This is a genomic window from Dyadobacter sp. CY343 (assembly GCF_021390335.1).
Lineage (GTDB): Bacteria > Bacteroidota > Bacteroidia > Cytophagales > Spirosomataceae > Dyadobacter.
This window is the reverse complement of the sequence record NZ_JAJUXK010000005.1, coordinates 346029-461371: the sequence shown is the minus strand read 5'-3', so window position 1 is coordinate 461371 and position 115343 is coordinate 346029. Positions and strand designations below refer to the sequence as shown.

82 protein-coding genes (1 of these 82 only partly in view) are annotated in these 115343 nt (G+C 48.1%); 39 read left to right on the top strand and 43 right to left on the bottom strand.

The features are described 5' to 3' along the window. Together LZG94_RS19550 and LZG94_RS19545 are read left to right on the top strand one after the other, a co-directional pair. A protein-coding gene (locus tag LZG94_RS19550) for a TonB-dependent receptor (protein ID WP_233793477.1) crosses the window boundary here: on the top strand, positions 1 to 429 show its final stretch. Its footprint begins 2790 nt before the window's first position; 429 of the gene's 3219 nt are visible here — the last part of the coding sequence; its start codon lies beyond the left edge, outside the window; it ends in the stop codon at positions 427 to 429. Between the two features lie 39 nt (positions 430 to 468). Next, positions 469 to 1944 (top strand): RagB/SusD family nutrient uptake outer membrane protein, encoded by a 1476-nt coding sequence (locus LZG94_RS19545; protein WP_233793476.1) that lies wholly within the window; start codon positions 469 to 471, stop codon positions 1942 to 1944. An 85-nt stretch (positions 1945 to 2029) separates the two neighbouring features. Here LZG94_RS19545 and LZG94_RS19540 read toward each other — a convergent pair whose 3' ends face one another. Genes LZG94_RS19540 through LZG94_RS19530 form a run of 3 tightly spaced genes read right to left on the bottom strand, consistent with a single transcriptional unit; the run spans position 2030 to position 4971 of the window. Then, positions 2030 to 2857 (bottom strand): class II fructose-bisphosphate aldolase, encoded by an 828-nt coding sequence (locus LZG94_RS19540; RefSeq protein ID WP_233793475.1) that lies wholly within the window; start codon positions 2855 to 2857, stop codon positions 2030 to 2032. Further along, positions 2854 to 3807 (bottom strand): carbohydrate kinase family protein, encoded by a 954-nt coding sequence (locus LZG94_RS19535; protein WP_233793474.1) that lies wholly within the window; start codon positions 3805 to 3807, stop codon positions 2854 to 2856. The genes LZG94_RS19540 and LZG94_RS19535 overlap by 4 nt, the downstream gene beginning before the upstream one ends. 15 nt (positions 3808 to 3822) lie before the next feature. Next, positions 3823 to 4971, bottom strand: coding sequence for an SIS domain-containing protein (locus LZG94_RS19530; RefSeq protein ID WP_233793473.1), 1149 nt, complete (start codon positions 4969 to 4971; stop codon positions 3823 to 3825). Positions 4972 to 5198: 227 nt separating this feature from the next. Between LZG94_RS19530 and LZG94_RS19525 the strand changes: the two genes are divergently transcribed. From LZG94_RS19525 to LZG94_RS19450, 16 genes are all read left to right on the top strand, one after another. Then, entirely contained in the window at positions 5199 to 7181 is a 1983-nt protein-coding gene (locus tag LZG94_RS19525) for a S9 family peptidase (protein ID WP_233793472.1), read from the top strand. Then, on the top strand, positions 7171 to 8055 hold the full coding sequence (locus LZG94_RS19520) for a DMT family transporter (protein WP_233793471.1): 885 nt from the start codon (positions 7171 to 7173) through the stop codon (positions 8053 to 8055). Before LZG94_RS19525 ends, LZG94_RS19520 begins: the two co-directional genes overlap by 11 nt. Before the next feature lie 109 nt (positions 8056 to 8164). Then, a complete protein-coding gene (locus LZG94_RS19515; RefSeq protein WP_233793470.1) occupies positions 8165 to 9367 on the top strand; it encodes a hypothetical protein in 1203 nt (400 codons plus the stop codon). After that, the gene (locus LZG94_RS19510) at positions 9364 to 10560 is read left to right on the top strand and encodes a hypothetical protein (RefSeq protein WP_233793469.1); all 1197 of its coding nucleotides are present in this window, start codon (positions 9364 to 9366) and stop codon (positions 10558 to 10560) included. Before LZG94_RS19515 ends, LZG94_RS19510 begins: the two co-directional genes overlap by 4 nt. A gap of 32 nt (positions 10561 to 10592) precedes the next feature. Then, entirely contained in the window at positions 10593 to 12530 is a 1938-nt protein-coding gene (locus LZG94_RS19505; RefSeq protein ID WP_233793468.1) for a glycoside hydrolase domain-containing protein, read from the top strand. 7 nt (positions 12531 to 12537) lie between these two features. Next, positions 12538 to 15762, top strand: a complete 3225-nt coding sequence (locus tag LZG94_RS19500; RefSeq protein ID WP_233793467.1) for a DUF5107 domain-containing protein — start codon at positions 12538 to 12540, stop codon at positions 15760 to 15762. Between the two features lie 6 nt (positions 15763 to 15768). After that, the gene (locus LZG94_RS19495) at positions 15769 to 17802 is read left to right on the top strand and encodes an esterase family protein (protein ID WP_233793466.1); all 2034 of its coding nucleotides are present in this window, start codon (positions 15769 to 15771) and stop codon (positions 17800 to 17802) included. Between the two features lie 5 nt (positions 17803 to 17807). Then, positions 17808 to 18095: an ACT domain-containing protein gene (locus LZG94_RS19490; protein ID WP_215231634.1), complete on the top strand. Its 288-nt coding sequence runs from the start codon at positions 17808 to 17810 to the stop codon at positions 18093 to 18095. A 120-nt stretch (positions 18096 to 18215) separates the two neighbouring features. Further along, positions 18216 to 18980, top strand: coding sequence for a transcriptional repressor AgaR (gene agaR / locus LZG94_RS19485; RefSeq protein WP_233793465.1), 765 nt, complete (start codon positions 18216 to 18218; stop codon positions 18978 to 18980). Positions 18981 to 18997: 17 nt separating this feature from the next. Continuing rightward, entirely contained in the window at positions 18998 to 20236 is a 1239-nt protein-coding gene (locus tag LZG94_RS19480) for an exo-beta-N-acetylmuramidase NamZ domain-containing protein (protein ID WP_233793464.1), read from the top strand. Positions 20237 to 20867: 631 nt separating this feature from the next. Continuing rightward, positions 20868 to 21257, top strand: a complete 390-nt coding sequence (locus tag LZG94_RS19475; RefSeq protein WP_233793463.1) for a putative glycolipid-binding domain-containing protein — start codon at positions 20868 to 20870, stop codon at positions 21255 to 21257. 167 nt (positions 21258 to 21424) lie between these two features. Further along, positions 21425 to 21778, top strand: coding sequence for a type II toxin-antitoxin system RelE/ParE family toxin (locus tag LZG94_RS19470; protein ID WP_233793462.1), 354 nt, complete (start codon positions 21425 to 21427; stop codon positions 21776 to 21778). Beyond that, the gene (locus tag LZG94_RS19465) at positions 21775 to 22089 is read left to right on the top strand and encodes a helix-turn-helix domain-containing protein (protein WP_233793461.1); all 315 of its coding nucleotides are present in this window, start codon (positions 21775 to 21777) and stop codon (positions 22087 to 22089) included. The genes LZG94_RS19470 and LZG94_RS19465 overlap by 4 nt, the downstream gene beginning before the upstream one ends. A 48-nt stretch (positions 22090 to 22137) precedes the next feature. Then, the gene (locus LZG94_RS19460; protein ID WP_233793460.1) at positions 22138 to 22335 is read left to right on the top strand and encodes a nucleotidyltransferase domain-containing protein; all 198 of its coding nucleotides are present in this window, start codon (positions 22138 to 22140) and stop codon (positions 22333 to 22335) included. Positions 22336 to 22380: 45 nt separating this feature from the next. Then, a complete protein-coding gene (locus LZG94_RS19455; protein ID WP_233793459.1) occupies positions 22381 to 22992 on the top strand; it encodes a HEPN domain-containing protein in 612 nt (203 codons plus the stop codon). A gap of 767 nt (positions 22993 to 23759) precedes the next feature. Further along, positions 23760 to 26132: a beta-N-acetylhexosaminidase gene (locus LZG94_RS19450; RefSeq protein ID WP_233793458.1), complete on the top strand. Its 2373-nt coding sequence runs from the start codon at positions 23760 to 23762 to the stop codon at positions 26130 to 26132. Positions 26133 to 26147: 15 nt separating this feature from the next. Here LZG94_RS19450 and LZG94_RS19445 read toward each other — a convergent pair whose 3' ends face one another. From LZG94_RS19445 to LZG94_RS19425, 5 genes are all read right to left on the bottom strand, one after another. After that, positions 26148 to 28610 carry a TonB-dependent receptor domain-containing protein gene (locus LZG94_RS19445; protein WP_233793457.1) on the bottom strand — a complete coding sequence of 821 codons (2463 nt, stop codon included), beginning with the start codon at positions 28608 to 28610 and terminating at the stop codon, positions 26148 to 26150. 98 nt (positions 28611 to 28708) lie between these two features. Next, entirely contained in the window at positions 28709 to 28837 is a 129-nt protein-coding gene (locus LZG94_RS19440; protein ID WP_233793456.1) for a helix-turn-helix domain-containing protein, read from the bottom strand. 31 nt (positions 28838 to 28868) lie between these two features. Continuing rightward, positions 28869 to 29525, bottom strand: a complete 657-nt coding sequence (locus LZG94_RS19435) for an AraC family ligand binding domain-containing protein (protein WP_233793455.1) — start codon at positions 29523 to 29525, stop codon at positions 28869 to 28871. Positions 29526 to 29604: 79 nt separating this feature from the next. After that, a complete protein-coding gene (locus LZG94_RS19430) occupies positions 29605 to 30675 on the bottom strand; it encodes a nitronate monooxygenase family protein (protein ID WP_233793454.1) in 1071 nt (356 codons plus the stop codon). Between the two features lie 47 nt (positions 30676 to 30722). Then, positions 30723 to 32990: a penicillin-binding protein 1A gene (locus LZG94_RS19425; RefSeq protein ID WP_233793453.1), complete on the bottom strand. Its 2268-nt coding sequence runs from the start codon at positions 32988 to 32990 to the stop codon at positions 30723 to 30725. Positions 32991 to 33115: 125 nt separating this feature from the next. Here LZG94_RS19425 and LZG94_RS19420 point away from each other — a divergent pair, with 125 nt between their 5' ends. The 5 genes from LZG94_RS19420 to LZG94_RS19400 all read left to right on the top strand — a co-directional run bounded on the left by LZG94_RS19420 (position 33116) and on the right by LZG94_RS19400 (position 45680). Further along, positions 33116 to 38482 carry a S8 family serine peptidase gene (locus tag LZG94_RS19420; protein WP_233793452.1) on the top strand — a complete coding sequence of 1789 codons (5367 nt, stop codon included), beginning with the start codon at positions 33116 to 33118 and terminating at the stop codon, positions 38480 to 38482. 180 nt (positions 38483 to 38662) lie between these two features. Next, complete coding sequence (locus LZG94_RS19415; protein WP_233793451.1) at positions 38663 to 39247, top strand: RNA polymerase sigma-70 factor; 585 nt, start codon at positions 38663 to 38665, stop codon at positions 39245 to 39247. A 169-nt stretch (positions 39248 to 39416) separates the two neighbouring features. Next, entirely contained in the window at positions 39417 to 40457 is a 1041-nt protein-coding gene (locus LZG94_RS19410; RefSeq protein WP_233793450.1) for a FecR family protein, read from the top strand. 251 nt (positions 40458 to 40708) lie between these two features. Then, the gene (locus tag LZG94_RS19405) at positions 40709 to 44134 is read left to right on the top strand and encodes a TonB-dependent receptor (RefSeq protein WP_233793449.1); all 3426 of its coding nucleotides are present in this window, start codon (positions 40709 to 40711) and stop codon (positions 44132 to 44134) included. A 10-nt stretch (positions 44135 to 44144) separates the two neighbouring features. After that, the gene (locus LZG94_RS19400) at positions 44145 to 45680 is read left to right on the top strand and encodes a RagB/SusD family nutrient uptake outer membrane protein (protein WP_233793448.1); all 1536 of its coding nucleotides are present in this window, start codon (positions 44145 to 44147) and stop codon (positions 45678 to 45680) included. A gap of 74 nt (positions 45681 to 45754) precedes the next feature. On the opposite strand, the gene LZG94_RS19395 is transcribed toward LZG94_RS19400, so the two are convergent. The 3 genes from LZG94_RS19395 to LZG94_RS19385 all read right to left on the bottom strand — a co-directional run bounded on the left by LZG94_RS19395 (position 45755) and on the right by LZG94_RS19385 (position 47489). After that, entirely contained in the window at positions 45755 to 46318 is a 564-nt protein-coding gene (locus tag LZG94_RS19395; protein WP_233793447.1) for a dihydrofolate reductase family protein, read from the bottom strand. 113 nt (positions 46319 to 46431) lie between these two features. Further along, positions 46432 to 46848: an ester cyclase gene (locus tag LZG94_RS19390; protein WP_233793446.1), complete on the bottom strand. Its 417-nt coding sequence runs from the start codon at positions 46846 to 46848 to the stop codon at positions 46432 to 46434. A 74-nt stretch (positions 46849 to 46922) separates the two neighbouring features. Next, complete coding sequence (locus LZG94_RS19385) at positions 46923 to 47489, bottom strand: Crp/Fnr family transcriptional regulator (protein ID WP_233793445.1); 567 nt, start codon at positions 47487 to 47489, stop codon at positions 46923 to 46925. 156 nt (positions 47490 to 47645) lie between these two features. Between LZG94_RS19385 and LZG94_RS19380 the strand changes: the two genes are divergently transcribed. Both LZG94_RS19380 and LZG94_RS19375 read left to right on the top strand, forming a co-directional pair. Next, complete coding sequence (locus tag LZG94_RS19380) at positions 47646 to 48290, top strand: response regulator transcription factor (RefSeq protein WP_233793444.1); 645 nt, start codon at positions 47646 to 47648, stop codon at positions 48288 to 48290. Positions 48291 to 48531: 241 nt separating this feature from the next. Then, positions 48532 to 52005, top strand: coding sequence for a S8 family serine peptidase (locus LZG94_RS19375; protein ID WP_233793443.1), 3474 nt, complete (start codon positions 48532 to 48534; stop codon positions 52003 to 52005). Between the two features lie 97 nt (positions 52006 to 52102). Here the strand turns inward: LZG94_RS19375 and LZG94_RS19370 are convergent, their stop codons facing one another. Then, the gene (locus LZG94_RS19370; protein WP_215231653.1) at positions 52103 to 53161 is read right to left on the bottom strand and encodes a calcium:proton antiporter; all 1059 of its coding nucleotides are present in this window, start codon (positions 53159 to 53161) and stop codon (positions 52103 to 52105) included. Positions 53162 to 53526: 365 nt separating this feature from the next. Here LZG94_RS19370 and LZG94_RS19365 point away from each other — a divergent pair, with 365 nt between their 5' ends. Together LZG94_RS19365 and LZG94_RS19360 are read left to right on the top strand one after the other, a co-directional pair. Then, complete coding sequence (locus LZG94_RS19365; RefSeq protein WP_233793442.1) at positions 53527 to 56160, top strand: PAS domain S-box protein; 2634 nt, start codon at positions 53527 to 53529, stop codon at positions 56158 to 56160. Positions 56161 to 56171: 11 nt separating this feature from the next. Continuing rightward, positions 56172 to 56567 carry a response regulator gene (locus LZG94_RS19360; protein WP_233793441.1) on the top strand — a complete coding sequence of 132 codons (396 nt, stop codon included), beginning with the start codon at positions 56172 to 56174 and terminating at the stop codon, positions 56565 to 56567. Between the two features lie 42 nt (positions 56568 to 56609). Here the strand turns inward: LZG94_RS19360 and LZG94_RS19355 are convergent, their stop codons facing one another. The 8 genes from LZG94_RS19355 to LZG94_RS19320 form a co-directional block, all read right to left on the bottom strand. Then, entirely contained in the window at positions 56610 to 57221 is a 612-nt protein-coding gene (locus tag LZG94_RS19355) for a pyridoxamine 5'-phosphate oxidase family protein (protein ID WP_233793440.1), read from the bottom strand. A 34-nt stretch (positions 57222 to 57255) separates the two neighbouring features. Beyond that, a complete protein-coding gene (locus tag LZG94_RS19350; RefSeq protein ID WP_215231657.1) occupies positions 57256 to 58239 on the bottom strand; it encodes a type I glyceraldehyde-3-phosphate dehydrogenase in 984 nt (327 codons plus the stop codon). Positions 58240 to 58347: 108 nt separating this feature from the next. Beyond that, the gene (locus LZG94_RS19345; protein ID WP_233793439.1) at positions 58348 to 59187 is read right to left on the bottom strand and encodes an AraC family transcriptional regulator; all 840 of its coding nucleotides are present in this window, start codon (positions 59185 to 59187) and stop codon (positions 58348 to 58350) included. A gap of 41 nt (positions 59188 to 59228) precedes the next feature. Continuing rightward, positions 59229 to 59708 (bottom strand): hypothetical protein, encoded by a 480-nt coding sequence (locus LZG94_RS19340; RefSeq protein WP_233793438.1) that lies wholly within the window; start codon positions 59706 to 59708, stop codon positions 59229 to 59231. Positions 59709 to 59739: 31 nt separating this feature from the next. Then, positions 59740 to 60831 (bottom strand): transaldolase, encoded by a 1092-nt coding sequence (tal, locus tag LZG94_RS19335; RefSeq protein ID WP_233793437.1) that lies wholly within the window; start codon positions 60829 to 60831, stop codon positions 59740 to 59742. A gap of 70 nt (positions 60832 to 60901) precedes the next feature. Beyond that, entirely contained in the window at positions 60902 to 61252 is a 351-nt protein-coding gene (locus LZG94_RS19330; RefSeq protein WP_233793436.1) for a hypothetical protein, read from the bottom strand. 189 nt (positions 61253 to 61441) lie between these two features. After that, positions 61442 to 61612 carry a hypothetical protein gene (locus LZG94_RS19325; protein ID WP_233793435.1) on the bottom strand — a complete coding sequence of 57 codons (171 nt, stop codon included), beginning with the start codon at positions 61610 to 61612 and terminating at the stop codon, positions 61442 to 61444. 76 nt (positions 61613 to 61688) lie between these two features. Next, positions 61689 to 62651 carry a hypothetical protein gene (locus tag LZG94_RS19320; RefSeq protein WP_233793434.1) on the bottom strand — a complete coding sequence of 321 codons (963 nt, stop codon included), beginning with the start codon at positions 62649 to 62651 and terminating at the stop codon, positions 61689 to 61691. Positions 62652 to 62885: 234 nt separating this feature from the next. Between LZG94_RS19320 and LZG94_RS19315 the strand changes: the two genes are divergently transcribed. Continuing rightward, positions 62886 to 64394 (top strand): succinate CoA transferase, encoded by a 1509-nt coding sequence (locus tag LZG94_RS19315; protein WP_233793433.1) that lies wholly within the window; start codon positions 62886 to 62888, stop codon positions 64392 to 64394. 13 nt (positions 64395 to 64407) lie between these two features. Here LZG94_RS19315 and LZG94_RS19310 read toward each other — a convergent pair whose 3' ends face one another. From LZG94_RS19310 to LZG94_RS19295, 4 genes are all read right to left on the bottom strand, one after another. Then, entirely contained in the window at positions 64408 to 66060 is a 1653-nt protein-coding gene (locus LZG94_RS19310) for a carboxylesterase/lipase family protein (protein ID WP_233793432.1), read from the bottom strand. Between the two features lie 266 nt (positions 66061 to 66326). Next, on the bottom strand, positions 66327 to 68639 hold the full coding sequence (locus LZG94_RS19305; RefSeq protein WP_233793431.1) for a glycosyl hydrolase family 95 catalytic domain-containing protein: 2313 nt from the start codon (positions 68637 to 68639) through the stop codon (positions 66327 to 66329). A 29-nt stretch (positions 68640 to 68668) separates the two neighbouring features. Next, on the bottom strand, positions 68669 to 70198 hold the full coding sequence (locus LZG94_RS19300) for a RagB/SusD family nutrient uptake outer membrane protein (RefSeq protein ID WP_233793430.1): 1530 nt from the start codon (positions 70196 to 70198) through the stop codon (positions 68669 to 68671). A gap of 39 nt (positions 70199 to 70237) precedes the next feature. Further along, positions 70238 to 73405: a TonB-dependent receptor gene (locus tag LZG94_RS19295; protein WP_233793429.1), complete on the bottom strand. Its 3168-nt coding sequence runs from the start codon at positions 73403 to 73405 to the stop codon at positions 70238 to 70240. A gap of 145 nt (positions 73406 to 73550) precedes the next feature. Here LZG94_RS19295 and LZG94_RS19290 point away from each other — a divergent pair, with 145 nt between their 5' ends. Further along, entirely contained in the window at positions 73551 to 74438 is an 888-nt protein-coding gene (locus tag LZG94_RS19290) for an AraC family transcriptional regulator (protein ID WP_215231669.1), read from the top strand. Between the two features lie 8 nt (positions 74439 to 74446). On the opposite strand, the gene fucP is transcribed toward LZG94_RS19290, so the two are convergent. From fucP to LZG94_RS19245, 9 genes are all read right to left on the bottom strand, one after another. Further along, positions 74447 to 75706 (bottom strand): L-fucose:H+ symporter permease, encoded by a 1260-nt coding sequence (gene fucP, locus LZG94_RS19285; RefSeq protein WP_233793428.1) that lies wholly within the window; start codon positions 75704 to 75706, stop codon positions 74447 to 74449. Then, positions 75703 to 76470 (bottom strand): SDR family NAD(P)-dependent oxidoreductase, encoded by a 768-nt coding sequence (locus LZG94_RS19280; RefSeq protein WP_233793427.1) that lies wholly within the window; start codon positions 76468 to 76470, stop codon positions 75703 to 75705. The genes fucP and LZG94_RS19280 overlap by 4 nt, the downstream gene beginning before the upstream one ends. 35 nt (positions 76471 to 76505) lie before the next feature. Beyond that, positions 76506 to 77732 carry an enolase C-terminal domain-like protein gene (locus tag LZG94_RS19275; protein ID WP_233793426.1) on the bottom strand — a complete coding sequence of 409 codons (1227 nt, stop codon included), beginning with the start codon at positions 77730 to 77732 and terminating at the stop codon, positions 76506 to 76508. A 57-nt stretch (positions 77733 to 77789) separates the two neighbouring features. Beyond that, the gene (locus LZG94_RS19270) at positions 77790 to 79256 is read right to left on the bottom strand and encodes a DUF2231 domain-containing protein (protein WP_233793425.1); all 1467 of its coding nucleotides are present in this window, start codon (positions 79254 to 79256) and stop codon (positions 77790 to 77792) included. Between the two features lie 12 nt (positions 79257 to 79268). After that, complete coding sequence (locus LZG94_RS19265) at positions 79269 to 80726, bottom strand: DUF1501 domain-containing protein (RefSeq protein WP_215231674.1); 1458 nt, start codon at positions 80724 to 80726, stop codon at positions 79269 to 79271. A 39-nt stretch (positions 80727 to 80765) separates the two neighbouring features. Beyond that, the gene (locus LZG94_RS19260) at positions 80766 to 83084 is read right to left on the bottom strand and encodes a PSD1 and planctomycete cytochrome C domain-containing protein (RefSeq protein ID WP_233793424.1); all 2319 of its coding nucleotides are present in this window, start codon (positions 83082 to 83084) and stop codon (positions 80766 to 80768) included. A 184-nt stretch (positions 83085 to 83268) separates the two neighbouring features. Continuing rightward, positions 83269 to 84723 (bottom strand): TolC family protein, encoded by a 1455-nt coding sequence (locus LZG94_RS19255; RefSeq protein WP_233793423.1) that lies wholly within the window; start codon positions 84721 to 84723, stop codon positions 83269 to 83271. Positions 84724 to 84749: 26 nt separating this feature from the next. After that, positions 84750 to 86105, bottom strand: coding sequence for an HlyD family secretion protein (locus LZG94_RS19250; protein WP_233793422.1), 1356 nt, complete (start codon positions 86103 to 86105; stop codon positions 84750 to 84752). Further along, on the bottom strand, positions 86095 to 87102 hold the full coding sequence (locus LZG94_RS19245) for an ABC transporter ATP-binding protein (protein ID WP_233793421.1): 1008 nt from the start codon (positions 87100 to 87102) through the stop codon (positions 86095 to 86097). The genes LZG94_RS19250 and LZG94_RS19245 overlap by 11 nt, the downstream gene beginning before the upstream one ends. A gap of 575 nt (positions 87103 to 87677) precedes the next feature. On the opposite strand from LZG94_RS19245, the gene LZG94_RS19240 reads away from it, so the two are divergent. Then, positions 87678 to 90095, top strand: a complete 2418-nt coding sequence (locus LZG94_RS19240) for an ABC transporter permease (protein ID WP_233793420.1) — start codon at positions 87678 to 87680, stop codon at positions 90093 to 90095. An 18-nt stretch (positions 90096 to 90113) separates the two neighbouring features. Here LZG94_RS19240 and LZG94_RS19235 read toward each other — a convergent pair whose 3' ends face one another. From LZG94_RS19235 to LZG94_RS19210, 6 genes are all read right to left on the bottom strand, one after another. Then, positions 90114 to 91571 (bottom strand): DUF1501 domain-containing protein, encoded by a 1458-nt coding sequence (locus LZG94_RS19235; RefSeq protein WP_233793419.1) that lies wholly within the window; start codon positions 91569 to 91571, stop codon positions 90114 to 90116. Between the two features lie 5 nt (positions 91572 to 91576). Beyond that, entirely contained in the window at positions 91577 to 93910 is a 2334-nt protein-coding gene (locus LZG94_RS19230; RefSeq protein ID WP_409013331.1) for a DUF1553 domain-containing protein, read from the bottom strand. A gap of 47 nt (positions 93911 to 93957) precedes the next feature. Next, positions 93958 to 95496, bottom strand: coding sequence for a RagB/SusD family nutrient uptake outer membrane protein (locus tag LZG94_RS19225; RefSeq protein WP_233793417.1), 1539 nt, complete (start codon positions 95494 to 95496; stop codon positions 93958 to 93960). A gap of 18 nt (positions 95497 to 95514) precedes the next feature. Then, the gene (locus LZG94_RS19220) at positions 95515 to 98895 is read right to left on the bottom strand and encodes a TonB-dependent receptor (protein WP_233793416.1); all 3381 of its coding nucleotides are present in this window, start codon (positions 98893 to 98895) and stop codon (positions 95515 to 95517) included. A 230-nt stretch (positions 98896 to 99125) separates the two neighbouring features. Then, positions 99126 to 100199 (bottom strand): FecR domain-containing protein, encoded by a 1074-nt coding sequence (locus LZG94_RS19215; RefSeq protein ID WP_233793415.1) that lies wholly within the window; start codon positions 100197 to 100199, stop codon positions 99126 to 99128. Between the two features lie 30 nt (positions 100200 to 100229). Continuing rightward, positions 100230 to 100820, bottom strand: a complete 591-nt coding sequence (locus LZG94_RS19210) for an RNA polymerase sigma factor (RefSeq protein ID WP_233793414.1) — start codon at positions 100818 to 100820, stop codon at positions 100230 to 100232. Between the two features lie 238 nt (positions 100821 to 101058). Between LZG94_RS19210 and LZG94_RS19205 the strand changes: the two genes are divergently transcribed. From LZG94_RS19205 to LZG94_RS19165, 9 genes are all read left to right on the top strand, one after another. Further along, positions 101059 to 101457 (top strand): DUF2147 domain-containing protein, encoded by a 399-nt coding sequence (locus tag LZG94_RS19205; RefSeq protein ID WP_233793413.1) that lies wholly within the window; start codon positions 101059 to 101061, stop codon positions 101455 to 101457. A 15-nt stretch (positions 101458 to 101472) separates the two neighbouring features. Beyond that, positions 101473 to 102633 carry a hypothetical protein gene (locus LZG94_RS19200; RefSeq protein WP_233793412.1) on the top strand — a complete coding sequence of 387 codons (1161 nt, stop codon included), beginning with the start codon at positions 101473 to 101475 and terminating at the stop codon, positions 102631 to 102633. A gap of 186 nt (positions 102634 to 102819) precedes the next feature. Beyond that, positions 102820 to 103380 (top strand): AraC family transcriptional regulator, encoded by a 561-nt coding sequence (locus LZG94_RS19195; RefSeq protein WP_215231687.1) that lies wholly within the window; start codon positions 102820 to 102822, stop codon positions 103378 to 103380. Positions 103381 to 103488: 108 nt separating this feature from the next. Further along, positions 103489 to 104682 (top strand): PAS domain-containing sensor histidine kinase, encoded by a 1194-nt coding sequence (locus LZG94_RS19190; RefSeq protein WP_233793411.1) that lies wholly within the window; start codon positions 103489 to 103491, stop codon positions 104680 to 104682. Next, positions 104675 to 105730, top strand: coding sequence for a response regulator (locus LZG94_RS19185; RefSeq protein WP_233793410.1), 1056 nt, complete (start codon positions 104675 to 104677; stop codon positions 105728 to 105730). The genes LZG94_RS19190 and LZG94_RS19185 overlap by 8 nt, the downstream gene beginning before the upstream one ends. Positions 105731 to 105820: 90 nt before the next feature. After that, positions 105821 to 106231, top strand: a complete 411-nt coding sequence (locus LZG94_RS19180; protein WP_233793409.1) for a hypothetical protein — start codon at positions 105821 to 105823, stop codon at positions 106229 to 106231. A 63-nt stretch (positions 106232 to 106294) separates the two neighbouring features. Beyond that, positions 106295 to 106444: a DUF2256 domain-containing protein gene (locus LZG94_RS19175; RefSeq protein ID WP_215231691.1), complete on the top strand. Its 150-nt coding sequence runs from the start codon at positions 106295 to 106297 to the stop codon at positions 106442 to 106444. Further along, entirely contained in the window at positions 106431 to 107915 is a 1485-nt protein-coding gene (locus tag LZG94_RS19170) for a cryptochrome/photolyase family protein (protein WP_233793408.1), read from the top strand. Before LZG94_RS19175 ends, LZG94_RS19170 begins: the two co-directional genes overlap by 14 nt. A gap of 4 nt (positions 107916 to 107919) precedes the next feature. Further along, on the top strand, positions 107920 to 108276 hold the full coding sequence (locus tag LZG94_RS19165) for a DUF4174 domain-containing protein (protein WP_233793407.1): 357 nt from the start codon (positions 107920 to 107922) through the stop codon (positions 108274 to 108276). Here LZG94_RS19165 and LZG94_RS19160 read toward each other — a convergent pair. Genes LZG94_RS19160 through LZG94_RS19145 form a run of 4 tightly spaced genes read right to left on the bottom strand, consistent with a single transcriptional unit; the run spans position 108266 to position 115273 of the window. Then, positions 108266 to 109756 (bottom strand): capsule assembly Wzi family protein, encoded by a 1491-nt coding sequence (locus LZG94_RS19160; protein WP_233793406.1) that lies wholly within the window; start codon positions 109754 to 109756, stop codon positions 108266 to 108268. The genes LZG94_RS19165 and LZG94_RS19160 overlap by 11 nt on opposite strands. Next, positions 109753 to 112860: an efflux RND transporter permease subunit gene (locus LZG94_RS19155; protein ID WP_233793405.1), complete on the bottom strand. Its 3108-nt coding sequence runs from the start codon at positions 112858 to 112860 to the stop codon at positions 109753 to 109755. The genes LZG94_RS19160 and LZG94_RS19155 overlap by 4 nt, the downstream gene beginning before the upstream one ends. Positions 112861 to 112869: 9 nt before the next feature. Further along, on the bottom strand, positions 112870 to 113958 hold the full coding sequence (locus LZG94_RS19150) for an efflux RND transporter periplasmic adaptor subunit (protein ID WP_233793404.1): 1089 nt from the start codon (positions 113956 to 113958) through the stop codon (positions 112870 to 112872). 22 nt (positions 113959 to 113980) lie between these two features. After that, positions 113981 to 115273 (bottom strand): TolC family protein, encoded by a 1293-nt coding sequence (locus LZG94_RS19145; RefSeq protein ID WP_233793403.1) that lies wholly within the window; start codon positions 115271 to 115273, stop codon positions 113981 to 113983. Positions 115274 to 115343 lie beyond the last annotated feature (70 nt).

The window sequence follows — 115343 nt, the reverse complement described above, 5'->3', positions numbered from 1 at the left end:
GTTCAGGATGTGGAAGTAATGAACCTGACAAAACGCAGTGCTTACCGCAACAACGGAACGATTTCGGTGAACTACTGGCGCTCGCCGGAAGAGCCGGGTGACGGCAGAACATTCGGTGCGGGCAGCTCGGCCAACAACCGTACGATCTCGTCATACCTGGTGGACGATGCCTCTTTCCTGCGTATTAAAAACATTACCATTGGTTACAGATTGGGCAAAATACTGAATGGTAATACTATTTTGAAAAATGCGCGGGTTTATATGAACATTCAGAACCTGCACACTTTCACGAAATACTCGGGCTACAATCCGGAAGTGAATACAACCGAAGGTGATCCCTGGATCTCATCCGCGCTCACGCCCGGCATCGATTATGGTACTTACCCGGTGGCAAGAACTATCGTATTTGGCCTTAACCTTGGTTTCTGATCCAACTGAAAACAAATCAATCTTTTAACATTGATTCTTATGATCTCAAAGAATATAAAAATAGCAGTAGCACTGGTTATCCTGGCATTTTCGGGGACTTCCTGTGAAGATTTTCTCGAATCAAAACCCATTTCCCAGATCGGCGAAACGGACTTCTTCAAGACCGAATCTGACTTCAACCAGGCGCTTGTAGGAGCCTATTCCGCCTTTTCACAAGTGTATTCTGGCAATGGATATTACTCCTTACTGGTAGACCTCCGTTCAGATAATACCAGCGAGCTAGTCGCCGGTGGAGACGGAAACGATGCGAAAAGGAACCTTGACGAATTCCGCGAAACGACAGACAATGAGCACCTTACCGCATTCTGGCAGACCAGCTACAACATGATCGCAAGATGTAATAGTATCCTTGCCAAGATTGAAGGATCGGCTGTGTCGGATAATCTAAAAAAACAATATACCGGCGAAGCGCTGACCCTGAGGGCATTGGGCTATTTCAATCTGGTGCGTTTATTCGGCGGTGTTCCGCTGGTAACTGAGCCGGTAACGGACATCGACGCCAGTTATGAAGTGGGCCGCGCTACTGTTCCGGAAGTGTATGCGCAGATCGAAGCGGATCTTGCGAAGGCAGAGGGATTAGTGCCCGTTTCTTATGATGAAGCAAGCGTGGGCAGGGCTACAAAAGGCGCGGCACAAAGCTTGCTCGGACAGGTTTATCTTACCCAGAAAAAATACACAGAAGCGGCTGCCGAATTCAAGAAAGTAGTGACGTCGGGCACTTATAGCCTGCTCCCTGTTTATGCAGATTTGTACAAAGCCGGACAGCAGGGAAATCCGGAGGCGATCTGGCAGGCACAATACAAAGGGGCAGCAAATGGGCTGGGCTCAAACCTTCCAAATCACTTCGCTCCTACTGGTTCTGAGGGAATTACGATACCCTCCGGTGGCGCTTATGGATTTAATCAACCGACTGACGACATTGCTGCCGCTTACACGACAGGCGATGTACGGCGGAACAACATTGCTGACGGATACCAGAATGGCGCAACATTCGTCGCTGCCAAATACATTCGAGGTTATGTGGAGCGTGAAACCGGCGGTGGATATGCAGATTCAGGAGCAGACTGGTACGTGATCCGTTATGCAGATATCCTGTTACAGTATTCAGAAGCATTAAATGAAGCAAAAAAAGGTCCTGACGCCGACGCTTATGCAGCGATCAACCAGGTTCGGAAACGCGCGAAACTTACTGACTTGAGCGGACTGACTTACGAAACTTTCAAAGCAGCAGTTTACAACGAAGAACGTCTGGAATCGCCATTTGAAGGACATCGCTGGTTTGATCTGCTGCGAACTGGTCGTGCCATGGAAGTGATGAATGCAAAAGTTTCGGGTCCTGGAAAAAGTACGGTTGGAATATCAACGCCGATTAAAGCTTATCAGCTTTTGTACCCGATTCCTGCTCTGGCGGTGATTACGAGCTCGCCTGCGATTGTGCAGAATGAGGGGTATTGATGTGAGGTTGAACTAGGGAATTAAACAAATAGGGTGTCTCAAATATTGAGACACCCTATTTGTTTTACTAACAGGAAAGATAATTTTACCCGCCTACATTCCCCACCATTTCCAATTTAGTCTTCACTAATTCCGTGATTTTGCAAGTCGCCTTTGGGAACACTTTCCGAAGGTCAATATCTTCATTATAAGCCAGTTCAAATTTCAGCGACGCCATGAATATGTTCTTGATTTCAGTCGCCAGATTCACTTTGCAAATGCCATTTGAAATAGCCTGCTGCACCTGTGAATGCGGTACACCCGAGCTTCCGTGCAGAACGAGCGTGGCCGCGGTTTTATCTGCAATTTTGCGGAGGAGATCAATATCCAGTTTGGGTTCTTCTTTATAAAATCCGTGCGCTGTGCCGATCGCTACTGCAAGTGCATCTACGCCTGTTTCTTCTACAAAAGCTGCGGCTTCGTCGGGTTGTGTGAAGCCTGTCATATGATGTGACTGACCTAGTTTTGCCACGTAACCCAACTCGGCTTCCACGTGCGCACCGTAACTTTTGGCTCGTTCCACTACTTCGCGGGTCAGTCTTACATTCTCTTCAAAAGCCAGCTCACTCCCGTCGATCATCACCGAATCAAAACCTGCGTCCAAACAGCGTTGTACCAATTCCACCGAACCGCCATGATCCAAATGGATCCAGCCTTCCACGCCGAATTCTTCCAGTCCGTTACGCCCCAGGTTCACCGCCGTTTTCAGGCCCATATAATCAATGGAACTCTGGGTAAGTTGCAGGATCACAGGCTGTTGGGTCTCGGCCGCAGCTTGCAGCACACCGTGAAGCGTTTCCAGATCGTAGTAATTGGTAGCCAGTAAGCCTTTTTTCAGCTGTGTTAATTCGCGTAGTTTTTCCTTTAATATCATGACAGGCTTAATTCGATTCCCCAGAAGTCTTTTATGTTTTCGCTGATTTTGTTCAGGTTGCAGAATGCGCCTGTGCCGCCCGCTGCCGTGGTATTGAGCGCGCCCATCAGGTTACCCTCTCGAAGGCAGTCTTCCAGCGGTGCACCTGAAATATATTTTTGAATAAATCCTGCATTAAAGGAATCTCCCGCGCCGATCGCATCCACGAAATGTTCGACTTCGAAAGCTGGTACCGTCAACTGCTGGTCGCCAGAAATGCCCATACTGCCGTTTCTGCCCATTTTTAATGCAAGCGTATGCAGGTACGGACGGATTCGTTCAATGCCGCTCTCAATGGAATCCGTTTTGGTAAGCGCCAGCAGTTCAGACTCGTTGGGCATGAAAACATCCACATAAGGCAGGCAGCGCGCATAGTCGAACGCCCATTGTTCGGTGGGATCCCATTGCAGGTCCAGCGAGGTGGTCATTCCAGCAGCTTTGGCGCTTCTGAAAATATGCTCAATGTCATGCTGGATCCCTTTTTGAAGAAACAAACTCGACACATGCAAATGCTGATAAGGGGAGGGTTTACCAAAAGGTATATTGTTGATCGTCAGTGCATTCATTGCACCCTGAAAAGTCACGTTCGCTCGATCTTGCCCGAAATTTAAAATCATCGTGCAGCCAGTTTTATGCTCTCGAAGTCGGGTTACATGCCGGCAACTGACGGATTTGCGTTCCAGTTCACGGAGGATAAAATCACCAAAATAATCTTCCCCAACCACGCCACAGAAAGCAGTATCCACGCCCATTGCAGCACTGTTGGCAGCCATAATAGCCGCAGAACTGCCCAGGCACATATTCATATCATCCGCGATCATCTCTTTGCCTACCTGAGGAAATGACTGGATTTTATTCAAAATCAGGTCGACATTCAGCTCGCCCACAACCAATAATCTAGGAGTCAACATACGCGATTCACCTTTTTATTCTGTATAAATATTCACCCCTTGCACCACCCTGCTGATGGACCCGGAATTAGACGGACTATCCGGATTGATACCGAGGTGTACCGAGCTGTAATAGCCCATTAACTGCCCTACCAGCGTCACAGGGATCATTTGGTATTGATTTTCCGGGTCAATGCTTAATTCTATTTTACTACTGTTTGGCAAAACAAGTCCATCGACGCCCCCAATTTGGAGCGAAAAGATCGACCGCGCATCACGCGAAATATCCGCCGCCAGATCGCGCTCGTAGCGCTGGATATGCGGATTCCTTGAAAACAGGTAAACCATGAGCGTATTCTCATTCACAAAAGCCCGCGGTCCGTGCCTGAATGCAAGAAAAGAATCAGACATAACTACCTGCTTTCCGTCCGTCAATTCGAGCAGCTTAAGGTGGCATTCCTTTGCAATACCAAGATTTTCGCCCGACCCCAGAAACACCACGCGTTCGAAGCCGCTTAGCACCAGGTTTTCAAGCAGTGTTTGTTTTTCCAGGATCACATTTCCCTGTTCCACAATGCGTTGAATTTTCGGAAATTCCGCTTCAAGCGAATCCACCCGGGCAACCAGCAGCGCACTAAGCAGCATGCAGGTAAAACTGCTCGTCATCGCCAGACTCTTATCGTTTGTCCGCTCCGGCAAAACGAGGCAAAATACGTTATCAGAGTCTGTTGCATGCATATTTGCCAGCGCCCCTTCGCCATTACAGGTGATAATCAAATGGTAAATCTCGTCGCAGCAACGATTAGCTAACCTCGCCGCTTCTACACTTTCGGGGCTATTTCCTGAGCGCGCAAATGAGATTAAAAGCGTGGGAACCGACCGGATAAAAGTGGCCTCAGGCTGGGTTACGATTTCGGTTGTCGGCACCGCCTGAACTGTTCTGCGCCACAACTTTTGTAACGTTCCTTGTGCGGCATCACCAATGTAACCCGAGGTCCCAGCACCCGTAAGAAGTATCCTGAGATTTTGCTTTTGCAAAACCGGCGTCAAAAAGCTGCTGATTTCGGCACTTTGCTTGTTTATTAAATGATATACTTCTTGCCAAAGCTCTGGTTGCGATAGGATTTCCCGTTGCGTGTGTGCTTCCGCACCGCTTTCAAGCTCCGTTATTTCATTTTTCTGCATTATTCTCGCGGTCGATTAGAAGACGGTTGTTGGTGACATTCAGATAACCCTGTCACCACAATTCAAATTAAACATCATAAAACGAAAGTAAAAAATATTATTAAACCTTTCTTTTAATTTATTTATGCTTACTCATATATTGCGGATAAATATTAGTGAATTGTAGCAGGTAACTTCTCTCAGGAGAACATATCTTGCAAAAACAATCACTGCCTGAACCCACTTATATGATTTCAAAGGATATAAAAGCCTCGCCCCGGGGACTTTTGATAAATGATTTATGGAGGATCAGAAAAGTCGGCTCGCCTCTGCTTTCTTCTGTCGGCAACGATCTCGTGTATCAGGTTTATGCCGCGGATATAGCAGAGAATGAACGTTATGATTTGATAGTACTTCTCTCCGGTGAAACAGCCGCAAAAACGGTTTTAGGAAAAGGTACTGCACACGGATGGTCTCCTGACGGAAGCAAGTTGCTCTTCGAAAATGAGCAGGGAGAGCTCCATATCTATACAGTAGCGAATGCATCAAGCCAATTTTTAGTCCAGCGTCACGAATCGTCGTATTTCATCAATCATCTGGCAGAAAACAACTGTATATGGTCGCCCGATGGAAAGTACATCGCCTATCTCAGTGCCGACATTCCTGATTCGAAAGAAGAAGAACACAATGGAATACGCGTTTTTGACGATCTGCTTTACAAATCCAAAGGCGGAAGCGGCAGGCCAGTGTATGCCGACCGTGCCTATACGCACATATACCTGATTGCAGCCGAGGGAGATTCACCAACATTGCTTACTCCCGGAAATTTCAACGAGCATTCCATTACCTGGTCGCCGGATAGTCGCCACATTGCATTTATCAGCAATCGAACCAAAAAACCGGACGATATTCAGCAGAGTGATGTTTGGAAGGTGGATATTCAGACACAGGAAATCACGAGACTTACTGACCATGCAGGTCTGGCATACCAACCCAAATGGTCACCTGATGGGGCGCATATTGCGTTTCTGGCAACTTCCGGAAACATTGGCACGAATGACAGCCCCGCCGAGGATACGCACATTGCATTGATTCCATCCAATGGAGGCAGTTTCCGGTATCTGACCAAAGCCCTGGACAGGCGGATCGAGCACATTCGCTGGCATCCGTCGGGCAAGTACATTTACTTTACCGCAGGCGATCACGGGGATACTTCCATTTATCGGGTTAGTAGTGTTGGTGAAAAGGTCGAAATGGTTCGGGGTGGCTCGGGCTGCATTTCGGAATTTTGCCTGGACGTTAATGGCGAGGATTTTGTGTTTTTAAAATCGGACATAATCCAGCCTGCGGAACTGTTTAAAAGCAAAAATAAAGGCTCTGTCATCGAGCAGATCACGCAGGAAAATTTTGAGTTACTAGAAAATAAGAAGCTTCAAAAAGCGGAAACATTCTGGTTTGAAAGTTTCGATCATACAAAGGTTCAGGGATGGTTAATGCCGCCTGTTGACTTCGATGAAACTCAAAAGTATCCACTCATTCTGCTGATCCATGGCGGGCCGCACAATATGTTCGGTCACGATTTCGACGAACGCATGCATTTACTTTCCGCGGCGGGTTATGCGGTGGTTTACATCAATCCAAGAGGCAGTCACGGTTATGGACAAGCATTTTCAAATGGTACGCTCATGAATTGGGGTGGCGGTGATTATGAGGATTTAATGGCAGGTGTCGATTTTGTTTTGGATAAAACCCCCTGGCTGGATCCCGAAAGGTTAGGCGTAACCGGCCAAAGCTACGGCGGCTACATGACCAACTGGATCATCACGCAAACTTTCCGTTTCAAAGCCGCTGTGACCGACGGCGGATTGAGTAACCTGGTCAGTTTCGCAGGTATTTCTTTGTATCATTCTTTAATGGAATCGGAATTCGGAGGGCGGGCTTACGAGCGTTTTGACGAGCTATGGAAATGGTCACCGCTGCGCAATGTGGCACAGGCGACCACACCAACGCTGATTATACACGGTGAAGCCGACAATGAAGTACCTTTTTCACAGGCCGAGGAAATGTATGTAGCATTGAAAAAACGAGGCATCGAAACCAGGCTCGTGCAATACCAGGGCGAAGGCCACGGCTGGCGACCGGAACTAAGTCCGCGCAACAAAGCCGACCTGAATGCGAGGATGATCCAATGGTTTGATACCTATGTAAAAACAACATCTAATGAGCAGTAAGACAAACAGTTGGCTGATATATGTAATCATTCACGTGCTGTTCATCGGCGTATGGGGCGCAGTCATTGAAATACCCGAAAAGAATGGTTTTCCTGCAACATTGGGATACGTCGTTTGGGCACTCACAATGGTGCCAGCCGCATTGGCTGCATTGAAAATCAAAGGCTGGAAGCTGGATTTCAACAAACGCGCCATGATCTGGGGCGGCGCAGCGGGGCTACTAGGCGCTGGCGGTCAGCTCGTTCTATTTTTTGTTCTGCGCATTGCGCCGGCTTATCTGGTTTTTCCGCTGCTTTCATTAACTCCCGTAGTCACTATACTGCTGGCGGTTTTTCTGCTTCATGAGAAAACGGGCAAACTGGGCTGGATTGGCGTCGGGATCGCGCTCGTTTCCATTTTTATGCTTTCCTATCAGCCGGTTGGTGGTGCACAAGTCAGCGGCTATACGTGGATGTTGCTTACCGCTATTCCGCTGCTGGCGTGGGGCGCGCAGGGGTATATCATGCGTTTTGCGAATGAAATCATGTCGGCCGAAAGCCTGTATTTTTATATGATGGCCACGTCGGTGATGCTCATTCCCTTTGCATTGTATCTCACTGATTTTAGTCAGCCGATCGAATGGAGTTTTAAGGGTCCGTACCTGTCGGCGATCATCCAGTCGCTTAATGCGTTTGGTGCTTTGTGTCTGGTGTATGCATTCCGGTATGGAAAGGCGATCATCATCGCACCTATTACTACCGCACTTTCGCCCGTACTTACCGTCGCCTTATCGCTGGCTTTGTATCAAACCATCCCCCACCCTGTGATCATCGCCGGCATTGCATTCGCCATTGTCTCAGCTATTCTAATGGGTTTTGAAGAAGTTAAAAGCTGAAATGAAATTTAAAAGAAAGATTTCGAAAGAAATTAGACTTCATACTGCGCAAAATCGATTCCATTTTTTACATTAGCGTAAATAAAACATTTACCTAAACCTTTAACCTTTGACACGTACAATACAACTCTGGCTGTGTTTGATGTGCGCAGCCACTGCTTTCGCCCAGAATGCAGACAAAAACGTCTCCTTTATTGAATATCCCGATTTCCCCGAGGCGCATTCCACCTGGGGCTCGATCGGCTACAATGCAGCTTCCAACACCGTGCATATCGGCGTTACAAATCATGCGAACAACATCGGTTTGTACACGTTCGACCCGGTGCAGAATGCCATGAAACTGAATGGATTTATCAGGGATCTGGCGCATTTGCGGCCTTATCAGTGGCAGGGAAAAATACATTCCAAGATTGTAGCCGCAGCCGACGGTTCTATCTTTTTCTCTACCGACGGCGGCGAGTCGCGGGAGGAGTACCTGATGGAACATCCGCAGGGCTATGCAGGCGGGTTTTTCATGAAATGGAATCCTAAAACCGGACTGGAAAATCTGGGAATTGGCATGCAGTACGAGAGTATCAAAGACGTTGACATTGATCCAAAAACCGGAACGATTTACGGTATCTCCTACCCGCAAGCACATTTCCTCGTGTACGATCCAGCCAAAAACCACATGCGCGATCTCGGTCGTCTGGCCAGCTCGCACGTGCCGCGTGTATTGTTTACCGACTGGTGGGGAAACTGCTATTACGTAGACTGGCGGCAGCGACTCGTCAAGTATGAAAAAGATAGCGACTCACTGGTTTTTGCGCGCGAAAGTCTGCCTGCATTCCCCGGAACGCCCGGCTCGAAAATCATCACAGGCGTAACCGCCTACGCCAAAGACGAGGCCAAAGGGATCATTTACCTGATCACGTACGGCGCAAAACTCATCGCATTTCACCCTGAAAAGAACGGAATCGGAAAAGTTGAAGACTTGGGAGGCGTGATCGAAACAGGCAAAGCGAACGCCTGGGGGCCTTATGTACCTAATTTGAACATTGGCAAAAATGGAAAGCTGTATTACATCATTGGCGGTCATGGTAATTATGTATTGAAAGACAAGACGGTGCTGGTAGAATGCGATCCTGCGACCGGCAAAAAGACCATTTTGCGTGAATACCCCATTACGGCTGTGACCGAGGCCACCGGCTGCGACATCCGGGATAAGGATGGAAACCTGTACTTCGCTGCCCGCCGCAATCCTTCGGGCGTAGGCGATTCCACCCGCCCTTTTATGATCCAGTTCAATCCCGAAAATGAAATCCGGAAATGAGAAACCTGACTAAAAAAATATTTTTCCCAGCCTTATACCTCGCCTGCTCTGCCCCGCTACTGGCTCAATACACGTTTTTCACGCCCAAAGATGCATTTGCAATAGAAGTTTCCCTGCCGAATAGTGCCGAGAAGCGTCTGCCGATGTACCGCAACGCGATTACATCTCTAGCTGTGCAAGGAGATCGGATATTGGGTGGTACCACAGCGAAGGAAGGCTTATCACCCTACCTATTCGTAGCATCCATTTCGGCACGAAAAGCCGTGGCGCTGAAAGATTTGCAGGAAACTATTCCCGGCCAAAAAAGCATTGCTACCGGCTTTTGCAAAGGTTCCGGTAACCAGTTGTACGCTGGTACTATGGGACAAGAAAGCAAGGTAGCCGGTCATTTGCTGCAGGTAAGCATTGGAGATGGAGATGCCATTCAAGTAAAAGATCTGGGCATTCCTGTCGCCGGAGAAGGCATTTTCACATTGCTCAGCAACAAACAAGGCACCGAGCTTTACGGAATCAGTTACCCGAGCGGACGGTTTTTCACCTACAACATGGCGACCAAAAAGACGCAGGTATTTGACGAAGTCGCACCCAAAGAAAAAGAGCTGGACAACCTCCACGAATATGCAGTTGGGCCGGAGGTTTATCTCTGCAAAGCACTTATTCAGGACAATGCAGGATTGGTTTATGGCAGTGCGGTGGGCAACCGGCTATTTGCATTTGATCCTGCCAAAAAGGCATTTCAGTTCCTGGAAACACCGCTGCCGGCTGTTTGGGGACGCGAGGTTTTGGGTCAAGTAGAAGCCTGGGCCAAAGCGCCGGACGGAAAACTGTATGGTGGCAATGCAGGTGACGGTCAATTGTTTGTATTAAATCCTGCTACTAAAAAGATTAAGAATCTGGGTAAACCCATGATGATGGGCCGGTTGCAGTCACTGGCTTTTGGCCGCGATGGCAAGCTGTATGGACTAGCTGGCGGCGCGCCGGGTTATTCGCATTTGTTTTCTTATGATGAAAATGCCGGTTTTGTCGACCTGGGTAACCCTGAATTCAAGATGGTGGAGCCGGGTATCGAGCAGGGTATTCTTTGGCGTGGCTTTCAACTAAGTACGCTGGCTGCTTCGGCGGATGGAAAATACATGGTCATGGGCGAAGATGAAGCATTGAGCCAGTTGATGATTTTTCCCGTCGGCCAATAGTCGATCACCCACATTCCTGAACCACCTTCACTATGATCAGATTTACAAAATTCATCCTCTGTCTTCTCGCGCTGAATGCATTCAGCTTTGGGACAAAAACTTACGCGGACGATCCGTGGCCAGCAGACCCGTGGCGGCTGCGGGCACTACCTTCCTCCGTTCGGCTCGATCCGGTTACGAATGAAATAATAGAGCATCGCTTCAAAGGTGTTCCTTCCAAGCAAGCCGGAAAAGGAAATCTCTTGGATAAAAACTGGCTGTTTGACGGAAAACAAGTTGCGTTGCATGGCGCGCGGGGCGAATATGTCTCGTTTCAACTGGTGCTTACCAATGAATCAGACGCGGAACTGATGGGTATCAAGCTCGATATGACGCCTTTCAAAAATGGAAGCGCCGAGCTGAGCATTAAGCCCGAATTATTTCTGGAATGGTCTGTCAATGTGCAGAGTACCAGTACCGGCTACCCCAAATCCACCCTCGGCAAAGGCTGGTATCCCGACGCATTAATCCCATTTAAATACATTCAAACCGACTCTGCCAAAGTACGCGGCCGCTGGGTGTACCCATTTACATTGCCCGACTTCAACAACCGGATCAGCGGCCAGCGTTCTCAGATTATTTGGGTAGACCAGTTTATCCCGCTCGATGCGCAAAAGGCAAAACCCGGCACGTATCAGAGCACGATTACCGTGACGATTGGCGGGCAAAGCAAACAAATGCCGATCAGCCTAACTATCTGGGACTTTGAACTGCCGAACGAAAACGCTTTCAAAGCCAGTCTGCAGCACGAAGGTTTTTTGAGCAGAATGGAAGAAAAGCAGGAACTGGCTGTGTACCAGCTCTTCAAACGTAACCGCATTTCCTTGATGGACCCGACTTACGATCCGGAAATCCAGGTTAAGAATGGCAAAGTGGAAATCCAGTGGGACAAGTTTGACAAACGATTGAAAAAATACCTCTCCGGCCAGGCTTTCACCAAAGAACACGGTTACATCGACGGCCCAGGTTACGGTGAGCCGCTGGAAACATTTGCCCTCCCATTCGATGTGTATGGAAAACACGGCACTGCCGGCTGGCCGGATATCGGCAAACCCGAAGTGGAACGCAATGCGACTAATCAAGCGATTTACACGAGTAGCATCCGGCAGGTTCGCCAGCATTTGCTACCGATGGTAAATCCTAAGAAAACTCTTCTCACAGTTTATCTGAATGGTTTGGATGAATCCTACTTCCCCGAAGCCTGGTCGCGAATGGTGTTTTATGGTGACCTTTTCAAAAAAGAGTACCCCGAAGCCAAGTTCCGCGTAGACGGTGGTTACAATAAAGATGCAATGGACGTGATTGGTAAATCCATTACAGATTGGGCGTCGCACACAATCAGCTACAACATTGACACGGTAAAGCATTATCAGCAAATGGGAATTAAAGACTGGCTTTACGGGCCGATGCTGTACGAACAAAAGCTGAACAGCTGGGTTGGAAGCTCGACGTTTATCGATTTGCCCTTGGTCAATGACCGCGCGATCAGCTGGTCTTGCTGGAAATACAAAACCTACTCCTGGATCAGCTGGGGCGTAGGCGCGGGCTGGGAAAGGGGCTGGTACGATCCCGAATCCTGGAAAGACTTTTACAAGGAAGCCTCCGAAGCCGACGCGGAATTCACCTACCGGCAATTCAATGGAAATGGCTCGGTGATTTACAAACCGGGAATGGTGCCCAATGTATCCGAACCTTGTCCGTCAATACGTTTGAAAACCATGCGCGACGGTGTGCAGGATTATGAATACCTGCGCCTGCTGGCAAAACTCGATGGGAATTCGAAACGCGCGGATGCGCTTGTTGATCAACTCATTAAAGAACCTTTCGGGGACAAATCGATTGGTAACCTGGATGTGTGGAGCTACAATCAGGAGCAATGGTACAAAGTACGCATGGAGCTCGCGGAGCTTATTTTGAAAAGCAAAAAATAGGAATTTTATGTCGCCATTGATTGCGAGAATACTAATGGCAATGCTGGTGTTGTCACCAGCAGCAGCCCATGCCCAAAAAGCCAGCATCACCGAAAAAGCACAACCCTTCAAAACCTACCCCTACTCCGACCCTAACCCGATTCCCGTCATGGGCGTCGGCAAAAAGGTCTCGCCATTTTATCCATACTACGTTTTCGACGGCTACACCAACAAAAGCACGACCAAAAACTGGAACGTGGTGGAGCTGGAAAATCCTTACATTAAAGTACAGGTGCTGCCGGAAGTCGGCGGAAAAGTAATGGGCGCTACCGAGAAATCGACCGGTGAGGAATTCGTGTATACCAACCACGTAATGAAATTCCGGGCGATCGGAATCCGTGGCCCTTGGACGAGCGGCGGCATTGAGCACAATTTCGGGCTTGATCTCGGGCACGCACCCTGGGCAGCTGCGGCGGTAGATTATGTGCTGCAAAACAACCCGGACGGAAGTGTTACCTGCGTAGTAGGCGGCCTCGATCTGGCTTCTCGCACGCAATGGCGCGTCAAAATCGTACTTCCGAAAGACAAAGCGTATTTCGAAACGCAAAGCCTTTGGTACAATCCCCTACCCTTGCACGACGCCTACCTTTCGTGGGAGAATGCGGCTTTCCTGGCGTCGGAGGATATGCAGTTCTTTTTCCCGGGCACGCACCATGTTGGTCACGATGGAAATGCCAATCCTTGGCCGATTGACGGGAACGGTGTGGATTTGTCGTACTACAAAAATGTGAATTCCGGCGGGGATAAGTCTTACCACGTGATGGGCGCGCATACGAATTGGTTTGGTGGGTATTGGCATAACAAAAAATTTGGGTTTGGACATTGGGCTCCGTACTCAGATGCGCCGGGCAAAAAATTGTGGATCTGGTCGCGGGCTCGGGAAGGTGCGATTTGGGAAGATTTACTCACGGATTCGGACGGACAATACATTGAAGCACAATCGGGTGTAACATTCAATCAGGCGGCGGAGCGAAGCGGTTTTCACAGTCCATTTAACCAAAAATCGCTGGGACCATTTTATTCAGAAACGAAAACGGAATACTGGTTTCCGGTCAAGGCGGCTGGTGGAATGGTGGATGCTTCGCCTTATGGTACCCTTAATGTGGCTGCGAGAGGCGATAGTTTAAGGATCATTTTCAATCCGATTTCTCCGATTCAGGACACGCTAAAAGTGACGTTGGCCGGTAAAACGGTTTATCAATCTCCACTTCAACTGAAACCCATGGAGGTTTATACCAAAGCAATTTCCCTATCGACAGCTGATCAAAAATCTGTTCGGGTGAGCATTGGTAAGGATCGCCTGGTGTATGCTGCGCAGCCGGAAAAAATTCTTGACCGTCCTGTTCTTTCCGCCGAAAACCAGGATCCACATTCCGTAGAGCGGCTTTTTGAGCTCGGAGAAGATGAAAATGCAATGCGCAATTTTGAAGGTGCGAGACTTCGTTACCTGGAATGTCTTAAAAAGGAACCTACTCATAGCGGCGCATTGATCCGGCTGGCCGAGTACCATTATCGTAGCGGCGAATATGCCAAAGGGCTGGATTTTGCCCGAAAAGTGTTGGCTGAAAACACCTACCACGGCGGCGCGAATTATCTGTACGGCGCATTGTACCGGAAACTGGGAGACCTGACCAAAGCGGAAGAGGCATTGTCGGTGGCGACCTGGACGATGGAATATAAATCCGGTGCGTACACGCAGCTGGCCGGCATTGCCTTGCAAAAACAGGACTTCGAAAAGGCCGAAAGTGACGCACGGAAAGCACTGGATTACAACCGCAACAACCTGGTAGCGTATCAATGCTTGGGCACTGCACTTCGAAAATTAAACAAACCTGATCAGGCGGCGCAGGTTTGGAAAGAGCTGCTGAATGTGGATCCGCTCAATCATTATGCGCATTTCGAGCAGTATTTGCTCGTCGCTAATGCAGAGAACAAAGCCATTTTCCAGAACGCAATTCGCAACGAGCTGCCGCATGAAACCTACCTCGAACTGGCAATGGATTATGTAAACCAGGGACAAAATCAGGAGGCAAAGCAAGTGCTCGCATTGGCTCCCGCCTACCCTACCGTTTCGTACTGGCTGGGGTATCTTAACCGGGATTCGGCACCTGCGGAAAGTAAAAAGCATTTGCAAAACGCCATTGAAATGTCGCCGGAGTTGGTTTTCCCTTATCGGCTCGAAACAATTCCTGTCTTCATTTGGGCTGAAAAACAAAGTGCTTCCTGGAAAAACCGCTATTATCTCGGATTGATCTACTGGCACATTGGCGAAAAGGAAAATGCGAAAACGCAGTTTGCAGCTTGTAAAAACGAGCCTGATTATGCGCCTTTTTACATCGCAAGGGGCATTCTTTTTCAAAACGAGGCTAGCAGCACGGCACAAGCCGATTTTGCAAAAGCCAATCAACTCAACCCGAAGGAATGGCGCAGCTGGCATTATCTGACGGAGTATTTCAATGCTCAAAAGTTGCAGGATAAGGGACTTGCTAATGCCCAGACAGCTTACAAGCAATTTCCCGAAAACCCGGTAATCGGCATTGACTATGCAAAATCGCTGCTGAACGCAGGTAACTTTACGGCCTGCTTAAAAGTATTGGAGAAAATCCAGGTTCTGCCGCAGGAAGGAGCGCGCGAAGGCCACACTTTACATGTGATAGCTAATTTCGGAAATGCACTCGCTTTGGCAGAAAATAAAAAGTACCGCCAGGCACTAAAAGCACTTGAAAAAGCGCGGCTATGGCCGGAAAACCTGGGTACCGGCAAGCCGCAGGAACCAGATACCCGACTCATGGATTACCTTGCAGCCTATTGTGAAACGCAGCTCGGCAATGCGCAGAAAGCCAGTGAATATGCTCAGAATATCTCGGATTATACCCTCAACGCGAGCAAAGAAAGCAACCGGAATGCGCTCAATAATTACCTCGGCGTGTATTTACTTCAAAAGGCAGGCAAGCAGGAGAAGGCGGCCGGTTTTCTGAATGATTGGAAAGCAGAACAGGATTCGTTGCGGAATTGGGAAATTACAAAGGGCTCCGACTCGCCGGAAGTGCAATGGGTTTTGGCTAAATCACAAAATGATCAGACGCTCTCAGAAAAGCTGAAACAGCAGTTGACAGCCAGTAAAAATTACAGCCTGACTACCCTGTTTTTCAGGATACTTGACCTGGCAGAACCGCGTAGAAAGGAAGATTAATATTACATGATGAAGCAGCGAAACAGATTTACGGGTTTTTATAAAAACAAGGAACATCGCCTGGCAGGACTTCTGGCTACGCTGATTTTTGTCGCGACAGTAGCAAACGTTTATGCCCAGCCGTCGCGTCCGAAAGGCATTATCGAAGATGGGCAGCATTATAGCGATGTGTTCAAGGAAAACCGGCATTTCCGACTGATCCTGCCTGCCGATTACCACCAGCATCCTGAACGGCGGTACCCTGTGATTTACTATTTTCATGGGAATGCGGGGCGGTTTAATGGTCCGGCAGAAGGGGAAGTGTCCCGCTCGGGCGAGGCGCGTTATTATGATGAGTTTAATGGGAATTACGAACGTACCGGCCCTGATTCGCTGGATAATTTCACGAGCTATGTAGCTGATAATGATGTGATCATCGCCAAATGGGATGGCTATGTGCCCGCCCAGTATCCGCGTCCGTACGACATTGCGCCGGTGAAGGAAGACAGGCAATTTGCCGACTACTTCCCTGAATTTGTAAAGTACATTGATTCGCATTACCGCACTAAACCCACCCGCGAAGCCCGCGCAGTTTCGGGTCTGAGTATGGGTGGATTTATGTCCATGCTCATCGCTTCCAAATACCCGCATTTGCTGTCGAGCGCCTCGTTTTTCTGTCCGTCCGCGTCTTTTACGGTTGGGCCAAAGGCTTTGCAGATTTTCACGCCGTTCAAAGAAATGGGGCGCAACTTTGTGGGGTTACCTATTCGAATGCATTTGGGCAGCAAGGATTTTTTACGGCAGCACGATCAGGAGATTGACGACGCTTACAAAACATTGGAATTGAACTATGAAAGCTGGCACTATGGCATCGGCTATTTCAAAGGTTTTCACAATGCGGTGAACATCAAAGGGCAGTTTGATTTCCACATGAAATACTTCCGGATGCCGCTGCCGCGACCTGAGAAATGGCATCATATTGATGTTTATCCTCATTTTTCAGTCTGGAATTATGACATTCGTACTGACCGGAAAATACCAGGCTTTACCGTGCTTGACGATGTTCGGCGGGAAGGATTTAGCATACAAACCAAACAATGGCTGCCCGACGGCCCAACGGTTCCGAACCTTAATGTGCAGATTTTAACAGATAGCATTTACCCGCCAAATACCCGTTTCGAGCTGATCCAATTGGATGTGCCAACCCGAAAAATTGAGCGCAAAAGCGTTACCAGTGACGCCAAAGGCCGCATTCAATATCAGGCAACAGGCCAGCACAGCAACATTGGCTTATACCGATCCGGCGATCGCGGTCACATTACGATGGCCACCTACTCACTTGATAAACAGATGCCTGCCGTGGGTGATATCGTTTTGTTGAGTCCTTTGTTGTTCAACAAAGGCGGCGCTGCCGTGGACTCCGTTCGCATTGAGCTGATTGCCCAGAATGAAGAAGTAGAAGTACTGGATCCGGCAATCACGATTGGAAAAATTACGCAGGGCGCATTACATGAAAAGACTGGCTTTCGCATTCGCTCGCGACATGCAGAGCTGGCTCGTGCGAAGCTGAAATTAGTGGTGACTTACAATGGCAAAAAAGATCAGTTTTTGCTGGAAGTACCTTTTTATTCACCCGAAAAAACCCTGACTAAATTCGAAATTGCAGACGGTCGCGCCGTGAACCTGGAAGTGGAAGAGAAAACACATGTCGGCGAAGGAAACGGCAATGGAATCGCTAATCCGGGGGAATGGATCAGCATTTTCACAAAATCGGACCTGGATTCGCTACATGATTTCGGTCTGCAATTGTATACCGAAGATCCTTACGTGGAGATGGACAGCCGTCGCATGCTTTTCTTTGCACGCGCAGACTGGTCGGGGGCGCAGCGGCTGACTTCACAGGTGAAAATCAAAGCCAATTGTCCCGACGGGCATGAGATCTCTTTTTATGGTATTTATGAGTATCCCAAAACCGGAAACACGCGCCGGGATAGCCACGGGGCGCATTCATTTATTCATGAAACGAAGCGGGTTTCTTTTAAAGTGAAAGTCAAAAAATAGTGGAAATGGAGAATGGATTGGCCGATTCGAGCCGGATTTCGGTCTATGTTAGCGACACGAATAATGTGTTGGGCAGGCTTTTGCAGGTGTTTGGGAAAAGCCGGTTTGAAGTAACCTATATGCAGGTTTTTAAAACAGAAGATGAAAACCTGAAACTGATCATTGTGGAGGCATTTTTTCCGAAAGAAATGATGGGGCTCATTCTGGAACGCATTGAAAAGATTATCGAGGTGCACCGCGCCTTCCCACATCAGGATGAAGCGGCGAATCTCGCGGCTGTACGAAACGGTTAGTTCTGGTTTTTACAAAAGCATTTCCCCGGATGTTGCTACCTTTACGCCTCGTGTGACCGCCCAAGGCCACTTTCAAAGACATTGACTTAATAAAAATAAGAGCATAAAAGGTTTGATACCATGAAAAAGACCGCGCAGCGCCGTTCACTGATATTGCAAAAACTCGATGAGTTGGGCGAAGTAAATGTGAATGATTTGAGTGAGATGCTGGAAGTAAGTGAGGTGACGATCCGCAACGATCTGGACAAGCTCGAAAACAGTAATCTGCTCGTGAGGGCTCACGGTGGCGCTTTTAAAACCAATAACATTGCCCTGACTGTCACCGAAAAGCGGAAGATCAACCACGATATCAAGCGACTGATCGGCAAAAAAGCCGTGTCGCTAATTAACGAAGACGACAGCATTATCCTCGATTCGGGCACGACGACTTTTGAAATATCCAACAACCTTGAAAAGTTTAAGAACCTGACGGTGATCAGTAATGCGCTGGACATTGTCAATAACCTTGCGCAATACGAGAATTTGCAGGTATATATGCCCGGCGGCTACCTCAAAGAATTCTCCATGTCACTAGTAGGCCCAATGGCCGAGCGGAATTTCAAACAGCTTTATTGCAATAAACTTTTCCTCGGAATCGACGGCATGAAAGCCAATGCCGGTTTTTTCACGCATTATATGGAGGAAGCGCATCTGAACCAAATTATGATCGATATCGCCGAAGAAGTGATCGTGGTTACAGACTCATCGAAATTCAAAAAATCCGGTCTGGCGTTTATTTGTGGTTTTGATAAGATTAATAAAGTGGTTACGGATGATAAGATTGAAGAAGCAGATTTGCGGATGCTGAAACAGCATAATATTGAGGTGATTATTGCGGAGAGTTGAAACTACCAGCATCAAAAATGGAACAAACTTTAAGATATATCTCCATATTATTGTTAGCGTTTCTGGCGACGAGCAATGTTGAATGTACCGCGCAAAATGCATCGTTAAATCAACGTAAAGTCAATAAGACAGAGATTATTACCGGTGCCGACCAGACTGAAAAATATCTCTCCTATTTAAAAGGAAAACGAATTGGTCTGGTTGCAAATCAGAGTTCCATTATTGGTAAAAAAAGCAGCGTCGATAGTCTGGTCAGTCTTGGAATTAACATTGTTAAAGTGTTTGGACCTGAACACGGTTTCAGGGGCAATGCGAGCAATGGGGCCGCGGTGAGTAGCGAAGTAGATGCAAAAACCGGCATTCCGATCATTTCTTTATACGGCAAAAACCAGAAGCCAACTAAGGAACAATTGACAGATATTGACCTGATGGTTTTTGATATTCAGGATGTTGGCTGTCGCTACTATACCAATATCAATACGCTGGAATATGTGATGGAAGCTTGTGCAGAAAACAATAAAGAACTGCTCATTCTTGACAGACCGAATCCAAACGGATATGTAGTAGACGGGCCGGTAATGACGGATGATCGATTTAAATCCGCTATTGGAATCCATTATACACCCATGACGCACGGCATGACGATCGGGGAATTTGCCCAATACCTCAATGGTGAAGGCTATCTTGAAAAACAGTGCAAAATAAAGATCATAAAAGTCGCCAATTATGACCACGATATGCCCTATGAATTGCCGATTCATCCCTCGCCGAATTTAAATACGCAGCAAGCTGTCATGCTTTTCCCGAGCTTATGTATGTTTGAAGGAACTGCAATTAATGAAGGTCGTGGCACCTATTTGCCATTTACGATTTTAGGGGCGCCGGCACTGAAAGGCAAATATTCCTATTCGTACAAACCTGTCAGTATTCCCGGAATGAGTGAGCGCCCAAATCACAAAGATTCCGTTTGTTACGGCCTCGACCTACGTAATTATGACATTGACCAGCTTCGAAAAAGCCGGCAGATCAATCTGGCCTGGTTAATTGAATTATACAATGCCTATCCCGATAAAGCCCATTTCTTTACTCCCGGCCGGGCGAACCAGGATATATCCGCATTCGACCTGCGTATAGGAACTGACCAATTACGAAAACAAATTATAGCCGGCGTATCGGAAGCAGAAATCAGACAAAGCTGGGAACCTGAATTGCAGAAGTTTAAGGCAATTCGGATGAAGTATTTGCTGTATCCGTGATTAATAGTTTCGCAAACGCTACGGAAATCAATTAACTGGCAAAATCGTTTTCTGCGTTAATTCGTAAATGTTTTTTCTGGTCAATAAATAAAGCACCATAACGAAAATCGTCCATACTGTTACGAATTTTGGAGACCCGAGAATCCAATATTCAGCGAGAATTCCACGCTCGACTAATGTGTTCATTACTCCTAAAACAACCAGCACATCGATCAGAATTGGCACGAGGAGAAACAAAAGGAACCAGGTAACTTTTCTTCTATTTTCGATTAATTTGAAAGCCTTCCATAAAGGGTAAATTGAAAACAGCAATACTAACGAAAAGCCATATATCCAGGATAATGACTTGTTATTCAGGATACTATTCAACCCCCAAACTTCATCTCCGCTTCCCAACGCTGTACCTAAAATGCGGGCGAAAGGTAAGTTGGAAAAAATGAACCAACGCTAAAAAAGTAACTGAAACGACGGCGTTATTCTCAACTTCATTTTTTAATTAAATTTAGATTCGAACTAATTACCCTCACTATGTACTTGGCATTGAATGTATTTGCGGCTGTGCGGGCCAGCTACCGGCTCTGTGGGTAAATATAGGCTTGCAATGTCTTGAACCAAAAACTCATTTAAATAAATGGAGAGATTAATTAAATGGCACGGATTAGAGCATGATTCCATTGAAATCTGTCGGATTACCAAGTCGGACGAAGGCATTTTGGTGAAATCCGAAATCTCGGGACAGGATCTGAATATGCAGTACGAGGTGGATATTTCCCTTACTCCGTTCACCAACACGCTGCCAATCAATAATCCAGTCTTGGCTGAAAAGGAAACGAGGGAAATCAAGGTTGTCTATTTTGATTTTTCAAAACAAATCGTGAGGCCGGTAAGGCAGCGTTATACAAGGCTTTCGGCGGACTTGTACCATTATGAAAATGTTCCCAATGATTTTGAGGCGGATATTCGGGTGGATGATGATGGGTTGGTTGTTGAATATCCTGGGTTGTTTTCGCGGGTGATCTAGAAGAGTTGAATTACCTGGAAATCATACGAATAGTCTTTTGAAAAAAGCTGATATCAGTAGACAACGGCCTAAGCTGTCTACTGCATTTTTAGCTCAGAGCAGCCGGTACAAAGTTTCTTTTTGACGAAACTTTGTATATATTTGTTTTAGAGAAACACACTATTTAAATGGATAAACTTTTGGAGATCGTCTTCTTGGACGAAGCGCTTGATTTTCTGAGTAAACTTGAAAAAAAGCACTATGAGAAGATTCTTTACAATATTCGTAAGTCACAAGTCAAAAGCGACCCTGAACTTTTTAAAAAGTTGACTGATGATATTTGGGAATTCAGGACACTGTATCAAGGTCTGCAATACCGGCTTCTTGCATTTTGGGACAAAACCCTGCCGAAGAAAACATTGGTAGTATCTACACACGGTTTTATCAAAAAGAGAAGTAAAGTACCGGAAAACGAAATTGAAAAGGCAATAAATACCCGGCTTAAATATTTTTCCAACAAACAACCAGAAATAAGATCATGAAAACATACTCACTAGACGAAGTTCAGGATAAACTTCTCGGAAAAATTGGAACGCCCGAACGCGATAGATTTGAATACGAACTTCAAATGGACTTGATTGGTAAGGCAATCAAAGAAACAAGAAAAGAGAGAAACTTGACACAGGAAGAGTTAGGAAAACTGATTGGGGTTCAAAAAGCTCAGATTTCAAGACTTGAAAGCAATGCAAGTAATGTGACGATGGACACACTGCTGAGAGTTTTCACTGCGCTAAAAGCAAAAGTAAAACTGCAAGTGGAATTGCCAAATCTGAAAATTAGCATTGGCGAATAATACGATTAATTATAACATTCATTACCACACTAAAAAACTAAAGAAGATTTGAAAACCTCCCTCTCCCACCTCCCAGAAGATAAGCAGGAAGACCTTGAAACCCTCACCAAAATCATTCTTGAAAAAGTACCTGCCGAAATGGTCATTCTTTTCGGTAGCCACGCGCGTGGTGATTGGGTGGAGGATTATCAGGAGAACACTGAGTATGTAAGCGATTATGATATTCTGGTTATTACCAGGGACTAAAAATCTGCCAAAGCTGATGAGAAGTGGTGGGACCTAAAAAAAAGAGTGAATAGTAATGGCGAGCAACCAAATGTCAGCCTCATTCATCATGGAATCGGGTTTGTAAATAATGCGATCGAACAAAATCAATATTTCTTTGTCGATATTTTAAGAGAAGGAATTACGCTTTTTGACTCGGGAAATTTTAGATTATCCGGGCCGAAAAATTTGAATCCTGAGGAACGACAAACAAAGGCAAAGGACCAGTTTGAGTCTTGGTTTAAAAATGCAAATACTTTTCTCAGAACTTTCGAATTTAATTTTGGTGAAGATGATTTCACAGTTGCAGCCTTTCAACTTCATCAAGCAACGGAACGGTACTACACAACGATCCTACTAGTTTTCACTGATTACAAGCCAAAAATTCATGATATAGAGGAGTTGGGGAAGCAGGTTGAAAAACTCAATTCCGCGTTTGGAACGGTTTTTCCAAAAAATACACCTGAGAAAAAGCGACTGTTTGAGCTTTTGAAAAAGGCATACATTGATTCGAGATACAATATGAATTACAAGATCCAAAAAGAGGAATTGGAATATCTCGCTAACCGCGTAAAACTGCTAAAAGAATTGACTGAACGCATTTGTAATGAGCGGATTGCGCAATTTGTGGAAGTATGATGCAGCCTTTGTTTCCTGTTTCCGAAATAGAAACAAAGCATGACTTTTGTTACCCCTACCCCCCTACCCCCATTTCAGCTACAAATCCCCTTGATTCGGTTAACTCCGGAAAATAGTGATTGGTGAATTTTGTATTGTTCATTCAATCATTATTAATCTTATGGAAAATCAAATCGGATCATCATCTAATAATCAGCTTGTTGCGCTTGTGACGGGTGCTAACATCAAAGTCAATGCAGTAAGTCCTGGGTTTACGGCCACTAAGTTATTATATCTCAGATCGAGCTGCTATTAGCTTACGCCAAACGTTCTTATAAACGCAAGTTTCTTACGCGGCAGTCGGTTAACAGTGAACTGCTTCAACAATTAGAAGAGCTTTTAAACACTTATTTTGACTGTGAACATCCGCAATCTTTCAGCAGGTTATTTAAAATGAAGACCCAGATATCACCGGCGCAGTTCAGATCGGCGTTTAATTGATGTTGCTGGTGATGACAATGCACGGGCTGCTCCGGAGGAGCAACCTGTTTATAGAAATGAAAATGAATTGATTGCCGTGGCTCCAGCGGAGCCTCCTGTAATTTTACGATAAACAGGAGGCCCCGCCGGGGCCGTGTAATGCAATATGGGTTGGGCGTTTCTAGAAACAGGGAGCCGCTCTGCGGCTAATTGAATTAAAAAATATAAAAGTTTCATTTCCTTACTTTTTTCTTTTTAATTGCATTATGCTATTCCTAACCGTCCATTAATCTTCCGCCTCACATACAATGGAATTTACCCACAAAAGCTTAACTACCAACATTCAAATTACCAAGCGATGGACCAGCCTCAGGCTGTTCGCATTTGAAAAGCCAAAATTATCAGGCAAGATCTCCCTGTTGCTTTGCTGCTGCGTTTTCCTTACTGCATTTTCAGTAAACGCACAAGTGAATGCAGCTCGCCCGGTAGCTGCCAAAAGCAGCAAAGCCGGTTCCAGCCTGCTACCGCTGCCGCAGAAAATGGAGCTGAGCGAAAAGATGTTTGCGGTTGGAAAAAACTGGAAGCTAATATCCGATCCCACTTCCATTCCTGCACAAGTTTTGAAAGGTTTCCAGGAGGATTTGAAGGGAGCAGGTTTGCCGCTTTCCGTCGGAACAAATGGCAGCTCACCTGCGATTCGGTTAGTTGTCAAAAAGGGTTCAGTAGAAATTGGTACAAGTGTCGACACAAATCGGACTGCGCTTGCGCGCCAGGCTTACAAGCTAAGCTTAAAGCCTGATGCTGTGACCATTACGGCAAATGAGGCGCAGGGTTTGTATTACGGCATTCAGACTTTCCTGCAACTACTCCGCGCACAGGCACCTAAAATGCAGCTTCCGGAAGGCGAGATTACCGACTGGCCAAATGTGGAAGTAAGGATGATTTACTGGGACGATGCGCACCATCTGGAAAAAATGAGTGCATTGAGGCGGATCATCAAGCAGGCTTCCACTTATAAAATCAATGCATTTTCGATCAAACTGGAAGGCCACTTTCAATATAGGTCTGCCCCCGCGATTGTCGAACCTTATGCGTTGACGCCAGAGGAATACCAGGAACTAGCAGATTTTGCACACGCCCATTATGTCGACTTGGTACCGTTTCTGGACGCGCCGGCGCACGTTTCTTTTATCCTGAAACACCCGGAATACCGCAAACTGCGGCTGATTGACGATATTAACTACCAGTTTTCAGTTACCAATCCGGAAACATTTAAACTGCTGGATGCAATGTTCAGCGAGCTGATCAATGCGAGCAAAGGCAGCAAATTCATTATTCTTTCCAATGACGAGGCTTACTATACCGGCAAAGCACCTTCTGAAAAAGCAATGGCGGATAGCCTGGGCGGCAACGGACAATTATTGGCCTGGTTTATCAAGAAAATGGCAGATCGACTGCATGAACAAGGTCGCACGGTTTTGTTTTGGGGTGAATTTCCTTTGAGAAAAGAAGATATCACCGCATTGCCGTCGCATATCGTGAATGGAGTTTACAACAAAGCGATTGCAGCAGATTACAAAAAACACGGGATCAGGCAGTTTGTTTATACTGCCACTCAGGGCGCAGAGCCTATTTTCCCCAACTATTATCCATTGCACACGAAAACAGCTGTGATGGCGGATGGAAGTGACCGTTCGTCGGGCCGGGTGGCAGATATGTTTAGGGAGATCGGGACTGCATTTAACGCTAATCTTTCTTCGTTTATGGGCGTGGTGATTGCAGGCTGGGCTGATGCCGGGCTGCATCCTGAAACTTTCTGGCTTGGCTATGCGACTGCCACGGCTGCGGGGTGGAACAACAATAAGCTCACTCCTGCCGATGCTTCGGCGCGGTTTATGAATGCGTTTTACGGACCTGCGCAAAAGGATATGGACAGCGTTTACCGCGTTCTGAGCGTGCAGGCTGAGTTTCATACCGAAAGCTGGGACTGGATCGCGTCGCCCTGGCGACCGATGATCAAGGGAAATTCGGACAGCCTTTTCCTGCAACCTGAAAAAGACCAGACTTTGCCCCTATTGCCTGTGCCGGAAACGGGTACATTGGCGATTTCCAACAAAACTTACCCCGTAAATGCGCAACGTTTAGCAACCGCACAAGCTATGCTTCCGCGCAATAAATATGCGTTACAATCGATCCAAGAGAATAAACCGCGTGCTGGAAAGCAGCTTTACAATCTGGAAGTACTCGAATCGGTAGCAGCAATATGCGGGCAAAATTTACGGATGCTGGTTACATTGAACCAGGCGACAGACGCACTGCAAAAAGCGTCTTCGGCGGGTAACCCGGCAGCCTCGGTAAAGCAACTGGATGCAGCAATGGAAATGGTAAGCAAGTTGAAACAACAGCGCGACAGCACGCTCGCATTCGTGACAAAAATCTGGTATAAAGAATGGCAGCCGCTGGTTGAAGAAGCCAACGGACGCAAATATCTGCACCAGGTAGATGATATCAAAGACCACCAGCCCGTGCGCACCATCGACCTTAGCTACTTGATTTACAGAGAATTACATTACCCTCTGGATCAGTGGTGGAATGATGTTCACAAAGTGCGAAACGATTATGCGAAGCAGCACAATTTGCCTTTGGTGAACAAACAATTGAATTGGGAAAAATATAAATAGCAATAGCCTTCAAAACTAAAACTCTCTTTCACCGAATTCACTTGCCGGCATTTTGCTCTTTTTAGAGGTTTGGTTGAGGTTATAGCTCAGGTTTAAAAGAATGATATCGGTCTCCTGAATGTAATTGGTTGTCGTGAAAAAGTCTTTTCCGAAAGTGGTAATCCGCTGTCGGTTCGAGCCTATTAAACCCAGATCTACATTCTGCCATTGAAGTGTCGCGGAGACTTTCCCTTTCAAAAATGTTTTTCTTGCGGATAAATTGGGTGTCACAAAACGCGAATCCTCCCCTTGTGCAGTTACGCGTTTTGACAAATAATTCAACGACGCCTGTACCTGGAAAGTCTTGGAAAGCTTCCAGGTCGTATTGGCGTTGATCGAATAAACCCAGCTGGCTGTATTCACCGTTACCGCTTCATCGAAAAGCGCTCCTTTTATTTTGTAGTGATAGAGATTTGCGCCAGCGTAAACTTGCCACCATTTCGCAAGGTCCACAGTGCTGCCCGCTTCCACGCCCCAGGATGTTGCCAGCCCGGCATTGGTGTAAATCCGGTTCAGAATCGTGTCGTTATAAACACTATTGACCCGGTTCACTACATTCTTGATGCGCTGGTTATAAACGGTAGCAAAAACGCTGCCTTTCTTAAAATCTTTGACAAGCCCGAGTTCAGACAGGTCGATAAATTCGGGCAGAATATCCGGATCGCCCGATTCCAGCGTTTCTGAATGCTCGCGCTCGGGAAAAGGGTTGAGCTCACTGTTTGTCGCGCGCTGCACGCGTTTGCTATAACCAGCCCGCGCACGAAGCGATTTGGAAAGCTGATACTGCAAATTCAGGGAAGGGAAAAGATTGGATAGTTCAAGATTACGGGCATCCTCGCTGCCAGCCGTAAATGTGCGGGTGGAATATTCATAACGTAAGCCGACTACATATTCCAGTTTGGCCTGCTGCGCGGAATATTGTCCGTAAACCGAATGTATCTGGTTCACTACCTCGGTATTGCTGCTAAAATCCGGAACAATATTGAACACGCCGGTTTCCGGATCAAGATCCAGATATTGAAAATTCCCTTTCTGTACCTGTTTCCGGTACTGGTAGCCAGTTTCCAACTTCCCCCGACGCACGTTTACAGTATAATCCCCTTTCAACCGGAACGCATTCAGCGGGTTCTCACTTGGGTTGCGGCTGCTTTGCAGAATAACATTCCGCTCCGGCTCATCCAAATTGATATTCGTAGTAAGCCCGTCCAAATCAGCGTGCTCAATCAGCCCCGAAACAGCAAGTGCCGACTTGTTTTTGAAAGTGTGCGTATAATCCAGGTTTCCCAATGTTACCCTTCCCGACTTGCGGGCAACATTAGAATTAAAGTAGGTAATGCGCCCGATGTTATCACCGGTTGCCAGATCTGTTTTTGTATTGTGATAAATAATATCGGCACGGCGTGACTGGGAACGGTACCCGGTGTAAAATCCAGCTGAAAATGCGTCACTGGCACGTGGCGTAAATGAAAGAGAACCCCGTGCAGTATAGTTATATCGGATAAAACTCCGCTCCCCGTCCGACGGGAACGAGGTGAATACATTGTCAATCGTCGTATTAACATCGCCGGTCCGTTGCCCGGCGATATCATTCCGTAAATAATTCCCACTCAGACTTACATCCCACTTTTCCGAGCGGACATTAAATGTAGCGTCCGCACCAAACCGGACGGGATTATGCAGGTTATTGTACCGATAAATAGCAGGTAACCCGCCCTGTATATTGGCCGTGAAGGATTTGCTACCCGGCACAGCAGCTTTTGTAGTGATATTAATAATCCCCGATTTTCCGTCCGGGTCGTACCGTGCAGACGGCGAAGTGATCACTTCCACGTTTTCGATCGTATTCGCCGGGATCTGGCTCAAAATTGTCGCCGCATCGGTTTGTACCGGTTTCCCATTGATCAATACCAAAAAACCGGAGGAGCCGCGCAAAGTAATGTCGCCTTCGCTATTGATGGTCACAGACGGTGTGTTCCTTAATACGTCAATAGCAGTTCCTCCCTGGCTGTTGAGAAATTTGTCTGCCCGGTAAACCTGCCGGTCGATCCTGGTATCGAGCATTTGCCGGTCGGCGGTGACACTCACCTCGCGCAGTGTCCTGGGATCAGCATCCATCGCAATAGGCGGAATTTCAACCAAGTTCTGGTTCTCAGAAACAGCAGCCAGCGGCACAGTGGACTTGCTGTAACCTATATATTGCGTTTGCAGGTAGTACAAGCCGGGAGCAACCTTTTCTAATTTGAAATATCCTTTTTCAGAAGTAAGCAAACCGGTCACCAAAGTGGAATCCTGACTTTTAAAAAGCGCTACCGAGCAGTAACCCAAAGGTTCGGCGGTTTGCCTGTCGGTTACCCTGCCGGTTAGCGTGGTACCGGTTTGCGCCTGAGTTGGTAATAGGGAAGTGAGTAAAAAAAGCAGGACTATCTGAAAGGATTTCATGTTAAGTAAAAATGCATTTCCCGCCGTTCTGGCGGGTATGCAAATTTAACCCTACAAGATTAGTAGACTTTGTACATCCATGCCTATTTCTGGTACATTCAGGAAATTCCTTTGCGGTAAATACCCGGGAGTACGCCTGTCTGGCGTTTGAAGAACTTATTGAAGTGCGAAGCGTCAGCAAATCCAAGTTCGAATGCGAGCTCGGTCAGGTTTTTCTGAGAATACAAAAGCAGTTTTTTCGATTCAGCAGTCAACTTTTCATTTGATCACCGCGCTGGCAGTAGTTCCCAGAAACCGCTTACAGGCTGTATTAAGTGTTTTCGGCGTGGTATTTAAGGCTTCGGCATAAAACTTGGCTTCATGGTTTGCTCTGTATTCCGAATCCAGCAGGGTGAAGAAAGTTTTGAGTAATACCGGAAATGGCAGAGCTTGCTCTGCTTTGATCTCGCGTCTGAGCAAATTGAATATCAGCAGCAGGTACGTCTGGATCACAGCCTGATAATTACTCTCCCCTTTCAGATATTCAGATTCAATACTATTGAAAATCCCACTGAATATGTCGCTCTTTCCTTCCAGGTTAAACCCACTCGGAAAAGGCAACGGGAATGTCTGGAACAGATCATGATATAACGGGTGGTCCAGCAGGAAATCCTTTTGGATCATAGCTACAAAACCTTTCGGGATCTCCGTCAGCTCCCAGCTGTGGATCTGGCCGGGCATGATCAGATAGAGGCTGTATGGTTTGACGGGAAACCGATTAAAATCAATCTGATGAAAACCCGCGCCTTGTTCCAGATAAATGATCTCGAGATATTCCTTGTGCCCGTGCGGGTTGGTGGTTTTTATCTCCTCCTTCATCCTTTTGATCCTGAATAGCTCTTTCGCATTCAGCTTGTTCTTAATCGGGACTTCCATTTTATAATTTTGTAATTCTGAAATAAAAACACTTTTAGCTGCGTCGCTAACTTGAAAATTGATCGGGGCGAAAATCTCACTAACGTAATATGTTCCCCGTTTCTGTGATCAGCGACTCCATAAGTTCCGCTGCCCTGGTGTGTTTTAGATTAACATTATTTTGCCCTGACCAGAAATTGATCATATCCGTTTTACCCTGTGCAACGGCTGCCTCTCTCAGTGGCCCTATCAATCCGGCCTGAAGTGGGAACGGGAGCACTTCTGTTTCATATTTAACTTCCTCGGTGATGCGGTTGCGGATCATCCTGCCCATTCTGCCGGTGAGTGACTTGGAAAGCACCGTGTATTTGCCTTCGTCAGAAAAGATCCTTGCTTTGTGAACTTCCGCCGCATTTGACTCGTCGGTTACCATAAAAGCCGTTCCCACTTGCGCGGCATCTGCGCCTAGTGTCAACGCAGCAGCAATACCTTTTCCATCCGCAATCCCACCAGCGCCGATAATAGGTGTTTTGATCCTGGCTTTCAGTTGTTGTATCAGTGAAAATGTGCCCGTTAAAGAGTCGCTTGCGGGCCTCAGAAACGAAGGCCGGTGGCCGCCTGCTTCAAACCCTGCTGCCACAATCGCGTCGACATTTGCTTCTTCAAGTGCCAGCGCTTCGTCCAGCGTCGTGGCCGCACCGACGGTCCTGATCCCGAGTCGGCGGGCTTCATTTAAGATTTCAGTGGAAGGAATTCCAAAAATAAAGCTGAAAACTGCCGGCCTTATCCGGAAAATCGCCTCGACCTGTTTCTCGAATTTCGAGGGAATATGGGTATCCAGCTCCGGCATTGGAATACTCAGTTCATCATAATACGGTTGAAAAAGTGCCTTTATCCTGCTCATGCTTTCCTCGGGGAAATTCGTCAGCCGATCGTCGACATCTGAAACCCAGAGATTGATATTATAGGGCTTATCGGTCAGCAGCCTGATCGACTGATCGACTTCCAGAATCTGTTCAGGGCTTAAGGTATAGGCACCGAAACCACCCAATCCACCCGCATTCGAAACGGCCGCAAGCAGTTCTGGTGATGAAAACCCGCCGCCCATCGGGCCAAGCAGGATCGGATATTTGATTCCAAGCAGGCTGGTAATTTTCGTTTCATTCCACATATTTCCGGCTTCCAGATTTGTCAGTTATTGTGTTTAAAATTTTCTCCTCAGAACGTAACCCCTTCATCATTAGATACATTGGGCGGAGTATAGGTATCTGTGGAATCATCAGGGACTTCTTCACAGGTAAGCGTGTAGTTGGCCGGCTTGTTGAAAGGAGCTTTACGATATTGTTCCAAAGTCCGGTCTGAATAGACTTTTTTCATGTACGTTCCCCACGCTGGCAACGCTGCGCGTCCGCCCTGGCCGAGCGCCATTGTCCGGAAATGGATCTGCATATCTTCTCCCCCGACCCATATTCCCGACACCAGATTTTGCGTCATACCCATAAACCACGCGTCCGAATGGTTTTGCGTCGTTCCTGTTTTCGCTGCAATTTCGTTTCCTTGTGTCACACCGTAAGAATGCAAACGGGCCGCAGTACCGCCCGGATCTTCCACAGCACCGCGCATCAAGTAGAGCATATTATACGCCATTACTTCGCTCAGCTCCTGGTTTTGTTTGGGATGAAATTCCTGTAAAACCTGTCCGTTACGATCTTCAATCCTCAAAATAGACAGCGGCTCGGTGCGGTAACCGCCGTTTGCAAACGAGCAGTAGGCATTCACCATTTCATATACCGAAACCGAACTGATACCCAGGCAGAGTGAAGGTACCGCTTCCAGCTTACTGGTAATGCCCAACTTATGCGCAAAGTCGACAACGGTGGACGGTTTCACCATTTGAATAATATTGGCACTGATCGAATTCACCGATTGCCCGAGCGCCTGCCGCAGCGTGAGCGACTGATAGGTATATTCGCTGGAAGGCGGGTTCCAGTTTCCTTCCACGGGCTGATCGGTAATGCGGTCGCAGGGCGTAAGGAAGCTTTTTTGCAAAGCCGAAACATACACAAATGGCTTGAATGTAGAGCCAGGCTGCCTCCGGCCCTGTTTGACGTGATCGTATTTAAAGTATTTGAAATTGATGCCTCCCACCCAGGCTTTGACGTGCCCGTTTTGCGGATCCATCGACACCATTCCCGCGTGCAAAAAACGTTTGTAATACCGGATCGAATCAATCGGGCTCAGCAGCATTTCCTTTTCTCCATCGTAAGAAAACACTTTCATTTTATAAGGCTTGCGCATGATCTTCCAGGCCTCTGCTTCGCCGATATCTTTCTTCAATGCGATAAAATGAGGCAATGCTTTCACTGCCTTTTCGATAAATCCGGGCACTTCGCGGCCATCGGGGTAGGCCCACGGGTTGCGGCCCTTCCAATGCGCGTCAAAAAGCCTCTGCTGCTCACGCATATGTTCGTTCATTGCCGTTTCCATGTGCTGCTGCAAGCGCGAATCAATGGTTGTGTAAATGCGTAAGCCACTGGTTTTCAAATCCAGATCAGTGTCATTTTCTTCATTATATAATTTGACCCAGGCTTCCAGATATCCGCGCATCGATTCCTGAAAGTATGGGGCGAGTCCGGCATTTGGCCCGTCCAGCTTGAATCTCAGATCCAGCGGTTTGTCTTTCAGAATATTGAATTCAGCTTCCGGCAGATAATTGTACCTGACCATTTGTGACATCACCACATTCCTGCGTCTGGTCGCATTCGCGGGGCGGCGCAAAGGGTTATGTAGCGACGGGTTTTGAAGCATTCCAACCAAAAGTGCCGCTTCGGGCACAGTCAAATCGCGCGGCTCCTTGCCAAAGTAGCTTTTTGACGCAACGCTGATCCCATACGTATTATTCCCGAACGAAACCGTGTTCAGGTACATCATCATGATTTCGTTTTTGGTGTATTTCCGCTCCAAAATCACGGCCAGCATCCATTCCTTCGTCTTGTTGACCACAGTGCCCACAACAGGAATGCTACCCAGTAAGCCGCGGTATTTTTTAGACCGGGTTTCAAAAAGGTTTTTGGCAACCTGTTGGGTAATGGTACTTCCCCCGCCTGAACTTGCATTACCCGTAAATATGCCTTTAACTACCCGCAGCATACTACGCCCGTCAATGCCGGAATGAGTTGTAAAACGCGCATCTTCGGTCGCAACCAATGCATGGATCAAAACGGGCGATAGCTGATCGAATTCAACGCGGGTACGGTTCTCAGAGAAATACTTTCCCAATGATTTACCGTCCTCCGAGATCAGTTCCGAAGCCAGTTCACTTTGCGGGTTTTCGAGCATAACCAGATCGGGCATACCGCCAAAAAGCCACAACAGGTTCACCCTGACCGCAATGATGAAGAAAACGAGGAGCGCAATAGATATGCCGGTAATTTTCCAGATCCGAACAATCGTTTGTCTGTATTTCCCTGGCTGCAATTCGATCATTTCAAAACAATTTAGAATTATCCAAAAGTAAACGTAATTCACTATTATTAGTATTTATATAATACCAAACGCTTCTCAAGACTTAATACGGATTACCACTGGTGCACCTCTATCCTTTTATACAATTGTCAAAATTCTACTGTTTGCTCTGGCTTTTTCAGCTTATTCTGTGTTTTCAAGCACTTTTTGCTCAAAACAATAACAATTACAAGCTGTATTTAAGGAACGGGGTCATGGTATCTCCGCCGCCCTTATCGCAATTCAATAGAGGCGAAAATGCACGGAAAGCTGCATCATCTTCACTTGGTCGTGTGGTAATTATCCAATTTGATGATATTCCGGCCCGGAGCGTTGTGCAGCAGCTTAAAGGTGCGGGAATTGAATTGCTGGAATACATCCCCGACAACGCCTACACAACCCTTATCAAACAGGATCCTGACCTGGAACTGATGCGGTCGCTGCATGTACGATCGATCCTTGAACTGGCGCCGGGCTCGAAGATCGACCCGCTTTTACTTCGTGATCAACTGCCCGCGCACATGACCGGTGTACCGGGAAAAATTGATGTGCGGATCAGTTATCCAAGATTACTTAGTACCCCGGAAGTAAAGTCGGATCTGGAAAAGAACGGTTTCGAGATCATTTCCGTACAGTCATCGGTCTACCAGATCCTCGAAATCCGGTTGGACAAAAACCGCCTCCAAGAACTGGCTGCGCTGACCTGGGTGCAATACATAGAACCGATCCCCGCTCCTGTTGAACCGCTAAACGATAAAAGCATTTCCGCAAGCAGGGCCAATATGCTATCTGCCGGGCTGCCTTCGGGCCACAAGCTCGATGGAGGCGGCGTGGTGATCGGGATTGGTGACTATGGAGACCTGAAAAGTCACGCGGATTTTAACGGACGGATACTCGCTTATACCAACAGCGATGGTTGGCACGGACTGCACGTGACAGGTACGGCAGCCGGCGGCGGGATAATCAATGAGAAATTCAAAGGATATGCGCCCGGGGCAGGTATCGTTTTCCAGCCCAATACAGAGATCTGGCGGCTGGCGCCCTCCCTCACCCGGGACTTCGGAATGGTATTGACCTCGAATTCTTATGGTAGCGGCAGCTGCACAAGTTTCGGGTTGTATTCGACCGACGCTTATATGCTTGACAGACAAGCAAGTGACCTGCCGCATTTGCTCCACACGTTTGCAGCGGGAAATAGTGGGGCAATATCGTGTGACAAGTATCCGACCGGATTCGGAAATATACATGGCGATTATCCGTCTGCCAAAAATGTGATCAGCGTGGGGCGAACGGATCTGCCGGGAACCCTTGTTGCCCTGCCTTCCAGCAAAGGGCCGACATACGATGGCAGGATCAAACCCGAGCTCATCGCCGCCGGAGCTGCAATATCTTCCACCACACCTGTCAACAAATACGACGCTGCCTCAGGTACAAGTATGTCCGCACCGGCAGTGACGGGCGGCGCAGCGCTCCTGTATCAGCGATACCGGCAACTTCATGGACAACAAAACCCAAAAAATGCCCTGATCAAGGCGGTACTTTGCAATGGGGCTACCGACAAAGGTCTGGCAGGTCCCGATTTCAGCCATGGTTTCGGCGTGATGAACCTGCTCAGGTCCGTCACAATGCTTGAAAAACAAAGCCATTTTAGCGGGACGCTTGCCCACAAGGGAACCAACGAATTTCAGATCCAGATCCCCGCCGGGACCGCGCTGGTGAAGGTTATGCTATACTGGAATGATCCGGCAGCCTCTACGCTGGCTGACGGCAGTACGCTGGTTAACAACCTGGATCTGAAAGTATTGAAGCCCGGCGGTTCCGAGGTGCTGCCACTCGTGCCTGATCCGGCCAAAGCCGACGTGCCAGCTGTCGAAGGCGTGGATTCTTTCAACAATATAGAGCAGGTGACTCTCGCAAATCCAGCCGCGGGTACCTACAAGCTGAAAGTTACAGGGACACGGATCCCGTCTGAGTCGCAGGAGTATTTCGTTGTGTATGATATTATTCCGCAGTCTGCGATCCTTACTTACCCGGTTGGTTCCGAGCGGCTTTCCAAAGGCGACGTGATCGATATTTCATGGGATAGTTACGGACATCCTTCCAGCACGTTTGCAATATCCTATTCTGTGAACAATGGAGCTTCCTGGTCGGTGATCAATGCAGCAGTTCCGGCAGGTACCAATCAGGTGAGATGGACAGTCCCGGATGCTACTACCACCACCGCCAAAGTTAAGCTCGTCCAAAATGAAACGGGAATCGTCCGTGAAAGCGGGCAGTTTTCAGTAATGGCTGTGCCTGTTATCAGTCTCGCCGCGGTACAATGTGACGGATACGCCGCGGTGCAATGGAATGCAGTGAATGGTGCGACCGACTATGAAGTAATGTGGCTGAAAGGAAAGGAAATGCAATCGGTGAAAATTACGACGGAACGCACGCACCTGTTCAGTAGCCTCTCGCCTGACTCAACCTATTACTTTTCTGTTCGCCCGCGGATCAATGGTATTGCCGGCAGGAGAGCGGTCGCTATCAGCCGCAAACCCGACAATGGTACCTGCGCGGGGAATATTTCTAACGGAGATATGCGTATCACTTCCATTGTTTCACCGCTGCGATCGGGAAGGGTGGCTACGTCCAGCAGTCTCTCCGCCGCTGAACCGGTCACGATTGATATCCGTAATCTGGACGACCAGCCGAGGAAGCAACCGGTCGAGATCGGTTACTCGATTGGCGGCGCGGACGCTCCTATTCATTGGGAAACGATCAAATCCGATATTCCTGGTCTTGGAGATCTGAGATATACTTTTGACAAAAAAGCCGATTTGCATAACCCCGGGACTTACATTTTCAACTTTTTCATAAAAGCTGACGGAGACCCGATTCAGGTAAATAATACAAAGACAATCGTTCTGAGACAGCTGCCAAACCCTGCTGTAACATTACCTTACCTCGAAAACTTCGAGAGCTTTCCAGCCCAGACTTTTTACGCAGACACAACCGGCCTGGGCAATAGCTCGGGATACGATTTTTTTACGTCCAGCAGCCGCGGCAGGCTGCGAACTTATATGACGTCTCCCCCGGCCTATTCGGGCAGTAAGGCACTCATACTCGATGCGGAAAACTGGACTAATACCGAATATTTAACAGGTGTGACCGGCACCTTTAATCTTGCCAATTTGAATGCAGGTACGGAAGAAATCAACCTTTCGTTCAGGATCAGGCACCTTGCTTCGTTTTACGGTGATTCTGACTACATAGGCATACAGGTGCGCGGCAAGGACACAGACCCGTGGATCCCGGTTTATAATCATAATGAAAACCAGTATTTCCCGGTCGAAAGAGGATATAAGCTGGTGACGGTGGCTGTGAGCGATTTGCTCACACGGAACGGACAACAGTTTTCTTCCAGTTTTCAGGTGAAATGGGAAGATTACTTATCGCGGCCGGCCGAATTTTATAGTCTGGCAATCGATGATATCAGGATTTATAAGACTACAACAGATATTGCATTAGTCCGCGTGGAACCTGCTTCATTGCCGGTTTGCAATGACCAGTGGAACCAGGAAGTGCTGGTTCAGGTGCGAAATCTTGGCAAAGAAGATAGCTACAAAATCCCGCTGGATGTGACAATCAATAATAGCGATGTATACTCGGTGGAGATTCCGGTTGTGAGAGCGGGCAGGGACACGCTGTATTCGGTTGCTGTGTATTCAGCTTTGCAAAATATGGGCGATTACCAGATCAGGGCGGAGGTTAAAAAGCTGTATGATATCAATACTGTCAATAATGTCGCTGAGGTGACCATTAACACGCCGGCGCTGGTAAGCACATTTCCCTACCTTGAAAATTTTGAAAATGGTCAGGGTGGCTGGCAAACGTCGGGTGCAAGTTCTGCGTGGCAATTTGGCAGACCTAATTCTTCAAAAGTAAAAGGCGCAGCCAGCGGACAAAATGCATGGAAAACGAACCTGACCGGACCTTACCAAAACGACGGATTTTCGTACCTGTATTCTCCCTGCCTCGATATCCGGGGAAGGGGAACGATGATGCTGAGTTTCAGTTTCTCCCTCGATCTCGACCCCTGCGAGGCGGGAAGTTGCGATGTGGCTTATGTGGAATATAGCACGGGTTACGGCTGGATGAGGCTGGACGGGGCCTCCATGAGCGTGAACGGTTACAATGCCACGCATGAAAATCTGAGGGTTTGGAATATCCAGGATTACACAAGGTGGCACGTTTCCACCACCTTAATGCTTCCTTCCCACAGCTGGGAATACACGAGATTAAGGTTTGTCCTGAAAGGAAATTCTTCGGCGACGCGGGAAGGGATCGCGATTGATGACATTCATATTTATCAGTTGGATGAAAATAGGATACTGGAACAATTCAGCAACGGAGAGTCGGCAACACAGAATTTAACCGGGAACGATTGGTTGGAAATCAAATTAAACGGTGAAATGGTAGCCGCCATTAAGCCTAATGACCAAGACCTCGGACAAGTTACCGTTACACCTTACCGCAACAGCTCGCAAGCTCCGGCGATCCGGAAGGAGCACTATCTTTCGCGCAGCTATAAAATAAATGCGTCCAATAAAAACTACCCGGAACCTGTGGACGTGCGGCTCTACTTCACCGATCAGGAAGCGGAAAGTATCATTCAGGCGCCCGCCAATACGGGAATATCCAAGCCCGCTTCTGCGTACGATCTGACACTGACGAAGTATTCAGGGACGAGTGAAGACGGGAACGTGGCGAACAATGCAGCGTCGGTATGGAGTTATTATCCAAAGGAAAAGATGAGGATAGTACCTTTTATGCAGGGGTATTATGCGGAATTTAAAACAAAGGACTTTTCAGAATTCTGGTTCGCGAAGAATTATATCGGAATCGGGACTCCGCTACCCGTGACGATTGTGAGTTTTACTGCAAAACATCAGGTTACCGGTGCTGAGAAACAGGAGTCTGCGCTGCTGGAATGGAAAACCGCCGATGAGAAAAATTTCAGTCATTTCGAGGTGGAGGTTGCCGCTGACAAGGCAAGTCTTGAACAAATGATCTTTACAAAGCTCGGAGAAGTTCCCGGCAATGCAGATGCATTCAGGTATTCTTACCGGGATATTAATCCGCTGACGACGGAAACACGCTATTACAGGCTCAAACTGGTCGACACTGACAAGAGTTTTCAATATTCTCCTATTCGCGCAGTTAACTTCAATAAGAGAAAGGAATGGGAAGTATTTCCAAATCCGGTGAAGGACAAGGTTACCCTGAAATTTGAAGGAATATCCGGCCAGATCGTGAAATGCAGCATTTACGACGTAAAAGGCAGGGCAGTTGTGACGAATGATTTTGTAGCCGATGGAACTGCGCAAACGAAAACGATCAACCTTGAATCCATCACATTCAAGCCAGGCATATACCTGTTAAAAGTTACTTCGGGAGATCGGGAGCAAATTTTCAAAATGGTGAACGAATAGGTGCAGAGCTAAATAATGCACAATTCGAGGCTACCGTTTCGGGCCGAAGAGACGCGTTATAATGGGTGTCAGATTAGCGGGGGGCAGGCAAGTACAGGACAGTTTATCAGCCCGATCTGGGAACATTTGAATAATTAGTTATTTTTTTTGAAGGCCAGATTCAATTGTTAATACGAATAAATGCAGTATTCCGAGCTTGATGATCACGTTTTAATAAGGTTAATTAGTCTGGATGACAAGGATGCTTTCCAACAGATCTATGTACGCTATTGGAGCCGGATCTTCGCCCTCGTCAGAAATAAATTGCGGTCGCATGAAAACGCTGCGGAGATCGTGCAGGATATTTTTCTTGATGTGTGGGAAAGGCGGGAAACGCTGGAAATCGCGAGCGTTGACAGGTATCTTTTCACTGCTGCCAAATATAAAATACTGAATCATTTAAGAAGAAATCTCGATAAGCCACAGTATTGGGACCAGAGCCTCGAAGATATTTCCAGTCACATCGACCAGCGTGCGGATAACAATATCGAACTGGAAGATCTTCACAATGCGCTGGAAAATGCGCTCGCTACTCTCCCAGCCAAAACGCGGGAAATTTTCAGGATGAACAGGCTCGAAAACCAGTCGGTGCAGGAAATATCGGTTTCGCTGGATATTCCTAAACGGACCATTGAATACCATTTAACCCAGTCAATCCGCAAACTCCGCCTCCATCTCCGGGAGTTTGTCTCCTACTCCATCGTCCTCGCTGCCGGACTTTTTTAAAAATCCCAACACAGGAAACGGCCAGCCTATCTTTTAGGATTATTTCAAGTAAATAAATCAAAAACCCAAAAATCATATAAATTTTCTCATATTTTTCTAGACAGGTTGCGGTGGATACGATAATATGTGACTTACGGTTATAAGCGCTATTCTATCTCTCCGACAGCAAATGAAGATCAATCGTGACGGGCTTTCCGGTTTAATACAAAAATACCTGGACGGTACCTGCACCCCGCAGGAAAAGGAACTGATCGATTCCTGGTTTGAGGATGAAAACGTGAACCTTGCTGAGCGAAACACTTCGGCCCTGGATATGCAGGAGTTTATCTGGCAGAAGATCCGGAAACAGGTTGAGCCTGTCGAACAGCGCAGGAATTTCTTCCAAAGTCCCTTTTTCCAGAAGCAAAGGATACTGAGACTTGCCGTGGCCGCGTCGGTTATTATTGCAGGGAGTTTTGCTTTCTTTTTTCTCAAATCACAAAACAACGAACTGTTCGGCCCGCTGACTGAAAGTGACGCCAAGTATCTGGAAACGAACAATACCAATCAGATCAAATCCATTTACCTCGAAGAAGCAAGCCGCGTGGACCTTCGGCCGGGGAGCAGTATACGCTATTCCAAACCGTTTGCAAAAAACAAAAGAGAGGTATTCCTGAAAGGTGAGGCGTTTTTTGAAGTGACCAAAAATCCGAAGCGCCCATTCATCGTCTACGCCGGCGAAGTAGCTACCAAAGTGGTGGGTACCAGCTTCATAGTCCGGTCGGGTATTGAAGATGCGCAGGATGTGGAAGTATCGGTGGTGACGGGCAAGCTGATCGTGGAACGCAAGAAGAACGATCCCGCGCAAAAGACCGAAAATAACGGTGTAGTGCTTACGCCCAACCAAAAGGTAACCTTCTATCATATTGAAAATCATTTCGTTACCGGCTTGGTAGATAAGCCGGTACTGGTGAAACCGCAATATGAAATCGCGCGAACGCACCTGTTCCGGTTCGAGGAAACGCCGCTGCAAGAAGTGCTTGAAATGCTGCATGATGCTTACGGGGTCAGATTTGAGCTGCTCAACGACAATATCCGCACCTGTCCGTTTACGGCAGACCTTTCGGGCGAACCATTATACACCAAGCTGGACATTATCGCAGGATCACTGAATGCGCAATATGAAGTGAAAGGACTGAGCATCGTCCTCTCCGGCGGCTCCTGCGAGTGACATAAACTTATTTGACTATCCTAACCCCTTAATTCCATGAACAAGCAACTATTCCTCCCTTACACCATGAAAAAACAAGGCCCCGACCTTTCCGGCTGATTATAATGTGTTGATTCAGAACAGAAAAAAGTCGGCCAGGCTCAAATGAAAAACATTTAAGCCTGGCTCCCCCGCCTTTCCCGGAAGTAACGACATCGGCCAGGATGTTTCCGGGAGGGCTTGTCAAACGTTTAGATTTAACAAACAAAAAAATGAAAAAACACCGAAGAATCATAGCGCTTTCGGGCACGATGATGAGCGCACTCTTTGTGCAGCTCGCTTTAATTATCTGTTTCTTTTCCAATGCCTTTGCCGGGCCGGGCCTCGCCGGGCCGGGCCTAGCGAGGCCCGGCTCTGCGCAGGAGCTGCTGCGGAAAGCTGTGAGTATGGAAGCGAAAGGAACGGAGATCAGGACTGTGCTGGCCCAGATGGAAAAAAGCGCAAATGTGAAGTTTGTGTACAGCTCGCACTCGCTGCACGCCCGCCGGAGAGTGTCGGTGAGCTTTAACCAAAAGCCACTTGAAGAAGCTGTGAGAGAAGTTTTTGCGCCCGCAAAGATTACCTGCAAAGTAATAGGCGGCCAGATCGTGATCAACCAGGAATCAGAAAAGGTAGTTGAAAAAGAAGAAAGCGTGTTGCTTACCAACCCCGCAGAAGTGGTGGATCGCCGGATCACGGGAACAGTAACCGACGATACCGGCGCCGCATTACCAGGTGTAAGTATAGTTGTTAAAAACACCCAGAAAGGCTCTACCACCGACGTAGAGGGCAATTATGCATTGGACATTCCCGAAGGTGAGGTTACGCTGATCTTTTCTTTTGTAGGATACCTGAGTAAAGAAATCGCTGTGGGAACGCAAACAGCCGTGAATGCGGAGCTGGCGCCCGATACCAAAGCTTTGGAAGAAGTGGTGGTAGTAGGTTACGGAACGCAGAAGAAACGGGATGTGACAGGTTCGGTGGCGAGCATTAACACGAGCGAAATCGCCGATATTCCGGTGGGTAACCTGGGCCAGAAGTTGCAGGGTAAGTTTGCAGGTGTGCAGGTAAGCCAGACCAACGGGGAACCGGGCGGCGGGATGTCGTTTCGTGTGCGTGGACAGGCGTCGATCAATGGCGGTAATAGCCCGCTGGTCGTGATAGATGGTTTTCCTACCGTGGCCGGTATTACCAACCTGAGCCCGGACGAAATTGAATCCGTTTCTGTACTGAAAGACGCATCGGCTTCCTCACTATATGGTTCCAGAGCCGCGAACGGGGTGATTTTGATCACGACTAAAAGCGCCAAGCCGGGCGAAACGAACATCAATTTCAGTTCGTATTACGGGATCGAAAGGGTGACCAAACGCGGCCGGCCGGATGTTATGAATGCGTACGAATTTGCTAAATTCAAAAAGGAATATTACGAGGACCAGGCGGTTTACGAAAACTATACGGGCGGTGTTCCACCAGTTTACCAAAATCCTGGACAATATATCAACAATCCCGGTACCGACTGGTTTGACGTACTTTTAAGAACGGCGCCGACCAAAAATTTCAACCTGGGACTTTCATCCGGGACGGAAAAATTCAAAACCGCGGTTAACCTGAACTACAACAAACAGGACGGTACGATCCTGGATACATACGCAGACCGGTTTTCAGTGCGCGCGAACAACAGTTTTGTAGCTTCGGAAAAAGTGCGTTTCGGGCTCAATCTCGCAGGATCTTATCGCACAAGTCAGATCACGCCGGGTATTGCAGGCGGCAGGAATATCATCGGATCTTCATTTTTAATGGATCCTTCTTTGAAATACAGAAACGAAGACGGCAGCTACCCGATCTCGTTCTCAGCTCCGGGAATGTTTGCCAATCCAAACTATTATCTGGTATTGACCCAGCGTAAAAATCCGAGAAAAGAGTACAATGTGATCGCGAATGTTTTTGGGGAAGTTGATATCATCAAAGGACTTACCTACAAGATCAGCGCGAATACGGATGTGGGAAATATGGCGCTGAGATCTTTTGAACCGTCAACTGCACGTGGGGCAATGTTCTCTGCACCGCCGCTGCCTCCGATCGGGAGTTACTCCACTTCAAGGTACCTGACCTGGCTTCTGGAAAATACACTTACCTATAACAAAACGATCGGCAAGCACAATTTTGACCTGCTGGCAGGTTATTCAGCACAAAAAGCTTCGTTTGAGGAAAGCAGCATCAACGCTTCCCAATATCCCGACGATGAGATCGAATGGATCAATGCGGCTAACGTTCGGGTAGGAACAGCCTCGGCCAATGACTGGTCGCTGCTTTCTTTCATCGGTCGTTTGAACTACAACTACGATGGCAAATACCTCGTATCGATGGCGTTCCGCCGGGATGGCAGCTCGCGGTTTGGTAACAATACCAAATACGGAAATTTCCCTTCCGTTTCCGTGGGCTGGGTTGCCTCGGAAGAAAGGTTCATGAAAGATATCAATCAGCTGAGCTACCTGAAAATACGGGCCAGTTATGGTAAAACGGGTAATAACAACATCGGAGACTACGATTATCTGGCTTCGGTTGCTACTACCAACTACGTTTTCGACGGTGCGATCGCGCCGGGCCGCAGGATCGAAAGGATCGGAAATAACAACCTGACCTGGGAAACGACGGTGCAATATGACCTTGGACTTGACCTTGGATTGTTCCGCGACCGGGTGTTTTTCACTTATGATTATTACCACAAAAAAACCGACGGACTTTTGTACGGGATTGATATTCCTACGCAATCAGGCTTTTCAAGTATTCGCTCGAATATCGGTCAGTTCAACTTCTGGGGACATGAATTTGGAGTGGAAACCAGGAATACGACCGGTGCGCTGAAATGGAATACGCAGTTCAATGTGTCTTTCAACAGAAACAAGGCGGTAAGATTGGGTACCAATAATACCCCGATCGGCGGGAATGCGAATCAGGGCGATTACAACAGAACGCAGGTCGGCCAGCCGCTCGGCCAGTTTTACGGATATGTATTCGACGGCGTTTATATGACTGAAGAAGAGCTTGCATCTCAGCCGAAACACGCGTCTTCGATGGTGGGAACTGCCAGAATGAAGGATCTGAACAACGACGGCGTGATCGATTTCTCCGACCGGACCTTTATCGGAAATCCTAACCCGAATTTTGTATACGGTATCACCAACGAATTCAGCTACAAAAACTTCGATGCGAGTATTGTAATGGCGGGTTCTGTGGGCAATGATATTATTGACGGAACCCTGGAATGGACAGAAAATATCGACGGCGTTTTCAACGTGACCAAAGAGATCGCGGAAAGATGGCGGTCGGTTGATAATCCGGGAAATGGCAATATCCCGCGGACGCGGACAGGAACTACGGAACTATTCCGCTATAACAATTCAAGATGGGTATTTGACGGTTCTTACCTGGCTGTGAAAAACCTCACAGTGGGTTATACGGTCGATATCAAGAAAAATCCATACATCAAAAAAGCACGTTTTTACGCCAGTGGACAAAATCTGCTGATGTTCACCAACTATCCCGGGATGAATCCTGAGGTAAGTAACAGCGGACTCAATGGTCTGAACCAGGGATTGGATATCAGTTCCTATCCGGTATCGTCGATCTATACATTGGGTGTTAATATCAAATTCTAGCCAAATCACTATGAAAATCAAATTCACATATATGCTCGCAGCGGCAATCGGGTTGAGCTCCTGCAGCGACGAATTTCTCGACCTCGCCCCGCCTACTACATTGAGCTCTGCGACGTATTTTAAAACCGAAGAGCATTTCAACCAGGCACTTAATTCGGCTTACGAAAGAACACGCCAGATCGCGACCAGCGGGATCTTTATGGATGAAATGCGCAGCGACAATACGTTTTTCACCTACTATCCGGGCGACAGAGGCCCTTACCTGAGTACCGAAGTGCTTTCGCAGTTTCTGGATGATCAGAATACGGGCAGCTACGTTTCTGCACGGTACGACGCCTGTTATTCGGGCATTTCGAGGGTTAATACCATTGTGTCCAGAATCGACGACATTGAACTGTCACCCGAATCCAGGAACCGCATTCTCGGCGAGGCTTATTTCCTGCGCGCATTCTATTATTTCGACCTCGTTAAAAACTTCGGCGGCGTGCCTTTACACCTGTCGGAAGTAAGTGCCGAAGGAGAAGCATTCTTGCCGCGAAATTCGGTGGAAGAGGTTTATGCTCAGATCATTGAGGATCTTTCGGTGGCTATTCCATTGCTTCCCGTTGCATCCACTTTCCCGCAAAGCGGCCGCGCCACAAAAGGGGCTGGGAAAATGCTGCTTGCCTGCGTTTACATGACCAAGCCAACGCGTGAATATGCCAAAGCAGAAGTGGAGCTGACGGATATTACGAAAATGAATTACAGCCTGCTGCCGACTTATGCAGCTGTTTTCAACCCGAATAATAAGAACAATAGCGAGTCGATATTCGAGGTGCAGTACCAGGAAGGCGACGCGGGTCAGCAGAGCTTTTTCAACTGGCGTTTTATCCCCAAAACTTCCAATTCAGAAGTATTAATGGGTGTTCGCGGAAATAACTATGCGGGTGATTTCAGCGGCGGCTGGAATGTGCCGACCCAGGAAATGGTGAATTCGTACGAAACCGGCGATACGCGTTTAGAGGCTTCGGTGGCCGTGGTTGAAGGTCGGATGGAAAGCGATCTTTTTACGACCGAATCGGTTAAAAGCATCGTCGGTTACAAACCTGCGGCGGGTAAAACGCACTATTATATGGTAAAAAAATACCTACACGGACCGTATTCACGTGAATTCAATACGGATGAGAACTGGCCGGTGTACCGGTATTCGGGTGCATTGCTCTTGCTGGCGGAATGTTTGGTGGAACAGGGTAAGGCTACCCAGGCATTGCCTCATCTCAATGCAGTACGCAGAAGGGCCGGGCTTCCGGCTTTGACGCAGGCTACGAAACTGAATGTAAGCAATGAAATGCGCCACGAGCTCGCATTCGAAAACCACCGCTACCAGGATCTGATCCGTACGGGCCAGGCGATCGACGTGCTGACCAAAAAAGGCCAGCAAATGAAAGCGCTTTACGGTTTCCTGCTGCCGTCGGCATTTAATGTGACGCAAAACAGGTTGATTTTCGCAATACCATTCAGAGAACTTCAGGTGAACAATCAGTTGGTTCAAAACCCTGGTTATTAAAATATAAATTCCTGTAAAAAACAAAGCCGCCCGGACCTTCACAGATCCGGGCGGCTTTGTTTTATTAGCTTGGTTCAATTAGTATAATGCAACGTTATAACCCCCGAACCCAGCGTTTTTGAACTTTGCAGTTTCAGGTTGCTGAGCTTCGTATTGCCGTTGAATAAGCTGTTTCCTTCTCCCAATATGATGGGATGCAGGGTCAGTTGGTATTCGTCGATCAGTCCGAGATTCATCAAACTTTTGGCGAGCCCCGGACTGCCGAATATCACCAGATCTTTACCCGGTTGCTGTTTGAGTTTGGCAATTTCTTCCTCTACATTGTCTCTGATTAGCGTGGTATTGTTCCAGTCGGCACTTTCCAATGTAGTTGAGAAAACGATTTTGGGAATTTCCTGCACCCATTTTGCATGTGCCAGTGCGCGCTCGTTTGCATTCGGGTCGTTTAAAACGGTGGGCCAGTAACCTGCCATTAAATGGTAAGTATTTTTGCCGTACACAGGCGCCCCCACCGTCTTAACCAGTTCATCCGCGAATTGCTGCAGCTCTTCATTGTAAGTCAAAAAGCCCAGGCCTCCCTCCTTATCACCAGCGAAACCATCGAGGGACATGTGCGCAAATAAAACCAGCTTTCTCATTTTAAGTGTTTTATGTTTGTTTACGAAAGATTAATGCGACACAAAACTATTGCTGGCCCACCAAAATAATTATGGGGTTTCGGGACAATCGCAGGGGGCGATGCAGCCAAATCTTAGCTTGTCCTTCCTCGCGTGAGCTGGTTTTCCAATACTGCACCGTTGATCTCGGCCCAATGCTCCCTAATTTTTCCATCTGCAAGGCGATAGAACCGATAGCCACCGGTACTTACCTGGGCACCCTGCGGCTGGATACCACGCCACTCACCGATGTGTATCATCCGCATTTGGATCTTGACAATACTCTTGTTTTCCTCCGTCACCTGATCTTCAATAATGGTTTGATGAGAAAAAGAGCGGCTCAGGGCTTGTATCCATTTGATTAATCCTAAGTGATCAGGTGTCAAATAGGCCGGCAGGGAGTGATCAATATAAGCAGAATGCAGGTATTCGCCGAGTTTGTCGGTTTGTTGCTGATTCCAAACTTCCTCAATAAAGTCAGTAATAAATTTCCGGGTCTGGTCTGTGTTCATGTCCATTTTTTTCGATTGCTCGGGGCAAAAGTAAATGAACCGCAAACGACGAAGGTGTGACAAAAGTCAAAAAGCTACGACCGCAGGCCACGAATACGGCTGAGCGTTTCCCTGCGTATCCCCAGATAAGAGGCGAGCTGTCCCAGCGAAATACGTTGTAATAGACCAGGGTGCTTTTGGAGCATAAAATCATAGCGTTCTTTGGCTGAATACAGCCTGAACCATGATAAGTACTCTTCCTGCTCTTCCAGCAAGGTTTCCAGCAGCCTGCGACCAAAAGCTTCAATCTGATGAGATTGTTGATACAGCCTGATCAGGTCGGATTTGGAAATACTTAAAAGGACGGAAGGTTCAAGTGCCTGAATGGCTATTTCTGACGGCTGCCCGGAACGCAAACTTTTCAGGTCAGTACAAAAGGAGTTTTCGAGTGAAAAAGCAATGGTCCGCTCCTCCTCTTCCTTTAAATAAAAGCTGCGTAAAAGTCCAGTTTGCAAAAAATGAATATGCCTGCATGTGTCACCGGGCTGCATCAGAAATTGCCCCTTACCAATCTGTCTCCCAGTGAGCGCTTGCTGAAAAAGCAACAAATCAGGCTCGTCAAACTGCGTAATATCCCTGATACCTTCGCGTATAAATGTCATGAATTCCGGTTAATAAGTATAAATAAAAACCGCTAACTAAGATAACCTGCTAATACACACAAATGTATTTCATTTTCTCTAAATTGGTATATTAAAACTGACTTCCCGCCTCTTTTTCAACGCTATTTTTCTTCATTAATTAATCCATTCTACGCAATGAATAGGACAAGAGTTCTTCTCGTAGATAGCCAGCGAATTATTCTGGAAGGAATATCAATGCTGATTTCAGCTAATGAAAAACTGCATTTAGCTGGTACAGCTGAAAATGCAGTTGACGCATTAAATTTAATGGAACTTTATGAAATAGATCTGGTGATTACTGATTGCCAGGCGCCTGATTTTTCGGGAATAGATCTGTGTTTGCAGACGCGATATCGCTACCCGCATATCAAGACGATATTACTCACAATGGTAGAAGAAAAGACACATATCCGGAATGCGATATTAGCTGGTGTAGAGGGCTATGTGTTAAAAAATGCAAGTTCAGAAGAATTATATTATGCTATTCAATCTGTGATCAATGGGAATAAATATTTCTGCAATAATATCATCACCAAACTAGCCCGGGAAGCCAAGGTATATACCGAAAAATTCAGCGATCTGCTCATTCCCAAAGTATCATCCCGCGAACTGGAAGTGCTGAGGCTGATTGCGCAGGAATTTTCCACTACCGAGATTGCAGACCGGCTTTTCATCAGCCCGCCTACCGCTGAATCCCATCGCCGAAACCTGATCCGGAAGCTGGGAGTGAAAGGTTCAATAGGGTTAGCATTATATGCAGTGCGTCACAAAATAATTTAATAGTATTTGCTTCTACTTTTCGAGAAAAAATTAATAATTACATAAAGTGCTGTTGAAATTAAATCATTTCAACAGCACTTTTTTATTTGTATTTATCCGAAAAAATATAACTGAAAACCATTAGTAATTGCTCAGGGTATTCTCCCAAAATTTCATGATTTACATGATTTTTCAGAAAATAGGTACGGACTACATTTGATCTATTATTTAAATAAATCAAACATAAAAATAATGATCGGTCATGAGAAACTTTTTGAAAACTATTACAACTGCCAATCAGAAAACCGCACAGCTGGATCCTACCCGACTTTTAATCAAATTAAAGGAAGGCGTAGATACATCCGGCGCATTTGCTTCGCTGCAAGCAACATTTCTTGTTGAGGAAGAACCTGAAAGAGTTTCATTACAAAGTGGTGACGCAAAAAACGAGCGCGAGAAAAAGCAGGAGAGAATTAAGCCGCAATTAAATAATTCAAACAATAAAATATGGGTCAAAACGGCGGACGGTTCGGAGTTGAATGAAGAGCAGCTTTCAAAAATCGACGAGGAGCTGGGGGCTTCTGCGGAATCGGTATCGCCCGTTTATTATATCCCAGGCGACACTGGATTTGAAGCCCGTTTCAGCCCGAAATCCGACGTGATACTGGTGCCGGATTCTGAAAAGTCACGTGGTCAGCAGGATGCTTTTCTAAACAGCCTCGGCTTCGAAGAGATCGAAAGTAAGTCGCGGCTGCTGCGGAAATTTCGGTATTTCAAGTTGAAGGACCCGGGAAAGTTTGGCTTCCATGAATTGTATGAAAAGCTGCTGGGGCACTCCACAGTATTGGGCAAGGTGCGGTTTGAAAACGTGCCTATGTACAAACCGATCACCACAACTACCCCGAACGACGACCTCTGGGGTGACCAGTGGAATATGCTCAAAATACATGCGCCCGACGCCTGGGACCATACAACCGGAAGCAACGCAGTAGTAGTGTGCATCCTAGACGAAGGCTGCGACCTGTCCCACCCCGACCTGGCATTTTCCGAAGATGGTATCAATCTCAGCACCATGATGCCGACCGGTGAGCCAACCGGCGACCATGGTACCGCTTGCGCCGGTATTGCTGCAGCCACTTTCAACAACAGCGAAGGCGTAGCCGGCGTGGCAGGAAACTGCCTCATCATGCCCCTCGCGTTTTCAGACTGGTCGGACGTGGAATGTGCGAACGGGATCAATTATGCGACCACAAACGGCGCCTCGGTGATCAGTATGAGTTTCGGTGTTTACGACGACTGGGGCTGGGACTATTCGATCATTGACCCTGAAATACAAAACGCATTCAACAACAACGTGGTGATGTGCGTAGCCACCGGTAACGAGGACGACGCGGCCACCAACCGCTACCCCGGCAAACATCCGCTGGTAATCGGCTGCGGCGCTTCTTCCACCGATGATAACCGCAAGAAAAAGACCAGCCCGGACGGAGAAGATTTCTGGGGCGCAAATTATGGCGAGGATACGTACGACGGTGTTGTCACCGGCGTGTCGGTAGTCGCCCCTGGCGTGCTGATCCCTACAACCGACAGACAGGGTGGCGTAGGATACGATGGCGGCGACTACACAATGGAGTTCAACGGAACCTCCTCGGCTACACCGCACGTAGCGGGGCTCGCCTGCCTGATCCGCAGTGTAGAGCCGGTTTTGACGGGTAGCCAGGTAAGAGATGTGATCGAGCTGACTGCCGAAAAGGTGGGCTCGATCGGTTATGCTGCGAATGCCGATTTCCCGAATGGTACCCGGAACCAGGAAATGGGTTACGGCCGCATTAATGCGCTGCATGCGGTTACCAAAGCCGGCTGGGAAATCACTCCGGTTCAGATCGAACTGCAGTTTATTGACATTCCGGAAGGAGAAACGCAGCTCCGGGCGATCCGGATCGATGTGAACAGTTTCCACGAGACGCGTTTTGAGCTGTCGGTACCTCCCTCCGCCCCTTTTGGCCTGCACAACTATTCGGGCCCGATCATTCTTGGCAAAACCACCGACTATGACACGCCGCGTTCAGTTTTTATCTGGGTCAAATACACGGGTACGAATGCGGGCGACACGGCTTCGGGAACGGCGGAAGTTCGCTGCAATACCACCAATGAAGTATTTCTGGTTACCATTAGTGCCAATACCGTCGCACGGCCAACCTGCGCCATGACGCTCGTTCTGGACCAGTCGGGAAGCATGCTGTGGGATTCGGGCGTGGGATCGCTGACGCGGGAGGAAGTTCTGAAATACTCGGCCGGCATATTTGTGGGCTATGTTCGTGAGAATAACGGACTTGGCCTCGTGACTTTCGACCAGGATGCCCACGATCTGCTGCATCCGTTGGTGGGTCCGTTCGGGCCTGCGGACGATCCTTTTGATCCGGCCCGCTCCGCTGCCCAGACCGCTTTCGGGAGTTATGCCGCTAATCCATCCGGCGCTACGGCGATTGGAGACGGGATCGAGCGGGCGCACAATAACATGACGGGCGTAACAGGCTACCAAAAAAAGGCAATTATTGTTTTTACGGACGGACACGAAACCGATTCGAAATACATTGCGGACGTGGAAGGTCTGATCGATGAGCAGGTATTTGCCGTCGGGCTCGGTACGGCTGGTCAGCTGAATCCCGCCGCGCTGGACAGCATTTGCAATAATACGGGCGGTTATCTGATGCTGACGGATTCACTGGACGACGACGATACATTCAAGATCGCGAAGTACTTCCTTCAAATTCAGGCGGGAGTGAACAACGAGCAGATCGTGGTGGATCCGACGGGTTATGTAGCCCCCGGCCAAAAGGTAAAGATCCCGTTCAGGGTAAATGATGCGGATATTTCGATAGATACGATCTTGATGACAGTGATGAACGAGATCCTTGAATTCAGCATAGAAACACCGGACGGTGATATTATAGACACCTCCAACCTCGGCACTTTCCCAACGGTGATCCGCAGCGACGGACAAATGCTATCCTATTACCGCCTGACCATGCCGGTTACCAATGCGGGCAGCGTTGAAGCGCATTCCGGGACCTGGAACATTGTTCTTTCCGTAAATAAGGATAACTGGAAAAAGTACCTGGAATTTCTCCGAAGGAACGATGACAGGAAATCGAACAGTATGTATCAGGCTGCGCTGGCGCATGGGGTAAAATATACTGCGCTGGTCCACGCTTATTCCAACCTCCGCATGAACTGTACCAAATCGCAGACAGGCTACGAACCGGGTGCGACGCTGAAGCTGAGAGCGGCTATCACCGAATACGGCTTTGCGCTTGACAATACGGCCAGCGTTCAGGCTGAGTTGAAAACCCCCGATGGGCTCATGTCCGATGTGGTGTTCAGCAAAACTGCTGCCGGCATTTATGAAGTGGCTGTTCCGGCGGCTTTTGCCGGAGTTTATACGTTCAGGGTAAAGGCAAAAGGGAAAACTTCCCGCAATATCAGCTACACCAGAGAGCAGGTAGTAACGGCTGCGGTGTGGCGGGGAGGCAATAATCCGCCACCAAGCCACGACAACGATCCGGGCCACAACCCGACCCAGGAGGCGATATGCCGCCTGCTTACCTGCCTGAACAAAACCGGCGGGAGTGAGTTCAAAGCAAATCTTCAGAAGATGGGACTTGATCTGGGCGCGCTGGCCAAATGTTTCTGCTCGCCGGTGAAAAGGAGCATCAGGTTGAGAGACGTGGGTTAAGAGGATTATGATTTGTATTGATACAAAAAGGGGCACCTGCTTAGCGGTGCCCCTTCTTCTGTATTTACAGGAAGTTTTTATTAAAACACAAAAACGTTTACGGGAATACGATTGTAAAAATATACATCATCAGATTGACCAGAAGCACTATTGCATACAAACTGTTGGTCTGCCCTTTATTCAGAGAAAGCATTACTGTAAAAACTGACAGAACCAGCAGGACCATCGACTTCATATCCAGACCCAGCACCAGCGGCAGATCCATTAAAGTACAAACAATTACCACGGTAGGAATACTAAGTCCGATACTGGCCAGTGCCGAACCCAGTGCGAGGTTAATGCTCGTTTGATATTGGTTACGTCTCGCGGCCCGGATAGCGGCAATACCCTCGGGCAACAGGATCACAGCAGCAATAGCGACACCGACCAATGCGGTGGGTAACCCAGCGGCCACCACTCCGTCTTCAATGACCGGAGAAAGTGTTTTAGCCAACAAAATAACTACTCCTAAACAAACGAGCAAAAGAACAAGACTCGTCAGCGCTTCCACTTGTGTAACCGCCTTTTCTTCGCCGGTCACGTCTGTAAGAAAGTATTTCCGGTGCCTGACGGTTTGTGTGAATAAAAATGATCCGTAAATAACCAGGCAGCAGATACCAATGGCAATAAGCTGCGGCGCGCTGTAAGAAGGACCTGCAATACTGGTGGTAAAGTTGGGCAATACCAGTGTAAGCACCAGGATCGACACTAGACTCACCAGTGCGATCGTCACGCTCTTGGTTTCAAAGGTTTGTTCCTTGAATTTTAATGCGCCTACGAACATACTGATACCGAGAATACCGTTGAGAATGATCATAACGGCGGCAAAAAGGGTGTCGCGCGCATAAGTATCGGCACCAACACCACCCGTCAACATCAGGGAGACGATGATCGAAGCTTCCAGCAATGTAACAGCGATCGCCAATATGATCGTACCGTAAGGTTCGCCCACTTTATGTGCCACTACTTCTGCATGGTGCACGGCCGAAAGCACGCCTACGATCAGGGCGACCACGGCCAGTAAGTTGACTAAAAACCCAGCATCAGCCGGCAATAGCAGGTAGACAATCCAGGCAATAACAGGTGATATATAAGTCCATTGAAATATTTTTTTCATAGAAGAATGCTTAACGATATTAGGGGATGAGATTTGTGAATCACCTAAAAATAGGAAATTTTGAGCTTAAAACGCCCCTGTAAATTCCTTCGGAAGCCAGAAAATTGAGGAAAAACGGATATTTTTAAAAAATACCCGGGCCAAAGGCGCTGATAATTCCAGTTTATGGAAAGCAGGATTACGCATTCTGACGATCAAAATCTGACACTAAATTTGCGTAAGTGCGTGCATAAAATCCCAACGCAAAGATGTAAACTGCACCCGATATAAAGCACCTTGCACGGAGACAAAAAGGACATCGACATTATTCATTTCCCCGTTATTTTTCTCTTGCGGATCGCGCATATTTTTAATAGTAACACCCCATGAGCGAGAGTCTGAAAATAGTGCAGTTGGATAATTCACTGGATGGAGCAACGGTGGCAAGACACGCCCTGAACAAGGCAAATTTGTCTCCTGAAATACGGGTAGCCGGCACGCGGGACGAATTCATAAAAACAGTAATTGATTTCCCACCTGACATCATCCTATCTGAATTCTCGCTACCCGGCATACATTGCTCGCAAGCCCTTGAAATACTGCGTCAATACCACATACACATCCCTTTTATTATTGTTTCAAACGATATTACGGACGGAATGGCGCTGGAAATCCTTCGGATCGGCGCAGATGATTATGTCATAAAAAACCAGATCGACCGCCTGCCGTTTGCTATTCTCCGGAGTCTCGAAAAATACGAGTTCAAAAGCGATCAGCAGAATTTACTGGAACAGTTGACTAATAGTGAAGAGCGGTTCCGTACGCTGGTTGAAAACAGCGCCGACGCGGTGGTCGTGCTTAGTGCGGAAGCGCAGCCGATATATGTATCTCCGGCTGTAAAGAATGTCCTGGGTTATTCGGCTGAGGAGATATACGCGATGGACATTTTTAGCAAGGCGCATCCGGATGATGTACCCCAGCTAATGAAGGTAATGGGTAAGGTACTGGCAAGTCCGGGCATACCGATAAAGGGCCACACCGGGAGGATGATGCATAAAGACGGCAGCTGGCGGTGGATCGAAGCGACGGTGACCAATATGCTGCATGAGCCGGCTATTAATGGGATAGTCGATAATTTCCGGGACGTGACCGAAATCGAGAAATCCCGGCAGGCGTTGCAAAGTTCGGAAAACAACCTGCGGGCCATCTTTGAAAACACTTCGGAAGGCTTTGTTTTAACCGACACCAATGCGACGATTGTGTATTTCAATAGTAAAGCCAGGTACTTCTATAAGGTTTCCACCGGTAACGAGATCGTGATCGGAACCAGCCTGGCCGACTCCATCGATGATGAAAGAAGCGAGGAATATAATCGGGCCATTAATGCGGTATTAGCGGGAGAATTAAGGCAATATGAGCACATGTACGCGCAAATTGAGGGAAAAAATAGTTGGTTAAATGTCACGATGATCCCGGTTCTGGAAAACGGCCGCATCACAGGACTGACCCTCACCATGACGGATATTACGGATCAGAAATTAGCTCAGGACCTACTCCAGCGATCAGAATCGAACCTGAATGCGATCATGAACAATACCGACGCGCTGATCTATTCCCTGGATACTGACCTGAGGTATATTACCTACAACAATGCGCTGGAAGATATGATGAAGGAACGGTATGATATTGAGGTACAGCCTGGTTATCACATACTTGAATCGTTGAGCAAGTTTGATCCGGGCTCGGAGACGGAATGGATGGATATTAATTCCAGGGCGCTGAGCGGGGAAATCCTGAAATTCGAAAAGGAACTCCCTTACAATGGTTCTTCCAGCCACCTCAGATTTTCTATTCACCCTATTAAAAAGAAAAACACAGTTACAGGTCTTTCCTGCTTTGTAAACGATATCACGAAAGAGAAACAGTCTGACGAAAAAGTCCTGAAAGCGCTGGAAGAAAAAAATGTAATCCTGGAAAGTATCGGGGACTGCTTTTTTGCGGTGGATAAAAACTGGATCGTTACTTATTGGAACAAGCAGGCAGAGATCGTATTAAATACGCCAAAAGAAAAGATCCTGGGGAAGAATATATGGGATATATTCCCGGATGTAGTTGACACGCTTTTTCACATCTATTATCAAAAGGCAATTGATCAAAATACAATCCAGCATTTCGAATCCTATTACGAAAGGGGCAAAGCGTGGTTTGAGGTAACAGTTTATCCATCTGCCAGTGGGCTTTCCGTTTATTTGCGGGAAATCACTCAGCGAAAACATGATGAGTCACGACTTCATGAGCTCAATAAAAATTTGCAACGTTATACGGAAGAATTAATTGATTCCAACAAAGGTCTTGAACAGTTCTCTTATATTGTATCACATAACCTGCGTGCGCCGGTAGCAAATATCATCGGGCTGGCCGAGCTGCTAAGTCAGCATAAATTTTCCCCGGCAGAAAACGAGGAACTTTTGCAGGGGGTACTGGTGAATGTAAAAAGGCTGGATGATATTGTGTCAGATCTTAACACGATCCTGCAAGTTAAAAGAGAGGTTAGCGAAAACAGAGAACCGGTAGAAATGCAGCAGCTGGTTGATAATATCCGTTCGAGCATTTACAATATCATCGAACGGGAAAATGTGGAAATACAAACGGATTTTAGTGCCTTAAATAAAATAATCACATTAAGGAGTTACCTGCACAGCATATTCTATAATCTGATTATAAACAGTATTAAATATCGACAGAAAGATATTGACCCTGTAATTAAAATAAAAAGTGAGGTTGTTAATGGTGAAATAATGATTTCCTTTCAGGACAATGGATTGGGGATTGACCTGAAAAAAAAGGGTAAGCACCTGTTTGGTTTATACAAACGATTTCATCATCATGTGGAAGGAAAGGGAATGGGATTGTTTATGGTTAAAACACAGGTTGAAATGCTTGGTGGGAAAATAATTGCCGACAGTACGGTCGACAAAGGCACAGAATTCAGGATACTCTTCCGTTCGGATAATCTCTAACTTCCAATACTATGAGCATACTTTCCATTTTTGTCGTCGTGGATGACGATTCGATTAGTAACATGGTCTGCAAATATACCATTGACAAATTTGCGCCTAAATCCGAAACTCAGCTATTTACAAACCCTGAAAAAGCGCTTGCATGGTTTAAAGAGGAATCTACTCTCAGCACAACTGATAAAGAGATAATCCTATTTTTAGATATCAATATGCCGGTAATGAGTGGCTGGGAGTTTTTAAATGAATTCGAAACACTGCCCGAAAGATTGAAGTCACAGATCAATATCTTTATCCTATCCTCTTCAATTGACCCCGACGACCGCGACCAGGCAGAAAATCACCCGCTCGTGCGCGGCTATTATTCAAAACCCCTGAGCCGGGAGACGTTGGATCAAATACATGGGTAGTAACTGTATCAGTGTTGTAAGTCTGGCACGATGAATAGCTGGTCAACCAGCAATCTTCCCTTTAAGAAAAGCTACTTCTTCTTCCAGCTTCCTGATATATTCCTTCTGCTGATGCAGCATTGGCTCCATTTCCTGCTCGGTAAACCTCGGGGTAATATGCTGGGGACAGTTCCAGTCGTAGGCTTTAATATGAAAAACCAGCATCCTTTCGGGCCGGAATCTGTAACCTTCCGGTTTAAGGATTTCATAAAGGTCAGGGTGGTCGCTGATCTCCATGATTTCTGCTTCCGCAAATATCTTCAACCGGGCCTGCATCGGGTATGAAACCAGAATGAGCGACACCTTGGGATTTTTCACAATATTCCCGACCGAGATATATTGACGATTTCCGCTGAAATCAACAATTCCGATCGTGTCATCATCAATCACCTTGATAAAACCTTTCGGCCCGCCCCGATGCTGGATGTACGGGAAGGTATTCTCCCCGTACGAAGCCAGATAAAAGCTATCCATTTGACCGATGAAATCAGTTTCAACAGCCGTAAGACCTTCTCTGAAACTCATTTCCTCCATCCGCTCGTAAGTATTGCGGCTGCCCATTCTCTGCTGGATCGACTTAATTCCGTCGGTAAATGCAAGCTTTGAGTAATTCATGATAATAATATTTAATAAAGGCTGGATAGGACACTTACAGCGACTGGATCTGTCTGATCATTTGATTGGTAAAGCCCCATTCGTTGTCGTACCACGCCATCACTTTCACCAGGTCCCCGTCAACAACCCGCGTCATTTCCAGGTCTACGGTCGCCGCGAAAGGACTTTTGACGATATCGGTGGATACAAGCGGCTCGTCGGTCACGGCAACCACTTTTTCATACCGCGCAGTCGCAGCTTCTTCGGTCAGTATCTGATTAATCTCCTCGACGGTCGTAGGACGTTCGGCAATAAACGTAATGTCTGAAATCGAACCCACCGACACCGGAACCCGAACAGCGATCCCGTCGAACTTGCCGGCATATTGCGGCAGTGCCTTGGTCGTCGCAATAGCTGCTCCCGTAGCTGCTGGCGCGAGGTTCATCCCGGCAGCCCGGCCCATGCGCGGTTCCCTTTTTGAAGGCGCGTCAACCAGTGTTTGAGAGGCAGTATATGCGTGTGTGGTATTTAAAATAGCCTTTTTAATACCAAGTCTGCGGCCCAGGATCTCGATAACCGGACTGATACTGTTGGTAGTACAGCTCGCGCAGGAGAAGATAGAAACCTTGCCGTCTTCGGTATTAACACCGTGCACGACCGTTGGCGTGTCTTTGGTCGGGCCGGAGATCACGACGAACTTCGCACCCGAACTGATGTGCTTTTCTGCGTCGGCATGATTGGTAAAAAAACCTGTACTTTCTATCACTACATCCACTCCCAGAGCTTTCCAGGGCAGATTTTCAATTTCACGGATGCTATGGTACTTCACCGATTTGCCGTCTATGACGAGCGAATCGCCCTCTACTTTTATCTCCTTTTCATACTTACCATAATTGCTATCGTATTTGAGCAGATAGGCGGCATTCTCGATGCTCATCAAATCATTGACACCTACCAGTTCCAGGTCATTGTTTTCAAAAATGACTTTCAATGCGGCGCGTCCGATGCGGCCAAAACCATTAATTGCTATTTTTTTCATGATACTATGTTTGAGTGAAGAAATCCCGTTGATTTCCATGACTCAAAATTGCATCATTCATAAATGTCTTTGTTAGGCAACAATTCCCGTCCTGTTGGCAATTTTTCCCTATTCCAGCACCGGCTGCTCGGATTTTTCCCTATAATGCCCGGGCGACACGCCTTCTTTACTCTTGAAAAAGCGGCTGAACGTTTGAATATCGTCGTAACCCAGCTCGTACGCAATTTCCTTGATCGACAAATTGCTGTAATTGATCTGCCGGCGCGCATGGATCATGATCCTGTCGTGAATGATATTCAGCGGCGTGCGTGTTGACATCAGCGAGAAAAGGTTGGACAGCGTTTTCGGAGATTTGTTGAGTTGAGACGCGTAAAAAGCCACGTTGTGATGGGTAGCGAAATGCTTATCTACCAAATAGTTAAACTCTCTCACAACTTCACTTTGCGTCTTATCAAGTTTACTAAGATTATTTGATTGTCGCAATATCCTGACCGAGAGGATCAGCATACGCTTCAACATTGCCTGCAACATATCCTGCTGCAATATTTCATTTTTGGAGATTTCGGAAAGCATAATTTCCCAGGACAACTCAAAGTCGCGGATCCTGCTTTCGTCCACAGTGATGATCGGCACGCCCGTCGCACCAAAGAACAAAAGCCCCTTACTGCCTACTTCGTTATCATGGTTGACGACACAATAGAAAGGCTGGTTAAATCTCACCATTCTGGCAGCCTGTATTTTAACCTGATCGATCCGATGAAATTCGGTCAGGAAAATGATCTGGTTTTTCGCGAGCTGAAATGGAACCTTGTCAATCGTAATGTCCATGCGATCGGCTACATTCCAGATAAAGGTCATATCCGTATCGCGTACCTCGGTTACGATGTGGGCATTGCTTGCATTAAGCTCGTAAAGACTGAGGATTTCGTTGGAATTCTCAAAAACCATGCTGTTGTTTTTCTTTCAAAAATAGCAACAACAGTGGATTTTCAACCGTAGATCACCAAAGCCCGCGGCGGAATTGTCAGCCTTACTGCTTTTCCATTCCTGTCTTCCACATTCAGTTCCGCAGGTGAATTAGCAGAAGCGTACAAACAATACATTTTCGACCCGCTTGGGTGCAGGTTATCGTCCAGCGTCACGTACACCGGAATGTGTTCCCCCTGATGCAGATTGATCGCACAGAGTATTTCACTTGCGTTTGAAATAGAAGAAAAAGCGATCACCTGGTTTTGCAGTTCGTCAACCTCGGCCGATGCGCTGAAATCCTGGCCATTTTTGGAGATAGTACGCCAATAATGTTCGCCAGAAAGCAGCCCGGGATATTTTTCCATCGTGTGTTGCAATTCCTCCATGGAAGATTGGCTTTGCCGGAATTCTGTCATGAATTCCAGCAAAGCCGCATCCTTCTCCGCGTGATCCGTATTTTTTTCCTGCTCCAAATCAGGCCGAGAATGAATGGTTTCCATATTTTTTCATTTTATAAAAATCGACCAGGCACTATTTCTGTTGCTCAATGGCATCCAGCAGTTTCTGGAACGGTTTGTTGAATTTTTCAATACCTTCTTCTTCCAGCTGTTTTGTGATCGCATCCATATCGATTCCCGCTTCGCGCACTTTTTCCATGGTCTGCGTAGCAGCTTCCAGATCGTCTTCCAATCGACTGGCCGGATCACCGTGGTCGCGGTATGCTTCGAGTGTTTCCAGTGGAATTGTATTCACAGTATTTGGGCCAATCAACGCCTCAACGTACCTGGTATCTTTGAATGCAGGATTTTTGTTACTGGTACTCGCCCACAGCAAACGTTGCGGCACCGCTCCTTTTTCTTCCAACTTTTTCCAGCGGTCTGAACTGAAAACGCGTTTGTAGATCTGGTAAGCCAGTTTCGCCGAGGCAATTGCAACCTCTCCTTTCATTTCTCCCACACCTTTCTCGTCCAGCATCGGATCCACCAGAATGTCAATGCGGCTCAAGAAGAAACTGGCTACGGAAGAAACATGATTAACCGGCAAGCCCTGCGCTGCCCGTTGCTCCAATCCCGAGATATACGCTTCTGTCACCGCTTCGTAACGGTCCAGGCCAAAAAGTAATGTAACATTGATATTAATACCCTCGCTGATCGCCGTCTGGATCGCAGGAAGTCCCGGTTCGGTTCCCGGAATTTTGATCATCACATTATCCTTATCCACCGCATCCCATAGCTGGCGCGCCTGACTGATAGTACCTTGGGTATCAAGTGCCAGGAACGGAGACACTTCCAGACTCACATATCCGTCGGCACCCACTACATCTTCTTCATTATAAACTGGCCAAAGTAGGTCACATGCCAGCTTAATATCTGCTACGGCGAGACCAAAGAATATTTCCTCGTTGGTTTTATCACTTTTAGCTAATTCTGCAATGTCCGCGTTGTAATCAGAACTGCTGCTGATCGCCTTTTCAAAAATAGCCGGATTGGAAGTCACGCCGCGCACGCCGTCTTCTTCGACCAGCTTTTTCAGTTCTCCCGAAGCAATAACTTTGCGATCTATAAAATCCAGCCAGATACTCTGTCCGAAATCGTGTATTTGTTTTACTTTACTGGTAGCCATAACTGTGTATTTTAATATTTAAGAAGTGCACCGGTAGGCGCGTTTATATGAATGAATGGCAAATAGATAGCTATTCCGTATCCGTATCGCTCGTTCCCAGACGCAGCGCTGCCGCGAGTCCAGCCAGCAATGACGGCATTTCGCCTTCCGCGCCGATATCAGGTGCAATAAGCAAAACTTTGGCAGCTATTACCCCCATTTGCTTAACAATTCCCGTAGAATCTGCCGGATCAGTACCTAGTAACGCTTTCAGTTTCCGCAGCTCTTCGGCGATGGGTTGGGTATTTTCACTTTCCGAAAGCGGCACCATCCATTGATCAATCAGATCAATACCAATTTCCGGGGTCAGGGTTTCTTCGCTACCCATCAGCGTCGTGGTAGTATTATCGAGTAGCTCGGTTGTATCGGCAAGGCTTTTCATAGTCGTGGAGTATTTTTCGGACTAAATGGATAAACATCATGCCACCCGCAAATCAGCATTGCAATACAAGCTGAGATGCCGCGGAACTGCTATCCCAATATGACCTTTCCGATCGGGAAACTGTGTGGGTGTGCACTTACCTTAAATGGGGTGCGGCGGCCTTAACCACGCACCCGCAATATGCCTGGATCATTTCGTTAAACCATTCAACACAATCGTTTTGCCACTAAATTTCGCCTCAAGCACTGCTAACAGTGCAGCTCCTTTTTCACGCTGTCGGATACGTAGTTCATGAGCAGCGATCAATTCTTCATTGGTGACGGTTTGTGAGCGATTATCTCTTTTCAATGCTCGTTTCATGAATATACCAGTTTGAGTTCTTTTTTAAAGATTTAACCGAGAGGCTTTCGATACAAAAATAACCGAATTTACCGAGCTACATCCAGGCCGGTCGAATGATCCTGTGTCCGGTTACAAAACGAAATCCGCCATTATTTATCGTTGCTATTTTCACCAACCCGCCCACCGTCGGGATGTTCGCCGTGTACTTTTGAAAATCAATCTCTATTCTCATCAAGAGCGCGGCTAAATCAACAGCTTGCTGTAAACTAAGTTCTGAGAGCTTTTTCAGTTGTATGTCCTCGTCGATAAGCTCCACACAATCCCTGAAAATCTTGCCTTTTGCAGAATCATCAATCAAACTTCCATCGAATCCATAGTCGGTTATCAGCAACCCTATTGTCTTATTGACCGATTTAATTACTGTCTCGATCCCGCCATATATGATTCCGTTGCTTATTCTGTTTTGACCATCACAAACAATTTTCGCTGATTCACGGACAGGAATCGGAACCGCGGTAAATCCCGGCATTTTATATGTTTCCGAAGAACATTCAACCGTTTCGATCTTGAAGATAATGCTATCGGATCTTTGTCTGTCGAAATGAGTAAAAATAAAGACCGTGCTCCCGACGATACTGTATTCATTTGCTTCAACAAACTCTTTAATCTCCTCCTCTAAAAATAAGCAAAAATCAGCGACCTTTTTCTCAATAGTCCAATATTCGAAACCGGCAATGTCAGCGTTTCTTGCCTTTTTCCTTGAAACCAGCTGCGTGATTCTCTGTCCATTCAAAACCGCATTTCCTGCTGTTGTAATTGCCGTAAATGAATCATATTCGAATATTTTTTCCTCAAAATCTCTTGTATAGGAGTCCTGAATCTGAAACAGGCTGTATAGCTCTTCCACTCCCAATTGGATATTGGAGCCTGTCACGGACTTAGTTTCAACATATTCTAAAAAATCTTCGAGATCAATGACGTGCCTTGAAGACGTCACTAAGGAATCTGCGATAATCGCGACGCCATCGCGGGCAACAACGCTGGCTATGAAAGTCATGCATAACAAGGTAGGTGAAACACCAAAGTAAGAAGTATTCCAGCTGCATTGGATTGCAATTATTTGCAGGTACCATTCGAGTGATATTAGGAAAAAGTGTCAAGCAGTTTTAGAGCAGCTCTTAAAAAAAACCTGATCCAAATCATGTTTCTAAACCATTCCTAATCAGAATATTTCCAGCCTTGGCTCAGTTACTTTGGCAAATGGTAACAGAAGCGTTACTGTAACAATCAGATGGAAAACTTGGCAAGAATTAAAAATAAAACGCTGACTGATAAGATTATACTGGCGGAAGAAGCTGCCGGTCTTATTCAAAACGGAATGGTGATCGCTGCCAGCGGCTTTACGAAATCGGGCGATAGCAAGGCGGTTTTGCCAGCTTTTGGCGAAAGGGCTCAGATCGACCAATCTCAAATTACACTGATCACCGGCGCTTCGCTGGGCCAGGATACAGATGCAAAACTGGCTGCCGCCAACGCGATTTCGCTGCGGTTACCGTTTCAGGCAGACGCGACAATGCGCCGGCACATCAACTCCGCACAGCTTCTGTATATTGATGAAAACCTGGGCGAAACGGCAATGCATCTGAAAACCGGCGTTTTCCCGGCCATTGATATTGCGATCATCGAAGCCGTGTGTATTCACGAAGACGGCAGTATCGTACCCACAACTTCCGTCGGTAACTCCGCAGTTTTTGCGGCGCTGGCAAAAAAGGTTATCATCGAAATCAATACCGCAGTGCCGGAAAATATAGAAGGTATTCACGACATTTTCCTGAGCGGCAGTTACCCTGAAAAAGCAATTATCCCCATCACTTCGGTCGGACAGCGCATTGGGACCGGCTCCATTCCCTGCGACCCGGAGAAGATCGCGGGCATTGTTTTCACCCACAAAAAAGACAGCCCCGCCGATATCCAGCCGGCCGACAATACTACTAGTAAAATTGCAGGGTATATTCTTGATTTTCTCAAAAACGAAGTCGCAGCCGGCAGACTTACCCAGTCACTTTTACCTATTCAGGCGGGTATTGGAAAGGTGGCCAATGCAGTGCTGCAAGGTTTTGCAAACAGTGATTTTGAGCATTTGACAATGTATTCAGAAGTTTTGCAGGATAGTGCATTCGACCTGTTCGATGCAGGAAAACTTGATTTCGCCTCGGGCTCTTCTATTACAGTTTCAGAAGCGTGCTACCAGCGGGTTTTTGATAATCTGGAAAAATATAAGGATAAAATCCTGCTGCGGCCTCAGGATATCACCAATTCTGCAGAGGTGATCAGCAGGCTGGGAACTATTGCGATCAATACGGCGCTGGAATGTGATATTTACGGCAATATCAATTCCTCCCATATTGCCGGAACACACATTATGAACGGAATTGGCGGCTCGGCAGATTTTGCCCAAAACAGCTACATCAGCATTTTCGTAACCGAATCCACCTGTAAAGGAGGTACTATTTCCCGCATTGTACCGATGGTTTCACATGTCGACCATTCCGAACATGATGTGGACATTGTGGTAACAGAGCAGGGACTGGCAGATTTAAGGGGGCTCGCGCCGAGGCAAAAAGCGGAAGCAATCATCAAAAACTGCGTGCATCCCGATTACCGCGAAATGCTGGCCGGGTATTACGCCGAAGCCTGCGAGCGCGGCGGACAGACACCCCACGTCCTGGAAAAAGCATTTGACTGGTACCACAACCTGCGGACCACCGGCAGTATGAAACGGCAGCCGGTATTAACATAGGTATCGGCACTAATTATGCTTTCCGGATGGATTTCCACATAGCCAGTTCTTCTTTGAAACGGTTGTTGATCACCTCACATTTCGTATCAATGCGCATAGTCGGCCGGTCTTTCATATTGTAAGCCGGCCACTCGGGAACGTCCTTTGCGGCTGGTTTTCCGGTCCTCGCGAAGGTTGTCCATAGTTCCGCAAAGTGATGTGAAGCCACAAAACGCTCGGGCTTGCTCCCTCCGAAAAAGCTTTCGCTGGACTGAGTTGGATCTTTGGGCGGCACCTCGTTATTGAATTTGAAACTAATATCCATCGCGTGCGGCGTGCCCATCGGGTAGTCGGTGTCGAGTATCTTTTTTTCTGATTTATACCCAAAATTGTACAGATAAACCGGCGCCCCGTTCTGCTGTACCTTCTTCTCTGCAATATCAATCGAACCCAACCCCATCATCGCGATAGAGGTTATTGCTACAAGAACATCGATCGCGGATGCATCAGGCATTGTTTTCCGGTAAGTAGTGATCATTTTTTGCGTATCCGCGCCATGAAACGGTTCGAGTTTTTTCTGTAAACCCTCAAAGTCAATTTTCACCAAATCCACTTCTTTTCGCTGCCAGATGAAGAAATTGTACTCATCTTCATTCCACCCGACAAGCAACGGTTTATTTTTGGATATGTCAGGCGCAGAAGGATCAAAAGGGTGAATTGGAAGTATTTTCCCATCGACTACCGGACCGAAGCCGCCCGCGCCTGGCTGCGGCTTTTTCTTATTGTTTTTATCAATAAATGGAGGTACAGATGGCAGTTTATCCTGAATAGCCAGCAAATCGGCAGCTGGTACGTCGAGCAACTTTCTCCAATCCTTGGGAGAGATATTCAATTCTCTTAAAAGCATTGCCGTAGTCTCGGCGGCCGTTTCTTTGGGGGTCATGCGCACACCCGGGCCACTTTCTATCGAGGCTTTGTTGAAATAAGGCGCAGCCGAAGGCATTGCATACAGGCAGGAAGTCTTCGCTCCCCCACCCGACTCGCCGAAAATCATCACATTATTCGGATCTCCGCCAAATTGTGCAATATTTTCGTGCACCCATTTCAGGCCGTCGACAATATCGAGCATACCCATATTCCCCGAACCTGCATATTCCTCGCCCGCGATTTCATCCAGATACAGGAAACCCAGGAGTCCCAGTCTATGATTGGTCTGAACAACCACGACATCGAAATTCCGGGCGAGATTGGATCCATCCTGGCTTTGCGACGCCCCCGACCCGATCACGAATCCGCCGCCGTGATTGTAAAACATCACCGGGCGTTTCCGGTTATCATTTGCCGGTGTCCATACATTGAGAAACAAACAATCCTCCGCCGGTGCTGGCTCGTTGTGGCGCGGCGGCTGCATGGAGGGCGCACCGAATACCGAACTCCGTACACCAGTCCACGGTTCCACGGGTGCAGGGCGACGAAACCGCCTGTCCCCCGACACTTTGCCCCCATAAGGAACGCCCCTGAATATGTTCACCCCATTGTGCCGTACCCCCCGCAGCTTTCCCGGCGCTATCTCAACCTCAACAAAACCATCTTTGTCATAATACTTGAAACCAAATCCGCTGGCGCCGACCGCGGCCGTAGCTAATGAAAGCTGAGATAAGAATTGCCTTCTGTCAATTGGGCTCATAATACGACGGTTAAGGAATTGCAGTTTCAATATCGATTACACCAAGAATACAAAATTATGCCGCAAAAATCTAATCTCAACTTGCAACCAACAATGATTTGGCCCCGGCGGGGCCTCCTATAAACAGGAGGCCCCGCCGGGGCCAAAATCACGATCAAAACCATTTTTCTACAAATGGGTAGCCGCTCTGCGGCATGCGCTGACCCTACTTGGCCCTCCCTTCCTCCTTCCTCCCTACAAAGGGGTAGCCGCTCTGCGGCATGCGATCATCGTTTCCCCACGATTTCCACCTTGCCGCCTGCGGGAAAACTGAACTTCACAAACTTCCCGTCGTCCCTGATCTTCTTAGCGCCTTTGGATAAGGTGATGTTATACCCGGCCGAGGCCAGTTCGAGCGATGTTTCTCCGGCTTTCTCAGCAGTGAGCTTGATGTTACTTACTTTCCCGGCTTTCTTTTGCGCACTAACTAAAATCGCTCCTTCCGCACGCAGATTATCAAATGCGGCCTCCTGCCAGTCGGCCGGTAATGCGGGCATGATCTGGATGAAGCCGGCGTAGCTTTGCAGCATCATTTCCTGCAAACCCGATGCAAATGCGAAGTTTCCTTCCAGCGTGAATGGACGATATGTGAATTTGGAAAGACCGGATTTAGTCTGGTCGCCGTTGGCGTGGAAGCTGTTGGGCAGACAGAATGCTTTGGCGAATGTAGCCAGTGCGTCGCGGGCGCCGGCACCGTCTTTGGCGCGGGCTTTCAGGTTGGCGAGCCAGGAATAGGAATAGCCACACCAGTAATCCGGCCCAACCTTATCCAGTAATGCAATCGTATTTTTGATCGTTTGCTGCGCCTCTTCGCCATCTTCCCATTTGATCAATCCCAGCGGATGAATGGCCATTACATTCGAAAAATGCCTGTGCGATTCGTTGTAAGGATGCCCGGGCGCGAACATCAGTTCGTGTTCGGCTGTTTTGGCATAATCCGGAAATTCTTTCAAAATGCCCTGCCATTTGTCAGCCTGCGCCTTATCTCCCATCGCCAATGCGATTTCCGCGCCTGCTGTTAATGTGAATTTGATGATCGACAGGTCGTAATTGGTAGTCTGAGAAAACCAGGCTTCCAGGCTATTGTTATGAATCTCAGGGCTCGAACTGATCGGCAGCTGCCGCTGACCTTTTTCATTTTTAACCGTAATATGCTCGAAAAATGCACATACTTCCTTAAACCAGGGATAGGCACGGTCTTTCAAAAACGTCTTATCCATGCTGTACCGCCACTGCAAATAGTAATGCTGCGCCAGCCAGCCCGATACCGTCGGGGAAAGTGAATACTGGATCCAGCCTCCCATTTCGGTTCCGTCTAGGGTGGTCACGCCGGGTACTGCGAGTCCTTTTACACCAAAATAATCCTCGGTGTAGCGCAGGTAATTCTTTTTGTTTTCGTCAAGATGGTCCAGGTAACCGAGCGCCTCTTCGAGGTGATTACCACTGTATGCCGGCCAGTAACTGAGCTGGGTATTCAGATCGTGGTGATAATCGCCCTTCCAAGGTGGAATGCGACCGTTATCAGCTGTCCACACAGCCTGCAAAGAAATCGGCGGTGCCCCGCGCCGGGCTGCCGAACCAAACTTATATTGTTCCAGATACCATTGCTTTTCGATCATCGGATCAGGTACCCGGATCGAAGATTGCTGCCAGAATTTGGTCCACCAGGCTGCGTGCGTGGCATGTGTAGCGGCGTAGGTATCTTTCAATGCAGCTTGCGTAACAGTAGCCGATGCCGGCTGCACTGCTGATTTGGGGTAATGCGAAGACACGCTCCACACACCTTCAATAATACCTTTCCCCGCTGATTTCCAGCGCACTGTTATCTCATATTTAAACCCACCCCAACCTTCCTGATTGTAGGTAATGCTGTTCCCGGTACGCTTGATCGGACCTTGTTTGTAGCCTAATCTGACCAGATCTTCACCGCCTACCGGATCAGGTGCCGCGCCAGCTTTGACTTTTCCTTCATATTGCGGGGCTATTAATTCAGGCGTAAATTCATTCCCCACACCTTCAAACCGAAACCAGCCAACCGGCTTCGTCGCGTGCACAAATGTTTTCAGCACCATCCCATTCGTCCATTCCACAACTGCAGTTGCATTCGCAATTTCCAGGTCCGCCTTTTTAACAGAAATACCTTCCGGCAAACGGAATTCCAGCGCACCCGCGGGGATCTTGGAAGGAGCAGGTTCTTTGTCATAAGGGGCGTCCAGATATTGCTGAACGGGTTTATAGTCTTTTTTACGAACCTGCTCCTGCACCCATTTAAAACTAAACTCTTCCCTATGCAGACCCGCCATTGGTCGCATATCCCATACATCGGCACGGTCGAGCGAAAAACGGAGCTTACCTTCTTTTTGCCAGATCAGCGCGCCCACAGTCCCGTTCCCGAGCGGCAGGGCTTCATCCCAGCTTTTTGCCAGCTTATCAAAATGCATATTATGCTCCGGTTTTGGCTGGGCATTCGCAAAGGCAGCAGGCAGCAGTATTGTGCAAACCAGCCAAAGTTTAGCAGGAAAAGCATGAGAAGATTTCAAAATCATAGCAGGTTTAGGAATAGTAAGTTTTAGTAACCCGGGTTTTGAACCAGATTCTTGTTCCGGTCAATCTCCGACTGCGGGAATGGAAGCAGATTTTCTTTTTCTCCAAATGACAAAGTGACGCCGGCCGGGTTTTTCACCATAGCCAGTCTTTCTGCCATAATCCCCCAGCGTTTCAGATCGAAATAACGGTGTCCTTCCATCGCCAGCTCGGTACGGCGTTCGTGGCGGATGAAATCGCGCAGCTTTTCTTTGGTATTATACATCGTCTGGTCCACTGGCGGCAGGTTCACCCCCGTTCTCGCGCGGATTTTATTCAATGCGTCATAAATAGTTGCATCTGGTCCCGAAACCTCATTTTTAGCCTCTGCAAATGCGAGCAAAACCTCCGCGTAGCGCATATGCACCACATTCATATCGGTCACTGGAATTTTAGATCTGTCCCAGGGCAGCTTGGAAACGTCCATATATTTCTTCTGAACAAACCCGGTCAGGATCGGATCTGTGGTGTTAAATACGGATCCGTCGGGGTTAATATGCGGGTCGCCTGGTACCAGTACGGTCATTTTCAACCTTGGGTCCCTTTTATCATACGGTTTGGCCGCATCGTAGCCGGAACCGGGATCGGTGATCTTCTTCCCGTTGGTCATTTCATATTCGTCCACCAGGTTCTGGTAAGGCTGAATACCTCCGTACCAGCCAATTTCAACGAGCATTCCTTCATTGCCCTGCGGGTTATTGGGTGCCAGATATTTGGTTGAAAAAATGATCTCCGGATTTCCCTGCTGGGTTGGTTGCAGAAACAGATTGGCATAACCGCCCTGAAAAATCGAAAAGGTATTGGTAGCCATGATCTCACTCGTCAACGCAACCGCGTCGGCCCAGTTTTTCTCATACATCCTGACCCGCGCTTTCAACATTTGCGCACTGGCTTTTACAGCGTGGCCCGCATAGGCAGTAGCCGGCAGTTTGGCGATCGCATCGTTCAGATCTTCGACTACAAATGCAAGTACCTCCGCTCTGGGACTCTTCGCAATTTTGGCAGCTTCCGCATCTGCCGGCGCCTCTTTATACAAAACTACATCGCCAAAGAACTGCACAAGCTCGAAATAGAACAATGCACGCAAAAACCGCACTTCCGCCGAATAGACATCCTTTTTGGCCGGCGGCAATTCCGTCACGGTTCCCACATTTGCCAGAAAATAGTTGCAGGCTGCAATTCCGGCGTAAGGATCATTGTACAGCGACGAGTTGATGTTGGAAGGGTTTATAATGCCAATCGTCGCATTGTTGAAATTGAAGTAACTGTGCCTGTCGAGCGCATTGTCCGAGTAGGTGTCCAGATAAGGTCTGCGGTGGCCGAAGACCGAACTTTGCAACCTGCGGTAAACCCCCGCCAGCGCCATATCCACGTCGGCCTGTGTTTTCCAGAAAGTAGCGCCCGAAATGGCGTGCAGCGGGTCTTTGTCAAGATAGCCGTCGTCGCAGGAAGTGGTACCGCCCAGCACGAGGCTCGCCAGCATGGCGGCACATATATATTTATGTCTGAAATTCATTTTTATAGCAGTTTAATAGCTGTAAATCAGGGCTATATTTTAAAACTTGATACTTAATCCGGCAGTGTAGATCCGCAACTGGGGAAACTGTGCAAACCTGCCTGAACCGGCACGTTCGGGGTCATTTCCTTCGTATTTGGTCCACGTCAACAGGTTATCGCCAGAAACATAGATCGTCAAACCCTTCGACCTGACCTTGCTCAATAATTTCTCGTTGAATGTGTAAGACAGGTAAAGGTTTTTCAAACGCAGGTAAGATGCATCCTGAATAAAATAGGTAGAAGCATACCCCGAAACACCTGCATAACCTGTGAGGTAAGTAGCTGGAATTGTATTACTTGGGTTGGTCGGCGACCATGCGTCCAAAAACCGGGTCGGAGGCGCGGAACCTTGCTGGAACGGTTCATAACCCCAGCCGTTAACCTGCGTATTCACGCCCTGTACACCCTGGAAAAATGCGGTTAGATTGAAACCCTTCCACCCTGCATTCAGGCTGAATGAATAGTTGTATTTCGGAAATCTGCTGATCCGGATCCTGTCTTCCGGCCCAACCGTACCATTTCCATCCACATCACGGATTTTCAGGTCACCAGGTTTCAAAGTACCCGACGAAGGTTGTTTTGGAGAGTTATCGATCTCTTCCTGACTCTGGAAAACGCCGATCCAGTCGTATACAAAGAAATTATTGTAAGGCTGGCCCACTTCGATCGTACCCAATGTAGGCGCGAGCAACTTGGTCACCTTGTTGTTAAATTTGTGATAAAGTACGCTCACTCCGTAGTTGAAATCGCCAAAGCTCTTGCGGTGACGCAGCTCCACTTCCAGACCCGTATTCTGCATTCCACCCGCATTCACAATAGGTGCGAGCAAGCCCACGCTACTCGGCAAATCGGCCCGTGTGGAAAGAATGTCGGTCGTATTGCGTTTGTACCAGTCGATGGTCGCGCCGAAAAGCCCTTTGTACAGATCAACATCAAGTCCAAAATCCAGCATCGCCGTTTTTTCCCATCTCAGATCTCTCGTCACCAGGCGGGTCAGCTGCGCGCCGGAGCTCAAACCTGCAAACGGATAAGCCGTGAGACTGAGGATATCCTGGTAAGGATAGTTACCCGCCAGATTGATCCGGTCAGCCACGCCCACATTGATCTCCTGATTTCCCAGCACCCCATAAGAAGCCCGGAGTTTCAGGTTATCGACCCAGGAAACGGAGTTTTTGATAAAACCTTCCTCCGAAATCCTCCAAGCCGCAGAACCTCCGCCAAACGTTCCCCAGCGAGAACTTACGCGGGAAGTACCATCGCGACGGATATTACCTTCTATAAAATACTTACCCTTAAAATCGTAATTGACGCGACCGAAATAGGATTGCAATGCCCATTCCGCAGCTGTTCCGCCTGTTGCCTGGTTATTCGGCCCGCTTCCGTCCAACACCATCAGGCTCGTATTCGGGAAATCGAAACGGCTGCCGGAGAGGCGCTCGGTCAGGTTATTTTGTTGTTCAAAACCGGCTAAGAGTCCCAGGTTGTGATTGGTGCCAAACTGTTTGGTATAGTTCAGGGTACTGAAAAAAGTTCTCGTAATGCTCCGGTCTTCCCGCTGCTGCAAACCGAAAAATGTCGGGTTACCATTCGCTACCTGCACGTAAGTTCCCTCTGCATTAGGGTGATAAGCAAATGAAGGTGAACCGAACTGGCGGTTTTTCAACTGATCATTGTAAAAGGTTAGTCCGGCCTTATTCATCCATTTCAGCCCTTTGAGAATCTCGATCTCCACGAAAGCCTGCGCATTGACGTTGTACGTTTTGGTATACTGTCCGCCCGTCGCGTACACTTCCTCCACACTCCTGTTTCCCGAACCATTCGTTGCAAAATCGCGGTTCGTGATCCGCCCGCTGCCGTCGGGCAGGAAAGGTCCGAATGTAGGTCCCGACGCGTAGGCCAGCAACAGCAGATCATCATTGACCAGCCACGGCGCCTTTGCGTCCTGGAAGGAAAGGTTCAGGTTGGTACCGACGCGTACCCTTTTATGCACCTGGGTCGAGAAGTCGATCAGACCATTATAACGTTTGTACAAATAGCCTTTTGTAATACTTTCCTGATCGAGGTAATTAAAGGAAACATTGTAAAGCGTTTTCTCATTTCCGCCGCTGAAACCCAGGTGGTGGTTCTGGATCGGGCCTTTGTCCAACACATAATCCAGCCAGTTGAAGTTGGGGTACTGCTCGCTGTTGGGATTATTTTTATACAAATCAATCTGCTCCTGCGTGTAAATAGGCGCCTGGCCGCTTCTTGCGCGTGCCGAATTGTACATTTCCATATACTGCACCGAATTCGTGATCAGCTCCGGAGTCCGCGTAGCTTCGCTGAGCCCAAAGCTGCCCGTATATTCAATTTCGGAAGAGCCTGCTTTCCCTTTTTTTGTTGTGATTAAAATAACACCGTTCGCCGCACGCGCACCATAAATAGATGCCGATGCAGCATCTTTCAATACGGTCACACTTTCAATATCCTGCGGAGAAAGGTTTTTAATGGAAGCAATAATACCGTCGACAAGGATCAGTGGCGCATTGGAAGCACCAAATGAACCGAATCCGCGCAACTGGTAGGATGCATCGTCACGTCCCGGCTCGCCGGTAGACTGAATAACGTCCAAGCCTGAAACCCGGCCTTGCAACAAATTCTGCACATTGGGTACCGGCCTTTCCGTCAGTTCCTTCCCCGAAACAGTAGTCACCGAACCTGATAAATTCGCCTTCTTGGCTGTTCCGTAACCGACTACCACCACTTCGGAAAGGGAAGATTCTTCGGCTTTCAAACTGACATCCAGCGTAGTTTGCGTACCGGCAGGAATTTCCTGTCTTAAATAGCCTATATAGCTAAAAACGAGCGTCGAGTTCGGCTCGATCTGCAAACTGTATTTACCGTCGGCATCGGTGATGGTTCCCGTGGTAGTACCCTTCACCTGCACACTCGCTCCCGGCAGCGGCGCATTTTCATTGTCGAAAACAGTACCCGAAATCTGGCGGTTCTGACCAAAAGATACGTGACAAAAAATGAGCAAAACCACCACCAGTACCTTTGAAAACCGATCTGAAAGACCATTGAAATGCGCCGGCTTAACTAAGTGAACGCCGCTTCGACCGCACAGACGCCAGGACGCGAGCCAGCCCGACCTCGTCCGTGACTCAGGGTTGTAAATTTGATCCATAAATCTGAAAATGTTTAAATATATCAGGACTGCGTGCTGGTTTGACTCAGCTTGCTTACAGACAAATAAATAGTGATTTAGTTCAAAAAAGTGATTTTGGGTTGATATTTTGTAGTACTATATTTGCAATACGCTCAACTTTTCTATGAAACCAAGCTTCGCAATACTTTCCGACCTGGCCCATTCCCGCAAATCATTCGTGGTAAAGAAAATTGCGCGCTCAACTTTCTCGACAGACTTCCATTTTCACAAGGAATGTCAGCTCGTGCATATCGTTTCGGGCTCCGGCGTGCGCATTATCGGGCATTCAGTTGAGCGTTTTGAAAAAGGCGACCTCACTTTTGTCGGGGCCAATGTGCCGCACGTATGGTACAGCGAAGCGGAAGCAGAAGTTTCGGAGCCGCTTGAAGCCGTTTCACTCGCACTTTACATTGATTCTGAGCTTTTTTGCGAGCAAATGGGCGGGCTCATCGATGTTAAGAAAGTACAGAACTTTTTCAACGACGCGCAGCGCGGGCTGAAAATCCAGGGAGATAAAAAAGAGCTGGTGATCAGCATTTTAGAGGAAATGCTGGAACAAAAAGACGTGCATCTGCTATCTTCTTTCCTGCGCATTCTGGTGTACCTGAGCGACCCCGCGGAATCGACTTACCTCAATGCGCCCGACCCGATTTCCACCTATTCGATCCAGCCGCACGGGCGGATCCCGAAATTAATGTATTATATCCACCAGAACTTCAAGGATGACATTAGTCTGGAACAAGCCGCTTCGGTTTCGGGTCTGCAAATACACGCATTCTGCCGTTATTTTAAGGCGCTTACCAACCGGACCTTTTCAGAATTTTTGAATGATGTCAGGATCGGTTTTGCGTGTAAATTGCTCCACCAGTCCGACTTACCTATCACTCAAATCGCGCTGGAATGCGGTTACAGCAACATTTCTTATTTTAACCGTTGTTTTAAAAAGATCAATAAAATGTCCCCGAAAGAGTTTCGCGATTCCCTGGAAACCCGCAACCGGCAGAAACTCTGAGCGCATTATTACAATGCTGCTTCCCGATCAATATTCAGCACACGATAGCCAGATCTGGCATAAAACACAAGATATGCATAGCAGATCGCCGGTATAATGAACGCGGGTTTAATACCGAATGCATCGGAAAGCAGTCCCATCAGCGGCGGTACGATTGCGCCGCCTACAATACTCATGATAATCAGCGACGATCCCGTCTTGGTATATACGCCGAGGTTTTTAATGCTGAGTGTAAATAAGATCGGATACATGACCGAGGTAAACAGCCCGACCAGCGACAATGCATAAACGGACACATAGCCACCGCTGAATATCGAAATGCCGATCAGCACAATCGCAGCTGCCGAGCAAAACGCCAGGATTTTTGTTGCATTCATATTGCGCAGCGCAAAAGCGCCCGCGAGCCTTCCTATCAATACCAGCGCCATATAAAACGTAATAAAAAGGGCGGCGCTTTGTTCGGTCAGGCCGGCTATTCCTGACGCTTTTGCGTAGCGGATCATAAAACTGACAATCCCCACTTCCGCACCCAGATAGCAGAAAACGCCCAACGCACCGAGTACGGTATGGCCGAATTTCAACACTGAACGGAGCGAGCCCGCACTTTTTCCATCACCTTCGATTTTAGGGAGTTTGATAAAAAACACCAACAGCCCTATTGCCACAAATAATACCCCCAGACTCAAATAAGGCACTTTTACAAGCTGCGCTTCCGAATTCAGATATGCATTTAGCTGCGCCGGATCAAACTGCGCGACGGTTTGCGGCGGCACTTCTACGGCATGCAGCAGAAACCGGCTCCCGATATACGGACCCAGTGTAGCACCCAGAGACCCTACCGCCGATGCCAGACTTAACCGGCTTGAAGCACGGTCGGGATTGCCGAGGACAGAAATGTAGGGAGTGGCAGTAACTTCCAGGAAAGTAAATCCCGCCGCCATAATGAAAAGTGCGCCGAGAAAAAGCGGGTAATAGCGCACGCTGGCTGCTGGGAAGAACATAAATGCGCCGATTGCCGCAGTGAGCAGGCCGGTTACCATTCCGGCCTTGTAGCCATATTTATTGATAAATTTCCCGACCGGCAACGCGAGCAAAAAGTACGCCCCAAAGAATGCGGACTGGATCAGTGAAGATTGAAAATCAGTAAGTTGACAAGCCCTTTTAAGGTGAGGTATTAAAATATCGTTGATGTTGCGGCTGAGGTTCCAGATGAACATCAGGCTCATGACAACCAACAGCGGAATAAGTACGTTTTTACCGTTTTTCATCTTTTGTACCCCAATTCTGCCCCGCCACTTACCGGCATGATACAACCTGTTACAAACCGCGCGGCGTCGGAAACCAGGAACACGGCTACGTCGGCGATCACGTCGCCCTCCGGGCAGTAACCTAGCGGGTGGATATTATCGAGATACTTTGCAACGGATTCAGGATCAGGCTGTTCTTCCGACCATTTCCGTAACATCGGTGTCCACACACCGGCCGGACAAACTGCATTTACCCGAATATCAAAAGGTGCATAATCGAGCGCCATTGCCTTGGTGAGCGCGTTCATTCCTCCCTTTGTGCCCACATAAGCCGCGTGATTTTCCTGCCCTATTTCAGCAACCATGCTGCTGGTATTCAGGATGCAGCCTTTGGTTTGTTTCAAAAATTCAATCCCATATTTAGTAGTCCAGAAAACACTTTTCAGGTTTACAGCAAACAGATCATCCCACTCCTCCTCCGAAGTTTCATCCAGCGTTTTCGACGGACTTGCAATCCCTCCATTGTTGTGAATGACATTTATTTTACCAAAAACCGCAATGGTATGTTCAATAGCGTTTTTCACCTCGGCACCTGACTTTACATTCCCCACGAAAGTAGCGATTGGAAATCCGGAAAATTCTGTTGCAAGATGATTCAGAGCCTCCCTATCCAAATCCACGACCGACACACTTGCGCCCGCCGCCAGATATGCTTCCACACACTTCCTGCCGATGCCCGCCGCGCCGCCGGTTATAAAAATCACCTTTCCTTCTAGTACTCCCATATTTTGTTTCGAATGTTCCTCTCGAGCGGCTCGTTTTACTCCTTAAGATCACTGCTGCTCCCGGCTACCTGCGGAACCTGATAATATGCGTCGATTATCTCTGCGGGATTTACAAAATGCTGTTTCAAATGCGGGATATGTTCGAGGAACAAATGCTCGTGATCCATTCCAATGTGGTTGAAAAGGACCAAATGCTGGTGGATCTGGCCCATATCACCCACGTGCGGCACCACCGGAATACCCATACTTTTCGACAGCAGGCTGATCGTCAGAAATTCCGAAACGCCGCCTACCCGTACCGCGTCCACCTGGCAAAAATCCATCGCCTTCGCCTGGAAAAAATTCTTAAAAATAACCTTGTTCGGAATGTGCTCTCCCGTCGCCACTTTAAACGGCGCGATCGTCCTTGCGATCGTCTGGTGCCCGATTACATCGTCGGGATGCGTGGGTTCTTCTATCCAAAACGGATTGATATCCCCCAACATGCTACATGTGTTTTGTGCCTCTGGCACTGTCCATTTTTGGTTGGCGTCGAGCATGATCGTGGCTTTTTCGCCGGCTGCTTTGCGGATTAGCGTTGCTCTCCGTATATCTCTGGCCGGATCGTTGGAGCCAACCTTTAATTTTAATGCGGTAAAACCCTGGTTTATTGCTTTTTGTGTGTTTTCAATGATTTTTTCGTCTGAAAAATTAAACCAGCCCACCGAAGTGTCGTAGCCTTTATAGCCTGTTTCCAGGACATTCGTACGCAAATTTCTTGTTGCCTGGTGCTCGGTAAGTATCGTCAGTGCCTGCTCCCTGCTGAGCACTTCTTCGAGGTAGCTTAGGTCTAGGGTATTCACGAGCTGCTCCGGTGTGAGGTCAAGCAGCAATTTCCAGAGTGGTACCCCTTTCGATTTCGCCCAAAGATCGTAACACGCATTCACAACCGCCGCTAGCGCCAGATGTACCACGCCTTTGTGCGGCCCGAGCCAGCGAAAGGAAGGCGAGTCGACCATTTTACGGTAAACAGTACCAAAGTCCGACATCAGCTCCTCAATTTCCCGACCTTTTAATGAAGCCGAAAGGTATTCTATCGCCCTGCAAACCAGGTCCGTACCGACGCCCAATGTGAACGCCAGGCCCACGCCCGTTAAGGAAGTTTCCGTTTTCAGGCAGCAGACCGCGTAGGCATATTGCGGGTTAGTGTGCGTCGCGTCGGAACCGACCCCATCGGGCAGATCGAACCGTTTGTCTTTGACTTCAATAGCTACGATATACATGCAGTGCGGGGATGTTAGGGTACATGTGAAGGGATTTCAAAAAGATGGCGGGTCAGGTTATTTCTTTGCACTCGTAAATTTCTTCTCTGCGGTAGTGTCGCTCCGGAAGCCGGTTTCGAAGTGTATGTTTTTGCTATTTTTTAATGCATCTTGTTCTTCCGAAGTCAATGCTGTGCTCCATAGAAATACCTTTTCCAGCGAAGCAATATTCGTTAATGCTTTGATACTGGTATTGTTAACTTTCGTTCCGCTCAATGCCAGCTCGCGTAGTTTCGTCAATTTCTCCAACTCACCCAACGTAGTTCCCCGCAGATCTGTGAAATTCAATATCAGTTTGCGCAATTCAGGAAACCGGGCGATCGTCTTTAAATCTTCATCCTTAACAGGCATTTTACCAAAATCCATAGCAATTATCTGATCCTTTATCGGCAGCAGATCGCTGATATCGCTGGATTTAAATGCGGATCGGTTGTAAAAATTGACAAACAATGCCGGCGACGCGGGGGCATATTGCCTGATCGTACGATAGTTTGTATTCAAAGCTTTTATTTCTTCCGGATCGGCCGCTGCAAAATCATATATTTCGCCGGTCCGATTGCCGCCAAGTATATTCTCTGCGTAGCTAACAATTGGATTTTGAGCCGGCAGTGCGGTTACTTTTTGTTCAAAATCAGAACCCAGCTTTACCCACTCAGCGAGCAGCATTATTTCGTCGTCGGTGAGCTGCGCCTTGCCTCTGGGCGGCATGTGTTTTTTATCTTCCAGTGGTAAATGTACCCGGCTTACCAGCAGCCCAAGATCCGGTTTTGTAGTATCCCAAAGCATTCCGTTCTTGCCTCCTTTGGTCAAAAGTGCCTTTGTTTGCATTTGCAGCCGGCCTTTCGACTTTTCTGCATTGTGACAGGAATAACACTTCTGCTGCAAAACAGGCTGCACCAGATTTTCGTAAACTATCGCCTGCTGTATGGAAACCTGATTAGTCGTTTCAGTAGAATTATTCGGTGAAAATGTCAGAAAATCTTCTCCGTGCGTCAGGTTTCCACCCAAATGTCCCGCTATCAATAGCATAGCCAGAAACGTTACCGCAACCAGTTTCGCTGGAATTTTCCAGGGCGCCAGATATTTCGAAGCGCCGTACCAGGCTACACTTCCAACCGATATTCCCACGCCCAGCCACTTATGCCATAGTAAAGTTTGGGATACTTCGCTTTCTTCTTTCGACAAAAGAAATCCAGAAAATGCAGCAACGGTTGCTGTAAACGTTCCCAGTAAAAGCAGCGTTTCGGCGAGTTCCGCATTCCAGCGGACGGAGTCCTTTTTTTCAACAATAATGGTCCAAAAAGCATAAAGCAGCAGCGCAACAAGCGGAAAATGCAGTACCGCCGGATGCAGCCGCCCCACAGGAAACAGCCAGTTTGGAATCGCTACACCCTTTTCAAATACCAATAAAAAAATCAGCAGGCCATTCAGGAAGAAAGCCAGGTTATAAACGATTCCTTTCCAATTATCCAGGTAGCGGCGCACGATCGATGAATTTTAAGAAATAATGCCTTTTACCAGCTTCCCAGCCACGTCCGTCAGGCGGTAGCGTCTCCCCTGGTGTTTGAAAATAAGCCGCTCATGATCCAGCCCTAACTGGTTGAGAATAGTAGCGTGCAGGTCGTGGACGTGCACCGGATCTTTCACGATATTGTACCCAAAATCGTCCGTTTCACCAAAAACCAGCCCCGGCTTAATGCCGCCTCCCGCCATCCAGATTGTAAATGCGCGCGGGTGGTGATCGCGGCCGTAATCGTCTTTGGTAAATTTGCCCTGACAGAAATTGGTCCGTCCAAACTCGCCTCCCCAGATCACGAGCGTTTCGTCCAGCAGGCCGCGCTGTTTCAGATCGGTGATCAATGCAGCCGAAGCCTGGTCCACATCTTTGCATTGCCCGGCTATTTCCTTGGGTAATCCGGCGTGCCCGTCCCAGCCCTGGTGGTAAAGCTGAATAAACCGAACACCCTGCTCTGATAATTTCCTGGCTAACAGGCAATTGGCCGCATAAGTCCCCGGCACCAGGCATTCCGGCCCATACATCTTAATGATTGATTCGGGCTCTTTGCTCATATCGGTGATCTCGGGTACCGCCGTTTGCATGCGATAAGCCATTTCATATTGCTGGATCTTTGCCGTCACCTCCGGGTCTCCGAACTCATTGAAAGTGCCCTCATTCAGCGCAGCGAGCTTATCGAGCATCCTCCGCCGCTCCGAGCGGTCCATTCCTTCCGGGTCGCCGAGGTACAGCACCGGATTTTCGCCGCTGCTGAACTGTACACCCTGGTGCACAGAATCGAGAAAACCATTGGTCCACAATTTGGAATACACCCCCTGCCCATTTCCCTTACCCCGCGAAAGCAGCACGCAAAAGCCCGGCAGGTTCTGATTTTCGCTGCCCAGCCCGTAACTCAGCCACGAACCCATGCTCGGGCGGTTACCCACCTGCGCGCCCGTCTGGAAAAAAGTAAGCGCAGGATCATGGTTAATTGCGTCGGTGTTCATGGATTTGATGATGCAGATATCGTCCACAATGCGGGCTGTGTGCGGCAGCAGCTCGCTGATCCACGCGCCAGATTTTCCATGCTGTTTAAAATCAAATACCGAGCCCGCCAGCGGAAATCGGGTTTGATTTGAAGTCATACCGGTGAGCCGCTGCCCGCTCCGTATCGATTCAGGCAGGTCTTCACCGAACATTTTGTTCAATAAAGGTTTATGGTCAAAAAGCTCAAACTGCGACGGTGCGCCGTTTTGAAAGAGATAGATCACGCGCTTGGCCTTCGGAGCAAAGTGCGGCAGGCCCGAAACGATATCGTTTACACTGTTCTCAGCATTCGATTTGAAAAGATCGGGAACCAGCAACGAACCCAGCGCGGCGCTTCCTATTCCAAGACTTAGTTTGGACAGAAAGTGCCTTCGGTTGGAGTTCATTCCAAAATCAAAAATCGGCTTTTCCATATTGCTGTATGCATTATCGAAGCTTTCCGCGTGGCCGGATCAGCTTTTTGTTATCGTTTCTTCCATATTATAAATGGTGCTGATCACCCGCATCAGCGCCGCCGCTTTCACCTGATCAGCTTTTGGCTCGTGCCTGCTGTCGCCCACATTCAATGCAGCGCCGGCTTTGGTTTTATACTTCGAAAATGTCGCCAGTTCTTCGTGATAATAGTCGGTCAGCAACTTCACTTCGCCCGCATTCGGTTTGCGGCATACTACTCTTTGAAAAACCTCTTTGATCTGGTTTTCCACCGAAACCGGCGACATACTCAGCCGCTCGGCCAGCACGCGCGACGCTTCCAGAACGGTGGGATCGTTGAGCATCACCAGCGCCTGAAGCGGGGTATTGGTTTTCTGTCGCTTCACTTCGCAGTGGTCACGGTTGCTGGCGTCAAAAATGACCATCGAAGGCGGCGGCAATGTAAGTTTGATAAAAGTGTAAAGCCCGCGGCGGTATAATGCGCTGTCCTTATCCTGGATATAGCGCGCCAGACTGCCCCTGTTCGCGGTAGTCGCCTCCCAGATTCCTTTCGGCTGGTAAGGTTTCACACTTGGCCCGCCGATTTCATAGTTAAGTAAACCGCTGGTAGACAACACGATATCCCGTATCGACTCGGCCGGAACACGGTACCGCGCACCTCTTGCCAGGTAGATATTCTCCGGATCCTTGCCTGTTTTTTCTTTGGTTGATTTGGAAGATTGCCTGTAAGTGGCCGAAGTGACCATTTGCTTCACAAGCCTTTTTATATCCCAACCATGGTTCATAAAGTCGACTGCAAGCCAGTCCAGCAGCTCGGGGTGGCTTGGCAGCTCGCCTTGCATCCCGAAATCCCCGGTACTCTTCACGAGTCCCCTACCAAATATCTCCTGCCAGATCTGGTTCACGAAAACGCGGGCAGTCAGCGGATTTTCTTTGCTCGTCGTCCACTGCGCCAGCCCGAGCCGGTTCTGCGCATATTTATTGGTGTCAAATTTCATTACCGCAGGCAATGCACTGGCAGTGACCACCTTGCCCGGCGCATCATATACGCCGCGGTTCAGGATGTGTGTTGCCCGCGGCGCATCGTTTTCACCCATTACCGACACCACAATTTTTGAGGTATCCTTTGTATTAATGAAGCGGAGCAGGTTTTTTGCCTCGCTATTGGTGATCGTCAAAACGGGCGTTTTAGCAGGGCCGCTGCCTGCGCTGCCGTCGAAGCCTTTTTCTTTTGAGGTATTAAAAAACGCAAACAGCCGGTAATAATCTTCCTGTGAAACAGGATCGTACTTATGGTCGTGACATTGCGCACATTCTACGGTAAGACCGAGTATTCCCGAACTGAATGTTTTGGTTTTATCAAGGTGATATTCCACCCGGTATTCCTCGGGAATTACGCCGTCTTCTTCTGTGATTTTGTGGTTTCGTAAAAAGGCAGTAGCCAGTATTTGTTCTTTGTTTGGATTGGGAAGCAGATCACCCGCGAGCTGCCATACCAGGAACTTGTCGTAGGGTATATTGCCATTGAAAGCGTGAATTACCCAGTCGCGCCACGCCCATTGTGTGCGCACATCGTCGTTTTGGTAACCGTACGAATCCGCAAACCGCGCCACGTCAAGCCAGTGGATCGCCATTTTTTCTCCGTAAGCTTTTTGTGAAATAAGCTGATCGACGATCTTTTCGTAAGCTTTTGGCGCATCATCTTTTGCGAATTGCTCCTGCATTTCCAGCGACGGGGCCAGGCCGGTAAGGTCGAGGGATACACGTTTCAGTAAATGTTCTTTCGCCGCTTGTTCACTCGGTTGGAGACCCGCCTCGTCCATTTTGGCAAGCGTGAAACGGTCTATTTCATTTTTACACCAATCTTCTTCACTCACTTCCGGCAATGCGGCTTGCGTGGGAACCGTGAATGCCCAGTGCTGCTCATATTTCGCGCCCTGTGAGATCCAGTTTTTGATCAGATCAATTTCATTTTCATTCAAAAGCCCCAAATGCGACCCGGGTGTGGGCATTTGATATTCGGGATCGGTAGAAGTGATCCGCTTGTAAACCTCCGAAGCCTGCGGATTGCCGGGGACAATGGCGTATTTGTCTTTCCCTTCCAGCGCCGAATACGCATTTGCTGCAATATCTAACCGCAAACCGGCTTCCCTTTTGTTGGCATCCGGCCCGTGGCAGGCGAAGCATTTGTCCGAAAGAATGGGGCGTACCTGATAGTTATAGGAGATACCTTTATCAGCCGTAACCCCTTTATTACCAAATCCTTTCCAAAACAAACCCGCAACCAAAATGACGATTCCGGAGAGGATAATATATTTGATCGGAGATGCAGCGCTCATTGCAGTCAACAGGGATTTGAGACACTAATATGCATGTACAACTTCCTCGGAAGCGTGCTATTACATATTAGAATGCTGCAAATCTATGACTGTGAAATATGAAAAACTGATAACGGATTGCGCATTTGTGATACTCCGTTTGCATAATTACCTCGGGGCACTCCAAATTATGGAGTCCTGAAAACTACCTTTCGCCGATATTTCCGACAGAATAATAAAGCTGCGCCACTGCTTTCTGGTAGCCCGTCACGAGCTCCGCCATTTTCACTTTCATATCGATCAGCTTGGTTTCCCTGCTATTGATCAGGAACAGCGTACTCTCTCCCAGCTCAAATTTCGCCAGCTCACCATCGACCAGGATCTGCTGGTTTTGAACACTTTGATTCTGAATAGCGAGCTGAGATTCGTATGCTACCAGGTTATTGAATGCATTGAGAATACTCGTATTGATCTCTCGACCAGTCTGCTGTACGTCGTAGCGCAGCGCCTGCTGCCGCACTTTAATCTCCTGCAATTTTCCTCGCTGCTCGCGCAGGAAAAGGGGAAAGGAAAAGTCTACGCCGAGCTTATAGTTGTTCCAGCGGAGGTCGTAATATTCGGGAACGTAGGAGCCGAAATCCGTTCGGCTCGTAATCAGCGACGCGCTGACATTAAGCTTGGGTTTCAGCATTTCGCGCCGGTAGTTTCGTTCCAGTTGCAGCTGTAAGCCCTTGTTTTTCAGCATTAAAAGTTGGGGATGCGCCGTGGATGCATAACTGATCAGCGTTTCGAGCTGGTTGCGGTAAAATTCCGAGCCGGGCGGTTCGGTCTCCTGAGGGACTGACTTCTCGGGCACTTCCACCGGTTCCTCGCGCTCGTTCCACAGGTGATTGGACATCAGCAGGCGCGCATTGTTCATTTCTACCTTGATCTTTTCGAGCTGCAAGCTGCGTTCCTGGTAAGTAATGGCGGCTTCCACCGAATCTATCGCCGGTTTATCCCCCATTAATGTCTGATTTTTCAAAAACAGAAACCTTCTGTAAGCCAGATCTGCGCCGTCGCGGATCAATGTATATTGCCGGTACGCATAAAACCAGTCCCAGTAACTTTTCACCGCATCATACCAAACTGCATTGATCTCCTTGATCTTTTCTGCCTCTGCATAACTGACCATCACGCGTGCCTGCCGCAAAGTATTCCGCCTCGCGTCGATCAGAAGTCCCTGGCCCAGCGGGACATTCAATCCGAGCCCGGCGAGACCTGGTATGCCGGTTCGCGTTTCAGGATTTGTGTTTTCGCCAACAAACCGATCATACCCAATCTTCAAATCCGCCCCTGCGAGCCAGAGAGGTACTTTCAGTTCATTAGACCAGTTGTTATAATACTCCGTATTGCCGAATATCTTTCTGTTAAAACCGCTTTTAAGCGCCGGGTCAAAATCGCCCCACGCCTGCTGTACTTTTGTGCGCGCCTCCTCGCTCAGAAGCCCGGCCTGCTTCACGATCGGGTGATTTGCAAGCACGATCTGTTCCAGATCATGCAGTGTAAAAACCCGGGCGGTACCTACGACCGTGTCCGCCTGCGCAAAGCAGGTTACCGGGCTGGTAACGAGTGCAAGCAGCAGGACAAGCACTGATTTAGTTTTCAATAAATACTTCATGCTGAACATTTTCACTTCCTTTCTTATCAATTTATGACACCCACCTGCACAGCCGGCTCCGCTTTCAGGCTTGGCGGAAATCCATTGAGCAGCCGCCATATCTCATACCACAGCGGCACCGATTCCAGAATCACACGCCCATAAACGCCCGATCCCTGCCGCAGCTGCTTGGGCCACGGCTGGTCTTTGTCGGGTACCGGATCGGCGGGCCTTACCAAAAGGCGATATTTTCCCCCTTCGCTACTCACCAGGTCGATTACCGACACCTTTCCCGCGAAGGTACCCACCGCCACAGACGGCCAGCCGGAAAACTGCACCGACGGCCAGCCTTCAAACTGTAACCTTACGTCGCTGTTGTTCAAGATCAGCGGCACATCCATCGCATCCACATATATTTCGGCGGCCACCAACGGCGAGTCGGGTTGAAGTGTGGCGATCGATTCGCCTTCCTTGATATTCTCCCCAATACCCGCTTTCAGCGTTTTGACAACAAAACCAGCCTGCGGCGCACGGACTACATACAATCCTCTGCGGATATCATTATTGGAGATCTCGTTGCGCAGTTTCGATATTTCCCCCTGCGCACTCACCTTACTTGAAAGCGCCGAACTGAGTTCAGACTGTGCTTTTGCAAGCGACTGATCGTATTCCGCCTTGATATTGTCCAGCTCGATCTGCGCATTCCGTAACGATTGAACCGAATTGTTCAGCTTATTCTGCTGACTGATCACTTTGGCGTTATCCTCCTGCAATTTCAGTCTCCGGGATTCGATATCGGTGAGGGAGAACAGCCCTTTTTCGTAACCCGCCTCGTAACGGGTAAGCCGCGATTTGGCAATATCAAAAAACCGCTGAACTGCTACGAGATCGGCACTGTCGATCTGTACGTTGTTTTCCGCCTGGCGCACTTTGTTTCTGGCTGAGTTGAGTTTAATCGTCAATCCTGCGCGCAGGGCGTCCATCTGGGCAACAGTAGCCGCCATTTTCTGGGCAGCTGCGCCCTCACTTCCTTCTTTTGCACGTAGCTGCTCTTGTAGCCGCAAAGGTAATTGGGGGTCAAAATACGATTGGCTGGTTTCTGAAATGACCAGGATCGTATCACCTTTGTTTACATGCTCCCCTTCGCGTACCGCCCAGTGTTCAATGCGGCCACCAATTTGATTCTGAACGGTTTGCGGCCTGTCTTCCGGTCTCAATGCAGTTACGTAACCGCGGCCGGGAATGGTTTGCCGCCAGGGCAGGAACAGCCCGACCACGAAGACCAAAAGAAGCACCAGCATGATTTTGCCAAGCAATACGGGGCCTCGCGTTTTCAGTACTTCGCGATGGGAAAACGGCCCCATTTCTTCCCACATCTTCTTTTCTGTTGTATTAGTAGCCATTGCTCACCTCGCTTTCTTCCAGTTCCAGATCTGTAACCACTGCCAGCTTTTCGGCACCGGTCACCATATCGAATATTGTATTTAAACTTGTCATGAATTTCTCGACCGCATAACTGATCTGTACGATAATCACCTCAGCAGCAACAAATTGCCCCAGTGTGATCTGCCGCTCGATTACGTAATAAGATCCCATAAACAAAAGGCCGCCCATTAAGATCGTCCGTAATGCGACCGAGCTGGCGAAGAACTTTCTCAGGATCTTGAAGTGCGCTTTTCTCGCTTTCAGATAACTGGCAGTAATCTTGTCGGTTTCAAGGATCACCTTTTTCAGCTGCGCAGGCTGGTCGCGATAACGGTCCAGATCGCCCGCAACCGATTCCAGGTAAGCCACGACTTCATACTTATATTCAGATTCGTCAATACTCGTCAAAACACCCCTTTTATAAAAAAGCGCTAGCATTAGTAAAATGATGAGCACCGTAAAAACCCCAAATACGACGAATACGGGGTGATAGAACGAAAGCAGGATCGCAGCAAAGAAGATTTGGACGCTCGATGCGACCACATCTACCAGCAGTTTTGTCAGCCCTTTCTGAATAGTCAGTACCTCAAAAAAGCGGTTGACCAGCTCAGGTGGATATTCACCCGTCAGTTCCGATTTTTTTATTCTTGGAAAACGGTACGCGAATTCCAGTGTCGCCTTTGCAAATATCTTCTGCTCGACCACTTCAACCAAAGTGAGCTGGCCGATCAGCAATAACCCTCCCACCACTACACCGAGCAGCACGACACCGATCAATATATACGTGGAGCTGTATATTGCTCCGTTGGACAGAAAGTTGAAAACCGCGGTAGTACCCAGCGGCAGGCTCAGCCCGATAAGGCCGATCAGCATAGCATAAATAAATATATAGTTGATCGTGGTCCTTTCTACATACAGCATCCCCATTAATCTCTGCCATGGGGTGGGAACCTCTACACGATGTCCTTTCTTCATTATCAGTATTCGTTATTAAGATTTGCAGACTTTTCTTCTGGTAGTTTCGGGCGCAAAAGGCCCTTCTTGATGCATATCTGATCCTTCAAAAACTCGCTGGAAACAGCTAAAAGTGCACAACAATCCGAGCTATACGTCGCTTATGCGATATCCTGACAGATCTTCCGACCGTGCCTGCTTAACCCGGTGGCAGGGTCTGCCAGCGGCATCAGCAATACTTGAAGTTTTTGGTAAAAATGCGATTCAATAAGCAGCTGATATGCAGCTGAACGTTGGCAAAACCTATTGATAATCAGGAGACAATTCGAACTTAATACGGCAGGGCCGGTTGTTTTTTGATGAGGAGAAACGCTAAACATTTTTCATTTCGGTTATAATCCAACGATACCGGATAAAATATTATGCCTGCTTAACCTGAAACCCGGTCCTTCTACAAGATGTGCGATTAAAAGTAAGAATTGTCCATTTTCGAACAACAGTCGTAAAAAAGAACAAATCAACTTATTGAACGTCAGTAGCTTGCAACAAAGGCACGAAAGTTTCGAAAAGTCGTTGGAAATATCTCAGACTGAACCATGATAGGAAGCTACTTCAAAACATCGGGACGCAGCTTAATGCGCAACAAACTGTTCTCTGCTATTAATATTGTCGGTCTTGCTATCAGTATGTCGGTCGGTTTATTGCTGATCGCATTCGTGCTTGATCTGCGTTCGTATGACAGGTTTCACAAAAACGGTGAGCGGATATATCGCATTACCAATATAGCGAGTTTTCAGGGTGAACAAGGTGGAAAATTTTCATCGACATCACTTAAAACTGGCAAGCTGATCCGGGAGAAAGTGACCGGTGTCGAAGAAGTAGCTACCCTGCGCAACGATTTTTCGGCGGATGCGAAAGTAGGCGATCATATTCTTCCTATCAAAGGATTGTGGGCCCAGCCGTCGCTATTCAGGATTTTCACTTTTCCAATGCTGGAAGGAAATCCCGAAACCGCGCTGCGTGACCCCTACTCGGTGGTGCTTACGGAAACAGCGGCAAAGAAGTTGTTTGGCAACCAATCTGCGGTCGGCAAAGCGGTTAAGTTTGACACCCTGGATTACCAGGTGACCGGTGTCATGAAGGATGTTCCTTTCTTTTCGCACATTAGTTTCGAAGCACTGGTATCGCTGTCCACGGCCGGGCAGCTCAATAAGCAGGACAAGAATTTCGAGAATTGGACCAATATGTTTTCAAATTCGGTATACCTGCTATTACCGGAAAAAGCCGATGTTTCCTCCATTCAACCGCAGCTTGACGCAATAGCAAAGCAGGAAAATCTGGCCGATGAAAAAACGAAGATCCGGCTCGAACTGCTTCCTTTGAATGACATTGTGGTCGGGGAAAGTCTGCGTTCCGGCTCCATGAGCGGCAATTCGGGCCCGCATATGCCCACAGCTGTGTTGTGGATACTGGGCGGGCTTGCATTTATTGTGATGTTATCTGCGTGTTTTAATTACACCAATCTCTCGATCGCACGCGCTATGCGCCGCTTCAAGGAAGTTGGTCTTCGCAAGGCGATCGGGGCACAGAAAGGCCAGGTCCGACAGCAATTTTTTGCCGAGGCGATTATGATCTCGCTGGCGGCCCTTTTCCTCTCCTATTTTATATTTTTGGTATTGCGTCCGCAGCTGATCGGCATGGCCCCTGAAATGCAGCGCACCGTGAAGCTCGATCTCACGCCTGCTATGGTTGCAGCATTTGTATTCTTTTCAGTGACAGTGGGTGTGATCGCCGGCTTCATGCCCGCCATATTCTTTTCCAAAGTGAGCGCGATCCATGCGCTGGGCAATGTATCCTCAGTAAAAGTCTTCAAACACCTGACACTCAGGCGCGCATTGGTGGTGGTTCAATATACGATCACTTTGATTTTCATCACCACCACCGCCGTAGGTTATGTACAGTATAAAAACATCCTCGCATTCGATCTGGGTTTTAACACAGAAAATATCCTGAACATTAATATGCAGGGAAATAAGCCCGACGCCCTTTCGAAAGAGCTGAGTGAAATGCCGGAAGTGAGCGCAGTTTCCCGGTCGCTGCTCGTAACCAGCGTGGGAAATGCGTGGGGCGGCCACATGAAATACAAGGATTCCAGGGACTCCGCGCTGGTATTGACCAATCACGTCGACGAGAATTATCTGCCGCTGCACGGCTACAAGCTACTCGCAGGCAGCAATTTTATCGCCCGGCCCACCACAGCCGCGGCTGCTCGTGAAGTGATCGTCAATGAGCAGGTATTGAAGCTTTTTAACCTGGGTAGCCCCGAGCAGGCGATCGGGAAAGAGGTGGCTTTCAATAGTTTTCGGATCAATGATCGCAAAATGACCATCGTCGGCGTGATGAAAGACTTTCACTATGGCAAGGTCGACAACCTCATAGAACCGGCCGCATTCATGTTCTGGACACCGGAAGACGGGGCTATTGTTAATGCTAAAATTCAAAGTGCCGACATGCTGGCGACAATGGCAAAGATTGAATCAACCTGGAAAAAAATCGACCGTGTTCATCCATTCAAGGCTAATTTTTATGACCAGGAAATAGAAGAAGCTTACAGCGAATTTTCCACGATGATCAAGATCATTGGTTTTCTCTCGGTCCTCGCCATTTCCATTGCATCGATGGGATTGTTTGGAATGGTCGTATTCACTACTGAAACCAGGTTGAAGGAAATTGGTATCCGCAAAGTAATGGGCGCGAGCTCAGGCAGTCTTATCTTTTTACTAAGCCGCGGCTTCCTGATCCTGCTGTCGATATCGGCGTTGATTGCGCTGCCGGTAACCTATCTGTTTTTTGAAAAATTCGTACTCACCAACTTCCCGTACCATACGCCCGTACAAATCGCCGAACTCTTTGCCGGCCTGCTGGCAGTACTCGTGATCGCATTCCTGATGATCGGTTCTCAGACATTGAAAGCAGCAAGGAGCAATCCGGTAGACGTGCTCCGGAGCGAATAGTTTCTTCTTAAAGGCGTATCAGGAAAGAATATCCCTGATCACCTTTCCCGAAACATCCGTCAACCGGAACCGGCGACCCAAATGCTTGTAAACCAGCTTTTCGTGATCCAACCCAAGCTGGTTCATGACCGTTGCCTGAAAGTCGTGGACATGCACGGGATCTTTGATCACATTGTACCCGAACTCGTCTGTTTCACCATAAACGATCCCCGGCTTCACGCCGCCGCCCGCCATCCAGATGCTGAAACAGCGCGGATGGTGGTCGCGGCCGTAATTGTCCTTGGTAAGCGCGCCCTGGCTGAAATTGGTCCGGCCGAATTCGCCGCCCCAGATCACCAGCGTTTCGTCGAGCATACCACGCTGTTTAAGGTCGGTTACCAGCGCTGCCGACGCCTGATCGACGTCTTTCGCCTGCCAGCTGATGTCCCGCGGAAGGTCGGCGTGCTGGTCCCAGCCCTGGTGATAAAGCTGCACGAACCTTACCCCGTTTTCTGACAACTTTCGGGCAAGCAGACAATTCGCCGCAAAGGTGCCGGGAATCATGCATTCGGGGCCATAGAGCTTGATAATATCGTCCGATTCTTTCGAGAGGTCGAGCGTTTCAGGCACGGCTGTCTGCATGCGGTAAGCCATTTCATATTGCCTGATCTTGCTCGTAATCTCCGGATCACCGAGCTCTTCGTGCGCCATTTCGTTCAGGGACGAAAGTTTGTCCAGCATACGACGGCGGTCGGCCTTGTCCATTCCTTCGGGATCGTTGAGGTAAAGCACCGGATTTTCACCCTTGCTGAATTGCACGCCCTGGTGAATAGAATCGAGAAAACCGTTGGACCATAATTTGGAATAAACACCCTGACTATTCCCTTTTCCCCTCGAAATCAAAACAGTAAATGCGGGCAGGTTTTTGTTCTCACTGCCCAATCCGTAACTCAGCCATGCGCCCATGCTGGGGCGGTTCCCCTGTTGCGCGCCTGTTTGAAAAAAAGTGATCGCCGGGTCGTGGTTGATCGCTTCCGTGTGCATCGACCGGATAATACAGATATCGTCGACCACCTTCGCCGTATGCGGAAAAAGGTCACTGATCCACGCCCTGGACTGGCCATATTGCTTGAAATCGACAAACGAACCTACCATCGGCAGCGACGCCTGGGTGGCAGTAAAGCCGGTAAGACGCTGACCGCCGCGCACGGATTCGGGAAGATCCTGGCCATTCATTTCCCGCAGTTTGGGTTTATAATCAAAGGATTCGAGCTGCGACGGGGCGCCGTTTTGAAAGAGGTAGATCACCCGTTTCGCCTTGGGAGCAAAATGGGGAATGCCAGGCGGAAAATCGGCCCCGGCACCAGCAGTATCTTTACTGAAAAGATCAGGTATCAGCAATGAGCCCAGGGCGGCACTACCTATTCCCAGGCTGAGTTTTGACAGGAACCGTCGCCGGTTGAAAGTCAGATAATGTTCAAGAATTTCGTTCTGCATCTTGCTCATGTTTTTGTAATCGCCTCTTCCAGGTTATAAATCGTAGATATTACGCGCATTAGCACAGCCAGTTGTTTCCTGTCCACTTTTGAAAGCGGATATTCGCCCAGCATCACCGACTTGGCGGCCTTTGCATCGGTCATCGCTTTTTGTTCTTCGGCATAATATTCCACAAGTACAGCCAATTCTCTGGCTGTCGGTTTCCTGCAAACGATCTGCCTGAATGCTTTCGTGATTTTATCCTCAACCGGTTTTTTTTCCTGCAACAACCTCGCAGCCAGCACACGTGACGCTTCCAACACGGCGGGATCATTCATCATCACCAGTGCCTGTAACGGCGTATTGGTTTTTTGACGGGAAACCTCACACAGATCCCTGTTGCTCGCGTCGAAGATCGCCATCGATGGCGGCGGCACCGTCCGTTTCACAAAGGTGTACATGCCACGCCGGTACAAATCGGGCCCGTGATCCTGTCGGTATACGGACAATAAACCGTCTCCACCTGCGGTAGCTCCTTCCCAAAGCCCCTCAGGCTGATAAGGTTTTACGCTCGGGCCGCCGATCTGCCTGTTGAGCAGGCCGCTGCTGGCAAGCACCACATCTTTCACAAATTCCGCGGGAATGCGGTAACGCGGCGACCTCGCCAGATAGATATTTTCAGGATCTGCATTTCTTTTATCCGCATTCACTACCACCGACTGCCGGTAAGTAGCCGACATCACCATTTGTTTGACGAGCCGTTTCATATCCCAGTTATGTTCAGCAAAATCGACAGCCAGCCAGTCCAGGAGCGCAGGATGTGTGGGGAGCTCGCCCTGCATACCGAAGTCGCCCACTGTTTTTACAATACCTCTTCCAAAAAATTCCTGCCACATTCTATTCACGAACACCCTCGCCGTCAACGGATTGCGCTTATCAAAAAGCCACTTCGCCAGGCCGAGGCGATTCTTGGGATATTCCGGATCAAAAGGCAGGATAGACCTGGGTGTGCCAGCCTGCACTTCTTCTCCATAAGAATTAAAAATACCTCTTTGCAATACATAAGTCTTTCGTAATGAATCGAGATCCCCCATAACCGAAACGATCAGGCGGGCAGTGTCCTGTTTATTTACGAAGTCAAGAATACCCTTTGCATCTGCGTCGGTAATTTCCATCATCGGCTTTTTGGCGTAAGCTTCGGGCTTTCCTACCGATGGGTCGATGGCGGTATATACCGCACGCATTTCGTTCACATTATTGAAAAATGAAAACATCTGAAAATATTCCTTCTGCGTAACCGGGTCATATTTATGGTCGTGGCAATGGGCGCATTCCATGGTGACGCCCAGTAATGCTTTGCCAAATGTGTCGCTGCGGTCGGTCACGTAGCTGATCCGGTATTCTTCTTCGTCTACCGCGCCTTCTTCGGTGATCTTGTGATTCCGGTTGAAGCCCGTTGCGAGAAGCTGTTCTTTTCCACCGCCCGGTATCAGATCACCGGCTAACTGCCAGGTAATAAAGTCCTTATAAGATATATTTTTGTTAAATGCGTGGATTACCCAATCGCGCCACGGCCACTGCGTGCGGAAATTATCCATCTGGTAACCGTACGAATCTGAATACCTCGCCACATCCAGCCACGGCAGCGCCATTCGCTCCCCGTACGCCGGACTCGCCAGCAGCTTATCGACTACTTTTTCGTAAGCTTTCGGGCTCTGATCTGCCAGAAAATCGTCCATCATCGTGATATCCGGCGGAAGACCAGTCAGGTCGAGGCTTAGCCTCTTCAACAAACGCTCGCGATCCGCCTCGGGATTGGGAGACAATCCTTTGCGTTCCTGCATAGCAAGAATGAAACGATCGATCTCATTTTTGGGCCAGGATTCATCCTTTACTTTGGGCAGCTGAGATTTTTTAGGCGCGACAAACGCCCAGTGCTTTTCATATTTCGCACCCTGCTTGATCCATTTCCCGATCAATTCCACTTCCTCGCCGGTCAGACGCAGGTTAGAGGATTTAGGAGGCATCAGGAGGCTGGTATCACTCGTCGTGATCCGTAAATAGACTTCGGAAAGAGCAGGTTTTCCCGGAACGATACCATGCATTCCGGGATTTTCCTTCAATGCCTTGTAAGCATCTTCTGCAATATCCAGCCGTAATCCCGCTTCCCGCTTGTTGGCATCGGGCCCATGACAGGCCAGGCATTTGTCAGACAGGATCGGCCGTATATCAAAATTATAACTCACCTCACCGTCAAACGAGCCAACTTCCTGTTCAGCAGCCTTTTCTCCGCAAGAAAACAAAAGCAATGCAGCCCAACCCAGGCCACAGAATGCCATTTGCCAGCCCACCCTCCTCATTCTTTTTCTATTTATCAACAAGCGCATTTCAGCATTTTTTGTTTTAATCAATACCCAGGATTTTGTTGCAGGTCCCCGATCAGTATCTCCCGGTTTGGAATAGGGAAAAGCAGTTTTTGTTCTGTGATCTGGTAGCTGTTAGCGGGAATGTAAGATTCCCCGGCATGCGCCTTTTTAATATACTCCCCATTCTTTGTCATCACTTCAATCGCCTTTCCGGTTCGCACAAGATCGAGCCAGCGCTTGTTCTCGAATGCAAATTCGACCCGGCGTTCGTGCAGGATGATATCACGTAGTTGCGCCTGGTTGGTGTTGGCGGAGGCGGCGAGTCCCGCACGTTGCCGTACCATGTTCAGGTATTTCAGCGCGTCTGCTGATTTGCCCTGCTCATTCAGTGCCTCGGCCATCGAAAGCAGCGCGTCGGAATATCGGTAGATCGGGAAGTTATCGTCGGTATTCTGTTCCAGACTGTGGGCGTGCAGGTATTTTTTGATAAAAGGATAAGCGCGTTTTCCAGCCGGCACTTTATATCCCACCGGACTTTTGATCGCCTCTATCACCATATCCCCCACTACACCGGTGCCTTCGGCAATAGCAATGGAGGCAGTAAGTCGCTTATCGCCGGGTTCGTACGTTTCTATCATTTCATAAGTTGGGACATTCCAGCCGCCACCCTGCCGGTTTTGCGACATAATGCCTGTGATGATCTTAACATCCGAAGCCAATGGTAAAAAAGGATACAAAAAATCACTTTGCTGTCCCTGATTTCCTTGCTGATATTGTATCTCCAAAATAGATTCACTGCTGTTCTTATTAGCCGGGCTGAACACAGAAGCATATTCCGGCAGCAGCGAGTAACCCATTTCGATAATAGCTTTCAGTTCATTTTCTGCGCCCGACCAGTTTTTTTGGGTTAGATAAATATCTGCCAAAAGCATACGCGCGGTACCTTTATTGGCGCGGCCGCTCTGCGGAAAGGTCGGTGCCGGCAGCTTGGCAACCGCTTCGGATACATCAGCTAAAATCACTTTATAAACTTCTTCCACAGACGATCTCGGAATATAAGCTTCACCGGCTGCTTTCACAGTCGTGAGATACAAAGGAACGCCGCCAAAATAGCGCACGAGCTCGAAGTAATAAACCGCCCGCAGGAACTTGGCCTGTGCGACGATATTGTCAACCGCAGCCTGACCGAACGCCGCGTTAGGAATATTATCCAGGATAGCATTGGTTCTTGCGACGCCTACATAAAGGGTATTGTACTTGTCTGCCACGACACCACTTACAACCCTATCCAGAAAAAAATCAGTGTCCTCTCGTTCAATATATTGTCCGCCGCGGTTTGTGTTATTGAATTCCAAATGGGTATTATCCGACCGCATTTCGCCCATTGTCCAGGAAGCAATGGACCCTTTTCCGGCACGCAGCGAAGCATAAGCGCCGATTAGTGCCTGTTCAAACTGGGCCTCGGTTTCGTAAAAGTTACCGGAAGTGACCGAGCTTTCAGGCACGCGGTTCAAAAATTCGTCTGAGCACGAACTCAATGCGATCGTGAGTAAAAGGATGATATATATACTATTTTTCATCTTGTAAAAGGTTAGCGATTAGAAGCTTACATTCAAACCCAAAGCCGAAGTCCGCGGAACGGGATACGGGCTCACATCCACACCTTCCCGAAGTCCATTTAGTCCGTTCAGGCTGGCTTCCGGGTTCGATCCTTTGTATTTGGTCAATACAAATGCCTGCTGAATGCTGACGAATATCCGCGCCTTGCTGACAAACTTCGTGAGGCGCGGCAATGTATATCCCAGCGTGACATTTTTGAGTGTCAGATAGGAAGCGTCGAGCACCAGCCTGTCGGAATTGCTTCTTGGAAAGGAAGTGGTACCAGACAGCGACCGACCGATTATTCCCGCTCCCGGATTCTCCTCCGACCGCCACCGGTCTTTCATATATTTCTCCACATTGAATATCCCTTCGAGTGTTTCTGTCCATTCCGCCAGCGAGTAGTACATTTTGTTACCAACCGCGCCGGAAAAGACCAGGTTCAAATCGAAGTTCTTGTAGGTGAGACTGTTATTGATCCCGAACAAAAATTTCGGACTTGGGTTACCGATGTAGGTACGGTCTTTTGTATCGATCACGCCGTCGTTGTTGAGGTCTTTCATACGGGCTGTGCCGACCTGGGAAGTGCTGTGCTTGGCCTGCGAATCAAACTCCTCCTGCGTTTTATAGATCCCATCGAACACATACCCGTAAAATTGTCCCATCGGGCGGCCCACCTCCGTTTTCCAGATATCAGACGAATATTCACCGATACCCCCGATCGGTGTATTGTTAGTGCCCAGTTTCATTACGCGGTTCCTGTTCACGGTTACATTGAAATCAGTTGTCCATTTCAATGCGCCGACCAGGTTCCTTGTAGTAGCGCCCACTTCGTAACCCCAGAATTTGAACTCCCCTATATTGTCCTGGATGTTGGAAAAGCCCGTACCTGCCGGGATATCCACCTGGTAGAGCATGTTTTTGGTACGTTTGGTATAGTAGTCCAGCGTCAGCGAAATCCGGTCGTTGAACAGGCCGACATCTAATCCGAAATCCATTCCGCGCGTGGTTTCCCAGGTGAGTCGATTGTTACCGATACTGGAAGGACTCCGGCCCTGAACCAGCGCCCCGCCAAATACATAGTTGGAAGTCACGATGTTACCGAACTGGTTGTAGTTACCAATATTGAAGTTCCCCGCGTCGCCGTATTCCGACCGGATTTTAAGGTAACTGACAGACTTCCATCTCTGCGCAAAAGCTTCATCGGAAATGATCCAGCCAGCCGATATCGACGGGAACGAGCCCCAGCGATTTTCAGACCCGAAACGGGACGAACCGTCGCGGCGAATGGACGCTGCGAGCAGGTATTTGCCTTTATAATTGTAGTTCAAACGCGTGAACATAGAAAGCAACGACCATTCACTGGAATTGCTTCCTCCGTTTTTAATCGCCGCCGCGTCGATCCAGCTCACTGCGTCATCCGGAAAGCTGGTTCCTGTGAGGAGATTATTTTCCTGTCTGAAAAGCTGGGCGGAATACCCTACCAGCGCCTCTACATTATGATTGCCGCCGATTGTTTTGGTATAGTTCAATGTATTTTCGGTCAGCCAGGAAGTGTATTGACTGGTACGATAGGAACCGACAGCCAGCTTGGGCGCATTTGCGAAAATCGTTCCGACAGTGGACGGGCTGAAAGTACGCTGCCTCCGATCCTGCAAATCGATCGATACCGAACTTTTGAACCGAAAATCTTTCAGAAAATCAACCTCGGCATAAGCATTCGCGAGGACGCGCGTGGAAGAACTTTTATTGGTGGTTTCTTCCAGCGACCGTTTCCAGTTTGGAAAAGTAAATAACCCCGGACCAGAAAAACTCACCTTTTTCGTACCATCCGGATTTGTTTCGTAGGGTGAAAAAATCGGCGGCGTGATGATCGCCGAGTAGATCAGGCTGTAAAATCCGTCCCCATTCGAAAAATCATCACTAGAATTGGTCGGGTTATTGCCCACCTGGTAAGTCGGCGCCACATTTATGCCCACTCTGATCGCCTTATTGACCCGGTATTCATTGTTGGTACGCAAAGAGAAACGCTGGAAATCGCTATTGATCACAGCGCCTTTTTCCTTGTAATAACCGACGGTGGTAGCCGAGCTGAAATTGTCCTTATTCGTCATTAACGACAGGTTATAGCTATTCTGTCCCGCCGGTTGCAGCAGTTCCTCGTACCAATCGGTATCGGGCCCGGTCCAGGCTTCCGGGTTTTGGTACAGCTCAGGAATTCCGCCGGTGTATCCTTCGTATTTGATCTTATCCTCAAAAATCGCCTTCCGGTCCTGCAAAAACTCTTTTGAATTCATCAGCTTCGCGCGTCCCTTTTGCGGCACATTCGCTACACCGAAAGTAGCACTGAACTGGATCGCCGTCTTGCCCGGTTTCGCCTGTTTGGTGGTGATCAGTACCACGCCATTTGCGGCACGTGAACCATACAATGCCGCAGCCGAAGCGCCTTTCAGGACAGAGAAGGTTTCAATTTCATTGGGGTTGATATTGTTAATGTCCCCTACGATCGGGAAACCGTCGACCACATAAAGCGGCGAGTTACCTGCATTGATGGACGCCGCGCCGCGGATCCGGATCGTCATGCCGCTTCCTGGTACGCCCGTGGCCTGGTTGATCTGCACCCCCGCGATGCGCCCCTGCAACTTCTGGGCAAACTGCCCTACCGGCTGATCTTCCAGCTGCGCCGCCTGCAAAGTAGCGATGGAGCCCGTCACTTCCCTTTGCTTCTGAGTGCCGTAACCTACTACCACAATCTCTTCCAAAGCTCTGTCCTCGGCAACGAGGCTCACCGAAACTTCCGTACGCCCGCCTGTGGCCACTTCCTGACTTTTATATCCAACAAAACTAAAAACCAATATCCCGTCCGACTGCACGTCGAGTGAGTACTGGCCCTCAGTATCCGTTGTGGTGCCGATCTGGGTACCTTTCAATACCACATTCACGCCGGCCAGTGTAAGTCCCTTGTCATCGGTCACCTTTCCCGTTGTCATCCGCAATTCGGCAATATGCTCCGGGTCCGGGTCGGCACCCGGATTTGCCTCCGACTGGCGGTTGTCTCGGGTGTTGCTTGAAAGCACGATCTTTTTACCGACAAGTTCATAATTGATCTGCAATGGCGTTAAAAGCACCTGCAACACGTGCCCCAGCGTCATATTTTGCTGGCGGATCGTGATCATCCGGCCAGATTCGATGACCTGGGAGCTGTACACGAAACGGACGTCCGTAGACTTTTCAATATCCGAAAGGACCTTCTTAAAGTGCACGTTCTGTGCATCAATGCTCAGCCTGCGATCAAGGTATTGCTGGGCGTTCGAGTCATGCGCAAACGATATGCCCATTACTGTCAGCATGATCAGAAACTGTATCAGAGAGAATCTCATTAGTCTAGCCGCAAATTGCCGGGCAGCATTTTTTTCATAGTTTTGTTCAAGGTTAAAGGTTCGTTTAACGGAATTTTTCACTGAATTTTAACTTTGGCGAGTGGACATTCAGTGGAGGTTAACCTGTCGGCAGTGGTGCTTCCATTGCCGATTTTTTTTGGTAGTTTGATCACGTCATTTTTTGAAAGGTTTAGGAATAGTAAGCTTATTTAGGAATAGTAAGTCTTGGATCAGTGACAGCCTGGGCCCGCTATTGTAATCTGCCCATCTACAATCTCATAGCTCGCACTGACGGTCTTGCAAAGCAGGTCGAGTTTCTCAAAAAGTGTTTCGTTCGAAAGGTTTGCAGTGATCCGGCATTTACGGAAACTCTCTTCATCAAACTGGATCGCAATACCATAACCCTTCTCCAATTCCCGCAGGATAACCGGAAGCGACACTTCATCATATTCATGATTAGTCACCTTGCTATCCTTGGTAATCGGCATCGGATTCGCGACGAGCGTTTTGGATACCAGGTTTTGTTCCTTTTCGAAGATCGCAGCCTGGTTCGCGGTTAGTATCACGCCACTCCGCTCGCGGACATTGGCAGATGCTACCTGTTTGGTGGAATAGACCGAAACCTTGCCGGATTGAACCTGAACGCTGATTTTCTTGTCCTGCTCAAATGCACGCACTACGAAGCGCGTACCCAGTACCTTCGTCACCATATCGCCGGTGCACACCATGAACGGCCGGGACGAACGCGTGACTGAAAAAACAGCTTCTCCTTTCAGATACACTTTTCGCTCGGCGCCTTTGAACTCGGAAGGATAACCGATACTGCTTTTCGGACTGAGCACAACCACCGAACCATCTGCCAATGCTACGCGGATCGGTGCTTCCGTGTCGTTGGCCGTTTGTACCAGTCGTGGGGCAGTCAATGATGTGTTATTGTTTTTAGAAATCACATTTTTATCACGCAGAAACAACTGCCAGCCCGCTAACAGCGTGACCAGCAATACCGCCGCCGCAGCCAGCCATCGCCTGAGATGAAATCGGCTAGTGTCGCTTCGATGAGCCTGGTTCGCTGTTTCCAGAAAACGGTCTACTTCGCGTCTGATTTCCATTCCGCTCAGGGCTTCTTCCGCCACATGCGAAGCACGAATGATCTGCTCTGCCCGCTGCATGACTTCGGCTTTTTCAGGATATTGTTTCAGAAAATTCCTCCAAAAATCTTCCTTTCTCCGGTCTCCGTGCACCCAGTCACGGAAGTCGTCGTCTCCTGCAAAATCTTCCAGTAAATAGGCGGCGTAATTCTTCATCTTCTTCCCGGATTGATTATTTTGTTAGAACTACACGCCAAACAGCAAAGACAACAGGACTACGACCGGCCAGTTCTTGCGAAGGCTATTCAATGATTTTTGAAACAGGTTATAAGCAGATTGCCGGCCAAGATTCATCACGGAAGCGATCTGCTCGAAACTCAGATTCTGGTAAAAGCGCAGGTATATCAATTCTTTTTGTCGCTGCGGCAGTGAATTGAGCACTTTTTCCAGCGTGCGAAACTGGTATATCTCGTGCTCTTCTTCAATCATCTGCGAGTCGGCCGAGAATTCGACCGCAAACGTGTAATCGTCGTCAATGCACGCTTGCAGCATCTGATTTTTGTCAGACAGTTCGCGCAGCATGTGAATTTTCAGCACCATTAGCAAATAGCCTTTCACATTTTCAACCTCCCCGATCGTTCCATGCAGTTTCCACAGGTTCAGAAACACTTCCTGGATACAGTCTTTCACAAACTCCCTTTCGCCGTACAACCGCATGCCCCAGTGAAACAGGTCAGGATAGAGCGATTGCATGATATTACCTAGTGCAAGGATGTTGCCCGCCCGGTATTCCTGCCAAAGATGTTTCTCGTCAATTCCCGCCGGGCGTTTTTTCATCAGCGACTGTTTTAATAACGAGTGTTTTTGACGGGAAATCTAACCTATGGTTTTACGAAATATTTAATATTTTTTCACTGAATAATCTTAACCCTACTTATTTAACGGTTATACTTCCTACATCGCCCGCTAAAATCTATCAGCAAAATGATCGTTACGTTGCATGATAATCGTGGGTATGGTATTTTAGTTATGATTGAAATCCTATATTCATCTCCGATCAATCTCGATTCCTGATATGCGTACCAGAATATTATATTCCCTATTCCTGCTGGGCAGTACCGTTTTATTATCCATGAAGCCTGCGGCTAAACATATTACCGAAGGCAACTGGTACCCTGGCGTGCAAACCTCCAAGATCACGATCGCGCCCTGCGGCAATAAGTATTGCGGGACAATAACCTGGATAAAGGATCCTTCCAAGGCCATTAAAAACGGTGAAGTCGGCGCGGTGATATTCAAGGATTTTTCGATTGTAGACAAGCAAACGCTGGAAGGCGGGAAAATTTACGATCCGCGAAATAACAAATGGTACAGCGGCAGACTGAAAGTCGGAAGCGACGGCAAGCTGGAAGTACGCGGCTGGGTAGGTATGCCGACGTTCGGGAAATCAATGCATTGGACGCGGGCAAACTAGTTAACTGGTATGGAAATGAAACCCCGCCGGTCCACCGCTGCAAACGGGCAGGATCGGACTGTTCCAAGAAAAATATTTGCGCTGAAAAATTTATGGCTGTTTGCACTTCCCGCAGGTTTCCTATTTACGATCTGGTTTATAGCATTTGGTTGCAACAACCAGCTTAATTCCAGGACTTTACAGGGAAATACATCCGTTAGAACTGAAAATAACCAGCGTATTTTCCAATTAAAGGTAGACACAACCAACTGGCGGCAGGAAGGAAGGGGAAGTGTGCTAAGTACATTGATTCCCAGCCAAGGAAAACTCATGCACACTTTTCTGATACGCATTCCCGGCTTCGACGCGTTTGCCCGCATTCACCCTGAGAGAAAAGATAGTACCACCTTTGAATCCGAATTACCCAACGTTCCCGCCGGAAAATACCTCGTATATGCCGATGTAGTAACCGATTCCGGACTCGTAGAAACCATCACAGATACGCTCGTTATTCCTGGGCAAGAAGCTGCATTAGTTCAGTCAGAGGTGGTTTTTGGGGAAGATACTTACGTGGTAACCAACCCGATCAGCGCGCCGCGAAAAGCAAAGCCGGGCGAGAATTTTGTGATCTGCGGATTGCCCGGGGTAAAACTTGCTTTCGAAGATGGTTCTTATGCGATCATGGAGGGGAAACAAAATGAAGCATTGGAAGCTGGAAAAGCTTACGAGCTCAACTTCGAACTATTCAATCCCGACGGAAGCGCCTGCCTGCCAGAACCTTACCTGGGTATATTGGGCCACCTGGCGGTTGTCCGCTCCGATGGTTCGGTGTTTATTCATTTGCGCCCGGCAGGATCATTTTCAAAAACCCCGGAACAGATCTTCAAAAATCGGCTGGCCGATACTACGCAACTCGTGAACAGCCCCCTCGCTTTCCGGGATACTGTCGACACTTATCTGGCGCGGCTAAAGGCGATGTCAGTCCCGGAGAGGGAGGAATATCTCATGACCGAAATGGGTATGTACGAAACAAACGGTAGCGGAATGATGGGAATGGACCATTCAAACCGCATTACTTTCCCCTATTCATTCCCCAAAGCCGGCCAATACAGGCTTTTCTTACAGGTCAAGCGGAATGACAAAGTACTCACGGGAATTTTTGATGTCAGCGTAAAAGACTCCGGGCAAACTTTGTAAGCCCGAACGTTTCCCATTTGCATGTACCGCTGATTGTCTCCCAGGCATTCTTTGCGCACGGTCACTACTTTTCGTGCGTCAAATCACCTTTTAGATTTAAGCTTTGCCCTACCTTCACTTGAATCCGATACCCAGGTTTAGGATCAGATATTTATAGTAGTTACTCCGTGTTAACCCTTCTGAAATATGTTCGTATATATTAAAAATATGGTGAGTCTGAGGTGTAAGCTGATGGTCAGGGACGAGTTACATAAACTCGGACTGGAATTTGTCAGGATAGACCTTTGCGTTGTTAAATTAATGCAGGATATCACTACCGCGGAACGTCAGCTTTTGAGGGAAAATTTGAGTAAGTCGGGGCTGGAATTAATTGAAGATAAAAGGAGCATCCTGATCGAAAAGATCAAGACGGTTATCGTGGAAATGGTGCACAATGATGAAGATCCGCCGAAGACGAATTATTCTGATTATATCAGCCAAAAACTAGGCTACGATTACACTTATTTGTCAAATATATTTACCGAAGAAACCGGGATCAGTATCCGCCAATTTATTATCAACCACCGAATAGAACTTGTAAAAGAGCTGCTGGCATATAAGGAATTGAATCTCACCGAAATTTCCCACAAACTGCATTACAGCAGCGTCTCCCATTTGTCAAATCAATTTAAAAAAGTAACTGGTATTTCGCCTTCATCTTATACCCGTCAAAGCCAGACCAGGACACAGAACCTGGAAAATATGTAAACTCCTTTCAAAAGAGACGCACCACTTGATCAATACCCTGCACCGTTGCGCTCCCGATAAATTAGGTTATATTACAAAATATTAATCGCAGAGAATTGCGCAAATTTCATGGAAAATTCGGCGCTACTGAAAGCGATCATTGACAACGCAATTGATGGTATCATTACCATTGATGACAGCGGGACAATCGAAACTATTAATCCCTCCGGCTGCGCACTATTTGAATATGAACCCGGCGAAGTGATCGGGCAGAATGTTTCCATTCTGATGCCCCCGCCTTTTCAAACACTGCAAGACGAATCTCTCAATCATTTTCACGGTACAGTAAGAAACGATATTATCGGAACCAACAGGGAAGCTATCGGCGTTAGAAAATCGGGTGATATTTTCCCTTTTCGGCTGGGGATCAGCGAGGTGCAGCTTCTTGGCCGCAAGATCCACATTGGCTTCATACACGATCTGAGCCGCGAGAAACAGGCGGAAGAAAAATTAAAGGAGCATCTGCTGCACCTCGAAGAGCAGGTTGAAAAGCGGACGAAACTACTGAAAGAAACCGTGAGCGCGCTGGAATATGCAAAAGAGAAAGTAAGTAAGTCACTTGAAAAGGAAACCGAACTCGGACAGCTAAAAAGCCGGTTTGTTTCCATGGCGTCTCACGAATTTCGTACCCCACTGAGCTCCATTCAGCTTTCTGCTATTCTTATTGAAAAATACGCCGGTGAATGTATTCATCCCGGCATTATCAAACACATTGATAAAATAAAGGTTTCGGTAAGCAACCTGACCGGAATTTTAAATGATTTTCTTTCGCTCGACAGATTGGAAACAGGCGAATTTAAAACAGCACCTACCCGATTCGACATTGTCAGGTTTTCGGAAGAAGTTACTGAAGAAATGCAGCTGATCGCCAAACAAAACCAGCAGATTATTTACCAGCACACAGGAACTTCCAGTATGGTATCGCTGGACCAGGCACTTTTGAAAAACGCAATTGTCAATCTGGTCAGTAATGCCATTAAATATTCGGGTGAAAATACCTTTATTGAATTTAATACCGAAATAACACCTTCCCTGTTAAGTGTTACGATTAAAGACAACGGCATTGGAATTCCAGAACACGATCAGAAACATCTGTTTGAAGCCTTTTTCAGGGCGCACAATACCGGAACCATTCCCGGGACCGGCCTGGGATTACACATTGTGACGCGTTATGCAAAATTGATGGAAGGGCACCTGAAATTCACCAGTAAGGTCAATCAGGGCGCCAGTTTCACACTTTCTTTTCCCCAAAAGCATGAATGAATCTATACTGATCATTGAAGACAACGACAATATCCGGGAAAGCACAGCCGAGATCCTCGAATTTTCCGGCTACCAGGTATTGCAGGCACGAAATGGCAAGATCGGTGTCGAAATGGCCGGCAGCCAGAAACCCGACCTGATCTTATGTGATATCATGATGCCCGAACTGGACGGATACGGCGTGCTTTATCTGCTGAATAAAAATCCCGTCACCAATGCGATCCCATTTATTTTCCTGACTGCCAAAGTGGAGCGGGCCGATTTTCGCAGGGGAATGGAAATGGGCGCCGACGATTACCTGACCAAACCTTTTGACGATATAGAGCTGCTCAATGCCGTTGAAACCAGGCTGAAAAAAGAAGAAAAGCAGAAGGCGTATCACAGCAATACACTGCAAAGTCTGGAAAAGCTCACAGCAATTCCACAAACCGGCGCGACGGAGCTCAAAGCGCTGATCGAGAGCCGTAAAATCCGCCAGATCAAAAAGAAACAGATACTATATTACGCCGGTGACCAGCCGCCGGGCCTTTATCTGGTACTGGAAGGATGCATTAAAACGGCCAAACAAGCCGATGACGGCAGAGATCTGATCACCGGATTGTATTACCCGGACGATTATCTGGGTGTAAGCGCGCTGCTGCTCGATGAAGCATTCAGCGAAACTGCACAGGCGGTGGAGGACACTGCGGTATGCCTGCTTTTGAAAGATTCTGTTTTAAAACTTTTGAATAAATACCCTCAGATCGGTAATCAGTTCATCAAAATTTTATCCAACAATATCCGCGACAAAGAAGAGCAACTGCTTGATCTTGCGTACAATTCGGTAAGGAAAAGGCTGTCCCACACGCTCTTACGATTAAGCAGGCAGTCTCCCGACGGCGTGAATGAGTTTAAAATTTCCAGAGATCAGCTGGCGACGATGGTCGGTATCGCTATTGAAACGGTGAGCCGCACCTTGTCCGATTTTCAAAATGAAGGGTTGATCGACAAAAAAGGCAGTATGCTCAGAATCCTCGACCAGGAAGGTTTGGTGGGGATGAAAAATTGACCAGCGTCACACTTATCCATGATCTCCATTAAAGACTGTGCAACATAACCCGGCTACATTCGCATCAAGTTGAATAGAACCGGTTTTTTTATGAAAGTTGTCGCATACAGCATCAAAGCATTCGAAAAAGAACCACTGGCAAAAGCCAATCAGAAAAAGCACAATATCACACTGATATCCAATTCGTTAAGCGAAACTACCTGCCACTATGCCAGGGGTAAGAACGCTGTAATTGTCAGCACTTGCGACGACGTTTCGGCAGCCGTGGTCGACAAACTCGCCGATCTGGGCATCAGTTTCATCGCGACAAGATCCTTCTCCACGGACCATATCGACAAGGACGCTATTGCAATGAGCGGAATCAGGCTGGCAAATGTGGCGGCCGGCTCACTGCCCGACGTCAATGAAAACACGATTCCGCTGACCGAACTGGCGTTGCAGCATATTGCAGCACAAACCATCAAAAACCTTGATCTCTATGCTTTGGCACACTTATGCTAATTGCAGGATATCCGACTGCCAACCAGCCGATCTGCCGGCTTTTCAGGCATTGGTCAACCAAAAATGAAAAAGGAGCATTTGCCCGAGAAAGTGTGCATCGTTTGCGGCAGGCCATTTACTTGGCGTAAAAAGTGGGAGAAGGTTTGGGATGAGGTGAAATATTGCAGCGACAAATGCAGGGGCAACAAAAACAAAATACATGCAGGCAGTTAATATCATATTTCCGCATCAATTGTTTGAAAAAAGCCCGGTTGCTGAAAATGGATTCCCCGTTTATCTGGTGGAGGAAACACTTTATTTCAATCAGTTTGCATTCCATAAACAGAAAATAGCTTTTCACCGCGCGACGATGAAATGGTATGCTGATTTTCTGGAAACCAGGAATATCAAAGTGTTTTATATCGAATCAAAAAATCCGCTTTCTGATGTAAGGAAACTGGTCGCGGAGCTGCATTCAAAAAAGATTAAAACCATCCATTATATCGATCCGACTGATAATTGGCTTGGCCAAAGATTAGCATCTGCCGCTGCAAAAGCGAACATCGAAATCGTCGAATATCCAAGTCCCCTTTTTCTGAATAGTAAGGAAGAATTAACAGTATTTTTTCAGGATAAAAAGAAGAAATTTTTCCAGACTGAATTTTACATTCAGGAACGCAAAAAGCGAAAGATACTGCTGGATAAAAACAATGATCCGATCGGTGGCACTTGGAGTTATGATACCGAAAACCGAAAAAAGTATCCCCGCAAAAAGGAACCGCCGCACGTGCAATATCCCGACACGAATGCGCATTACGAAGAAGCAAAAACGTACGTTCAAACGCATTTCAAAGGTAACCTCGGCCAGCTGACCAAACACCCGCTTTACCCAGGCGATCACGAATCGGCGAAAAAGTGGCTTTCTGATTTCCTGAGAGATCGTTTTCACGAATTCGGTCCTTACGAAGATGCGATCGTTAAAGAGGAAAGCATTTTACATCACGGTATGCTCACGCCCATGCTGAATGTGGGGTTGATCACGCCAGATGAAATCATTGAAACCGTATTGAAATACGCAGAAACGCATCATACCCCGCTGAATTCAACCGAAGGGTTTATCCGTCAGATCATAGGCTGGCGCGAATTCATGCGTGGTTTTTATGAATGCAAAGGCTCTATTGCGCGCACCAAAAATTACTGGAATTTCACCCGAAAAATACCCCGGTCATTTTACGACGGAACAACCGGCATTACGCCTATTGACCACACGATCAAAAAGGTACTCGAACGCGGTTATTGTCACCACATTGAGCGACTGATGGTGCTGGGGAATTTCATGCTATTGTGTGAATTTGATCCAGACGATGTGTATCAATGGTTTATGGAATTGTTTATTGATGCCTACGATTGGGTAATGGTCCCGAATGTATATGCGATGAGCCAGTTTGCCGACGGCGGGCTTATGGCGACCAAGCCTTACATTGCCGGAAGTAATTATATCATGAAAATGAGTAACTACGAAAAAGGGCCGTGGCAGGATATTTGGGATGCATTGTTCTGGCGATTTATGCACGTGCACCGAAGCTTTTTCCAACAGAATCCAAGAATAGGAATGCTGCTTGGCAACTTCGATAAAATGGAAACTGAAAAGCAAAAAGCGTTATTAAATACCGCACATAAATTCCTGAAATCACTGGACGAATAACTTTATGAAAACGCTCTTTATATTACTATTCATGACGATGTCAATAGCCGACGAACCGCGGAAAGTACTGCTATTTCACAATGCAGATGGCGCACAGCAATTAAAATCCCAGTTGTCAATATTTGAGGCAGCCAAAAAAGGAATGCAGGAGCGCGATATCAATGTCGAAAGCATCCCATTTTCTACTCAAAATGCAGATCAGTGGAAAAAATGGAAAGTCGATACCAACGAGGCATTTACCTTCATTTTGGTCGGCCGGGACGGGGGCGAAAAGCATCGGTCAGACGAAGCTGTACCCGCTGAGAAGCTTTTCGGCCTCATCGACGCGATGCCGATGCGGAGACGGGAGATCAATAACTGAACAGCCGCGTAACGGATATTCCTGCCCCGTAATTGCGGGGATATAAGTCGCCCAGATCCGTCGCCAGCATTACTTTCAGCACCGTATTTTTCACAAAGCCCGGTTGCGTCTGCAAGCTCAGCAATGCCGAAAACTGGGCCGGACTTCCTTCGAAAGGCGAATCGTAAACGCCGAAATTCCGTGCATAGGAGAATTTCCCAAGCCAGCTCACTTGCCGCAGTAAAGTACCCTCCACGCCCACATGCATCACTGCCACCCGGTTGTTGCTGGTGAAAAAATTGGCATAATTCGGCCAGTTCCAGCGCGTGTCCGAAGTGGGTGTGATAAACGGCGTACCTATCGTCCTGTCGGAATAGGACCAGCCGTCGCGCACCTGCCCGTTATTGAAATAATCGTCCTTCCCGCGCTTCCAGCCAGGCAAATTATCATCCGCATCCGGCCCGCCCTGACTTTTGGTGTGGAGATATTCCAGCAAAATGGTATTGATCTCAAAATTGGATCTGCCTGCTTTTTTTCGCTTGAAACGTACTCCATTGAGCCCGTCGGCAATATTGTTCAGCCAGAAAAGTGAACCGTCCTCGTAAATATGCTGGCGATAAATGAGTATCTGCACCGGCTCCGTTTCAATTTCCATCGCCAGATCAATGCTGCCTAAGTGGTTACCTACCCGGTTCGTCTCGTCAAAATGACTGGCATTTTCGGCGCCGCGCGTCCCGAAAATCACATTGAGGTAATTCTTGAAACCCTTGGGCATTTCCCCGTCGATCGTATTGAAATCCGACTTCCCGCTCCATTGAACCTGGTGATTGAAACCTCCGTATAATTTCAGTTTCGAATGCGGCTTTCCGATCCTTCCATAAAGTGATTTCTGGTGCAAACGGAGGCCGGGCGTAACCGGACGTTCCCGCTCAAACCAGCCGTCTGAATAAAATCCCTGAAACGAAATCCAGCCTTTGGTGAATGGTACCGGCACAAATCCGATGGTACCCAGCTGCATTTTCGGGATCGGCAATGCATTGGTGGACCAGGCGTAGGAACCCGTTCCGAGCGTGGAATCGGCCAGCCCGACCCACTGTTTTTTTCTCCCCGCAAACAATTCCCAGTTCTTATATCGCAGGGTTGCGTGCGCCTGGGGCAGTAGTATTTTATTTTGGTCGGAAATAAAAGCCGTCGCCTCCGCGCCTACTCCCACCCGCCAGTGTCCCGACGTCGAACCCAGTGGTTTGAAATAACTTACTTCTCCACTGATCACCGCCGCCGGGCCCGTTTTCGGTATTGTCCCAAACTGGTTCGATTGTATCCAGAACGGCGTGCGTCCCGAGCTCCCGGCATACCCCGCCACGGAAACGGAAGCGCCAGACGAATCTGCATAAGTGACGTTTTTAGAGGTATTCTGTGTGTATCCAATCCCCGAAACCAGTAGAAAAATGCTGCTGGCCCCGGCGAAACGGATAGCTCCTTTAGTTGTTGAAATCATCATGATTGATCCGCCAGCGCACGATCATTTTTGCGGTACGCCCAGTAGAAAATCTGGGGCAACACGGTGAATGACAAGAACATACATATCAACAATCCACCTACGATCATAATAGCAAGCGGCTTCTGGATCTCGGAGCCCATTCCATTTGAAAGTGCGGCTGGCAATAACCCGAGCGAGCCCATTAATGCGATCATAATTACCGGGCGGATCCGGCCGTAAATACCGTCGGAAATAGCCTGTTTGAGCGGCAGTTTGTGCAAAAGATTATCCTTCATCACGTGCACCAGAATAATTCCGTCGATCGTACAAACTCCGAACAGAATAATAAACCCTATTCCCGCCGAAATGCCGAAGATCGTATTGGTTACCCAAAGCGAAATAAAGCCGCCGATGAATGCAAAAGGAATGGTAATGAGCGAAATCAGCGTGTCTTTTACATTTCCGAAATTCATGTAAAGTAAAAAGACGATCATCACCACAGCCGCCGGGATGATCAGCGTCAGCTGCCGGGTAGCGCGTTCCTTGCTTTCAAACTCGCCCGCCCATTCCACTTTCGTGTTCTTGGGAAACTTCACATTGTCTTTCACCACTTTCTGCCCCTCCGCAATGGTACTCCCCAAATCCCTTCCTTCAATACTAAAACCCACTCCGATATAGCGGCTGCTACCTTCTCGGTAAATAAATGCGGGGCCGGTACGCGTGCCGATCGTAGCGATTTCTTTCAAAGGTACCTGGTGATCGTCGAGCGACGGGATCAGGATATTGCCGATCTCTTCTTCGGTATTCCGGTATTTCTCCTGGTACCGGATCGTGATATCAAACATCCGGTCATTTTCGTAGAATACAGAAGCCGCTTTGCCGCCGATCGTCATTTCAATCACCGCCTGGGCATCGGCCATCGCAACACCGTGCCGCGCCATGCGGCCTTCGTCGAGCTTGATATTCAGTTCGGGCAGCCCGATATTCCGGTACACCAGAATATCGGTGATACCCTCCACATTTTTCAGATTCGCGGCAACGTCGTCTGCCTGCGCTTCCATATCCACGAGGTTATCTCCAAAAATTTTGACGACCAGCGAGCTTTTCACGCCCGCCACATATTCCTCCACATTGTCCTGAATAGGCTGACTGAATCCAAAGTTGATACCTGGAAATGAGGCCAATACATTTTTCATTTCAGCGAGCAGCTCTTCTTTGGTGATATTTCTTTTCCACTGCTTTTCGGGTTTCAGCTGTAAGTGGAATTCGTTGTTGAAAAAACCCGTGGGATCGGTACCGTCGTTGGGGCGGCCCGTCTGGCTCATCACAAAACTCACCTCGTCGAAGGATCGCAAAGTATCCCGCAGCGCATTGCTCGTTTTGACAGATTGTTCGAGGTTAATGCTGTTTGGCAAAGTGGCGCGAACGTAAATAGCGCCTTCGTTGAGCTTGGGAATGAACTCGGTCCCGTAGTTCATAAACTTGCCCACACAAACCGCAAACAAAACCACAAACGAGACGAGTACCAGCCGCTTATGCCGCTCACTCCATTCGTAAAGCTTGAAGATATTGTTCCGGAAAAAATTCACAACCGGGTTATTGATCTCGCGCACATTGCTCTTTAACAGCACTTTACACATTGCAGGAACGAATGTCAGACTCAAAATCAGCGACCCTACCAGCGCATAACCCAGCGTAAATGCCAGCGGCGCAAACATTTTTCCCTCCACTTTCTGGAATGAAAAAATCGGAAGCAACGCCACGATCAGGATGATCTGCGCAAAGAAAATGTGCGGCGCCACGTGCTTCACGCTCCTTTTCATCAGGCCCAGCTTCGACATTTTATTAAACCGGTCGACGCCCATTTTCAGCGACGTTCGTTCCAGGTCGACATATATTTTCTCCACGATCACCATCGTGCCTTCCAGCAGCAACCCGAAATCGATCGCCCCCAGCGAAATCAGGTTCGCTGGCAAACCCTGAATGCGCAGCATCGTGATCGCAAACAAAAAGGATAGCGGGATCACCAAAGCCACCGTGACCGTGGTTCGCCAGTTGAACAAAAACACAAAAACGATCAGCGAAACGAGCACAATACCCTCGGCCAGGTTGTGCGTGACCGTATTCACAGTCGCGTCGACCAGTTCGGTACGGTCGATCACAGGGACGATTTTCACGTCGGCCGGAAGAATGCGGTTATTCAGATCGTCGATGGCACCTTCGAGCCTGGCGATCACTTCACTCGGATTTTCACCCCGCAGCATCACCACAATCCCTTCCACCAGATCCTTATCCTCATCCAGACCTACCTGCCCGAGCCGCGGCTTAGCGGTAATTTCCACGTCGGCCACTTGTTTTACCAGCACCGGCGTATTGCCTTTGACCTGGATCAGGATGTTTTCAATGTCCTTCACACTTTCCAGCAAACCCATTCCGCGCACCACATAAGCCTGGTCGCCCTTCTGGATCACGTCGCCGCCGACATTGATATTGCTTTTTCCAACAGCCTCAAAAACGTCCAGCGGCGTGAGGTTATATTGCGCCAAAAGCGCCGGATTCACGCGCACTTCGTAAATTTTCTCCTCCCCGCCGAAGCTCGCGACGGTTGCCACGCCCGGTACTGCAACCAGCTCGCGCTCGATCACCCACTCCTGCAAGGCAGTCAGCTCCTTCACAGGCCGCTCACTTTTAAGCACATAGCGGAAAATTTCACCCGTAGCACCATAAGGCGGCTCTATTTCTGCATCTGCGCCATTTGGCATTTCGATGTTGCGAAGGCGCGTGGAGGCATATTGCTGGGCGTAAAAATCTTCTACCCCATCCTCAAAAAGCACCGTCACCACCGATAGCCCGAATAGCGAGATCGAACGTACCTGCGACTTTTTCGGGATCGTGTTCATTTCCTTCATGACGGGAAGTGTGATGAACTTTTCGATCTCCTCGGCGCTCCGCCCGGGCCACTGGGTAATGATCCTGGCGCGGGTATTGGTCACATCCGGAAACGCTTCGATCGGCGTGTGGATATAGCTCACCACGCCCACAACGGCCAAAACGGCGGTCATGAAAAATATGATCATCGTATTCTTCAAAGAGAAGGCTACAATGCTTTGAGTCAGTTTTTGCATGAAATTTCTTTATTTATCCTGATCAAGGACTTCGGAAAAAAGCAGGAGCTGGTTGTTGATCACGACTTTTTCGCCTGCCGCAATACCGCTTTTGAAAAAGAGGCGGTCGTTGTCTTTTACGTTGGCTACTACCTTCCGTGGTTCAAGGGTATTGTCGGGTTTCTGGATCAGGACGTAGTTTTCGTTGTTGTGCAGGATCAGCGCAGCGGCGGGAATTCCCACCGCCAGCTCCTTGGAATGCCGGGTTACCACAGCCTCAATGGTCAGTCCGGGTTTCAGTTTCAGTTCCTTGTTGGCCATTCTGATCCTGGCTTTCAGTACCCTTTCAGTCGGGTCAAAAACCTGGGAAATGTCGGAGATCGTGCCTTCGAAAAAGTCGTTCGGGTAGGCTTTCGATTTGATGACCGCCTTCATTCCTTTTTGTACAAATGAAAGATCGACTGCGTAAATATTAGCCGTAACCCACACTTCTGACAGGTCTGAAATCGTAAACAGGCTCGCGTCGCTGCTGCTCACCTGCGTACCTTCCGAAATGTTGTATTCGACCACATAACCGCTCACCGGCGCTTTGATCTGGAACACGCCTTTTTCCGAACTCGCATTGTAGAGTGAGAGATTGGATTTGATCTTTTCGATCTCCGACTGTAATATCTCGGCTTCACTTTCGGCCTCAACCAAGTCTTTATCGGACGCAATGCGGTCTTCAAACATGGATTTAACCGAAGCGAGCTTGCGTTTTGCGACTGATAGTTGCGATTCCAAAACGCGGCCCTGTGCATTCAGTTCCGACAATTCGCTGCTGCGCATTTCGGCCAGCACCTGCCCTTTCGTAACCCGGTCGCCGAGTGAAATGTGTGAGCGCGTGATCATCCCCGTAACCAGACTGGCGTACCGGACAACCTGGTTCGGATTGTATTCGATCTGCCCCGTGAGTCTGATTGATTCAGTAATCGGTTCGATCACGGCGGGATATGCAGCCACGCCGCCCGGTTGGTACGAAGTCTGTTTCTTTTGGGTCACCGGCGCTTCCTTTGGCTCGTAGCAGGAAGTCATCAGCATCGCCACGGTCGATAAAGTGAATAGGTTTGATTTGAACATATATATGATACTTTTTTAGGTCTTAAATCTCTGCTCCTGTAGTGTAAACCAACTTTTCGCGGCTCTGCCGGAGCTGTTTGATGGTGGTAAAAATGGTCCGCTTGTTTGAAATGTAGGCTTCGAAAAAATCGAGATACTCGACCATATTCACATTGCGCTGCGCGAAGTAGCGGGTGTAGGATTCGAGCACATGATCGAGCTCCCCGCTGTATTCCGGATCGAGGTTTTGATAGGCTGAGATGCTTTTTTGCAGGTCGCGGAATGCGGCGGTCACCTCGGTTTCGATCTGCTGCGTTTTCTGTTTCGCCTGCACGTCCGACTGTTCAATACCGATCTTGCTTTCGAGGATATTGCCCTGGTTCCGGTTGAAAACGGGCACATCGAATTTTACCCCAAACCCAAAAAAGTTGAGCAGAAAGTTACCGCCGCGGTCGTAGTTGATACCCAGATTCACATCGGGTTTGCGCTGCGCATATTCGTATTCATACTTCTTTTTTGCCCAATCCTGCTGCATGCTATTGATCTTCACATCGGGCCGGTTGGCGAGCGCGGTCGCCGTTATATTACTCAGTGCAAGCGACGCTAACGTTTCGGTATCAGGCACTTCCGGCGTTTCGAATACGAGGTAACTGCTCGCCGGCGTATGCAGCAAAATAGTCAGGTCCTTTTGCAGGTTATTGATTTGCATCTGCGATTCCACCAATTCCTGGCCAAGTTCCAGTTTCAATGCGCGGAGGCGAAAGAGCTCGGGTTTGTTTACATTTCCCTGCTTGTACTGGCTTTCAAAAGAGGTCAGCAGCCGGGTTACGGCCGTTTGCTGGTTGCTAAGTACCGTTTGATAGGATTGCTGAAATGCGAGCTCGAAGAGATTTTCGCGCAGCTGCAACTTCATTTCGCGGATCAGTTCGGAGAAATATTCGGCGGCCATATCCCGGGAAACCAATTCGAGGGCAATGCGTTTCCGGCGTTTTCCACCTGTTTCAATGAGCTGCGAAAGCTCGGCGGTGAATTCGCGGTTCTTACCAAAATTCCCGAATAAAGGCGGGATCGTTTCCCCGGAAGACAGCTGATTCCGCGTCGCCCACAGATTCACTTCGTCGAGACTGAACTCGGGATTGGGCCAGAGTTTAGCCTGGATAATTCCCGCTTCGGCCTGCCTGATGCTCAGATTCTGCGCGATCAGGTCAAGGTTATTACCCAGAAATAATGCTTCCGCTTCTTTTTGGTTAATTCTCAGCGTGTCCTGAGCCGACACTTTTAACGAAAAAATGATAGAGGAGGTCAGCGCGAAGAACGCTATGATATACACCTTCACACAATGTCTGTTTGTTGAAGGCACAAAACTATCCGCGCAACATTAGAGCGTTCTTTGAGCTACATTAAAA

Excerpts from the sequence above, each read along its gene's own strand:
- LZG94_RS19545 (WP_233793476.1), top strand. The coding sequence starts at position 469 with ATGATCTCAAAGAATATAAAAATAGCAGTAGCACTGGTTATCCTGGCA.
- LZG94_RS19540 (WP_233793475.1), bottom strand. The coding sequence starts at position 2,857 with ATGATATTAAAGGAAAAACTACGCGAATTAACACAGCTGAAAAAAGGC.
- LZG94_RS19535 (WP_233793474.1), bottom strand. The coding sequence starts at position 3,807 with ATGTTGACTCCTAGATTATTGGTTGTGGGCGAGCTGAATGTCGACCTG.
- LZG94_RS19530 (WP_233793473.1), bottom strand. The coding sequence starts at position 4,971 with ATGCAGAAAAATGAAATAACGGAGCTTGAAAGCGGTGCGGAAGCACAC.
- LZG94_RS19525 (WP_233793472.1), top strand. The coding sequence starts at position 5,199 with ATGATTTCAAAGGATATAAAAGCCTCGCCCCGGGGACTTTTGATAAAT.
- LZG94_RS19520 (WP_233793471.1), top strand. The coding sequence starts at position 7,171 with ATGAGCAGTAAGACAAACAGTTGGCTGATATATGTAATCATTCACGTG.
- LZG94_RS19510 (WP_233793469.1), top strand. The coding sequence starts at position 9,364 with ATGAGAAACCTGACTAAAAAAATATTTTTCCCAGCCTTATACCTCGCC.
- LZG94_RS19505 (WP_233793468.1), top strand. The coding sequence starts at position 10,593 with ATGATCAGATTTACAAAATTCATCCTCTGTCTTCTCGCGCTGAATGCA.
- LZG94_RS19500 (WP_233793467.1), top strand. The coding sequence starts at position 12,538 with ATGTCGCCATTGATTGCGAGAATACTAATGGCAATGCTGGTGTTGTCA.
- LZG94_RS19495 (WP_233793466.1), top strand. The coding sequence starts at position 15,769 with ATGATGAAGCAGCGAAACAGATTTACGGGTTTTTATAAAAACAAGGAA.
- LZG94_RS19490 (WP_215231634.1), top strand. The coding sequence starts at position 17,808 with ATGGAGAATGGATTGGCCGATTCGAGCCGGATTTCGGTCTATGTTAGC.
- agaR (WP_233793465.1), top strand. The coding sequence starts at position 18,216 with ATGAAAAAGACCGCGCAGCGCCGTTCACTGATATTGCAAAAACTCGAT.
- LZG94_RS19480 (WP_233793464.1), top strand. The coding sequence starts at position 18,998 with ATGGAACAAACTTTAAGATATATCTCCATATTATTGTTAGCGTTTCTG.
- LZG94_RS19475 (WP_233793463.1), top strand. The coding sequence starts at position 20,868 with ATGGAGAGATTAATTAAATGGCACGGATTAGAGCATGATTCCATTGAA.
- LZG94_RS19470 (WP_233793462.1), top strand. The coding sequence starts at position 21,425 with ATGGATAAACTTTTGGAGATCGTCTTCTTGGACGAAGCGCTTGATTTT.
- LZG94_RS19465 (WP_233793461.1), top strand. The coding sequence starts at position 21,775 with ATGAAAACATACTCACTAGACGAAGTTCAGGATAAACTTCTCGGAAAA.
- LZG94_RS19450 (WP_233793458.1), top strand. The coding sequence starts at position 23,760 with ATGGAATTTACCCACAAAAGCTTAACTACCAACATTCAAATTACCAAG.
- LZG94_RS19445 (WP_233793457.1), bottom strand. The coding sequence starts at position 28,610 with ATGAAATCCTTTCAGATAGTCCTGCTTTTTTTACTCACTTCCCTATTA.
- LZG94_RS19435 (WP_233793455.1), bottom strand. The coding sequence starts at position 29,525 with ATGGAAGTCCCGATTAAGAACAAGCTGAATGCGAAAGAGCTATTCAGG.
- LZG94_RS19430 (WP_233793454.1), bottom strand. The coding sequence starts at position 30,675 with ATGTGGAATGAAACGAAAATTACCAGCCTGCTTGGAATCAAATATCCG.
- LZG94_RS19425 (WP_233793453.1), bottom strand. The coding sequence starts at position 32,990 with ATGATCGAATTGCAGCCAGGGAAATACAGACAAACGATTGTTCGGATC.
- LZG94_RS19415 (WP_233793451.1), top strand. The coding sequence starts at position 38,663 with ATGCAGTATTCCGAGCTTGATGATCACGTTTTAATAAGGTTAATTAGT.
- LZG94_RS19410 (WP_233793450.1), top strand. The coding sequence starts at position 39,417 with ATGAAGATCAATCGTGACGGGCTTTCCGGTTTAATACAAAAATACCTG.
- LZG94_RS19405 (WP_233793449.1), top strand. The coding sequence starts at position 40,709 with ATGAAAAAACACCGAAGAATCATAGCGCTTTCGGGCACGATGATGAGC.
- LZG94_RS19400 (WP_233793448.1), top strand. The coding sequence starts at position 44,145 with ATGAAAATCAAATTCACATATATGCTCGCAGCGGCAATCGGGTTGAGC.
- LZG94_RS19395 (WP_233793447.1), bottom strand. The coding sequence starts at position 46,318 with ATGAGAAAGCTGGTTTTATTTGCGCACATGTCCCTCGATGGTTTCGCT.
- LZG94_RS19390 (WP_233793446.1), bottom strand. The coding sequence starts at position 46,848 with ATGAACACAGACCAGACCCGGAAATTTATTACTGACTTTATTGAGGAA.
- LZG94_RS19385 (WP_233793445.1), bottom strand. The coding sequence starts at position 47,489 with ATGACATTTATACGCGAAGGTATCAGGGATATTACGCAGTTTGACGAG.
- LZG94_RS19380 (WP_233793444.1), top strand. The coding sequence starts at position 47,646 with ATGAATAGGACAAGAGTTCTTCTCGTAGATAGCCAGCGAATTATTCTG.
- LZG94_RS19375 (WP_233793443.1), top strand. The coding sequence starts at position 48,532 with ATGAGAAACTTTTTGAAAACTATTACAACTGCCAATCAGAAAACCGCA.
- LZG94_RS19370 (WP_215231653.1), bottom strand. The coding sequence starts at position 53,161 with ATGAAAAAAATATTTCAATGGACTTATATATCACCTGTTATTGCCTGG.
- LZG94_RS19365 (WP_233793442.1), top strand. The coding sequence starts at position 53,527 with ATGAGCGAGAGTCTGAAAATAGTGCAGTTGGATAATTCACTGGATGGA.
- LZG94_RS19360 (WP_233793441.1), top strand. The coding sequence starts at position 56,172 with ATGAGCATACTTTCCATTTTTGTCGTCGTGGATGACGATTCGATTAGT.
- LZG94_RS19355 (WP_233793440.1), bottom strand. The coding sequence starts at position 57,221 with ATGAATTACTCAAAGCTTGCATTTACCGACGGAATTAAGTCGATCCAG.
- LZG94_RS19350 (WP_215231657.1), bottom strand. The coding sequence starts at position 58,239 with ATGAAAAAAATAGCAATTAATGGTTTTGGCCGCATCGGACGCGCCGCA.
- LZG94_RS19345 (WP_233793439.1), bottom strand. The coding sequence starts at position 59,187 with ATGGTTTTTGAGAATTCCAACGAAATCCTCAGTCTTTACGAGCTTAAT.
- LZG94_RS19340 (WP_233793438.1), bottom strand. The coding sequence starts at position 59,708 with ATGGAAACCATTCATTCTCGGCCTGATTTGGAGCAGGAAAAAAATACG.
- tal (WP_233793437.1), bottom strand. The coding sequence starts at position 60,831 with ATGGCTACCAGTAAAGTAAAACAAATACACGATTTCGGACAGAGTATC.
- LZG94_RS19330 (WP_233793436.1), bottom strand. The coding sequence starts at position 61,252 with ATGAAAAGCCTTGCCGATACAACCGAGCTACTCGATAATACTACCACG.
- LZG94_RS19325 (WP_233793435.1), bottom strand. The coding sequence starts at position 61,612 with ATGAAACGAGCATTGAAAAGAGATAATCGCTCACAAACCGTCACCAAT.
- LZG94_RS19320 (WP_233793434.1), bottom strand. The coding sequence starts at position 62,651 with ATGACTTTCATAGCCAGCGTTGTTGCCCGCGATGGCGTCGCGATTATC.
- LZG94_RS19315 (WP_233793433.1), top strand. The coding sequence starts at position 62,886 with ATGGAAAACTTGGCAAGAATTAAAAATAAAACGCTGACTGATAAGATT.
- LZG94_RS19310 (WP_233793432.1), bottom strand. The coding sequence starts at position 66,060 with ATGAGCCCAATTGACAGAAGGCAATTCTTATCTCAGCTTTCATTAGCT.
- LZG94_RS19300 (WP_233793430.1), bottom strand. The coding sequence starts at position 70,198 with ATGAATTTCAGACATAAATATATATGTGCCGCCATGCTGGCGAGCCTC.
- LZG94_RS19295 (WP_233793429.1), bottom strand. The coding sequence starts at position 73,405 with ATGGATCAAATTTACAACCCTGAGTCACGGACGAGGTCGGGCTGGCTC.
- LZG94_RS19290 (WP_215231669.1), top strand. The coding sequence starts at position 73,551 with ATGAAACCAAGCTTCGCAATACTTTCCGACCTGGCCCATTCCCGCAAA.
- fucP (WP_233793428.1), bottom strand. The coding sequence starts at position 75,706 with ATGAAAAACGGTAAAAACGTACTTATTCCGCTGTTGGTTGTCATGAGC.
- LZG94_RS19280 (WP_233793427.1), bottom strand. The coding sequence starts at position 76,470 with ATGGGAGTACTAGAAGGAAAGGTGATTTTTATAACCGGCGGCGCGGCG.
- LZG94_RS19275 (WP_233793426.1), bottom strand. The coding sequence starts at position 77,732 with ATGTATATCGTAGCTATTGAAGTCAAAGACAAACGGTTCGATCTGCCC.
- LZG94_RS19265 (WP_215231674.1), bottom strand. The coding sequence starts at position 80,726 with ATGGAAAAGCCGATTTTTGATTTTGGAATGAACTCCAACCGAAGGCAC.
- LZG94_RS19260 (WP_233793424.1), bottom strand. The coding sequence starts at position 83,084 with ATGAGCGCTGCATCTCCGATCAAATATATTATCCTCTCCGGAATCGTC.
- LZG94_RS19255 (WP_233793423.1), bottom strand. The coding sequence starts at position 84,723 with ATGAAGTATTTATTGAAAACTAAATCAGTGCTTGTCCTGCTGCTTGCA.
- LZG94_RS19250 (WP_233793422.1), bottom strand. The coding sequence starts at position 86,105 with ATGGCTACTAATACAACAGAAAAGAAGATGTGGGAAGAAATGGGGCCG.
- LZG94_RS19245 (WP_233793421.1), bottom strand. The coding sequence starts at position 87,102 with ATGAAGAAAGGACATCGTGTAGAGGTTCCCACCCCATGGCAGAGATTA.
- LZG94_RS19240 (WP_233793420.1), top strand. The coding sequence starts at position 87,678 with ATGATAGGAAGCTACTTCAAAACATCGGGACGCAGCTTAATGCGCAAC.
- LZG94_RS19235 (WP_233793419.1), bottom strand. The coding sequence starts at position 91,571 with ATGCAGAACGAAATTCTTGAACATTATCTGACTTTCAACCGGCGACGG.
- LZG94_RS19230 (WP_409013331.1), bottom strand. The coding sequence starts at position 93,910 with ATGAGGAGGGTGGGCTGGCAAATGGCATTCTGTGGCCTGGGTTGGGCT.
- LZG94_RS19225 (WP_233793417.1), bottom strand. The coding sequence starts at position 95,496 with ATGAAAAATAGTATATATATCATCCTTTTACTCACGATCGCATTGAGT.
- LZG94_RS19220 (WP_233793416.1), bottom strand. The coding sequence starts at position 98,895 with ATGAGATTCTCTCTGATACAGTTTCTGATCATGCTGACAGTAATGGGC.
- LZG94_RS19215 (WP_233793415.1), bottom strand. The coding sequence starts at position 100,199 with ATGAAGAATTACGCCGCCTATTTACTGGAAGATTTTGCAGGAGACGAC.
- LZG94_RS19210 (WP_233793414.1), bottom strand. The coding sequence starts at position 100,820 with ATGAAAAAACGCCCGGCGGGAATTGACGAGAAACATCTTTGGCAGGAA.
- LZG94_RS19205 (WP_233793413.1), top strand. The coding sequence starts at position 101,059 with ATGCGTACCAGAATATTATATTCCCTATTCCTGCTGGGCAGTACCGTT.
- LZG94_RS19200 (WP_233793412.1), top strand. The coding sequence starts at position 101,473 with ATGAAACCCCGCCGGTCCACCGCTGCAAACGGGCAGGATCGGACTGTT.
- LZG94_RS19195 (WP_215231687.1), top strand. The coding sequence starts at position 102,820 with ATGTTCGTATATATTAAAAATATGGTGAGTCTGAGGTGTAAGCTGATG.
- LZG94_RS19190 (WP_233793411.1), top strand. The coding sequence starts at position 103,489 with ATGGAAAATTCGGCGCTACTGAAAGCGATCATTGACAACGCAATTGAT.
- LZG94_RS19185 (WP_233793410.1), top strand. The coding sequence starts at position 104,675 with ATGAATGAATCTATACTGATCATTGAAGACAACGACAATATCCGGGAA.
- LZG94_RS19180 (WP_233793409.1), top strand. The coding sequence starts at position 105,821 with ATGAAAGTTGTCGCATACAGCATCAAAGCATTCGAAAAAGAACCACTG.
- LZG94_RS19175 (WP_215231691.1), top strand. The coding sequence starts at position 106,295 with ATGAAAAAGGAGCATTTGCCCGAGAAAGTGTGCATCGTTTGCGGCAGG.
- LZG94_RS19170 (WP_233793408.1), top strand. The coding sequence starts at position 106,431 with ATGCAGGCAGTTAATATCATATTTCCGCATCAATTGTTTGAAAAAAGC.
- LZG94_RS19165 (WP_233793407.1), top strand. The coding sequence starts at position 107,920 with ATGAAAACGCTCTTTATATTACTATTCATGACGATGTCAATAGCCGAC.
- LZG94_RS19160 (WP_233793406.1), bottom strand. The coding sequence starts at position 109,756 with ATGATGATTTCAACAACTAAAGGAGCTATCCGTTTCGCCGGGGCCAGC.
- LZG94_RS19155 (WP_233793405.1), bottom strand. The coding sequence starts at position 112,860 with ATGCAAAAACTGACTCAAAGCATTGTAGCCTTCTCTTTGAAGAATACG.
- LZG94_RS19150 (WP_233793404.1), bottom strand. The coding sequence starts at position 113,958 with ATGTTCAAATCAAACCTATTCACTTTATCGACCGTGGCGATGCTGATG.